The following is a 115343-nucleotide window of genomic DNA, read 5'->3' as shown; positions in this document are numbered from 1 at the left end:
TCCGCCTGCGGCTGGGCGGCGTGGTGGCGCCACAGCTTCACGTAGGCGTGCGGGCGGTTTGCGAACCCAGGCACCTCGTTCAGCGGGGTGCCGTCAGCCGTGGCCGGCACCATGGTGCAGGCGGTGAAGTCAGTGGCAATGCCGACGACGGCGGTCGGGTCGATGCCGGCGTCGGCGACGGCGGCAGGGACGGCGTTGCGCAGGACGTCCCGGTAGTCATTGGCCACCTGGAGCGCCCATTCGCCTGGGAGCCTGGCAGCTTCCAGTTCCCCAACGCCCGCCACATCTCCGGGCAGAGCACCGGTGACCACTGCGTGCGGGTAGTCAAAGACGCCGCTGCCCAGTTCCTGGCCATCCCGTACCCGCACCACCACGGCCCGGCCGGACAACGTGCCGTAGTCCACGCCGATGACGTACTGTTCGCTGCCGTCCACTGTGACGTCCATAAATAGCTTCCTCCGATTGCCTGCCGCCACTTCGCGGCCTGCTGATAATTGTGAGCGCTAACAACGCGGATGTCAATGACGCTCCGGAAGCGCTGCAAATGTGCCTGTGCTGTACAGGGATCGGGCCCGCCCTCAGGAACTGAGCGTGCCCCTGACGATGCTGACGCTTGAGTGCGCGGGATTGCCGTCGACGGGTTCGTCGGAGACGTCCACAATGGGGAATTCCCTGAGCTCCAGGCCGGCCGGAACTTCAAAGGTTCCGCTATCGGAGTTCATGACGCCGAGGCTGACCAGCCGCGAGAGGTCCGGGGCGATCAGCCAGACTTCCTGGTATCCCCGGGCCTCGTCCTTGCTGAGCTTCACTTCCAGCGTGCGTGAGCCGTCGGCCGCCCTGACAACCTTGGCGGAGCCGGTGGCAGAGAACTGGGCCAGCGGGCTGAGTTCGGCCCGGGCTACGGCATCCGGGGTCCGGTTCAGCGACCAGACTGTCCCCCCTGCCACCAGCACTATTGCCGCTGCAGCAGCCAGCCACGCTCCCGGGCGCTGCCACCACGCGCCGGTCCGGAGCGGGCGCCGTCGGCCCCGGGCTTCTCCGGACTGTGGAGTCTCCTCCAGGGGCCGGCCCGCGCCGTAACTCCGGCTCTGTTCGGGATTCGGCACGGACTGGAGGGGGCGGGCCCGTGCCGGGGCGAGGCTTATGTCACGGGAAGCAGCCAGGGGATCCTCGCGCACGTCCGCGGACAATCCCAGCTCGCGGTGGATTCCCGCCCACACCTGCGGGCCCGGGGCCTCCAGGCTGCTGGCATCAGGGGCGGCCTTTACGGCATGCACGGTCCGGCGAAGGGCGGCGTAGTCCGCTGCGCATTCACTGCAGGTTCGCAGGTGCTCCCTGGTGGTTTCGTCCTGCCAGTCGTCGTAGAGAGCGAGGAGGCTCAACTGTTCCGGATCAAGATGCGGCATGGTCTACCTCCAATCGGTTTCTCAGGTAGGACAGGCTTCGGCGGATGTGGCTCTTGACCGTACCAAGCGGCAGGTCAAGTTTCCGTGAGATCTGCTCATGGGTCAGGTCTTCGTAGAACGCGAGCTTCATGATGGAGCCCTGGGGTTCGCCGAGCCTGTCCAGTTCCCCGTCCAGGAGCAGCCTGTCGGCCAGGACCTCGGCCGCTTCCGGCTCCGGACCTGCTTCGCCTGGCCCGCGGACCCCCGCTGCGGCGATGACTTTCTTCGTTTCCCGGGAGGACGCGGACAGGGTGTCATTGATGACGTTACGGGTGATGCCCACGATCCAGGCCGGAAGCCTGGCAACCTTCGGGTTGAAAGTGTTCCGGGAGCGCCACACCCGGATGAAGACTTCCTGCGTGACGTCGTCGGCCGCCGAACGGTCAGGCAGTGAACGCAACGCCAGCGTGTGCACCAGCGGCGCGAACTCCCGGTAGGCCGCAGCCAGCGCGCGTTCGTCACCGGCCACAAACGCTGAGGTCAGCCCGTCCTCCCACCCCGGAGTCGCCTGGTCAGGAGGTGCCAAGCTGTACTCCTTCCCGGCATCGGTGACGAGAATAACGGCTGGGTCACCGCTCACTCAAGGACCGCGGTGACAATGACATTGTCGCTGTAGTCGTTGACTTCGTCCAGCCATTTGCCCCCGCAGGTGACCACCTTCAGCTCGTGCGGACCGGTCCTTCGAAACAGCGAGACCCCGTCAAACCTGTCCTTGGCCATCAGTCCCACCGAGACCACCCGGTACACCAGGGGAGGCGCGTCCTGGCGTCCCACCTGGATCGCGGTTCCGGCGGCCAACGTTTTGAGCTGCGAGAACGGTGCCTGCTCAGAGGTAGTGTCGATGTGCCCCGCAATCACCGCGGTGCCGGCGTCCGCCCCCGGTGGCGGGCCGAACCGGTACCACCCCGCCTGGTCGAACCGCTCGGGGATTTCCATTGCCCCGCCCGGGGCCACTCCCACGGGCACCACGGTCATGTTGATGGAGGTTCCGGCCACTGTGAGCGAAGTGGGGGCGGGAAGCGCCGCTGCCGCCGCCGAGGGCGCGGCAGGACGGAGCGGAATGTTGGCCGCACCGGCGGCCGTGGTTGGGGCCGGCGATGCAGGATCCGGGGAGGCAGACCCCTCCGGACGCGCACTTTCACTCGCGGCCGTCGTCGGGGGTGCCGCCGACGTGGTTCCTGCCGTCGGATTTCCTGCCATCGGAGATGCCGTCGGCAGGTCGGAGCCGCTGGGGGCACAGGCAGGAAGCAGGAGCGCGGCCACGGCCCATGCTGCAGTCGTCAGCTGAAGTGAAGGCCGCCGCCGGGCCTGTGCCGCCGTCGTGGTGCTGGTGTTCATGACCCCTCTTCCCCATGGCACGCGCGGACCGGGCCTGCCATGTCTCTTGATGATGGGAGATGGCCCGGCCACCGGTACTGACCGGCGGCCGGGCCTGATCCTGCTCTGCCAGGCTTCCTGCTCCCGCAGCCTTATGGCTTCACCCGCCGTGCTGAAATACCGCGGGCCGCATTCACACCGCCCAGAAGCAGTGCCAGGGCCAAGGCGCTGAAGCCGACGGTGGCCACGGCCGTTCCCGCGGAAACGCCGCCGGAGGAAGCGCTGCCCGTTGTCATCGCGTCCGACGAGCCGTCACGGGCTCCAGGCACTGACGCCGGTGAGGTATGCAGGCCCCCGATGGTTTGAACGGCCAGCTGGAGGTTCTTGTCCGCCAGGCTGCCCCAGGCGTAAACAATCGTGTGTGTACCTTCGGTGACCGTGACATCGGCGGGGCCGATCACCGGTGCAGTAGTCCCCGTTGCGGCCACCGCTGCCGGGATGGTTCCCGGATCCAGGCTCAGGGTCTGCCCGTTGGGATTGGCAAGGTTGGTAATGACGGCAGCGCCGCCCGCCAGGACATCAACGGCGGGTGCCGCAGCCGTGTGCCGGACCGTCAGCTTGCCCTTGCCTGCCGCGATTTGTGAAACATCGTTCGTGAAGAAGTTCGCTGTCGGCTTTCCGGCCGCATCGAGGTTTGCGACGGCGGTGTAGTTGCCGTTTGCGGCGAGCGTCACCGTGACGGGGCCGATGACGGGAGCCGACGCGTTTGCGGCATCCGAGGCCGTGATGGCCAGTTCGTAGGCGCCGGCGGGCAAGGCCAGCGGCCCTGCGAGGGTGCCGGGGGTGAAATCGTCCAGAGCGCGGTCACCGTTGACCCAAACATCCACGGTGAGCCCGGGCACGCCGTGCAACACCGAAAGCTGGGCGTCTCCCTCCGCAGCGTGCGCCGGGCCGGCCAGTGCGATTGCTGCGGCAATTGCTGCTGCGCCGGCGCCTGCTGTGAAAATGCTTTTGCGCATGTCCTTCTCCTTGATCGGCCCGCCTCGCGGGCATTTTTGCTTACACCCCTACTACCGGTGCAGCATCGGATCTGGATGCGCTTGCATGGAATATTTTTGAAAAAAGTCGTTCGGGTCCCGCGCCGGCCGACTTGGGCGCTGACTTGCGCGCTGGCTGGCTTGCTGGCCGGCTGGGGAGGCGGCTACCCGGCAGAGGCGGCAGGGGGAGCCGTGCTGGCACGGTGAACCAGTTCCGGGGTGACCACCGTGGAGCTGACGCCGGCCCCGGCTTCAATCTCCTTCAGCATGATGTCCATGCAGCGCCGGCCGAGTTCCTCGAAGTCCTGTCGCACCGTGGTGAGCGGCGGGGTGAAGTACCCCGATTCCGGCTGGTCGTCGAAGCCCACCACGGAGACGTCGTCGGGAACGCGGACTCCCGCCTCGTTGAAGGCGCGCAGGATTCCCAGCGCCATCTGGTCATTGCCCACGAAAAGTGCCGTGGCCGTGCGCTCTACTGCCAGTTGGCGGCCGAGGTCGTAACCGCTGCCCGCGCTCCAGTCGCCTTCGAGCAACAGGTCGTGCGGGAGGCCGGCGTTGCGGAGCGCGTTGCGCCAGCCCTCGGCGCGGAGGACCCCGTCAGTCCAGTCGGAGGGACCGGCCACGTGCCCGATCCGCCGGTGGCCAAGGTCGATGAGATGTCCGACTGCGATCTCGGCGCCGCGCTTCTGGTCCACCATGGCGCCGCTGACGGCTGCGTTTCCCAGTGACCCGACGGCAATAACGGGAACGCCCGCGTTGTATTCCTCCAGGATCTTCAGGGTCTCGGAGTGCGGCACAAGGACGGCGATGCCGTCCACGGACTGGTCGGTAAAGTGCCGCAGGGCATCGAAGATGGCGTCCCGGCTGACGGAGCGGAGCGCGGCGATGCTGACGAAGTAGCCGGCATCCCGTGCTGCCTGCTCCACGCCCAGCATGGTATTGGCCGGGCCATACTGGGAGAGCTCGCTGCCCAGCACGCCGATGGTCTGCGAGCGCCGGGTGACCAGGCTGCGCGCGGCCGTGTTGCGGCGGTACCCGAGCTCGGCGATGGCAGCTTCCACCTTTTCCCGGGTGGCTTTGCTGACATTCGGGTGGTTGTTGATGACGCGGGACACCGTTTGGTGGGAGACCCCCGCGTGCTCAGCCACATCTTCAAGCCGCGGCAGGCGGGCGTCGCTTTTTTTCATGGGCCCATTGTGCTTGACCGGGGACGGGAATCACGAATGGGCCGCGCCGCGGGCCCGGCGGAGTGGCAGACTGGGGCCATGAGTATCGAGCAATGGTGGCCGAAACTGAAGCCTGCAACGCGCGAATGGCTGATGCAGAACAACGGGGACGCGGTACCGGCCGGGATCGTTTCTGAGATCGCGGACGCCGGAGGGAATATCGACTCCAGCGCCTGGTGGGTTGGCCAGAGTGACGGATCCGGGTTCTATTTCTCCGACCAGGCAATCGATTGGATCGAAGCAGTGGCTAACGGCGAAACTCCGGAAAGCCCCTGATCACCGCGTCAACCATGGTTGACGGCAGTAGGCGTCGCGTCCAGGCTGAAGGACCCGCGTTCTGCCACGTGCCCATGGCGATGTCTCCTGCTGTTTAGGAGGACAGCGCCGGGAATCGGCGCCGGTGTTCAGCGTTTGGTGCCGGTGTCGAGGGGAATCACCTCGAACCGCGAGCCCTGGCCGGTAACCAGCAGAACGCTTGAGGCTGTGACGCCGGCCAGTGCAGAGACCACCTCCCGCACCAGTTCAGGGTCGCCTGCCGGATTTCCCCCGGCCGCTGGCGGCAGTCCGGGCCCGGTGTCGGCCCTTTTCCACACAGTGACTTTGGCGCCGGTGGCGTCAGTGATCGCCTTGGCCAAGGGTGCCGGATCTGAGGAGGTCACCAGCGTCAGGTGGCCGATGGTGCGTGCTTTGGGCAACGCGGATGCCAGGAGGACCCGCTCCCGCCGCCAGAGGGCGAAATGGTAGGCCGCAACGAAGCCGGCCGCCACCAGCAGGCCCAGCGGTGCGCGGACACGGTCCAGGAGGCTGCCCTGGGAAACGTCGCCCAGGAGGAATTCGAAAAGCCGGTAGCCAATCACCAGCAGTGCAATGAGCGCCACCACCGCACTGATGCCGAAGAATACGATCAGGTAGACGCGCCTGCCGGGCGGAATGGCACCGGCCGTGCGCGGTTGTCTCGCCGGTTTCCAGGCCCGCCACCAGACCGGGCCTCCCACCACGAGGGAACTGATTCCGCCGAGCAGAAGCGTGCGCGTGCCGCCTCCCGCCAGGGGCGACACAGCCATGGCAAGCGCAGCGTTGATGACCACACCCACTCCGGAGGCCGCCGCCGCCAGCGCAATCCCCGAAGTGACCAGCAGGCCCGCGCGCCGGGTGGCAACCGAACGCGCGGTCCCGGTGACGCGGTGATACCGCCAGACCAGGGCGCCGATAGCCAACGCGGCGATGGCCGGACCCAGGGGAGCGAGCAGCTGGTTCATCGGCTCACTCCTGTCGAACGCCATCCTCAGGAGCACAAAGACGGCGACGCCGGCCCCGACAAGCGCCGTGATGCCGGCCGCGAAAATCCCGGCACCCACCAAAGCCACGTCCACCAGGGTGGTCTGCAGCTTCCGTCCGCCGCCCCTGAACCAGTGCCACCACCACACGGTTGCCCCGCCGACGGCCCACACCAGCGCCCGGAGCAACGGCTCCCACCAGGACACCGCCGCCGGGGTGAGGCTGTTGAAGCCCCTGATGGCGAGATCGAGCAGACCCCCCAGGGCGGTGATGGCGGCTGCTGCGCCCATCAGCAGACCGAAGACCCACCCGATGACGGCGGGGACGTCGTCAAGGTTGAGTGGATGTTTGGCGGGGTGGCGCCACATCCAGCGGTGCCAGATCCAGATGGCAGCCCATACCAGCCCGTTGGATAAGAGGTGGTGCCACTGCGGATCCGGCCTGCCGATGAAGTTCGCTGCCAGTCCGAGCAGTGACGTCGTGGAGACGATCAGGGAGAGTGCATAAATGGCGGTGAGGTACACGCCCCACGCGGCTGAGGCGCGTTCCGCGCCGTCGTCGAGCCGCTTCCACACAAACCACCACAGGAGAGCGGCGAGCGGGCCGCCTATCAGGGTAAAGGCAAGGGAACGGGACAGTCCGGCCACGTCGGCCGATGCCAGCACCGCTTCAGTGTTGAACAGGCGCTCCAGGAGGCCGCTGAGTCCGATCGCCGCGATCACCACCAGGGCGAACAGCAGGACGTAGAGAATCAGGCGGCGGAGGGTCAGTTGCGCGGCGGCGGCCGGTGCAGCCGTTGCCTCAAGCCGGGAAGTCATGGCTTCACCGCCTGCCCTTTGCAGGACAGGAGCTGGTACGGTGCCTGGTCCACCAGCCACTTCCCATTGTCCTTGACCAGGGAGAAGCGGTCCTCCATCTCGTACTCGGAGGGTCCGAACGGGCCACCGGAGCCTGAACTGACAACAACGGAGACCCTGACGAGGGCTGAGTTATCCCGTTCGGTGGTGGAGATCAGGACAATCCGCGCCGGCAGGGGGCCGCTTTCGTAATATCCACGGCAGGACGAGCGCGCCGACTCGGTGAGATAGGAATCGGCGGTTGACGTGTCTCCGTCGATGACCGCCGTGCTGTACCGCTGGACCACCCCTGCGGGTGTCGATTCGTCCAGCACCTGCGGCTCCCCGCGGGTGAAGACAACTGCTAATGCGACCACCACCAGAGCAGCAATGGCTGCGACGATCACGAGGAGGATCCGGTCAGGTTTTCGCGCCGCAGCGTTCATGCCGTAAGTATGGCGGACCCGCGGTCCGTGTGCATGTGCCTTACGGCCCTGCCTGCTCAGGCCTTGGCGAGCGGCAACACCAGCAGGTAGCCGGCTGGCAGTTCGCTGCTCCAGCGCCGCGGCTCCCGGACCACGAACTGCGTCGCCAGCTGCTCAGGGCTGATCAGGCTGTTGGGCGCGGGCGAGGGACCCCACTGCCCGCTGCCGTGAGGGTAGAGCGGATCCAGGACGCGGATGCCGGTGACCGGGAACTCCGCGAACTGCTGGGGGTCGCCGACCGACTCGAAGCCGCTCATCACCCAGGCGTGGCGGCCGCTCCACATGACGAGCCCGACCGGGCGGCCCGTCCCGGCGATTGCGCGGGCAGCGGTCTGCAGCGCGACCTGGTAGTCGGCGATGCTGACGACGGTGTACGGGCCCATCCCGACCTCGGTCAGCACCTGCGCCCAGCCGAGCGGATTGGCGCCGTTGAAGGAGTTGGATGAGCGTGCGCGGGCCATTTCCCACAGCTCGCCCTGCTGAGCGCTGTCAGCCCAGGTGCCGCCCCCCGTGTCATCGACGAGGTTGTGTGCCATCTGGATGCTCGCGGCAACACACCAGTCGAAGGTGTATTGCGGTACGAAGTCCCCTTCCTGGAACAGGTTTAGGGCGTATGGCTGCGGCACCGGGGGCGGGGCAGGAACCTGCGTGGGCGTGGGAGTCTGCGTGGGAACCGGCGTGGGTACCGGGGTCTGCGGGGCGAGTGCGACGCCGTCAGCAGCGGGCCGGGCCGAGGCAGCCGGAACCGGTGATTGGGTGGTGGCCTCGTCGGAGCTGACCGCGGGCACGCAGCCCGTGAGAAGGGCCGTCAGGGCGACGAGCCAGGCCAGAAGACGGGAAGGGGCACCGGTCATGATGGATCCAGTCTAACGCCGCCCGGTGAATCCGTGTCAGGATCAGGTATGCCAGCCCGCCTCATGCTGCTTGACACCGCATCCCTGTACTTCCGCGCCTTCTACGGCCTGCCCGATACCATCGTCCGTGCCGACGGCACGCCGGTGAACGCCGTCCGGGGCCTCCTGGACATGATTGCCAGGCTCACTACCGATTACGGCGCCACCCATCTGATCGCATGTTGGGACGACGCCTGGCGTCCGCAATGGCGCGTGGACCTCCTTCCCACCTACAAGTCGCACCGGGTCGCTGTGGAGGTTGCGGACGCCACCGACGTCGAGGTTGTCCCGGACGCCCTCGAGGCGCAGATTCCGCTGATCCGGCACGTGCTTGATCTGGCCGGCGTCGCGGTGGTGGGAGCCCCAGAGCACGAGGCCGACGACGTCGCCGGCACCTACGCCAGCCACGCCGACGGCCCGGTGGACGTTGTCACCGGTGACCGTGACCTTTTCCAGGTGGTGGATGACGCCCGCCAGGTGCGGGTCATCTACACAGCACGGGGGATGCGCAACCTTGAGGTGGTGACTGACGGGGTGGTCGTGGGCAAGTACCGCGTCCTTCCCGAACAGTATGCCGACTACGCCACCCTCCGCGGCGACGCTTCCGACGGGTTGCCGGGCGTCGCGGGAATCGGCGAGAAGACCGCCGCGTCACTCCTCCTGGAGTATGGGACCCTCGAAAGCCTGCTCGCGGCCGCCACGGACGCCGGGAGTGGCCTGTCCGCATCGGTACGCTCGAAGCTTGCGGCCGCCGCGGACTACCTCTCGGTCGCACCCACGGTGGTGAAGATCGTCCGCGATCTTGACCTGCCCACCCCAGAGGAGGCGGGAGCACGGCTGCGGCCCGTCGTCGGCAGTCCGCGCGATGAACTGGAGCGCCTGGCCCTCGAGTGGAACCTTGGCGGATCGGTCACCAGACTGCTGGCAGCGCTGGACCTGCGCGCTTGAGAAGAGGTGCCGCGACAGGTGCCGCCGGCCGGGTACGGCAGGAGTCACGCGGCAGCGGGCAGGAACCTCCCGTTCCTGATCCGTGACGGACCAAAGACAACGGCCAGCGGGGCGATCTCCGTCGGTTGGCGGTCCCGGGACTTCGGGCGTCCCACGGCCACATGGGGAACCCAGTGTGGGTACCGGTAGCCGAGGGCGGGCGAGCCGAGGATGAAGTCGTCCACGCTGTCCACGAGCAGTGAGTCCAGCAACTCACGCAGGCCCTGGACCAGGGCAACCTGGAACTCATGCACCTGCTGCGGGACATCCACTTCGAGCCCGGCGACCCCGCCGCCTCCGAGCACAAGCAGCCGTTCCGCGGTGCCGGAAAAGCCGTCCAGGACCGGCAGCGCCCGCAGCCAGGCCGCCGTCTGCCGGATTGCCTCGTCTGCGCTGGTGGTTCCTTTGGTCCAGTCCGTCACATCACGGGCAAAATCCTCCAGGATGCCGATATGCAGCAGGGTCAGGTGGAGCCCCTGCGGCCTGCGCAGCGCCTGCACATGGGTGCCGAGCGCCTCGAAGTCGGACGGGCCCGCTCCAATCCCGAGCACGGGCACCTCCACCGTGATGCGCGGAAGTGCTTGCATGCGGATCTCCTCAAGCCGGACCTGACCGTGGCGCCCTGGCAGCCATTATCCTCCGGTGGCGGAGGTTCGTAAGCGGTGGTGCTCTTGCCGTTCGGCCCGCCAGGGTGTCGAATCGAAGGACACGGTTCGGCACGGTTCATGGCAAAGATGCCAGGAGGTTCCCATGTCAGTCAAAGGCACAAAGGACGCAGCGCGGACGCCCGGACGGGGTGGCCCCGACGTCCGCCGGGCTGATGCTGCGGCGGGCATCGCGGCGCAGGCTCCGGCACAAGTGAGGAACGTGGCGCTCGTCGGGCACTCGGGTGCCGGAAAAACGATGCTGGTGGAGGCCCTGCTCGCTGCCCACGGCATGATTTCACGCAAGGGCTCCATCGCGGACGGGACAACTGTCAGCGACTCCGACCCTTCCGCGGTCCATCAACAGCGGTCGGTCACACTGTCGGTGGTTCCGCTGCTGATCGACGGCACCAAAGTCAACCTCTTGGATACGCCGGGGTATCCGGACTTTATCGGCGAACTCCGGGCGGGGCTGCGGGCTGCGGACGCGGCCCTGTTTGTTGTCTCGGCAGTGGACGGCATCGATGCCACCACCACGGCACTATGGGGTGAGTGCGAAAACGCGGGGACCCCGCGGGCCGTGGTGATCACCCGGCTTGACCACCCCCGCGCGGATTACGACGGCGTCCTGGCCGCCTGCCAGCGGGCATTCGGCGAGTCGGTGCTGCCGCTCTACGTCCCGGTCCGGACCGGCGGTGAATTTACCGGACTGCTCGGGTTACTGTCCGGGACCGTCTCTGACTATTCCTCCGCAGAGCCGTCCCCTTCAACCTCGGAGGGCGGCCCCGAAGAAGTTTCCGGAAGCGAAGCCGCGCGCGGCCAGCTCATCGAAGGGATCATCGCCGAGAGCGAGGACGAGACCCTCATGGACCGCTACCTGGGCGGCGAGGACATCGATACGGATGTCCTGATAGCGGACCTGGAGACCGCCGTCGAGCGCGGTTCCTTCTTCCCTGTCATTCCCACGTCAGCAACGACGGGCCTGGGCACAGCGGAACTGCTGGAGATCCTGACCAGGGCGTTCCCGTCACCCCTGGAACGCGGCCTCCCGGAAGCAACCGGGCTGGCCGGGGGCCGGACAGCGGCGTTGGCGTGCGACCCCGCCGGCCCCCTGGCGGCCGAGGTTGTCCGCACCACTGTGGACCCGTTCCTTGGACGGGTCTGCCTGGTCCGGGTCTTCTCCGGCACCCTCCGTGAAGACACAGCAGTTCACGTGGCCGGCCACGGACTGGCGGAGCGCGGCCATCAGGACCATGACGCCGATGAACGCCTGACCCACCTCTATTCTCCGCTGGGAGCAAACCTGCGCCCCGTGCAGTTCTGCGTGGCGGGCGACATCTGCGCTGTGGCGAAACTGGGAAGTGCCGAGACCGGGGACACCATCTCGGGCAAGGACCAGCCGCTGCTGCTGGCCACGTGGGAAATGCCTGAACCGCTGATGCCGGTGGCCATCGAGGCGGACTCCCGGAGCGACGAGGATGCGCTGGCCCGGAGCCTGGCAAAAGTGGCTGCCGGCGATCCCACGCTCCGGGTGGAACGGAATTCCGAGACCCACCAGCTGATCCTGTGGTGCATGGGGGAGGCGCACGCAGAGGTGGTGCTGGACAGGCTGCGCGACCAGGGCGTGAAGCTGCACACCCTTGAGGTGGTGACGCCACTGCGCGAGACGTTCGCTGCGCCGGCCTCCGGTCACGGCAGGCATGTCAAGCAGTCCGGCGGACACGGACAGTACGCCGTCTGCGACATCGACGTCGAACCGCTGGCGCGTGGCGGCGGCTTCGAATTTGTCGACAAGACCGTGGGCGGGGTGATTCCCGGAACGTTCATCTCGTCAGTGGAAAAGGGCGTCCGGGCACAGATGCAGAAAGGACTGACGGCCGGCTTCCCCGTGGTGGACCTGCGCGTGACCCTGGTGGGCGGGAAGGCCCACAGCGTGGATTCCTCAGATGCTGCCTTCCAGGCCGCGGGCGCCCTGGCCCTCCGCGAGGCGGCCGCCGCCGGCCGCATCCAGCTCCTGGAACCTGTGTCATCGGTCAGCATCACCGTTTCAGATGAGCATGTGGGTGCCGTCATGAGTGATCTGTCCTCCCGCCGCGGGCGGCTCACCGGCACGGACTCCGCCGGTGGGGAGCTGACTGAAATAAGCGCGGAAGTTCCCGATCAGGAACTCCTCAAGTACTCCGTTGAGCTTCGGGCCCTCACCGCCGGAACCGGGCGCTTCAGGCGCAGCTACCTCCGCCATGATCCCGTGCCCGGCAACCCATGAATCCTGCAAGCCGAAAAATCCAACGCATCTACCTGACCCTGATCCTGGGCAACACGCTTGCGGCCTCTTTCATCTGGGGGATCAACACACTCTTTCTCCTGGATGCCGGTCTCAGCAACCTCGAAGCGTTCGCGGCCAACGCCTTCTTCACCGCCGGCATGGTGCTTTTCGAAGTGCCTACCGGGGTCGTGGCGGACGGATGGGGCCGCCGGACTTCATACCTGCTCGGCACCCTGACCCTGGCCGGCGCCACGTACCTGTACTACCTGCTCTGGCAGTGGAAGGGGCCGTTCTGGTCATGGGCGGTGGTATCCGTCCTGCTTGGCCTGGGTTTTACCTTCTTCTCCGGGGCAGTGGAGGCCTGGCTGGTGGACGCGTTGCATTACTCGGGTTACGGGGATGACATGGAAGCCGTGTTCGGGAAGGGACAGATGGTGTCAGGCGTCGCCACCCTCCTGGGCTCGGCGGCCGGGGGCGCCCTTGCCCAGGCGACCAACCTGGGCGTGCCGTTCCTGGTGCGGGTCGGAGTGCTCGTTGCCATGTTCCTCGTCGCGTTCGGGCTCATGCGCGATGTTGGCTTTGTCCCGGAACGCTCCTCGCGTCCTCTGGCGGCAACCCGGGCGGTGCTGGCGGCCTCCATCGATAACGGCCTGAAAAACCCGCCGGTGCGCTACGTCATGCTTGCCGCGCCGTTTACGGTCGGCGTCGGGTTCTATGCGTTCTATGCGTTGCAGCCGTACCTGCTCGAGCTCTTCGGGGACCCGCAGGCCTATACCGTTGCCGGACTGGCCGCAGCACTCGTGGCCGGCGCCCAGATCGTGGGCGGGTGGATGGCGCCTACCGTGCGCCGACTGGTCCGCAAACGCACCACCGTGCTGATCGTGAGCACCGCTGCCAGCTCCCTGCTCCTGATTGCAGTTGGCTTCACCCGGGTTTTCTGGTTGGCGCTGGTGCTGATCGCCGTCTGGTCGCTGATCGCGGCCGCGGGTACGCCGGTGCGGCAGGCCTACCTGAACGACATGATCCCCTCGAAGCAGAGGGCCACAGTACTCAGTTTCGATTCACTGATGGGATCCAGCGGCGGCATTGTGGTGCAGCCGGTCGCGGGCCGGGCAGCGGACGTGTACGGCTATCCTCTCTCGCTGGCACTGAGTGGCTTGATCGAACTGTTCGCCGTGCCGTTCCTGCTCGCCAGCCGACGGCGGCGCTCGCCGGCTGATGAAGCCCTGGCAATCACCGACAAGCCGGTCTGAGATGCCCCCTTAACCAAGGCTGCACGTCCTCCAGAAGGGGTAGCCACAGGGGGCATTTCAGCCTTGAGACTCCCCACGCGGGGGAGTATCGTGGCGCAAACCACCTTGCGCTGGACCCTGACTTGGGAGCGATCATGCCTAGTGTGCGACGTCAACTGGCTACTGCCACGGCTGTCCTGGCCTTGAGCATCACGGGCGGTGCGGTGACCGGTCCCGCGGTTGCCGATGCCCAGGAGATCCAGAAACAGGCGACGGCGACCGGGTATGGCGGGGCGGTCAGCACCGTGGACCCGGACGCGTCCGCCGCGGCGATCGGTGTCTTGAAAAAGGGCGGCAACGCCGTGGATGCCGCCGTCGCAGCTGCTGCGACCCTGGGTGTGACCGAGCCGTACAGCGCCGGGATAGGCGGCGGCGGTTATTTCGTCTACTACGACGCTAAATCGGGCAAAGTCCGGACAATCGACGGCCGCGAGACAGCACCGGCCGGCATGCCGACCACCGCATTTACCAATCCCGCCACCGGAAAGCTGTATACATTCAACGAACTGGTCTCCAGTGGTGTGTCAGTAGGAACCCCCGGTACGCCGGCCACGTGGGAACGCGCTTTGGAACGCTGGGGCACCCTGGACCTCGACGAGGCCCTTGAGCCTGCAATAGATGTTGCCACCCATGGCTTTGTTGTCGACGCAACATTCAGGCAGCAGACCCTCGACAACAAGGTCCGTTTCTCCGCTTTCCCTTCGACGAGGGATCTTTACCTTCCCGGCGGCGATGCACCGGCCGTCGGCAGCGTGTTCATGAACCCTGATCTTGCAGAGACCTATGGGCTGCTCGCGAAGAAGGGCGTGCGCGCGTTCTACCGCGGCCCGCTTGCGAAGGACATCGCCGAGACAGTCCAGGCCCCGCCGAAGGATCCGGCATGGGTGCCTCCCGTGACCGACCCCAAAACCAGCATCCCGGCACTTCCCGGCTATCTGACGACGAAGGATCTCGCCAACTACGAGACTCTGGACCAGGATCCCACGCATGTTGAATACAGGGACTACGACGTCTACGGCATGGCCCCCTCAAGCAGTGGCGGAACCACCGTTGGCGAGGCGCTGAACATCCTGGAGCCGTTCAACCTTCGCGGGATGGCCACGGCGGACGCTTTGCACCACTACCTGGAAGCCAGCGCACTGGCTTTTGCCGACCGCGGAAAGTATGTGGGCGATCCCGCATTCGTCGATGTCCCCACTAAAGCCCTGACAGACCCGCTGTTCGGCAAGGAGCGGGCATGCCAGATCGATCCAAAGAAGGCGGCAGCAAAGCCGGTTCCGGCCGGCGACGTGGCCTCGTACGACGGCGTATGCCCGGACGCGCCGGCTGCGGCCGCGGACGATCGGGACACCGAAAACATCTCGACCACCAACCTGACCGTGGCTGACAAGTGGGGCAACGTGGTGGAGTACACGCTCACCATCGAACAGACCGGCGGCTCAGGGATCGTGGTGCCGGGCCGCGGGTTCATCCTCAACAACGAGCTGACCGATTTCTCCTACGACTCGACCAACCCGGACGACCCCAACCGCATCGAACCAGGCAAGCGCCCCCGCTCGTCCATGTCGCCCACCATCATCCTGCAGGATGAAAAGCCGTTCCTGGCACTGGGTTCACCTGGCGGCTCAATGATCATCACCACGGTCCTGCAGACCATCCTCAACCGCGTGGACCTGGGTATGACTATCCCGGAGGCGATCGCGGCACCCCGGGCCTCCCAGCGGAACACGCTCAACGTGGCTGCAGAGCCTGGCTTCCAGACGGGGACGGATTTCGAGGTGCTGAAACTATACGGTCACACCTTCTCAACCTCCGCGGAGATCGGCGCGGCCACGGCAATCGAGTTCCTGGATGACGGCAGGATGGTGGCCGCCGCTGAGCCGACGCGGCGCGGCGGAGGGTCGGCGATGGTGGTGAAACCTTCGCCTTGAGCCCGCCCGGCAGCCGCGGGCCCGGAGACGGGCGCTGCAGTTACTCCTGCGCCATGCCAGGACTGACTGGAACGAACTCAATTCCGGCCTGCACCTTTTTCTGCGGGCCCCGGGAGAAGCCCTTGGCATCCAGGTGGTTCTGCGCCCGGTAGGCCGCCAGTGCGTCGTCATAGATCCCGTTGAGCCGACGGCCGGAGAATTCAGCCCGTGAACCGTCGCTGAAGGTGATGGTCACTGCTGCACTGGTTGGAAAGTGCCGCTTCATGCGGATGAAGCCTTCGGAGTCCTGCTGGAGATTTATCACGGGAAGTCCTGCTTTCAAGGTGGCTGACCTCCAGTCTGACCTATCGCGCCCGTCGGTTACGCACCGCAGGACAGTGATTGCCGCGACAATGGACTGGTGACATCACCTACCGGCTCCGACGCGGGTCATGCAGGAGCCAGCGCCCCGGGCATTTTCGATCTCGCTGCCATCGGCGCCGGCCTCGCCTTCGCGGAATCGCTCGGGGACCTGTCAACTGCCCTGGGCGCAGGCGGCGCTGCGGGAACAGCGGTGGTGCAGGCACCTCCTGGCACCGGCAAAACCACACTTGTTCCGCCCCTGCTCGCCAACCTGGCCGCATCGAAGCAGGGTCCCGGTCGGGTCGTCGTCACGCAGCCGAGGCGGATTGCCGCCCGGGCGGCGGCCCGTCGGCTGGCCACGCTGGACGGCAGCAAGGTGGGGGACCGCATCGGCTACACGGTCCGCGGGGAACGCCAGGCCGGGCCGGCAACCGTGGTGGAGTTCGTCACGCCCGGAATCCTGCTGCGGCGCCTGCTCGATGACCCCGGGCTGGAAACCACCGGTGCGGTCATCCTCGACGAGGTCCACGAACGGGGCCTGGAGACCGACCTCCTGCTGGGAATGCTCGCGGAAGTGCGGCAGCTTCGCGGGGACCTTATCCTGGTGGCCATGTCCGCGACACTGGACGCGCCACGCTTCGCCGCCCTGATCGGAAACGACGGCGGCCACCCGGCACCCGTCGTCGACTGCCCGTCGGCGCTGTACCCCCTGGAGGTTCAGTGGGTGCCCGCCACCGTCGCGCGGCTGGATGAACGTGGAGTAACACGCGCGTTCCTGGACCACGTGGCAGATGCAGCCGCGCGGGCCCACGCCGCCGCACTGTTGAACGACGCACAGTCTGACGCCCTCGTGTTCGTTCCCGGCGCGTGGGAGGTGTCCTACGTTGCCTCCCGTATCCGCGCACGGGCTCCCGCCGGTACTGAGGTGCTGGAACTCCATGGCCAGGTCAGCCCTGCCGAACAGGACCTCGCTGTCTCCGGGCGCCGTCCCGGCGGGCCAGCCCGGATCATCGTGTCCACAGACCTCGCCGAATCATCCCTCACAGTGCCGGACGTGCGGCTCGTGATCGACTCCGGGCTGACCCGCGAACCCCGCCGCGACGCCAGCCGCGGCATGTCCGGCCTGGTGACCGTGTCCTGTTCACGGGCGTCCGCGGAACAGCGGGCCGGCCGCGCCGCACGGCAGGGGCCGGGGCAGGTGGTCCGATGCTATGACCAGCGAACCTATGGCGCGGCGCCGGCCCACGTGACTCCGGAGATCGCCGTCGCGGACCTCACCGGTGCTGCCCTGTTGTTGGCCTGCTGGGGATCGCCCGGCGGTGAGGGGCTGGCCCTTCCTGATGCACCTCCGCCTGCAGCGATGGAGGAAGCCCTCGAGGTGCTCTGGGAACTCGGTGCTGTGGCAGGGGACGGGCACGCCACCGCCCTGGGCCGAACGCTGGCCCGCGTCCCGGCGGACCCCCGGCTCGCACGGGCGTTGCTCGACGGGGCAGCGGCCGTTGGGCATCACACGGCCGCTGAAGCTGTGGCCCTCGTGTCCGGAGACCAGCGCGCACCTGGCGCCGACCTGACGCGTCTGCTGGCTGTCCTCCTCGGCGGCAAGGAGCCGGCCTCCCGCCGCTGGGCGGAGGACGTCCGCCGGCTGGAGACAATCGCGCGCAAGGAGGCGGACGCCGTCGGCAGTTCCCTCTTCACCGGAACCGTGCCCGCGGCAGAGACTGTGGGCGTCGTCGTGGCGCTGGCTTTCCCGGACCGCGTGGCGCGGCGCGTCCCCGGGGAAGGCGCTGCACAGTATCTGTTGTCGTCCGGCACCCGGGCAGGCCTGCCCGCAGGAAGCTCCCTGTCCGGGCATGACTGGCTGGCGGTGGCCGAGGTATCGCGCGCGGGTGGCCGGGATGCGGCCGGCACCGGGGCCGTGATCCGTTCCGCTGCACCGGTATCGGCCGAAACCGCCGCTGCGGCAGCGCAGCAACTCCGGACAGACACCGTGGTGGCGAAGTTCAACCAGGGCCGGGTCACCGCCCGGCGCGAACGAAGGCTCGGGGCAATTGTCCTTTCCTCCACACCGGTCAAGCCCACCGCCGCCGAAGGCCGTGCGGCGGTGGCCCGGGCCCTGGCAGCCCAGGGCCTGGACACCATCGGGTTCTCCACTGCGGCGGACGGATTGCGCCGCCGCCTTGCCCTCCTCCACCGCGAACTGGGGGAGCCCTGGCCTGATGTTTCCGAGCACGCACTGCTCGCCCGGCTCGACCTGTGGCTGGGCCCCGAGCTTGAGGCCCTTGCCGGCGGAGCGGCCACCAGCGGCATCGACCTCACTGACCCGCTGCGCCGGCTCCTGCCTTGGCCGGAGGCGGCCCGGCTGGCGGAACTGGTGCCGGAAGCGCTTGAAGTGCCCAGCGGGTCGAGGGTGAAGATTGAATACCCCGCCTTGTCCGAATACTCGGCCGCGCAGTCCGCGGGGGCAGAGGACGCGCGCGCCAACGCCGCCGGCCGGCCGGTTGTCGCGGTCAAGCTGCAGGAGTGCTTCGGCTGGGCTGAGACTCCGCGGCTGGTGGACGGGCGTGTGCCGGTGCTCTTCCATCTCCTCTCGCCGGCCAGACGTCCGCTGGCCGTGACCGACGACCTCGCGTCCTTCTGGTCCGGGCCGTATGCGCAGGTGCGGGCAGAGATGCGGGGCCGCTACCCCAGGCACCCGTGGCCCGAGGACCCGTGGACAGCCAAGCCGACCTCACGGACCAAGGCCCGGATGTAAGGCAAACGCGATGCCGGGTCAGGAGCGTCATCACGCGCCGTTGGGCAGGGTGAGATGTCCGATACCTGGCCGAAACGTTGCGTCGACGCATTGAAACATGCCGCGGTTAGGCTCCGAACTACTTGGACGAGGTGGTCCATTCCCGACACGAAAGGACGCAACGATGTTGCTTTTGAGTAGCCTGAACCTCCTGCTGGACGCCCGCCGGAGCGACGACAGCCATGCGCACACCGGAGGGAACGGCAAGACCGGATTCCCCAACGGACAGCTGACCTCCGCCGCCTGGGAAGGCTGGTGGCACGACGACGCCGCGTAGCCGGCCGGGTGCCTTACTGCTCAGGGATCCAGAACGGCGCTGACACTCCTGCTCCGGTCAGGTTGTCGCAGCGGACCAGTTGCGTTTCGATCCTGGTCAGCAGGCAGTCCTCGAAACTTGGTCCCTCGTAGGGGATCAGGGCGTCAGGTCCGGCGCCCGCTCCGGCCGCGGGTGCGAGAGCGAGAACAAGAAGCGTCAGGAGCAGTCCTGACCGGTGGGACGGATTCGATGACCTGGACATGGAAAGTTCCTTAGGGGAGTATTTTTTCTCTGGCAACTTCACTCTCCGTCCGCGGCACCTGCCGGCACATCGGGAGTCCGCCCTTAAATAGATCCGCGGCATCCTCAGATCTGTACCCATGTGTCCCTGCGGTGGCAAGCTGGATTTGTGGCGAAAACGTTGGGTGCCGTAGGGCCGGAACTGTTCGGACGGGAAGCCGAGCTGGCTCAGCTGAACGAGGCCATTACGACCGTCTGCGCCGGCACCCCGCAGACGCTGATCATCTCCGGGGACGCCGGCGTCGGCAAAACGGCACTCCTCAACGCGGCCATTGCGGCTTCTCCGCCGGCGGCCCTGATCCTTAGTGGAAGGGCCCTGCCCTTGGCCACTGTGGACGTTCCTTTCCTCGCGCTGGGTTCCGCGTTCCGAGGTGTGGCAGCCGCCGGTTCGGCCCTGCCCCTTCCGGTACCGCAACTTTCCGGTGACGCCCGGCCTGACGTGGTGGTCCGGATTGATGAATGGCTTACCGCGCAGTGCCGGCTCAGGCCAGTGGTCCTGCTGATTGATGATCTGCATTGGGCGGACCAAAGCACGCTCGACGCGCTGATGTACATCGTGGCCGGTCCCGTTGAAAGGCCTCTGGGGATCATCGGGACGTCGCGCACGGACGAGGTCCGCCCTGGAGGTGCCCTGCACCAGTGGCTCGCCGACATCCGGCGGTTGCCCCGGGTGGCCGTACACCGGCTGGGGCCGTTGGACAGGCCGGAAACGGAAGCCCAGCTCCACGGGCTCCTGGGAGCTCCACCGCATCAGTCACTGGTCAACGAAGTCTTCACCCGCTCGGCCGGAAATCCTTACCTCAACCTGCTGCTGGTGGAGGGTCTGAGTGCAGACGTCCGCCACCTGCCTGCAGGTTTCCCGCCCGACCTGAAGTCGGCGGTCCTGCGATCCTGGCGCGGATTGTCACCCGGAGCCCGCCAGCTCACACAGATTATGGCACTGGGCGGGAGAGCCGTCACTGCCGGGGAACTGCGCGCCGTTGCCGGACCATCGGTCAACCGGGGTGGTTTCCTGGAGATGCTGAACTCAGCAATGGACGCAGGCCTGGTGGACCTGGCTCCGGACGGAAAATACTGGTTCCACCACCCCCTCATCGCCGAGGCGTTGGCGCAGTACCTGGATGGAAGCGAAAGACGACGGTGGCATGCGGCTTTTGCTGTGGTTTACGAACGGAAGTTCGACGGCGGTGCCCGGCCGGGCGCCGCCGACGCCGTAGCCCTCGCCGATCACCACTATGAGGCGGACCATCCAGCCGACGCGTACCGGTGGGCGCTCACAGCCGCAGAAATGGCCGCAAGGGACGGCTCCCAAAACGATGCCATACGGCTCCTGCGGCGTGCACTGCAACTCCAGGCTGCATTGCCCGTTGCCCTGGAGCGGCCGCGGGACCTCTGGGGCAGGCTCGGTGCCGCCGCCCGCGAGGCCGGGGCATTGACTACTGAGCTGGACGCCATCGAGGCCTTGCTGGCGGCCACCGACGTGGCGGCGGAACCACTCGAAGTGTCCCACCTGATGGTTCGCCGCATGCACCTGCAGCTCTCCACCGGACGGGCCTTCTTCCCGATGGCGGACATCCGGGAGGCAGTCCGGCTCTCCGCAGCAGTGCCGGACAGCTGGCAGCACGCCATGGCCCTGGCCGAGTTGGCGCACGCGGGTATGTGGCACGGCGAAAGGGACGCCGCAGATGCAGCCAAGGAAGCGCTTGCGAGGGCCCGGGAGTGCGGGGACCACCGGGCCCTGTCGTACGCACTGACCGCCGCGGCCATCACCGGACTTGAGGCGGGACGCTCCCCGGCTGCACTGTCCTTGGCAGCGGAGGGCGCTGCAGAGGCGCTGCAGGCACGTGATTTCTGGGGATACCTGCATGCCACGTATTGGACAGGCAACGCCCGGGATCCCTGGACCAGTGCAGAGTACGCGGACCTCCTGCGCCGTGCAAGGGAGGAAATGATGGAGCAGGGAGCACCCCACTCCTATATCTCGAAGGTGGCGGCGGACGAAGCTGCCAGCTATCTGGCCATCGGTGAAGCACTACGGAGCCGCGCTGCGCTGAGGATCGCACTAAGCTTTGATCCCGGCCCGATGGGGGACGTCAGTGCCCGGCTCACGGCTGCCCGACTGGCACAACTGCAGGGCCGGAACGATGAGGCAGCGGTCCACCTTGACCGGGCCGGTGAGCTGTACCAGGAGAGCTCTGCCTACCTGAATCTGGATTTTGATGCCATCCGTGCCGAGGCATACGTCGCCGCGGGGCGCCTTGAAGAAGCCTTTGACGCTGCGATGAGCGGGGCCACCAGTGCGGGACCGCCGCCCACCATGTGTGAGTGGCTGCTGCCCCTGGCGGCCCGCGCCCTCGCAGACCAGGTGCAGCGTGCAAAAGACCGTGGCGATCCGAGTGCGGACCTGCTTGTCCGCGCCAAGGAAATGGAGCAGCGTTTCCCGGGAATTCTTCACGAGTCCCACAACCAGTCGGTGCTCTACGATCGGCAGATGGCTGCCTTTGAATCGCTTTACGCTGCAGAGTTGGGGCGGGTCCGGAACGAGGCAGCCAATGCCGCCCAGTGGGTCAGGACAGCGGACGCTTTCCGGAGGGCGCTGCTGCCGTGGGAGGAAGCTTACGCCTGCAGGCGGGCTGTGGAGGCGCTGCTTTTCCACGGCCACCACCCAGGTCCGAAGGCAGCTGAAGTGCTCCGCCGCGGGCTTGCTCTCGCCGCGGAGCTGGATGCCGCTCCCATACGGGAGGCCCTCGAACCACTGGCCCTCCAGGCAAGGATTCCGGTCTCTCCGGTGGCCACAGCCGATGTTGGCCCGGGACTGCAACTGCCCGGCCTCACGCGCCGGGAGCTTGAAATTCTGGAGTACGTCGTGGCTGGCAGGACCTACGGTGAAATTGCCCGGCAGCTGACAATCAGCGAGAAGACCGTCAGCTCGCATATTTCCAGCCTGCTGCGGAAGACCGGCGCCGCCAACAGAACGGATCTGGCGCGCCTGGCATCAGCGTCGCGTTCAGTCCCGGGGGGCCAGCGTTCAGGCCCTGCGGATGAACTCCGCCACGCGGGGGGCGAGTGAGGCGCCGATGTCCGCGGCGGTGCGCTTGTTTCCCGCCACGGCAAAGGAGTGGTCACCGCCCTCGATCCATTCAAGGACGGCGGTGGGGCCGATCCGGGCGACCACACTCTCCAGGAGTTCCCGGGTGGCGAAGGTGTCCCGTGTCCCCTGGAGGAAGAGCATAGGCAATTCCAGGCCGTACAGGTGCTCATCCCGGATCTTCTCCGGCCTTCCCGGCGGGTGCAAGGGGTAGCCAAGGTAGATCAGGCCTGCGGCTTCCATCCCTTCAGCTACAGCCATGGACGCCATGCGGCCGCCGAACGACTTGCCGGCCGCCCACACCGGTCCGCCGTCACCGTGCGCTGCCCCCTGCAGCGACGCCGACTCCATGGCCGCACGCCAGGTGGCGATCGCAAGCGGTGGACGGTCCGGGAACTTCCGGCCGGCTTCGCGGTAGGGGAAGTTGAAGCGCAAGGTGGCAACGCCGTCGTCGTTAAGTGCGCGGGTGAACCCGGCCATGAACGGGTGGTCCATGCCCGCGCCGGCCCCGTGGGCCAGAACCAGCGTGGCAAAGGGGCTCTCCGGACGGGCGTACATGCCCGAGACCTCAAGATCGCCGACGGCTATGGTGACAGGCGCTTCAGCAACGGGCATACGTCCATGATGCCCGATCCGCGCCGGGCGCCGCGGCCAACGTACTGACTCGGCCCCCGGCGGCGCGGTAGGTTGTCCCCATGGCGAGCGAACAGACAACCCTCACAGTCCCAGGACCCCACGGCGAGCGCGAAATGCGCATTTCCAGCCCCAGCAGGGTCATGTGGCCGGACCTCGGCCTCACCAAGCTGGACCTGGCCAAGTACATGGTGGACGTCGGCGAGGCATTCATCGCCGCGAACGGAGACCGGCCGCTCGCCCTTCAACGCTACTCCGACACTATCGACGGCGAGCAGTTCTTCTCCAAGAACCCGCCCAGGGGAGCCCCGGAGTTCATCCGGTCGGTGAAGGTGACCTTTCCGAGCGCCCGCTCGCACCCCATGCTGGTCCTCGACGAACCGGCCGCTGCCGTCTGGGCCGTGCAGATGAACACCGTGGTTTTCCACCCGTGGCCGTCCCGGGCAGGGAACACCGACAACCCGGACCAGCTCAGGATCGACCTCGACCCCCAGCCAGGAACAGACTTCGACGACGCTGTCCCGGCCGCGCTGGCCTTGAAGGACGTACTGGCTGAGGCCGCCCTGGACTGCTTCATCAAGACCTCCGGTAACCGGGGGCTGCACGTGTACGCGCCGGTCGAGCCCACCCGTGAGTTCCTGGATGTCCGCCACGCCGTGATCGCCGCCGCGCGTGAGCTGGAGCGGCGGATGCCGGATAAGGTCACCACCGCCTGGTGGAAGGAGGAACGGGGCGAGCGCGTCTTCCTGGACTTCAACCAGGCTAACCGCGACAGGACCATCGCCGGCGCCTACAGCCCCCGGGCGCTTGCCCATGCCCCGGTGTCATGCCCCATCCGCTGGGACGAACTGGGCAGTGCGGACCCGAAAAACTTCACCATCCTCACGGTCCCGGAGCGGCTGAAGACCGTCGGCGACCCCTGGGCCGACATGGGCGCCCACCCGGGCACCATTGACGTGCTGCTGGAGTGGTGGGAACGCGACCTCAAATCCGGGCTGGGGGAGCTGCCCTTCCCGCCGGACTATCCCAAAATGCCCGGCGAGCCGTCCCGGGTGCAGCCCAGCCGGGCCCGGAAGCCGGACTGAGGCCGGCTATTCGAAACGGGACGGGTCCCCGGTGCCGCGCCGGACCACCTCGGCCACTCCGGAAGAAAAGTCGATGACGGTGGTGGGTTCTGCCCCGCAGTCGCCCGAATCGATGACCGCGTCAACCTCGTGGTCCAGCCGTTCCTTGATTTCCCAGCCCTGGGTCAGCGGGTCTTCCTCGTCGGGGAGCAGCAGGGTGCTGGAGAGCAAAGGTTCGCCGAGCTCGGCCAACAGCGCCTGGACCACGCGGTTGTCCGGTATCCGGACTCCCACTGTCTTCTTTTTCGGATGCAGGAGCCTGCGCGGAACTTCCTTGGTGGCCGGCAGGATGAACGTGTAGCTTCCGGGGGTGACGGCCTTGATGCTGCGGAAGACATCGTTGCCGATGTTCACGAACTGCCCCAGCTGGGCGAAATCCTTGCATACCAGCGTGAAGTGGTGTTTGTTGTCCAGCTTGCGGATACTCCGGATCCGGTCCAGGGCGTCCTTGTTTCCCATCTGCGCACCCAGCGCATAACAGGAGTCTGTGGGGTAGGCGATCAGACCGCCGTCGAGCACAATGCGCACTGCCTGCGAAATCGCACGCGGCTGGGGATCCTCGGGGTGAACGTCAAAGTATCTGGCCATTCCCTGAGCCTACGGCTAAACCCCTATCAACGGCGGCCCGTTTCGGGCAGGATATTGACTGTTCCTTTACGATTCCATCCAGAACTTCAAGGAGACAGGCCATGCCAACGACGCTCAACCCCTACCTTGGCTTCCGCGACAACGCCCGGGAGGCATTGACTTTCTATCAGTCCGTATTCGGCGGCGACCTGGCGCTGAGCACGTTCGGAGAGTTCCAGGCCAGCGAAGATCCGGCCGAAGTGGACAAGATCATGCACGGCATGCTGACATCCCCCAAGGGCCTCATCTTGATGGGGGCCGACACGCCCAATTCCATGGAAGCTTCGACGGGCAGCTCGATCTCCATCTCGCTGAGCGGTGATGACGAAGCAGAACTGCGCGGGTACTGGGACAAGCTGTCGGGCGACGGCGGCACAGTCACGGTGCCGATGGAACCGGCACCGTGGGGCGACATCTTCGGCATGTGCACCGACCGGTTCGGGACCGCCTGGCTGGTCAACGTCAACGGCGCTGCCCAGGCGGCCCCCGCCACGTAGATTCCCCGGCAGACTTATCGTCAATGCACGGTGCTGCCGGCCGGAACAGCCCCCGGATTTACCCGGTGACGCCGGCCGGCAGGGCCGTGCCGGCGGCGAGGATCCGCAGTGCACTGAGCGTCACAAATTGGTTTGGACCGGTTCGGCCCCAGTCGGTGACGTCAGCCCGGCCGGCCGCCGTCGCGGGCCGCCACCACACACCCTCCACCGGCCATCCGCCGTCGGGCAACATCTTTTTCCGCAGTATGTTCAGAGCTTCCCCCGCGCGGGGATCACCGGTCAGCCCCATCCGCGCCATCAGAAGCAGGGCCGGCAAAATGCCGTAGTGCCAGTACTCCGGGTACCGCAGCTTAACCCAGAGCGGGTCGATAGTTCGGCCGGTGGAACGGGACTTGAAAAGCCCGTGCTCCAGGAACAGCTCTGCTGCCCGCCCGGCCCCGGTCCGGGCCGCCTGATCGCCGCTGGCCTTCCAGAATTCGTACAGTCCCTTGGCCGCAGGCAATGTCTCATGGAACGAGGAACGGCGCCCGCTCGCGCTCACGTCGCAGTTCCACCCTCCGTCCGGCCACTGCCACGTCAGAAGATCGTGGGCCAGCTGCGTGACCCGCGGATCCTCCGCCATTCCCAACCGGCTGCACACGTAGAGGGCGTTGCCTTCCTGCGACGCACAGCGACGGGTCAGGCCGTCAATGCTGCGGATCTGGCTCCGGTGCTGGTCGCTGTGCAGCCAGTCGAGCACCGTGCCGGCGGCCTGCAGCAGCGACGGCGCATCTTCTTCGGTGATGCCGAGGTCGACGAGCGAAACGAGCCGCCAGTGCGCACCCGTCCATTTCCTGTAGGGGTGGACGCCAAAGCTGCCGTCCGGCTCCTGGCCGGAGAGCAACGAGGACACTATGGTGCCGCCGGTTACGGGGCCGTTGGTCCAGGGCCCGCCAAAGAACTCCCGTTGAACTGCCCTGCGCAGTGCGGGCTCCGGGGATGTGGCCAACCAGGCTATGGCAGGCCGCAGCGCATCCTGCTCCATGAACCGAGGCTAACCGGGGGACCACAAACAAGGAAGACCACCTCGGCTGAGGTGGTCTTCCTTGTCAGTCTCCAGGCTCGTTCCTGTTCAGGCCATGGCCGGCCGTGTCCGGATCAGGCGCTGCAGATCAGATCCATTGCTGCAGTTCAGATCCATTTCGGGGCTGCCGGGACGGTGTCCAGGGCTGCTCCGTCTTGGCTGGCAGTGACGCCGTCGGTGCCCCGGCCGGTCGCCCAGCGGACGACGCCGGCCAGGTGCCCGGAGATCACCAGCGGCGCTTCCGCGCCGGCGTCGCCGAACTCCAGTTCCGGTTGCTGGTCCGTCACCCGGACAAGCAGCCCGGTGTCTGTTCCGCGCGTTGCCCAGGCGGACGTGATGTCCTTGAGCAGGCGGGCGAGGACCGGGACCGGGATATCGGAGAACGTGGCCCCGTTGTCCAGGTCAACGGCGTGGGTCCAGACTTCCCGGGTGCGCATCCAGACGGTTTCCTCCGCCGGCACGGTCCGGCCCTGGGCTGTCTTGACCTCGTGGTGCCAGGCGTCGGCCGGCAGGTCGCGCCATTCGACGTTCAGGTGCACCGCGGAGTGGTCAAAGAGGTGCCGCAGCGCAATCGGCGGGAGGGTGGCCCCGAAATTGATTTCGTGGTCCCTTACCTCGGTGGAGGCATACATGGGTGTTTCCACACCGGTGGCCGCCCACTCGATGAGCCGCGCGATGGCCCGCGCGTTGTAGCCGATGTGGGCGGTCACGTGGCGGCGGGTCCAGCCCGGCAGCAGCGAGGGTCCGTCGAGGTCCGCGTCGGAGAGCTCGTTGAGCTTGCGGGCGAAGAACGCGGTCCCGCGACGGGCCTGCAGCAGCGATTCGAGCAGCTGCGGGTCCGTCGTCCGGTCGTGGCGTTCGACCATCAGGATTCCTTGACCACGCGGTTGTTCAGCTGGCCGAGGCCTTCGATGGTGGTGACCAGGATCTGGCCTTCCTGGAGGTAGCGCTTGGGGTCCTGGGCGTGGCCCACACCGCCGGGCGTTCCGGTGGCAATCACATCGCCCGGGTTCAGGGTGATGATGGTGGAGATGTAAGAGACCAGGAACTCCGGGGTGAAGACGACGTCGTTGGTGGGCGTTGACTGCTGGACTTCACCGTCGACGGCGGTGGTCATCAGGCCGCCGCTGAACTCGTCCTTGGTCACCAGGGCCGGGCCGAACGGGGTGGACTTTTCCCACGTCTTGCCCTGCAGCCACTGGATGGTGCGGAACTGGTAGTCGCGCATGGACACGTCGTTCAGCACGGCGTACCCGGCGATGTGGTCCGCGGCGTCGGCTTCGGAAATCCGGCGGCCCTTCTTGCCGATGACCACGGCGAGTTCGGACTCCCAGTCCACGGTGTCGGATTCCTGCGGCAGGGCCAGCTCATCGTTGGGCCCGATCAGGGATTCGGCGTACTTGGCGAACAGGGTGGGGTACTCGGGGACTTCCCGGCCCATTTCCTTGATGTGGTTGCGGTAGTTGTGGCCTACGCAGATGATCTTGCCCGGCGCCGGCACAACGGCGTCCAGGTCTGCGCCCTCGAGCGGGTGCGTGGTGCCGTTCGCAGCTGCCGCGATGGACTCCCAGGAAGGGTCCTTCAGGAGTGCTCCGACGTCGGAGAACCCGTCGATTTCGGTCAGGGTGTCGCCGTCCTGGCGGACAGCCTTGGTTACTGTTGTTCCCTCATTGGAGAGGCGGAGTGTCAGGAGTCTCATGCGTTCTTGCGTCCTTCGGTGTAGGTGCGGTTAAAGTTCAGCCGTTCAAAAATGGGGGCATCGCTGAAGCGGAAAAGGTCAAAGCCGGTCTCGGCCTGCACGGACCATTCGGCCCAGGACGGGACCACGAACAGGTCGCCCTTTTCCAGGGTCCTGGTTTCGCCGTTCAGCACCACACTGCCGCGGCCCTCGAAGACCTGCCAGACGCTTGAGCCGACCTCGCGGAGTGGCTCGGTGGAGGCGCCGTCACGGAAGCGGTGGAATTCTGCCCGGATGGTGGGCATCACGTCCCCGCCGGTGGTGGGGTTGGTGAAACGCACGGCGGCGTGGCCCTGGGACACGGTGGCCGGGTGGCCCTCGTCCTCCAAAAGCAGCTGCTCGGTCAGGGCGCGGTCGGTGTATTCCCAACGGTACGCCGCAATGGGGGAGCTGGTGGTGTCATCCAGGCCCGAGAGCGGGCGCAGGCCGGGGTGGGCCCAAAGCCGCTCGGAGCGGGAGATGTGCGGGGTTGCTTCGTCGGTGACGCGTTCGGTGCCGAACTCGAAGAACCCGGCGTCGGCGTAATGGACAAAGGGGATGTCCAGGCCGTCGATCCAGGCCATCGGCTCGTCCGTGTCGTTGTGGTGACCGTGGAAGTTCCAGCCCGGAGTCAGCAGGAAATCACCGCGGGACATCCGGACCGGGTCACCGTTCACAACCGTCCAGACCCCTTCACCCTCGACGACGAAGCGGAAGGCGTTCTGGGAGTGGCGGTGTTCCGGGGCGGTTTCCCGGGCGCCGAGGTACTGGATGGCTGCCCAAAGAGTGGGGGTGGCGTACGGGGTGTTTCCCAGGCCGGGATTGGCCAGGGCAATGGCGCGGCGTTCCCCGCCGCGGCCCACCGGCACCAGGTCGCCTGCGCGCGCCGCGAGTGGGTACAGATCACTCCAGCGCCACACATGCGGCACGGCCTTCGGCGACGGCACCATCGGCATCAGGTCGGCGATTTCGGTCCACAACGGGATCAGGTTCTCACGGTCAAAGTCCTGGTACAGCTTTGTGAGCTGGGCAGCCTCTTCAGGCGTCGGCTCAGGAAGAGCCTGCCCCGCGGCCACCGATTCATGGGTCGTGTTCTCTGCGCTGATGGACACGTCGGCCTCCTTCTATAGGTGAAACAATTTTTGGCGTAGTGCGACTCTACGGACGGACGCGTGTGACGCCCAACATATTCTGCTCATCAGAATTACCGCCCGCCAGGCACGTCCGGTCTCAGTCCGGTTCGGCCGGATTCGCTGCGATGTCGATCTCCAGCTGGCGGCAGGTTTCCCGCAGCGCACCGACGAGTCCGGCATCGAAGACCTTGCGGAACCGGGTAGCGGGAGTGGCAACGCTGAGGGCACCCACGACGTTCCCGTGCCGGTTGTGCAGGGCAATCCCCAACGCGCTCACGCCATCCTCCGTGCCCTCAAAATTTGCCGCGAAGCCATTGTTGCGGATCGTCTCGAGTTCGTTCAGGAAAGCCTGGTATTCAGTGTCCGGAATAGTATCTCCGCCAATTTCTGCATTGTTGCTGCGGAAGAGCTGCTCAATCATGTGGGAATCGAGTTCGGCAAGCATCGCCTTGCCCCCGGAGGTCTTGTTGGCCGGCATGACGGTTCCTTGCCGGTCGCCGACCCGCAACACATTGTTTCCCTCCACCGTGGCCAGGAAGCGCACTTTCGTACCCACCCGGACCATGAGGTTGACCGTCTCGTTGAGCCTGGCGGAGAGAAGTTCCATGTGCGGCTGCGCGAGGGAGCGGAGCAGCCTGGACCATGCCAGCCCCGCCGGTCCCACACCCATGGCGGGCCCGGGAACGTAGCGGCGGGTCTCGTCCTGTACGGCGAACCCCCGGTACACAAGCATGGCAAGGAGGCGGTGGGCGGTTGACGGGGCCACACCCAGATCCGCGGCTGCGTCCTTGAGCCGAAGCGTTCCGCCGTCGCGCAGCAACTGAAGCAGCTGCAGCGCGTTATCGACGGCCTCGATGGAGTATGTCGGCCGCTTCTGCACAGGCTTTCGGACCGATTTCGACGGCGGCCTGGATGGTCCGCCGGCCGCGGGCTGGGACAGGGGATTGTTCTGCACGTCAGAATTCTATTGTGGTTCATCTTCGAGGGCCATGACAGTAGTGGGATGAATCACACACTTCCCGCTGCAGTGCCGCAACGGTCCTCCCCGGGTGTCCCCACCCCCATTGCCGTTGACGGGCCTGCGTCACGGTTCACCAAAGGTTCGGCCGCGGCCGTCCTTGTCTGCTGGCTGCTGGTGGTCTTCGATGGGTACGACCTCATCGTCTACGGCACAGTCCAGTCCTCCCTGATCTCCGAAACCGGCTGGGGCCTGACCAAGGCCACCGCCGGGACCATCGGTTCCATGGCTTTCGTCGGGATGATGATCGGGGCAATCTTCGCTGGCCGGATGGCTGACTCCTGGGGCCGCCGCCGCACGATCCTCGGGTGCGCTGTCGTCTTCTCGGTGTTCACCGTGCTCTGCGCGTTCGCCCCCAATGCAGCCATCTTCGGCGTGCTGCGGCTCCTGGCCGGCATCGGACTCGGCGGCCTGGTGCCCTCAGCCAATGCCCTGGTTGCAGAACTGGTGCCCGCGAAATGGCGGTCGCTCATAGCAACGCTCATGATGTCCGGTGTTCCGATCGGCGGATCCATCGCCGCCCTCGTCGGTATCGGGCTGATCCCCGCCTTTGGCTGGGAGGCCATGTTCCTTGTGGCTGTGCTGGCCCTGGTGATCGTGGTGCCGCTCGGACTGAAATACCTCCCGGAGACGCTGGCCCCGGCAAGCGACGCGGACAAGGCGGCCAAGGCGGCCCGCAAGGCAGCTGGCAAGGACAAGGGCAAGGCCAATGCAGACGAGCAGCCCTCTGGTTTCTCATCACTGTTGCGCGCTCCCTACCTGGGCGTCAGCGTGCTGTTCGCCCTGGCCACGATCGCCACCCTGTTCGCCTGGTATGGACTTGGCACCTGGCTGCCAAACCTCATGCAACTCGCCGGCTACAACCTGGGCTCTGCCCTGACCTTTGCGCTGGCATTGAACCTCGGCGCGGTGGCCGGTTCGGTCATCACGGCCTGGGCCGGAACCCGTTTCGGACCGGTGCCTACCGCCATCGCCGCAGCCGCCGTGGCCGCCGGTGCACTGGTGGTCCTGGTCACCGGACCCTCCGTCACCGTCGTGTACCTGATGTTGGTCCTCGCCGGCGTCGGAACCCACGGCACGCAGTGCCTCATCATTGCCGCCGTCGCGAGCCACTATCCCGGACATCTCCGGGGGACCGCGCTTGGCTGGGCGCTGGGCACGGGCCGTATCGGCGCCGTCGCAGCACCACAGGTCGGGGGCCTGCTGCTGGCCGCCGGACTCGGCGTCAACTCGAATTTCCTTGCCTTCGCAGGCGCAGCCGCCGTCGCCGCGGTCCTGCTGGCCGCCGTCGGCCTCAAACTCCAGTCCAAATCCCCAAGTACCCCTTCACCCTCACTAACAGGAGCAAGCAATGTCTGAGTACGCCACGTCCACCGATGTCCTCGTTATCGGAGGAGGAATGGCCGGACTGGCCGGAGCCCTCGCGCTGCGTGAAAACGGTGCGAATGTCACCCTCGTGGAGCGCGCCCCGGAATTCGGCGAGGTCGGCGCGGGCCTGCAGATGGCCCCCAACGCCTCCCGCGTGCTTCAGCGCTGGGGCTTGCTGGAGAAGGCACTGGAAATCGGTGTGCAGCCCAAGCACCTGGTCTTCCGCGACGCCGTCACCGGGGAGGAACTGACGCGCCAGACGCTCGGCGGGGAATTCGAGGAGCGCTACGGCGCCCCCTACGTGGTGATCCACCGCAGCGACCTGCACCGGGTCCTGCTCGAGGGATGTGAGGCCGCGGGCGTCACGCTCGTCAACGATGTAATGGTCGAAAGCGTCGAGACCGTCAACGGCCGCGGTGTGGCCCACACAGCTGCCGGCGTGGACTACGAGGCGGACGTCGTGATCGGCGCCGACGGACTCAAGTCCACCCTCCGTCCGCTCGTGGCCCGCGACGAGCCTGTTCCTTCGGCGTATGTTGCCTACCGCGGTACCGTGCCCATCACTGAAAACACCCCCAAGGCAGACCTCGAGGACGTCATTGTCTACCTCGGCCCGGACTGCCACCTGGTGCAGTACCCGCTGCGGAAGGGCGAGCTGCTGAACACGGTGGCCGTCTTCAAGTCCGCCTCCTTCGAGCGCGGCGAGGAGCAGTACGGCGGTGTCGACGAACTCGAGGCAGCCTACAAGGACTGCGTCCCCGCTGTTCAGGAAGCGCTCAAGAACCTCGCCACCGGCATCCGCTGGCCGATGTACGACCGCGACCCGATCGAGAACTGGGTTGCCGGCCGCATGGTGCTGATGGGCGACGCCGCACACCCCATGCTGCAGTACCTGGCCCAGGGCGCCTGCCAGGCCCTCGAGGACGCAGCCGTCCTGCAGGACACCACCAACGGAACCGTCTTCACCGCAGACGGCATCAACCCGGAAGCCTGGGACGAGGCCATCGCCGAATTCAACAGCATCCGGGCCGGGCGTACCGCCCGTGTCCAGCGGACCGCCCGCGTCTGGGGCGAGTCGTGGCATGTCTCGGGCCTGGCCCGGACGCTGCGGAACCTGCTCTTCAAGAGCCGGAAGGACAATGACTTCCAGTACAACGACTGGATCTACGGCAAGGACCAGCCGGGAAGCCCCGCCGCCCCTGCGGGCGCGGCCAGGTCGAAGGTCTCCGTCTAAGGTCTTCAGTCCTTGAGGAGTGGCTGCACGCAATGCAACGATTGATTGCGTGCAGCCACTCCTTTATCTGTCGGCTCATAGCTCTCCATCAGGACCAACTGATGTGAGGTGAAGCAGCCGTGCGCAACGTCACCCTCTACCTGGATGTCGACGGCGTCGTTTGCCCTTTCGGACCGACCGGCCTGACGCCGTGGGGCTCCGCCTGGCAACTGGCCAACGCCGGCCTCCTTGAAGTGGCTTACGCCCAGGAGTTGGTTGACGGCCTGAACGGACTTGCCCTGCTGCCCGGCGTCCGGTGCGTCTGGCTCACCAGCTGGGAGGAAATGGCACCCCGCTATCTGTGCCCCGCCATCGGGCTCAATGCCGGACACTGGCCCTGCCTTGTGGCCGAATCCGGTGCCGGCGGGACGGACTGGTGGAAACTGCGGGCCATCCAGGCAGACCTGGACAGGTCCGGGACCGATGCCCTGGTGTGGATCGATGACCAGCTCAGTTTTGAGCAGGATGCGCAGGCATGGGCGCGGATCCTGGGCCGCCGCATCATGATGGTCTCGCCTGATCCACGGCGTGGCATCTCCCCGGACGAACTGGCTGCCGTGGAGTCGTTCCTGGAAGGACCGGTGTTTGGACCTGCACCGGCTGGCGCGTACGATCGATGAGGTTTCAGGCCAATCCGGCAAACATCACCAGTGCCCCTGCATGAACAACTGATGAACTATGCTGACCGGTGTGGCCGGCAAGGAACTGCCGAACGTCGACTCTGCAGATTGGGCAACAGTTGGATATCACCTTAATGGTGGCGCTGGTCATTGCACTGGCACTATTTTTCGACTTTACAAACGGCTTCCATGACACGGCCAATGCGATGGCCACGCCCATCGCCACCGGCGCAATCAAACCCAAGACGGCAGTGACCCTGGCAGCTGTCCTGAACCTGGTCGGCGCCTTCCTGTCCACCGAGGTCGCCAAGACGGTTTCCGGCGGCATCATCAGGGAAGGGTCGGACGGCGTGCAGATCACGCCCGAGATCATCTTCGCGGGGTTGATGGGTGCCATCCTGTGGAACATGGTGACCTGGCTCAAGGGCCTGCCCTCAAGTTCGTCCCACGCCCTGTTTGGCGGCCTGATCGGCGCTGCGATTGCCGGCATCGGGTTCAACTCGGTGAACCTGGAGACCCTGCTCCAGAAAGTCATCCTGCCTGCCATTTTTGCCCCGCTTATTGCCGGGATCGTGGCCTACATCTGCACCAGGCTCGCCTACGCGCTGACCGCCCGCCACGACCCGGAAACCGGCAGCAAGCTGACCCAGAAGCGCGGCGGGTTCCGGACCGGCCAGATCTTCACCTCCAGCCTCGTGGCACTGGCCCACGGCACCAATGACGCCCAGAAGACGATGGGCATCATCACCCTGGTCCTGATCGCCGCCGGCACGCAGGCCCCCGGTTCGGGTCCGCAGTTCTGGGTCATTGGGGCGTGCGCACTCGCCATTGCAGTCGGCACCTACGCGGGTGGCTGGCGCATCATCCGCACCATGGGATCCGGCCTCACTGAGGTCAAGCCCGCACAGGGTTTCGCGGCTGAGACGAGCACCGCGTCGGCCATCCTGGCCTCCTCCCACCTCGGCTTCGCCCTCTCCACCACACAGGTGGCTTCAGGTTCAGTCATCGGCTCGGGCATGGGCCGCAGGGGCACCACCGTGCGGTGGAACATGGTGGGCAGGATCGCCGTCGGCTGGCTGTTCACCCTGCCCGCGGCGGGCATCGTCGGGGCGCTGACCGCGTTGCTCGTCAAAACGGGGGTCGTCGGCGTAGCCATTGCCGCCGTCGCCGGCACCGCGGCTGTGCTGTTCATGTTCTTCTATTCCCGGAAATCGCATGTGGGCCACCACAACGCCGTTGAGGTCGAAGAAGCAGGCCAGGCGGTCCGCTTCGCCAGGAAGAAAGCCCTCGCCCGGGCCCGCGCCCGTGCCGACGAAGAAAAGGATACCCAGCGATGAAGTGGTTGGAACTGCTGACCGTTGGCGGTGCCACCCTCGTGGCCGCCGTGACCGTTGTGGTCCTGTACTCCCTCGGCGTCCGGCTGACCGCCATCGCCGGCGACGTCCGGCAGCCATCACCCGGACTGAAACGCTCGCTGGCATATGTCTGCTTCGGTTTCTGCGGACTCGCCGTACTGTTCGGGCTTTATCTGATCATCCCGTACTTCTCGAAGTAGCAGCCCGTGGCTAGGCTGGGTCCATGTCCAGGACCCAGTACTTTGTAGCCGCCTCCTTGGACGGCTTTATCGCCACGGCCAAGGATGATCTTGGCTGGTTGCTGCAATTCGACGGCTTCGAAGGCGGCAAGGAAAGCTACGACACGTTCATGGCCGACGTCGGCTGCATTGTCATGGGTGGCGAGACGTACGCATGGCTGATGGAGCACGAGCCGGGCAACTGGCCGTATCCCTCCACGCCCTGCTTCGTTTTCACCCGCCATGAGCACACCGCTCCCGCCGGCTCGGACATTACGTTCGTGCGTGGCGACGTCCGTGAATTCATCCAGGATTTTAGGGACAACGCCGCTGGCAGGAACATCTGGGTGGTGGGCGGCGGCAATCTGGCCGCCCAGTTCGCTGACGCCGGACTCCTCGATGAACTCATCCTCTCCGTCATCCCCGTGGTGCTGGGAGACGGCAAGCGGCTGTTGCCGCTGGAACGCCCGACGCCGCCACTTGAGCTGACAGCGTCCCGCACCATGGGACGGGGCATAGTGGAGCTCCGCTACCGTCTCAGTGCCGGCGGCAACGGGTCCTGAGGGCGCTCAGGCTCCTGCGTCCGGCTCCCGGTTGTCCCGGATCATGTTGGTGATCCGTGCCGTAGACAGCTTGCGGCCCAACTCGTCCGTCATCACCACTTCGTGTGTTGCCAGGGTGCGGCCCAAATGAATGGCGGTGCAGGTTCCGGTCACGGTGCCGGAAGCGATTGACCGGTGATGCGTGGCATTGACCTCGATGCCCACCGCGTGCCGGCCTTCCCCCGCGTGCATCCCCGCAGAGAAGGAGCCGAGCGTCTCGGCCAGCACCACGTGCGCTCCTCCATGGAGGATCCCCGCCACCTGGGTGTTGCCCTTGACCGGCATGGTGGCAACCGTGCGCTCAGGGCTCATCTCCAGGAAATGGATGCCCATTTTGACCACCAGCGCGCCGATACCCATCTGGCCCAGCCACTCGTGGAGGTGTTCCGGAATACCGGCTGTGACCAACTCCTCAGCAAAGGGCCCGGGCGTGAAATTGTCCATCATGCCAACTAGGCTGGCACCTGTGAGTGAAACTACCAAACCGGCCCCTTTTCCGTCCGAGTCCGCTGTGCTTGACGGCAGCGACGCCTTGCAGGCTGATGACGCCCTGCAGGACATCACCGTGCCCGCGAACTCGGGACGGTCGGTTTCGGCAACGGAGGCTCCGGTCATTCCGCTGACCGACCAGCCCCGGCTGCTGGTGCTGGATGGGCACTCCATGGCGTTCCGGGCCTTCTTCGCCCTTCCGGCGGACAAGTTCTCCACGGCCAACGGCCAGCACACCAACGCCATCCACGGCTTCACCTCGATGCTGATCAACCTCATCAAGGAACAGAAGCCCACCCACATCGCCGTCGCCTTCGATGTCTCGGATGAAACCACGCACCGCAAGACCGAGTACAGCGACTACAAGGGCGGCCGCAACGAAACCCCGCGGGAGATGAGCGGCCAGATCGACCTCATCGACAAGGTCATGAATGCCTGGGGCATCAAGACCATCAAGATGCCCGGCTACGAGGCCGATGACGTCCTGGCCACCCTCGCCGCCATGGGGGAGCAGGCCGGCTTCGAGGTCCTGCTGGTCACCGGCGACCGCGATGCCTTCCAGCTCATCACGGACAACGTTTTTGTGCTCTACCCCCGCAAAGGCGTGAGCGACATTCCCCGGCTGGATGCCGCTGCCATCCAGGAGAAGTACTTTGTCACGCCGGCGCAGTACTCGGACCTCGCCGCCCTCGTGGGGGAGACCTCCGACAACCTTCCGGGTGTCCCGGGCGTCGGCCCCAAAACCGCTGCGAAGTGGATCAACCTCTATGGCGGGCTCGAAGGAGTCCTGGAACACCTGGACAAGATCGGCGGCAAGGTGGGGGACGCCCTCCGCGAAAACGTCGAGGACGTCAAGCGCAACCGGCGGCTGAACCGGCTCCACACCGATCTTGATCTCCCGCTGACACTCGAGGACCTCGCGGACCCACGGCCGGACGAGGCCGCCCTGGAGCAGCTGTTCGACGAACTTGAGTTCAAGACCATCAGGGCCCGGCTCTTCGCGCTCTACGGCAGCGAGGACCTGGAACCCGCAGAGCGGGAGAGCCTGGACGTGCCTGACTACGCCACGCCCGCCGACGCCGCGGAGCTGGAAGCCTTTTTCGCCGAAGGCTCCGGAAAACGCTCGGCCGTAGCCGTTGACCTGGTGCCCGGCCGGATCGGCGAAGACGCTGCAGCCGTTGCCATCGTCCGCGACGATAAAGCGGTGTACATCGACCTCGCCGCCCAGGACGCCGCAGCCGAAAACGTCCTGGCGGACTGGCTGCGGGACAAGGGAATCCCCAAGGTCATGCACGGCTACAAGGCTACGCTGAAAGCCCTGTCCAGCCGGGGCCTGGGCCTGGAAGGCGTCGTGGACGACACCTCGATTTCCGGCTACCTGATCCAGCCGGACCGACGCACCTATGAGCTGGCCGAGCTCGCCCAGCACCACCTGAACGTCAGCCTCCCGTCCGAGACCGCCAAGGCGGGCCAGCTTGAGCTCTCGTTCGACGGCGACGACGCCGCCGCGGCGGGGTCGCTGGTCCAGGTGGCCGCCGTCGTCCAGGCCCTGAGCCGTTACTTCGATTCGGAACTGGCAGAGCGCCAGGCCGCCGACCTGCTGGCCACCCTTGAACTGCCCGTCAGCAGGGTCCTGGCGGACATGGAACTCGCCGGCATCGCCATCGACATGCCGCGCATGGACGAGCAGCTCGCGGATCTCGCCAAGGTCATCGACAACGCGCAGGAGCTGGCCTTCGCCGCGATCGGCCATGAGGTCAACCTCGGATCTCCCAAGCAGCTCCAGACCGTCCTCTTCGAGGAACTCCAGCTGCCGAAGACCAAGAAGATCAAGTCCGGCTACACCACCGACGCCGCATCGCTGAAGAACCTGCTGGAAAGGACAGGCCACGAATTCCTGGTCCAGCTCATGGCCCACCGTGAGTCCTCGAAGCTGCGCCAGATGCTCGAATCCCTCAAAAAGTCCGTGACCGAGGACGGCCGGATCCACACTACCTATGCGCAGAATGTGGCGGCCACGGGCCGGATCTCCTCCAACAACCCCAACCTGCAGAACATCCCCATCCGCAGCGAGGAAGGCCGGCGCGTCCGGGGCATCTTCGTGGTCAGCGAAGGCTATGAGTGCCTGCTGTCAGCGGACTACTCGCAGATCGAAATGCGCATCATGGCCCACCTCTCCGGGGATGCCGGGCTGATCCAGGCCTACAAGGACGGCGAGGACCTCCACCGTTTCGTGGGCTCCAATATCTTCCACGTCCCCACCGACCAGGTGACCAGTGCCATGCGCTCCAAGGTCAAGGCAATGTCCTACGGCCTGGCCTACGGGCTGACCTCGTTCGGCCTCTCCAAGCAGCTGGAGATCTCGGTGGACGAGGCACGGACCCTCATGAAGGAATACTTCGACCGCTTCGGTGCCGTCCGCGACTACCTCCGCGGCGTCGTGGACCAGGCCCGGATCGACGGCTACACCGCCACCATCGAAGGCCGCCGCCGGTACCTCCCGGACCTGACCAGCACGGACCGGCAGCTTCGCGAGAACGCGGAGCGGATTGCACTGAACTCGCCCATCCAGGGATCGGCGGCGGACATCATCAAGCGCGCCATGCTTGGTGTGCACTCGGAATTGGCGGTTCAGGGCCTGAAGTCACGGATGCTCCTGCAGGTCCATGACGAACTGGTGCTCGAGGTAGCGGCCGGCGAACGCGAAGCGGTGGAAAAGCTGGTGACCGAGCAGATGGCCGGGGCCGCAGACCTCAGCGTGCCCCTCGAAGTCCAGATCGGCGTCGGACCGAGCTGGTACGACGCCGGGCACTAAGGAACGCAGGGCACCAAGGAAGGACGTGCACAGGAGGAAGGGAAGGGGCGCGATGGACAAGTACGACGTCCGTAAACACTTCAAGGAGTTGTACGCGCCCCGCGCCAGCGGTTTCGAGGTGGTCACAGTCCCGCCCCTGAACTACGTCATGGTGGACGGGCAGGGCAATCCGGCCACGGCACCCACCTACGCCGCAGCGCTCGAAGCACTGTTTTCAGTGTCCTACGCCGTGAAGTTCGCCAGCAAGCACGAAGGCCGGGACTACGTCGTCGGGCCCTTGGAAGGCCTGTGGACAGCGGACGATCCCGACGCGTTCACCCGGGGCGAGAAGGACAGCTGGAAGTGGACCATGATGATTCCGCAGCCGGACTGGATCGGTTCCGCCGAGGTCCGGGACGGACTCGCGAAGGCCGCGGCGAAGAATGTTCCGGGGCTGGAGGGCCTCCGCTTTGAGTCTCTCGACGAAGGCCTCGCGGTGCAGATCCTGCACATCGGCAGCTATGACGACGAGGGTCCCACCCTTCACCGCCTGCACCACGAATTTATGCCGGCGAATGGCTTCGGATTCGCCGGGCCGCACCATGAGATCTACCTCAGCGACGCCCGCAGGACCGTTCCGGAAAAGCTCAGGACCATCCTCCGCCAGCCCGTGCGGCCGCTCTGACCACCAACCTGCCGCCACGCGTGCGCTCCCGGGCGTGTTGTTGCTGGCCAGCCGCCGAAAGGATTAGTTAGGCTCGGCACTGTGGCTGAACTGAGTGGGACCTACGAAATCCGGCGCTTCGACGCCGTATCCAAGGACGAGCCGGGGTTCGCCGAAGCCGAAAAGTGGGTTAAGGCAGTGGCATTCGGCTTCCACGAGTCCACCCGCACGCCGGAGCATGTGGTGAAGTCCCTGGACACGTACAAGGCTGACCGCCGCGTCCTGACCGGCGCCTACCAGACCGGAGAGGTGGCTCCCGGATCCCTTCCGGCGGATGTCCCGGTGGCAACCTTCGGCACGCTCCGCAAAACACTTAACATCGGGTTTGGCCGGACCCTGGACACGCAGCTCGTCACCGCCGTAACGGTGCGGACCTCCCACCGGCGCCGCGGCCTGCTGCGCCGGATGATGTCCGAGGACCTGGATATCGCCCGGCGGGACGGGATCCCGATGGCGGCCCTGACCGCGTCCGAAGGATCCATTTACGGACGGTTCGGGTACGGGGTGGCCAGCTTCGAACGCACGGTGAAAGTGGACACCACGGCCCGCTTCCTGCTGAACCACCAGCCGGCCGGCATCGTCGAGGTGGCCGATTCCAAGGTGCTGCTGGACGTGGCGCCGGTGGTTTTCGAGCGGGTACACCGCGTCACGCCGGGATCGGTCGGCCGCCAGGAGTGGTACCGCCAGGTGGCATCCGGGTCCCTGGGCCGCGACGGCAAGGAAGACCCCGCCGTCAAGGTGGCCCTGCACTATGGCCCCGGCAACACAGTGGACGGCTACGTGTCCTACAAATTCCTGGGCTGGGACACCGAGCCTCACACCGTGCAGGTGGTGGACCTCGTGGCTGCCACCAACGATGCGTATCTTGAGCTGTGGCAGTTCCTGGCCGCCATCGACCTGGTGGAGCGGGTCACCTGGGAAGAGGCTCCACTGGATGATCCCCTGACGTGGGCGCTGGCCGATCCCCGCTGCATCGACTCATCGGACAGCAGGGACATGCTGTGGCTCCGGATCCTCGACGTGGTCAAGGCACTGGAGGCGCGGCACTACCAGGTGGACGGCCGGCTGGTGCTGGAAGTCCTTGATCCGCTCGGTCTCACCGGCGGGACATACGCGCTGGATGCGTCAGCCGGCGGGGCCGCCGTCGTACGTCCTGATAAAGCGGCGGAACCGGATCTGACCTTGGATGTTTCAGCGTTGTCATCGATTTACCTCGGCGCCGTATGCCCCGTTACTCTTGAGGCGGCAGGGCGGATCCGCGAGCACAGGCAGGGCGCGGCGCTCCAGGCCCGTGGGTTGTTCGCCGTTGAGCGGGCCACCCACTGCCTGACCCATTTCTAGGGGCCCCTGCGTCATTAGAGGACTGTCCATGGGGGATATCCACACGCCGGAAAGGCCCGGCCGCCGCTCTTTGCTGCTCGGAATGGCCGGTGCGGCCTCCGTCGTACTCGCGGGTTGCATGGCAACAGCCGATGCAGCTCAACCGGAGGTGGTCCCGACACCCGAGCCGATGATCCCGGTGGACCCGGCTCCTCCCGCTCCCTCACGTACGGCCCCGGCGGAAGCCCCTGAGGATGAGCCCTACCGTCCGACGCCGCCCACGAAGCAACAGATCATCGCCGAATTCGGGTCCCGCAAACCCCGCGAGTGGGGTCTGCAGGTCACTGGCATCGTGGGCAGGTCACCGGCCCGGGACATTGCGCTGACGCTGGATGCCTGCGGCGGACCCGGCGGCACCGGATGCGACCAACAGCTGCTGACGACGTTGCGGAAGCTCAATGTACCGGCAACCCTGTTCCTCAACGAACGGTGGATCCAGGCGAACCCCGCCTTGACGGCTGAATTGGCCCACGACCCCCTTTTTGAACTGGCAAACCATGGGTTCCTGCACCGTCCGCTGTCCGTCAGCGGGAGATCCGCCTATGGCATCGCCGGAACAAAGGACGTAGGCGAGGTCTATGACGAGGTGATGGGGAACCAGGCCGTCCTCCAGGACATCATTGGCCATGTTCCGGCGTTTTTCCGGCCCGGAACTGCCTATTACGACGACGTCGCGGCCGCTATTACCCGGAGGCTCGGCCCACTGCCGGTGAATTTCACGATCAACGGCGATGGCGGGGCCACGTTTCCACCCTCCACCGTGGCGGCCGAGGTCGGGAAGGCGCGGAATGGCGATATTGTCATTGCCCATTTCAACAAGCCTGGCAGCGGCACCGCCGCCGGGCTTGCCCAGGCGCTGCCCCGGCTTTTAGGGCAGGGCGCCACGTTTGCAAAACTGGGGGCGGTCCTGCCCTCGTGACCTGCCCCGGCTTTGACCGGTGTTGGCCGCTGCGACTAGAATAAGTGGGCGCGCACTACGTGCACGTTTCATTAATCCACAAAATCAGGAAGACCCGGCCGGACCTCGCGGTTTGGCCGAGACCTGCGCCTGCGTTCCATAACGCGGGCGCGGTGGCTTTCCTGGCCGACTAACTATCCACAACGGAGCCCCTACTACATGACCATCACCTCCACCGAGAAGCCCGGTACCCCCGTAGTCGCCATTAACGACATCGGTACCGCTGAGGACTTCCTCGCAGCAGTCGACGCCACCATCAAGTACTTCAACGACGGAGACCTCGTCGAAGGTACCGTTGTCAAGGTCGACCGCGATGAAGTTCTGCTCGACATCGGTTACAAGACCGAAGGTGTCATCCCCTCCCGTGAGCTGTCCATCAAGCACGACGTTGATCCCGGAGACGTTGTCTCCGTTGGCGATCAGGTCGAAGCCCTGGTGCTCACCAAGGAAGACAAAGAAGGCCGCCTGATCCTCTCCAAGAAGCGCGCTCAGTACGAGCGTGCCTGGGGCGACATCGAGAAGGTCAAGGAAGAAGACGGTGTCGTCACCGGTACCGTCATCGAGGTTGTCAAGGGTGGTCTTATCCTCGACATCGGTCTGCGCGGCTTCCTGCCCGCATCCCTCGTCGAGATGCGCCGTGTGCGCGACCTTGCTCCGTACATCGGTCAGAAGATCGAAGCCAAAATCATCGAGCTGGACAAGAACCGCAACAACGTTGTGCTGTCCCGCCGTGCATGGCTCGAGCAGACCCAGTCCGAGGTCCGCTCCACGTTCCTCAACAAGCTGGAAAAGGGCCAGGTCCGTCCCGGCGTCGTTTCCTCCATCGTCAACTTCGGTGCATTCGTGGACCTGGGCGGCGTAGACGGCCTGGTTCACGTTTCCGAGCTGTCCTGGAAGCACATCGACCACCCGTCCGAGGTTGTCGAAGTTGGCCAGGAAGTCACCGTCGAGGTCCTCGAGGTGGATCTGGACCGCGAGCGCGTTTCCCTGTCGCTCAAGGCTACGCAGGAAGATCCGTGGCAGACCTTCGCCCGCACCCACGCCCTCGGGCAGGTTGTTCCGGGTAAGGTCACCAAGCTCGTTCCGTTCGGTGCGTTCGTTCGCGTCGAAGACGGCATCGAAGGCCTCGTTCACATCTCCGAGCTGGCCGTGCGCCACGTGGAGCTGGCCGAGCAGGTTGTCTCCGTTGGTGACGAGCTGTTCGTCAAGGTCATCGACATCGACCTCGAGCGCCGCCGTATCTCCCTCTCCCTCAAGCAGGCCAACGAGGGCGTCGACGCCGAGTCCACCGAATTCGATCCGGCTCTCTACGGCATGGCCGCTGAGTACGACGAAGAGGGCAACTACAAGTACCCGGAGGGCTTCGACCCGGAGTCCAACGAGTGGCTTGAAGGCTACGAGAACCAGCGCGCCGCCTGGGAGCAGCAGTACGCTGACGCCCAGACCCGCTGGGAAGCCCACAAGAAGCAGGTTGCCCAGCACGCTGCCGATGACGCTGCAGCTGCAACGTCCGGTGAGAGCGATTCCGGCACCACCAGCTACTCCTCGGAGCCTGCTGCTGAGACCAACGTTGGAGCCGGTACCCTGGCTTCCGACGAGGCTCTTGCAGCTCTGCGTGAGAAGCTGACCGGCAACTAATTTTGCCACCGGCCCGGTAAGTCCCGGGCTGACACAGCTGGCCCCCTGCGGATTGCAGGGGGCCAGCTGCGTTTAATCAGGAATCCAGTCGGCGGGGAAGCCCGACGACGGCACTTACCGCGCCGCCGCCGTCGTGCGTGAGGACGGCACCTGCCGAAGTGAGGAGGCGCTGGGCGCCGATGTTCCCGGCCGTGGTGTGGGCGATCACTTGCTGCAGCCCTGCGCGGCTGGCCTCGGCCAGGACCAGGGCCAGTGCGGCCGTGCCGATGCCCCAGCCGCGGTATGACCGGCCCAGCCAGATGCCTGTCTCCGCCGAATTGTGCCGGGCCGTTCCCGCCAAGACCCGCTTGAGCCTGATGCTGCCAAGCGGGCTTCCGTTGCACACCACAGCCCAGCTCTTTTCCCCGGCTGGCCCGTCCAGGCCGGCCGCAGCTGACCGGTGGTACGCGCGGAACCAGTCGATCCGCTCCGGGGTCCAGCCGGCCCCGCCAAGCGGCGGCGTGACCTCGTCAGGTGACGCATCCCGAAGGGCCAGCTCGAGCAGCTGTTCCAGCATGGAACCGTCGATGTCCGCCAGGCTGGCCGTGGCCGCACCGGGTTCAGCGGAGCGGGACATCAATCCACTCCGTTCCGCCGGGAACGAGTAGGGCCTGGCCTGCGGTGAGGGCAAGCACGCGCTCCGCTGCGGCGCTGATTCCGGCGGGTTCGTCGGGCACGGCCACGCGGAGGACGGTCTCCTGTGCTCCGTAGCTGGTTTCCGCCATGAGGAATCCCGCCGCCCTCAGGTCGTTTTCCAGCCGGCCGGCAGCCGTGTGCGGAACAGATGCTGCGCAGACCCGCAGCCGGTGGCGCCGGACCAGCGGTGCGGCTTCCAGGGCGGACGACACCGACTCGGAATAGGCGCGTACCAGTCCGCCGGCGCCAAGGAGGATGCCACCGAAGTAGCGGACGACGACGGCGCAGACGTCACTGAGGTCGGCCGCCCCCGGAGAGGTCTCGCGTTTGAGCAGCGCCTCCAGCATGGGGAGGCCGGCTGTGCCTGAGGGTTCGCCGTCGTCATTGGACCGCTGGATGTCTCGGTCCGGTCCCAGGACGAACGCTGAGCAGTGGTGACGGGCATCATGGAATTCGCGCCGCAGCCCGGCCACAAGGTCCCGTGCGGATTCCTCGCTGTCCGAGCGGCGGAGGACCGTGATGAACCTGGAGCGTTTGACCTCGATCTCGTGCCGGAACTCCGGGCCGGCGGCCAGGGTGGTGTAAGACGTAGCGTGGCTCTCTTGGTCGTGCACTGGCCAAGTCTAAGTCCCCACCGGCCCTCCACCCTGCCGTCCTTCACCCCGCTGCGCTCCACAAGGGAAGCCGGGCGCCGTAGGCCCATGAGTAAGCTGGAGGGGTGCTGAAAATCGGATTGACGGGCGGCATCGCCTCAGGAAAGTCAGTGGTTGCTGCCCGCCTCGCAGAGCTTGGCGCGCTCCTCGTGGACGCGGATGCGCTGGCCCGTGAGGTGGTTGCACCGGGAACGCCGGGACTGGCCCGGGTGGTGGACGCCTTCGGCGCGGACATGCTGGCCTCCGATGGCTCGCTGGACCGGGCCAGGCTTGGTGCCCTGGTGTTCGGAAACGCGGCGCAGCTGGCCGTACTGAACGGCGTCGTGCACCCGTTGGTCCGGGAAGCGGCGGCGGGCATCATTGCCTCGGCTGATGAAGGTTCGATCGTTGTCCAGGACATTCCGCTGCTGGTGGAGACCGGACAGGCCAGCGCGTTCCATCTGGTTCTCGTCGTGGATGCGCCGGATGACGTCCGGATCGCCCGGATGGTGGAGCAGCGCGGCATGAGCGCTGAAGAGGCACTGTCCCGCATGGCTTCGCAGGCGTCCCGCGAAGAACGGCTTGCCGCCGCAGACGTCGTCCTGGACAACTCCGGCTCCCTTGAGGACCTCGAAGAGCAGGTTGACAGGCTCTGGACCCGACGCCTGGTGCCATATGCGCAGAACCTCAAGAGCAGCTCCAGGGCGCCCCGTTCCGGCGGTCCCGTTCTGTACGCCCCCCGCCCTGAATGGCCGCGGAACGCGGAGCGGGTGCTGGCGCGGCTTCGGAAGGCGCTGGAGGATGCCCACGGCGAAGCTGTCCTGGCCATCGACCACATCGGCTCTACCTCCGTGCCGGGCCTCGCGGCCAAGGACGTCCTTGACCTCCAGCTGGCCGTGCCGGACCTGGCGGCAGCGGATACGCTGGCGCCCGCGCTGGCAGCCGCAGGATACCCGCGGGTACCCGGCATCAACTCGGATGAACCCAAGGCATCCAGGCCCGATCCGGCCGATTGGGGCAAGCGGTTCCATGCCAACGCCGATCCGGGTCTGGCTGTGAACCTCCATGTCCGGGCCGCCGGTTCACCTGCCTGGCGGTTCGCACTTTGCTTCCGGGACTGGCTCCGGGCGGACCCCGGAGCGGCGGGGGAGTACCTTGCCTTGAAACACCGCCTGGCGGAACTGCACGCAGGCGATTCCGGAACCGATGGCTACGCCGCAGCCAAGGACTCGTGGTTCGCTGCGGCAGAGTCCCGGATGGAGAGGTGGGCCGCCCGCAGCGGGTGGGCGCCGCCGTCGTACGGCAGTTGAGCCTTGAGGGGCGCGCCGGCAGTGGTGGGCACTGTTCGCCTGTAACTGATCCGGCTGTTAGTGTCGGCCCCCGGTTGTAGATTAGAAGCATGAGCCTTGCCCAGGAGATCAACCGTGTTGTAGCGCCGTTTGAAGTCATCAGCGAGTTCCAGCCTGCCGGTGACCAGCCGGCGGCCATCGCGGAACTGACGGAGCGGATCCGGAACGGCGAGAAGGACGTGGTCCTCCTGGGTGCCACCGGCACCGGCAAAAGCGCCACCACGGCCTGGCTCATCGAACAGATCCAGCGGCCCACCCTGGTGATGGTGCAGAACAAGACCCTTGCCGCCCAGTTGGCCAACGAATTCCGCGAACTGCTGCCCAACAACGCGGTGGAGTACTTCGTCTCCTATTACGACTACTACCAGCCCGAGGCCTACGTGGCGCAGACGGACACCTTCATCGAGAAGGACTCCTCCATCAACGAGGAAGTGGAACGGCTCCGGCACTCCGCCACCAACGCTTTGCTGACCCGCCGGGACGTCATCGTCGTGGCCACAGTGTCCTGCATCTACGGCCTGGGTACCCCTGAGGAATACATCGCCGGGATGGTCACGCTCCGCAAGGGTGCGGAGATGAACCGTGATGACCTCCTCCGGAAGTTCGTCTCCATGCAGTACGCGCGGAATGACATGGACTTCCACCGCGGCACCTTCCGGGTCCGCGGCGACACCGTGGAAATCATCCCGATGTACGAGGAACTGGCCATCCGGATCGAGTTCTTCGGCGACGAGATCGAGAACATCCACACCCTGCACCCGCTGACGGGCGAGGTGATCCGGGACGAGGAGGAGATGTACGTCTTCCCCGCCTCACACTACGTCGCCGGCCCCGAGCGGATGGCCCGGGCCATCAAGCGGATCGAGGACGAACTCGCCGACCGGCTGCAGGTGCTCGAAAGCCAGAACAAGCTGGTGGAAGCCCAGCGGCTCCGGATGCGGACCACCTACGATCTCGAGATGATGCAGCAGATGGGCTTCTGCAACGGCATCGAGAACTACTCCTCGCACATCGACGGGCGCGCCCCGGGGACCGCCCCCCACTGCCTGATCGACTACTTCCCGGACGACTTCCTGCTGGTGATCGATGAATCGCACGTCACCGTTCCGCAGATCGGCGCCATGTACGAGGGCGATATGTCCCGTAAACGGAACCTGGTGGACTTCGGTTTCCGCCTCCCCTCAGCCATGGACAACCGGCCGCTCAAGTGGGACGAATTCCTCCAGCGCGTGGGCCAGACCGTCTACCTATCCGCCACGCCCGGCAAATACGAACTCGGCAAAGCTGACGGCTTCGTTCAGCAGATCATCCGTCCCACCGGACTGATCGACCCCGAAGTGGTGGTCAAACCCACCAAGGGCCAGATCGATGACCTGCTCGGGGAAATCAAAACCCGCACAGCGAAGAATGAGCGCATCCTGGTCACCACACTGACCAAGCGGATGGCAGAGGACCTCACCGACTACCTCCTGGGCCACGGCATCAGGGTGGAGTACCTGCACTCCGATGTGGACACCCTGCGCCGCGTTGAGCTGCTGCGCGAACTCCGAATGGGCAAGTTCGACGTCCTGGTGGGCATCAACCTGCTCCGTGAAGGCCTGGACCTTCCCGAGGTCTCCCTGGTGAGCATCCTGGACGCCGACAAGGAAGGCTTCCTCCGGTCTTCCACGTCGCTGATCCAGACCATCGGCCGCGCAGCCCGCAACGTCTCGGGGCAGGTGCACATGTACGCGGACCGCATCACCGACTCCATGGCACACGCCATCGACGAGACCAACCGGCGCCGCGCCATCCAGGTGGCTTACAACACCGAACACGGCGTGGACCCGCAGCCCCTGCGGAAGAAGATCGCCGACATCACGGACCAGCTGGCCAAGGAAGACGCCGACACCCAGGAACTGCTGAACAACAACCGCCTGGCCAAGGGTGCCAAGCGCGGGAAGTCCGCGGCAATGGGCGCAGCCCAGGTCCGGGCCGACGGCCTGGCGGCAGCCCCGGCCGAGGACCTCGTGGGGCTGATCGAACAACTGACGGAGCAGATGCACGGTGCTGCGGCCGAACTCCAGTTCGAAGTTGCCGCCCGGATCCGCGACGAAGTCAGCGAGCTCAAGAAGGAGCTCCGCCAAATGCAGGCGGCGGGTCACGCGTAGCTGCTGTAGAGTTAACGTCACGTAGGGGAGTATCCCGAGCGCTACGATCGTCAACACGCCAGGCACAGCTGCCTGGCCGGGCGTAGCGGGCCACCACATCAGCACCAAGTGCACAGGCTGGCCGGAGAGACTTACACCGCTTCTCTGTACCCTGCGAAAGGCTACCCTGTGCTCGATTTGCCCGTGTGGTTCGAGGTCGGCTCGCTAGTCGTCCTTGGCCTGATCCTCCTGATTGACCTGTTGCTCGTGGTCAAGCGTCCCCACGAACCTTCCATGAAGGAAGCCGGCCTCTGGGTCGCCTTTTACGTGTCGCTTGCCCTGGTGTTCGCCGGCGCCATGTTCGCCTTCACGAACGCGGAGTTCGGCGGCCAGTTCGTGGCCGGCTGGGCTACCGAATACAGCCTCAGCATCGACAACCTCTTTGTGTTCATCATCATCATGGCCCGCTTCTCCGTGCCCCGGAAATACCAGCAGGAAGTCCTGATGGTGGGCATCATCATCGCGCTGATCCTGCGCGGAATCTTCATCCTGCTCGGCGCCATCGTCATTGAGCAGTTCAGCTGGGTGTTCTACATCTTCGGCGCTTTCCTCCTCTGGACCGCCTGGAAGCAGGCCCAGGACGAAGGCGAGGACGAAGAGGACAAGGAAAACCCGCTCATCGCCCGGATCCGCAAGGTCATCCCGATGTCGGAGAAGTTCGACGAAGGCAAGCTCCGCACCACGGTGGACGGCAAGAAGGTCTTCACCCCCATGCTGATCGTGTTCATCACCATCGGCCTGACCGATCTCCTCTTCGCCGTTGACTCGATTCCCGCCATCTTCGGCCTCACCCAGAGTCCGTTCATCGTCTTCACCGCCAACCTCTTCGCCCTGATGGGCCTGCGCCAGCTGTACTTCCTGCTCGGTGGCCTGATGAACCGCCTGATCTACCTGAAGCACGCTCTGTCCTTCATCCTGGCGTTCATCGGCGTGAAGCTTGTGCTGCACGCCATGCACGTGAACGAACTGCCGTTCATCAACGGCGGCAACCACATTGAATGGGCGCCGGAGATCCCCACGTTCGTCTCCCTGGCCGTCATCGTCGGCACCATCATCGTCGCCGTGATCGCCAGCCTGATGAGCTCCAAGGCCCAGTCCGCCCATCTGGATCCCCGCCTTGAGGAAGACTCCAAGAAGAGCCTCACCGACGCCGAATAAGAGTTTGACCGCTCACAGCCTGAACCAGCAGTCCCGGCCGCACCTGCGGCCGTGACTGCTGGTTTAAGTCAGCTCTGCAGCGCCAAAACCCCCTCTGTAGGACCGGCGCGTCGAGGACTATGCTCGGATCATGGCCCGCACCCTGATCCCGGACAGCGGAGTACGCCAGGTGCAGCGCCGCACCGTGGTGCTGTTGAGCGTTGCGCAGATCTTCGCCGGACTCGGCACAGGTGCCACGGTATCCATCGGTTCGATACTGGCAGTTGAGCTCTCAGGCTCCGCGGCGTGGGCCGGTGCAGTGGCCACCGTCATGACCTTGGGCGCCGCGTTGGCGGCACTGCCCCTCGCGGCGCTGGCAGACCGCCGGGGACGCCGCATCGGTCAGGTCCTGGGGCTCGCCGCCGCCCTCTTGGGCGCCGTCCTGATCATGGTCTCGGTGGTGACGGACCAGTTCGTCCTGCTGGTACTCGGGGCGGCCGGCATCGGCGTGGGCACCGCGGCCAGCCTGCAGGCCCGTTTTGCCGCCGGGGACCTTGCGGATGCGGAACACCGTGGCAGGTCCCTGTCCGCCGTGGTGTGGGCAGTGACCGTCGGGGCTGTCGCCGGACCGAACCTGATCCAGCCGGGGGCGGCTGTGGGCCTTGCCCTGGGTCTGCCGCCCATTGCAGGGCCCTTTATGATTTCCGCGGCCGGTCTCCTGCTGGCAACGGTTCTCCTCTTCGTCGGTCTCAGGCCCGACCCGCTCCTGCTGGCAAGGGAACTCGCTGCCCGGCACAACGGGGTCCAGCAGCCCGAAACAGCCCCGGCCGGGCCAGTCCCAGCCAGGCCGGCCGGATCCCTGGTCCGCGGGATGCGGGCCATCCGCGGGTCCGGAACCGCAATGCTGGCGCTGGCCGCCGTCGTCGGAGCCCACGCCGTCATGGTGGGCGTCATGTCCATGACGCCGCTGCACCTGCAGGAACTCGTGGCAGGGCCGGAAGCCTCCCATGCCGGCCACGCGACCTCAGGCGACGTGCTGGTGATCATCGGATTTACCATCTCCCTGCACATTGCGGGCATGTTCGCGCTGTCCCCGGTCATGGGCTGGCTGACCGACAAGGTGGGCAGGACAGAAACCATCATGATCGGCTTCGCAACGCTCATCATCGCTGTCATCGTGGCCGGGCTTGGCCAGACCTCCACCGTGGCGGTTGCTGTGGGGCTCGTCCTGCTAGGAATGGGCTGGTCGGCAGCCACGATATCCGGCTCCACTCTCCTGGCCGAGAGCGTCGGCCAGGAATCCCGTGTTGTGGTCCAGGGCGTCTCGGACATGTTCATGGGCGCTGCCGGTGCAGTGGGCGGAGCCACCTCCGGGCTGGTCCTCAGCTGGGCGGGCTACCTGGGACTGAACATGCTGGGCGGCATGGTGGGGATGGCGGTCCTTGTTGCCGCTTTCCTGACCCGTACGGCGCGGCGGCGCAGGTCAGTCGCGGGCTGAGCGCGCCATCCCCAGCAGCCGGCCGAAGATGGCCTCGCCGTCGTCGGAGATGCCGTCATGGTGGAACTCGCCCGTCTCCCAGACCTGGAGCCCGCGGACCGCGGCCGCTGTCTCAAGGGCCAGCGTGCGCTCAACATAGATGTCGTCACGGTAGACCGCCGCGGCTACAGGCACCCTGTTCACGGCCAGCCGGGGCTTGTCATACAAGGGCTTCCAGTCGTCTTTGCGGGCCACCAGTTCGGCTACCTGCTGCAGGGGCCGCAACGCCGCGTCCTGTTCGAAGTACCACGGGTAGACCATCTCGCCGGTCAGCAGCAGGGGCTCGGCATCGGGCTGGAATTCGGGGTACTCCTGCAGCACCCGCCACGCTGCCCAGCCGCTGGCCTGCCCTTGGCCGTAGATGGACTCGTGCATGAGGGCATAGAGCGGATTGGCCAGGCGGGACACGATGCCCTGCACCTGCTCGAGGAAGCCATCGGAGAGCCGGGCGCCACGGGCCGTCTCGATGAACGCATCCTCCAAGAGGTAATGCAGCCCGTCCACCCGGGTGTTGCCGCCCAGGAATGACCCCACCATCTGGAAGCGTTCCACGGTCAGGCGGCCGCCGTCGGGCAGGAACTCCTCGGTTTGGCGCAGGTGGGCTGCGATGCGTTCCACCGTCCGGCGGTCTTCGGGGTACCAGCTGAAGTATTCGGCGTTCCGGGCGGCCACGCGCCGGAAGGTGGCCCGGTAGACGTCGTCCGCCGGACCGGAGAGCGGCGCGAGCCCGCCTGTGATCAGCGCTTCGCGCAGGCCCTGCGGGGCAAAGGACAGATAGCTGAGGGCGCAGAACCCCCCGTAGCTCTGGCCGTAGATGCTCCAGGGACCGGAACCCAGGGCCGTGCGGATGAGCTCGGCGTCGGCGACGATGGAATCCGCCCGGAAGTGCTCCAGGTACGCGGCCTGCGCTTCAACGGTCCCGCGCAGCGGCAGGGTGTTCCGGTCGACGGGCGATGACAGCCCGGTTCCGCGCTGGTCCAGCATCAGGATCCGGAAGTCCCGGGCTGCGGCCTTGCTCCAGCCGTTGAGGGAGGCGAGCCTGTTGCCGCGCCCGCCGGGGCCGCCTTGAAGGAATAACAGCCAGGGCAGCTTTGCGGCCTCCGCCGCGGTGTGCGCCGTGGAAACGTACTCGCGGGCAAAGACGGTGATGGTCTCCGGCGCTGCCCCGGCGTCTTCTGTGGAAGCGAAGTGGTCCAGCGGCACGGTGAAGTAATGCTCTGCGGTGCGCATGCCGCGGAATTCGTGGCGTGCCCTGACGGTGTGGGGGACTTCCGCCCTTGTTCTCACGGCAGTGCCGTGGACCGACTGCTCAGGCACGGAACGCCGCCGTCGTGCTGCTGCCAAACTGCTCCAGGGCGGTTCCGGTCAGCCGGAAGGTCGACCAGCCGTCCATGGGCCCGGCGCCGAGGCTGCGGTAGAACTGAATGGACGGTTCATTCCAGTCCAGCACGCTCCACTCGACCCGGGCGTAGCCGTTTTCGACGGCGGTGGCCGCCAGATACCGCAGGAGCGCCTTGCCGTGGCCCTCGCCGCGGGCGGCGGGGCTGACGTAAAGGTCTTCGAGGTAGATGCCGTGGACGCCTTCCCAGGTGGAGTAATTCAGGAACCAGAGCGCGAACCCCTGGACCTCGCCTGCCGCGTTCTCTGCCATGGTGGCAAAAACGCGGGGATTCTCGCCGAACAGGGCATCTGTGAGCTTTTCCGGGGTGTTGCGGACGGCGTCCGGTTCCTTCTCGTAGATGGCCAGTTCGTGGATCATCTGCAGGATTGCGGGGACGTCGTGCCGGGTTGCGGGTCGGATTACACTCATGCGTTGAGTTTACTAGGGGCGGTGTGAACGACGGTCCGGGCACCCTACTGCCAGCGAAGCGGCGAGGTTCCGTAGCGGACGGGTGGTCTGCTGTACTCAAGCGGGACGCCGTCCGCCATGAGGGGCGGCCCGACATGCCGCAGGAGGCCATAGGGGCTTTCCGCGACACGGAAGTCCGGTTCCGGCAGGGGACTGGCGGCGGTGGTGGCTACCGGGAGCCGTACCAGTTCCTCGGCGGTGCGGGCCAGGGAAAGCCGGGCCGTTCCGCCTGTTCCGGTGCGGAGGCGTTCGGCCAGCAACGCGATGGCTGCCGCGGCCATGCCGTAGCCCGTGGCGTGATCCAGTGCCTGTACAGGCAACGCCCCGGGTTTCCACCCGCCGTCGGTGGTGCGGCCGTACTGCTGGGAAATGCCGCACGCGGCCTGCACCAGGCTGTCGAACCCGCGCCGTCCGTTCCACGGACCTGCGCTGCCCCAGGCGCTGAGCGTGACCACCACGAGGCCGGGCCGTGCAAGCGACAATTCGGCTGGTCCGAGCCCGTAGCGGTCCAGGCCGCCTTCGCGGTAGCCAGTGACCACGACGTCGGCCATCTCAACGAGGGCCCTGATGCTCTCCAACGCCGCGGGATCCCGGATGTCTGCCACCGCGCTGCGCTTGTCAAAGCCTGAGTCAACAAACGCGTCCGGCAGTTCCGGAAGCTGCGGCGGATCGATGCGCAGGACGTCCGCTCCGAGGGCGCCGAGCAGACGCGTGGCCGTCGGGCCGGCGATGACTCGGGTCATGTCCAGCACCTTGAGCCCGGCCAGCGGGCGGTGCGGATCAGCCGAAGGAACCCACGACGGCGGCCGCAGGCTTCCGTGGGCCGCCCCGGGCGGACGTGAGACGGTGATCCACGGCCCGGCACCGGCGGCAGAGTGCATCGGCGTCAGTACCCACTCGTCCCTGCTTCGGACAGCCGCGGCGGCGCCGTTGTTGGCGGTGATGGCTTCTTCCGCTTCGAGGGCCGTCATCCGCAGCAGGGTTTGTTCCGCGGCCTGCGGGGTGCCGGCGGAGAGCGCCTCCATCAGCCGGGCTGCGTGGTGCGGATAGTTGGCATGGAGGCGTATCCAGCCGTCCGACGTCGGCCGGAAGCCGGACAGCGGAGCAAAGCCGGTGGCCTTCCGGCCCGCGATCCGCAGGTGACCCAGCGAATCGAACGCGGCCGCCGTCGGGCCCGCCGCGCACGAATACCTCCCGGGAGCGGCAGCCAAAGCGTTGAGCGCCGTAGCGGCCGCCTGGACCGCCCCCAGTGCGAGCCCCTCGACATCCAGCGGGCCGTCCCAGAACCGCCGCGGACCGGCGGTGGGTGCCGCTGGTTGGGACTTCATGGCTTCCAGCACCCGCAGGCTGCCGGTCAGGTCGGGGACTGATTCCGCGGTGTCATCTTCCACTGTGTCATCGCCTAGAGCCTGTTGACGTCAGTCACCCGGACCACCGCCGTGCCGGTCTCATCCGAAGCTGCCAGGTCCACCACTGCGGAGATTCCCCAGTCGTGGTTGCGCGCCGGATCGTCGAAGATCTGCCGCACCTTCCACTGTCCGGGTTCTTCGGTGATGATCAGCAGTCCGGGTCCGCGGGCGTCCGGTCCCGTACCGATGTCGTTGTGTTCGTCGAAGTAGTCGTCCAGGACGTCCTCCCAGCGTTCCGCACCCCAGCCGGCGGCGCCGTCGAGCTCGCCGAGCGCTGCCGCGTTCTCGTCGGCGAAAAGTTCCACCCGGCGGAACATCTCGTTCCGCACCATGACACGGAAGGCGCGGATGTTGGACGTCAGCGACGGCGGCGGGGGAGGCGGCGCGTCGTGCGGAGTGGGTGCCGCACCGGAGGTCAGTTCCTCCCATTCGTCCAGCAGGCTGGAATCGACCTGCCTCACCAGTTCCCCGAGCCAGGCGATGAGGTCCTCAAGGTCCTCCCGGAGAAGGTCCTGCGGCACCGTTTGGCGCAGCGCCTTGAAGCAGTCCGCGAGGTAGCGCAGCACGATTCCCTCGGAGCGGGCCAGCCCGTAGAACTGCACGAATTCGCCGAAGTTCATGGCGCGCTCGTACATGTCCCGGACCACGGATTTTGGTGCCAGTTCGAAGTCGCCCACCCACGGCGCGGCCTTGCGGTAGACCTCGAAGGCCTCACCCAGCAGCTCCGCCAGCGGCTGCGGATAGGTCACTTCCTCCAGCATCGCCATCCGCTGGTCGTATTCGATGCCGTCCGCCTTCATGGCTGCGATGGCTTCGCCGCGTGCCTTCTTCTGTTGGGCGGAGAGGATCTGGCGCGGCTTTTCGAGGGTCGCCTCGATCACGGACACGACGTCCAGGGCGTACGACGGCGAATCTGGGTCAAGCAGCTCAAGCGCCGCGAGCGCGAAAGGCGAGAGCGGCTGGTTGAGGGCGAAGTTCGCCTGCAGGTGCACCGTGAGCCTGACGGTCCGGCCATCCGGACCCTGTTCTTCGGGCGGGATGCGCTCCACCACTTCGGCGGCGAGGAGCTCGCGGTAGATCCCGAGTGCCCTCTTCATCAGCTTGAGCTGCGAGGACCGCGACTCGTGGTTCTCGGTCAGAAGCCGCCGGGCTGCCTGGAACGGGTCACCGGGCCGTTCCAACAGGTTCATCAGCATGGAGTGGGTGACGCTGAAGCTCGAGTTCAAGGGGTCGGGCACGGATTCGACGAGGCGCTTGAAGGTTGGCTCACCCCAGGAGACGAAGCCTTCCGGCGGCTTCTTCCTGACCACCTGGCGGAGCTTCTTCTGGTCATCACCGAATTTTGCGGTGGCTTTCGCCATGGCCTTGACGTTCTCGATCACGTGCTCAGGCGCCTGGACCACCACTGTCCCCGCCGTGTCATAGCCGGCGCGGCCGGCCCTTCCGGCGATCTGGTGGAACTCCCGGGAGTTAAGCGGGCGGGTGCGTACGCCGTCGTACTTGCTCAAGGCGGTGAGCAGGACTGTCCGGATGGGCACATTGATTCCTACACCCAGCGTGTCCGTTCCGCAGATCACCTTGAGCAGGCCCGCCTGGGCGAGCTGTTCCACCAGCCGCCGGTACTTGGGAAGCATGCCGGCGTGATGGACTCCGATGCCGTGCCTGACCAGCCTGTTCAGGGTCTTGCCGAAGCCCGCGGCGAACCGGAAGTTGGCGATCAGCTCCGCGATCTTGTCCTTTTCCTCACGCGAGCACACGTTGATGCTCATCAGGGTCTGGGCGCGGTCGATTGCCTCGATCTGGCTGAAGTGCACCACGTAGACGGGCACCTGCCGCGTGGCGAGCAGTTCCTCCAGCGTCTCGTGGACAGGCGTCTCGTGGTAGTAGTAGTGCAGCGGGATGGGCCGCTCGGCTGAACTGACGGTGGTGGTGGGACGGCCGGTGAGTTCGGTGATGCCGTTCTCGAAGCGGCTCACATCGCCCAGGGTGGCAGACATCAGCAGGAACTGTGCCTGGGGGAGCTCCAGCAGCGGAACCTGCCAGGCCCAGCCGCGCTGGGGGTCGGAATAAAAGTGGAATTCATCCATGATGACCGACCCCAGCTCGGCCGCAGCCCCTTCGCGCAGGGCGATGTTGGCGAGGATCTCCGCGGTGCAGCAGATGATCGGTGCGCTCTGGTTGACGCCGGAGTCGCCGGTGATCATGCCGACGTTTTCGGCGCCGAAGATGTCGCACAGGGCGAAAAACTTCTCCGAGACAAGGGCCTTGATGGGGGCTGTGTAGTAGCTGCGTTCGCCGCGCGCCATGGCCTGGAAGTGGGCCGCTACGGCGACGAGGGATTTTCCTGACCCTGTGGGGGTGGCGAGGATGACGTTGGATCCCGCGGCCAATTCCATGATGGCCTCATCCTGGGCGGCGTACAGCTCCAGTCCCCGGCTTTCGGTCCACTCAAGAAATTGCGTGTAAAGGGCGTCCGGGTCGGTGCCTGCGCCGGGGGTGTTTGGGGCGGACAGGACGGGCAGCTGGTCAACGAGTTTCATTGTTTTCAAGCTTAGTGCCCAGCGGGTTCAGGGTATCCGGGCAAGTGCGCGTTAGGCTCGCCGTATGGCCAAAGATGCAACCGACCATGGCGGAACCATGGTGTGGGACCCAGTTAAATACGTTCAGTTCGGCGACTACCGTGACAGGCCATTCTTCGACCTCACCGGGAGGATCCGGACGGACCACCCGCTGGATGTGGTGGACCTGGGCTGCGGGCCGGGGAACCTGACCGCAACCCTCGCGCAGCGCTGGCCGGAGGCCCGCGTCACGGGCCTCGATTCGTCCGCAGAAATGCTGGCCAGGGCAAGCGCCCAGGCGGAGGCCAACCCTGGACTCAGCTTCCAGCTGGCAGATATCGCGGACTGGACGCCCGCCGCCGGCACCGACGTGGTGGTCACCAACGCCGTACTGCAGTGGGTGCCCGGCCACCATGAGCTGCTGGCCCGCTGGCTGCAGGCGCTCCGGCCCGGGGGGTGGTTCGCCATGCAGGTCCCAGGGAACTTCAACGCCCCGTCGCATGCGCTCATGCGGGACCTGGCAGGCTCGGTCAAATGGTCGGCGCGGCTGGACGGGGTGCTCCGCGGCGGCGAATCGGTGGGGGAGCCCGGTGAGTATCTGCGGATCATGCTGGACGCGGGCTGCGCCGCGGACGCCTGGGAGACAACCTACCTCCAAGTACTCCCCGGCACGGATCCGGTGCTCGAGTGGGTCCGCGGCACGGCATTGCGGCCCGTCCTCGCCGCACTGTCCACCGACGACGGGCTGGATTTTGAGGCCGAGTACGCGGCCCTGTTGCGGGCAGCCTATCCATCAACGGTCCATGGCACCGTCTTTCCGTTCCGGCGGATCTTTGCCGTGGCGCGGAAGCCGGGCCAATGACCGGGGGCGCCGCATTCCCCGGAAAATGGAAGCCCAACCAGGCCAGCACGGTGGCACTCTACGAGCAGCTGCGCCTGCACGTCATCCGGCTCGCGGACAACGGTGACCTGCCGCCCGGGACCCGGCTGCCCGCTGTCCGGACGCTGGCGGGAGCGCTCGACGTGGCTCCCCACACGGTGGCCCGGGCCTACAAGGAGCTTGAAGCGGCGGGTGTGGTGGAAACCAAGGGCAGGAACGGCACGGTCGTTTGTGCCCGTGATGACCGCCAGGATGCGCTGTCGCATGCTGCCGGCGCCTACGCTTCAGTGGCGAAGGCACAGGGCGCCAGCTTTGCCGAAGCAGTCCGCCTCCTCGCGGCCGCCTACGACGCCGACTAAACAGGCCCGCATGGATATTCGAAGAAGTTTTCGATTAGCATTAGTGGGTGCCTAAAGCCGTAGCTGAAGAAACAGCAGTCGAATCCGTCCCCGTCACCGTTGCCCAGGCCCCCGTCAAGCCTGCCCGTCCGGACCTTTCCCGCCTTGTGGTCAAGGGGGCGAGGGAGCATAACCTCCGCAACGTGGACCTGGACCTGCCCCGCGACGCCATGATCGTGTTCACGGGCCTGTCCGGATCGGGAAAGTCCTCCCTCGCGTTCGACACCATCTTTGCCGAAGGCCAGCGCCGGTACGTGGAGTCCCTGTCCGCCTACGCCCGCCAGTTCCTCGGCCAGGTGGACAAGCCGGACGTCGACTTCATCGAGGGGCTCTCACCGGCCGTCTCCATCGACCAGAAGTCCACCAGCAAGAACCCCCGCTCTACCGTAGGCACCATCACGGAGATCTACGACTACATGCGCCTGCTGTGGGCACGCGTGGGCCGGCCGCACTGCCCGGTCTGCGGCGAGGTTGTTGCCCGCCAGACGCCGCAGCAAATCGTGGACCAGCTCCTTGAACTCGAGGAAGGTACCCGGTTCCAGGTCCTGGCCCCGGTGGTGAGGGGGCGGAAAGGCGAATTCGTCGACCTCTTCAAGGAGCTGACCGCCAAGGGCTACTCCCGGGCCCGGGTGGACGGTGAGCTGATCCAGCTGAGCGATCCGCCCAAGCTGGGAAAGCAGTTCAAGCACACCATTGAGGTTGTGGTTGACCGTCTGGTGGTCAAGGAGGGCATCAGCCAGCGACTGACCGACTCCGTCGAGACCGCCCTGGGCCTCGCGGAAGGCCGGGTGCTGGCCGAGTTCGTGGATCTCGACGCCGATGCCCCCGAACGGCTCCGGGCATTCTCCGAGAACCTGGCCTGCCCCAATGAGCATCCGCTGGCAATCGACGAGATCGAACCCCGGTCCTTCTCCTTCAACAACCCTTTCGGCGCCTGCGCGGCCTGCAGCGGCATCGGAACCCGGCTTGAGGTTGATGAGGAACTGATTGTCCCCAACCCGGAACTGTCGCTGGCGGAGGGGGCCATCGCGCCCTGGTCGCTGGGGACCGCCACCACGGAGTACTGGAACCGCCTTCTTGCCGGGCTCGCCAAGGAACTCGGTTTCTCCATGGACACGCCGTGGGAGAAGCTTGGCAGCGACGTGCGCCAGACTGTCCTTCACGGGAAGGACCACAAGGTAGTGGTCCAGTACAAGAACCGCTTCGGCCGGGAGCGGAAGTACAGCACCGGTTTTGAGGGAGCCATCCAGTACGTCCACCGCAAGCACGGTGAAACGGACTCTGAATGGGCGCGTGACCGCTACGAAGAGTACATGCGGCAGATTCCCTGCCCCGCCTGCAACGGCGCACGTTTGAACCCGGCATCGCTGTCCGTCCTGATCAATGGCAAGTCCATTGCGGACGTCGCCGCGCTGCCCATGCGCGACTGCGCTGACTTCCTGAACAACCTGGTGCTCACGGGCCGCGAAGCCCAGATCGCGCACCAGGTACTTAAAGAGATCCAGGCCAGGCTGACGTTCCTGCTCGATGTCGGCCTCGAATACCTGAACCTCGAACGCCCCTCGGCAACCCTGTCCGGCGGCGAAGCCCAGCGCATCCGGCTGGCCACGCAGATCGGCTCCGGCCTCGTGGGCGTGCTGTATGTCCTCGACGAGCCATCGATCGGCCTGCACCAGCGTGACAACCGCCGGCTCATCGACACCCTGACGCGGCTCCGGGACATGGGGAACACCCTCATCGTCGTCGAACATGACGAGGACACCATCCAGGTGGCGGACTGGATCGTGGACATCGGACCCGGCGCGGGCGAGCACGGCGGCCAGGTGGTGCACTCCGGTTCCTACAAGGAGCTCCTGGCCAACACTGAATCCCTCACAGGTGATTACCTCTCCGGGCGCAAGAAGATCGAAATCCCCAGGAAGCGGCGCAAATACGACAAGAAACGCGAACTGAAGGTTGTTGGCGCCCGCGAAAACAACCTGGTCAACGTTGATGCCACCTTCCCCCTCGGTCTGTTCACCGCCGTGACGGGCGTCAGCGGCTCCGGAAAGTCCACCCTGGTCAACGAGATTCTCTACAAGGTGCTGGCCAACAAGCTGAACGGCGCCAAGCAGGTCGCCGGCCGGCACAAGAGCATCCTTGGCCTGGACCAGCTGGACAAGGTGGTCCACGTGGACCAGAGCCCGATCGGGCGCACCCCCCGGTCCAACCCGGCCACCTACACAGGTGTCTTCGACAACATCCGGAAACTCTTCGCCGAGACCACCGAGGCGAAAGTCCGCGGTTACCTGCCCGGCAGGTTCTCCTTCAACGTCAAGGGCGGCCGCTGCGAATCCTGCTCGGGCGACGGCACGCTGAAGATCGAAATGAACTTCCTGCCCGATGTCTATGTTCCCTGCGAGGTGTGCCACGGCGCCCGGTACAACCGCGAGACCCTCGAAGTGCATTACAAGGGCAAGACCATCGCAGATGTCCTGAACATGCCCATCGAGGAGGGTGCGGAGTTCTTCGCCGCCTTCTCGCCGATTGCCCGACACCTCAACACGCTGGTGGATGTGGGCCTCGGCTACGTCCGCCTCGGACAGCCGGCCACCACGCTGTCCGGCGGCGAGGCCCAGCGCGTCAAGCTGGCTGCGGAACTGCAGAAGCGCTCCAACGGCCGCAGCGTCTACGTGCTGGACGAGCCCACTACGGGCCTCCACTTCGAGGACATCCGGAAGCTCCTGATGGTGCTCCAGGGGCTGGTGGACAAGGGCAACACCGTCATCACCATCGAACACAACCTGGATGTCATCAAGAGCGCCGACTGGATCGTGGACCTCGGTCCGGACGGCGGCTCCGGTGGCGGCCAGATCGTGGCCACGGGAACTCCGGAACAGGTGGCGAAATCCACACAGAGCCACACGGCCGCTTTCCTCGCCGAGATTCTGGGCTAGCTCCCGCCAGGCCATGCCGGTTTACCCCGGGCAGGCGGGGGACCTGCCCGGAAGTATGCCGTGGCGGGCATGCGAGTTTCAGGCATGCGCGGTGTCGTGAGAAACTAAGCCGGTGACTCAAACAACAGTGCCCGTGATCTTCGACCTGGACGGCACTCTTGTCGATCCTGCCGGCGGAATAACCGACGGAATCGCAGCGGCCCTCGCGGCCGAAGGACTCCCGGTTCCCGCCCAGGACCTGCTGGACGCGATGATCGGTCCCAAACTCAGTGACTCGCTCCTGAGCGTGGCGATGGTCCCGGCGGCGAAGCTCGACGCCGTCATCCGGCGCTACCGGCAGTACTACCTGGCCACCGGAATCGGCCAGAGCCGGCTGTACCCGGGGATCAGGGATGTACTGGAGGGGTTCGCGGAGGCGGGACGGCCAGTTGCCGTCGCAACGCAGAAGCCCGAGGGCCTGGCCCAGATCGTGCTGAGGCATCACGGTATCGACGGCCTGTTCCTGTCCATCCGGGGCTCCTCGGACAATGAATCCTCAACGGAAGGTCCCGTGGGCAAGGCAAGCATCATCGCCGAAGCCCTCGCTGATCTTTCCACGCACCACGCAGTGATGGTGGGTGACCGTGCCCAGGACGTGGCCGGCGCCGTCGCGAACGGACTGGACTGCATCGGGGTGGGCTGGGGTTTTGCGCCCGACGGCGAACTCGACGACGCCGGGGCGGTCACCGTGGTGGAGACTACGGAAGGCCTCGTGGCCGCCATTGAGCGCCTTGAGTCCATCCACGCTGCCGCCATGGGTGAGGTGCGCAACGATGGCACTGTTTGAAGCGGTCCGCTGGACCACCCGCGGGCTGATTGCCGGCTCCTGCCGGCCCACCGTCATTGGCCTCGAAAACGTCCCCAAGGACGGCCCCTTCATTGTGGCTCCGAACCACCTCTCCTTTTTTGACAGTGTCATCGTCCAGGCATTGATGCCCCGGCCCGTCGCGTTCTTCGCCAAAGCCGAGTACTTCAACACCGGAGGCGTCAAAGGCAAGGTCATGAAGTCCTTTTTTGAGTCCGTGGGTTCCATCCCGGTGGAGCGTGGTGAGCAGGCGGCCAGTGTCCAGGCCCTCAAGACTCTCCTGGACATCCTGGAGGCGGGCAAAGGCATAGGAATCTATCCCGAAGGCACCCGTTCACGGGACGGGATCCTCTACCGCGGCCGCACTGGCGTGGGCTGGCTCGCTTTGACCACCGGAGCACCGGTGGTCCCGGTAGGACTGATCGGTACGGAGAACCTGCAGCCGGCCGGCGAGAAGGGGTTCAGGCCCCATCACTTCACCATGAAGGTGGGCGAGCCGCTGTACTTTGACAAAACGGGCCCGGATCATTCACTGCCCGCGCGGCGGCAGGTGACGGACTCCATCATGGAAGCCATCGCAGCCCTCAGCGGACAGGAACGCGCCACAACCTACAACCAGAGCAAGATCACGGATTAGCCCGCGGTTACAGCCCTCGTGACATGGGGGCCGCGCTTGCCTCAGTAGACTGGAGTTGTGGCAGATCCAGCAACTTACAGGCCCAAAACGGGTGAGATTCCCACCAACCCCGGGGTGTACCGGTTCCGCGATCCGCATGGCCGGGTCATTTACGTCGGCAAGGCAAAAAGCCTCCGGTCGCGCCTGAACTCATACTTCGCCAACCCGCTGGGCCTGCTCCCCAAAACGTATGCCATGGTCCACGCGGCCAGCAGTGTGGAGTGGACTGTGGTGAGCAGCGAACTGGAGTCACTGCAGCTCGAATACACCTGGATCAAGGAATTCAAACCACGTTTCAACGTGGTCTTCCGGGACGACAAAACCTATCCCTACCTTGCCCTGACCATGAGCGAGAAGCTTCCCCGGGTGCAGGTCATGCGGGGGGACCGGCGCAAGGGCACCCGCTACTTCGGCCCCTATACAGCCGGAGCCATCAGGGAAACCATGGACACGCTCCTGCGCGTCTTCCCTGTCAGGAGCTGCAGTGCCGGTGTCCTGAAACGTGCGCAGGCGAGCGGCCGCCCTTGCCTGCTGGGTTACATCGACAAATGCTCCGCGCCCTGCGTGGGCCGTATCACCCCCGAGGACCACAGGGCCCTCGCCGAGGACTTCTGTGCGTTCATGGGCGGCGAGGCCAAACGCTTCATTTCAAAGCTCGAGAAGCAGATGGGCGAAGCGGTGGCCGAGCTGGACTACGAGAAGGCGGCGCGGCTCCGGGACGATATTTCGGCGCTCCGGAAGGTCTTCGAGCGCAACGCCGTGGTGCTCGCCGAGGACACCGACGCCGACGTGTTTGCCCTGTTCGAGGATGAGCTTGAAGCAGCAGTCCAGGTCTTCCACGTCCGCGGCGGACGGGTCCGCGGCCAGCGCGGCTGGGTAGTTGAAAAGGTGGAGGACGCCACCACCCCGGACCTGGTGGAACACCTCCTGCAGCAGGTCTACGGCGAGGACGGCGACAGCCACGGCAGGCTGCCCCGCGAAGTGCTGGTGCCCGTGGAGCCCAGCAATGCTGCGGAACTGACGCAATGGCTGGGCGGGATGCGGGGCGCCAAGGTGGACATCCGGGTGCCGCAGCGCGGGGACAAAGCCGCCCTGATGTCCACGGTCCGGGAGAACGCCGAGCATGCGCTGAAGCTGCACAAGACCCGCCGTGCGGGGGACCTGACGGTCCGTTCGCAGGCCCTGCAGGAACTCCAGGAGGCCCTGGACCTTCCGGTCGCCCTGCTCCGTATCGAGTGCTTTGACGTCTCCCACGTCCAGGGCACCAACGTGGTGGCTTCCATGGTGGTGGTGGAGGACGGCCTGCCCAAGAAGTCCGATTACCGGAAATTCTCGGTTACCGGCGCCGCCGCCGCAGACGACACCGCTGCGATGCACGATGTCCTCACCCGGCGCTTCCGGTATTACCTGCAGGACAAATCGGCCCAGGTGGAAGCGTCCGTGCTGCCGGGCCACCAGGCCGCACTCACCGCCGCGGCCGACGCCGCGGTCCTGGACTCCACCACTCCCGCCCCGCGGGCGAAGTTCGCCTACCCGCCCAACCTGGTGGTGGTCGACGGCGGCAAACCCCAGGTCAACGCCGCGGCACGCGCCCTGGCGGACCTTGGAATCGAGGACGTGTACGTAGTGGGCCTGGCCAAGCGCCTTGAGGAGGTGTGGCTCCCGGACAGCGACTTCCCCGTGATCCTGCCGCGCACGTCCCAGGGCCTTTACCTGCTGCAGCGGATCCGCGACGAAGCACACAGGTTCGCCATCACCTTCCACCGGCAGAAGCGCGGAAAGGCCATGACTGTCTCCGCACTCGATGGCGTGCCGGGCCTGGGGGAGTCCAAACGGAAGGCGCTCCTGGCCCATTTCGGCTCTATCAAGGGTGTCAAGACGGCCACCGTGGCTGAGCTCACGGCCGCCAAAGGCATCGGGCCCTCCCTCGCCGGCGCCATCGTGGCCCACTTCAATTCGGTGGAACTGGCCGGGGATACCGCCCCCGCGGTGAACATGACGACCGGCGAAATCCTTGAAACCTAGGTAGGGTAAGGAGCGCAGGTTTCAGCCGACGCGGCTGCCTGTCTTCACCACAAGAAACGGGGCGGAACGAATGGCAGACTCGACGGCGGAATCCGGGACGGGGCAGGACGGCTTCACGCCGGTCAAGCCCCTCGAAGCGGAACTGCTGGTGGTCACCGGGATGTCCGGGGCCGGACGGAGCACGGCCGCTGACGCCCTGGAGGACCACGGCTGGTACGTCGTGGAAAACCTGCCGCCGCAGATGCTTGGGACTCTTGCTGAACTCGTGTCCCACGCACCGCAGTCCATTCCCCGCCTCGCCGTGGTGATGGATGTCCGCAGCAAAGGGCTCTTCGCCGACATCCGTGCAGCCCTCGGCGCCCTGGAAGCCAGCGGCGTCACGTTCCGGGTACTGTTCCTCGACGCCAACGACCACGTGCTGGTCCGCCGCTTCGAGCAGGGCCGCAGGCCACACCCCCTCCAGGAGGGCGGCCGGATCCTTGACGGCATAGCGGCCGAGCGGGAGCTGCTCAAGGAACTGCGGGACAGCGCCGACGTCGTCCTCGATACGTCCGAGTTCAATGTCCACGGACTGGCCACCGCCATTACCGAGCTTTTCAGTGAAACCGGTCCGGTGGCCCTGCGGATCAACGTCATGAGCTTCGGCTTCAAATACGGCCTGCCCGTTGACTCCAACTACGTCGCCGACGTCCGGTTCATCCCCAATCCGCACTGGGTGCCGCAGCTGCGCCCGCACACCGGGCTGGACAAGGACGTCAGCGACTACGTCCTCGAAGCCGAGGGCGTCAAGAACTTCGTTGACCGCTACGTCTTGGCGCTCGAGCCGGTCCTTGACGGGTACCGGCGCGAGAACAAGCACTACGCCACCATCGCCGTCGGCTGCACCGGCGGCAAGCACCGTTCCGTGGCGGTCGCCGTCGAGCTTTCGAAGAAACTGGCCCAGTATCCCCGCGTGACCGTGACCACCACCCACCGGGACCTGGGCCGCGAATAATGGGGATGCTTACGGGGCCGCTGCCGCTGATACCGGTGTCCGGCGGAACGGCAGGCGGCCAGCAGGACAAAGGCCCGAATGTCGTGGCATTGGGCGGCGGGCACGGCCTGTCAGCTTCGCTGTCGGCGCTGCGGCTCCTCACCTCCGAGCTGACCGCCGTTGTCACGGTAGCGGACGACGGCGGGTCATCCGGGCGTCTGCGTGAAGAGTACGGTGTCCTTCCGCCCGGAGACCTGCGGATGGCGCTGTCAGCGCTGTGCGATGACACCGACTGGGGACGCACCTGGCGTGACGTGATGCAGCACCGGTTCCAGCCGGGCAAAGCGAGAGGTGGATCGCTGGATGACCACGCGATGGGGAACCTGCTCATCGTGACCCTCTGGGAGCTGCTCGGCGATACCGTGGCCGGACTGAAATGGGCGGGTGCCCTGCTCGGCGCGAGGGGGCAGGTGCTGCCGATGTCCACCGTCCCGCTCACCATCGAAGGGGACGTCCGCGTTACCGCACCTGACGGCGGTTCCGCTTTGCAGACCATCCGCGGCCAGGCCCAGTGCGCCGTCGCCGGCTCCCTGGAACGCGTCCGGCTGTTGCCCGAGCAGGCGCCTGCCTGTGTTGACGCCCTGACTGCGATTGAACTGGCCGACTGGGTCATCCTGGGGCCCGGTTCCTGGTACACCTCGGTCCTGCCGCACCTGCTGCTCCCGGAGATGCGGGATGCCCTGTGCGGCACTGCCGCCAAGCGCTGCATCACCATGAACCTGGCGACGGACACCAAAGAGACCACCGGCATGTCCGCCGCCGACCACCTGCACGCCCTGCGCCGGTACGCACCGGACTTCGGCGTCGACGTCGTCCTGGCTGACCCTGCGTCGGTGCCGGACAGGCAGGAGTTCGAGAAAGCTGCGGGGATGATCGGTGCCGAGGTTGTCTTGGGTAAAGTGGGGGCGTCGGGCCGCCGACCCGTCCATGACCCTTTGCGTCTGGCAGCGGCGTACCACGACATTTTTGGGAACAGTTAGGAAGGTGCCATGGCACTGACATCATCGGTCAAGGAAGAACTGTCCCGGCTGGACATCAAGAAATCATCTGTCCGCAAGGCTGAGGTTTCCGCGATGCTCCGGTTCGCAGGCGGCCTCCACATCATCTCGGGCCGCATTGTGATCGAGGCAGAGGTTGACCTCGCGTCGACAGCCCGCCGCCTGCGCGCCGCCATCGCCGAGGTCTACGGCCACCAGAGCGAAATCATCGTGGTCTCCGGCGGGGGACTGCGCCGCGGCAGCCGCTATGTGGTGCGTGTAGTTCGCGACGGCGAGTCCCTGGCCCGCCAGACGGGGCTCCTGGACGGCCGCGGCCGGCCGGTCCGGGGGCTTCCCTCGGCCGTCGTGAACGGTTCAGCCGCTGATGCCGAGGCGGTCTGGCGGGGCGCTTTCCTCGTCCACGGCTCGCTCACGGAGCCTGGCCGTTCTTCCTCGATGGAGGTCACCTGCCCCGGTCCCGAGTCCGCGCTTGCCCTGGTGGGCGCTGCCCGCCGCCTCGGCATCCAGGCAAAGGCCCGCGAAGTCAGGGGAGTGGACCGGGTGGTCATCCGCGACGGCGACACCATTGCGGCCCTGCTGACCCGGATGGGCGCCCACGATGCCCTGATGGTCTGGGAAGAACGCCGGATGCGCAAAGAGGTAAGGGCGACGGCCAACCGGCTCGCCAACTTCGACGACGCCAACCTGCGGCGGTCCGCCCAGGCGGCTGTGGCCGCCGGTGCAAGGGTTGACCGGGCCCTGGAAATCCTGGGCGACGACGTCCCGGACCACCTCAAGTACGCCGGCGAGCTCCGGGTCGCGCACAAACAGGCGAGCCTGGATGAACTGGGCCGGCTTGCCGATCCGGTGATGACCAAGGACGCCATTGCCGGCCGCATCCGGCGGCTTCTTGCCATGGCCGACAAACGTGCCATTGACCTGGGCATCCCCGGCACCGATGCGAATGTGACGCCTGAAATGCTGGACGAGTAACCGCGCCCTAGAATCAGAGCGTTCACCACTGATCTTCCGGATGCCCGTCATCCGGATGCATAATCCGAGAGTTACAACCCGGACAGACCGTCCACGACATTGGAGGATTTTGTGACCGAGTACGTACTGCCAGAGCTCGACTACGACTACGCAGCGCTTGAGCCGCACATTTCGGCGCGCATCATGGAGCTGCACCACAGCAAGCACCATGCGGCCTACGTCACTGGCGCCAACAACGCACTGGCCCAGCTGGCCGACGCCCGCGACAAGGGCGACTTCGCCAACATCAACCGCCTCTCCAAGGACCTGGCGTTCCACACCGGCGGCCACGTCAACCACTCGGTGTTCTGGAAGAACCTGTCACCGGACGGCGGCGACAAGCCCGAGGGCGAGCTGGCCGCGGCCATCGACGACGCCTTCGGGTCCTTCGATGCCTTCCGTGCGCAGTTCACCGCTGCGGCCCTTGGCCTGCAGGGGTCCGGTTGGGGCTTCCTGGCCTACGAGCCGATCGGTGGCAACCTGGTCATCGAACAGCTCTACGACCAGCAGGGCAACGTGGCGCTCGGAACCACCCCGCTGCTCATGCTGGACATGTGGGAGCACGCCTTCTACCTTGATTACGTCAACGTCAAGGCTGACTACGTGAAGGCCTTCTGGAACATCGTCAACTGGGCTGATGTCGCCAAGCGCTTCGACGCTGCACGCACCAACGCGACGGGCCTCATCACCCTCCCGTAGGTGACCTGCAGAACATAGGCCTGTAACAAAGTTCACATTCCGGAGCCATTTAGGCCGGAATGTGGACCGTCTGCCCCCGCACTTGCGGGGGCAGACCCTGTTAAACGTAAGATAGGTCACGGAAGGCGGTCAGCCTTCAGCAATGTGGCTGGTCGCCCTCCGATCTGTAAATCATCTCTGCCCAACGGCGTGCGGGATCTGTTAGTTGGCTTGAACGCCCGCTCAACTAGTTTGTGCTTATCAAGCACCAAGGAGACTGAAAAAGTGACGACCCGTATTGGTATTAACGGCTTTGGCCGTATTGGCCGCAACTACTTCCGCGCAGCACTCGCACAGGGCGCTGACCTCGAGATCGTTGCCGTCAACGATCTCACCAGCCCTGAGGCCCTGGCCCACCTCTTCAAGTACGACTCCGTCGGCGGCCGCCTGAAGGAAACCATTGAGGTCAAGGACGGCAACATCGTCGTCAACGGCAACGTCGTCAAGGTCCTGGCCGAGCGCGACCCCGCCAACCTGCCGTGGGGGGAGCTGGGCGTTGACATCGTCATCGAATCCACCGGTTTCTTCACCAAGGCCGCAGCTGCCAAGAAGCACATCGATGCAGGTGCCAAGAAGGTCCTGATCTCCGCGCCGGCCTCGGATGAGGACATCACCATCGTGATGGGCGTTAATCACGAGCTGTACGACAACGCGACCCACCACATCATCTCCAACGCGTCCTGCACCACCAACTGCCTCGGCCCGCTGGCCAAGGTCATCAACGACGAGTTCGGCATCGAGCGCGGCCTGATGACCACGATCCACGCCTACACCGCGGACCAGAACCTCCAGGACGGCCCGCACAACGACCTCCGTCGTGCCCGCGCCGCAGCCATCAACATGGTCCCCACCTCCACGGGTGCGGCCAAGGCGATCGGCCTGGTCCTGCCGGAGCTCAAGGGCAAGCTGGACGGCTACGCCATCCGCGTTCCCGTCCCCACCGGCTCCGCCACCGACCTCACGGTCACCGTGTCCCGCGAGACCACCGTTGAGGAAGTCAACGCAGCCCTCAAGAAGGCCGCAGAGTCCGATTCACTGCAGGGCTTCCTGACCTACACGGATGAGCCGATCGTCTCCTCCGACATCGTGGGCGACCCGGCTTCGTCGATCTTCGACTCCGGCCTGACCAAGGTCATCGGCAACCAGGTCAAGGTTGTTTCCTGGTATGACAACGAATGGGGCTACTCAAACCGCCTCGTGGACCTCACGGAGCTCGTCGCAGCCAAGCTGGGCTAGGGTTAGTCACATGACATTTCACACCCTCAACGAACTGATCGCTGAAGGTGTCCGCGGGCGGTACATTCTGGTTAGAAGTGACCTGAATGTGCCGCTCGACGGCTCTACAGTCACTGACGACGGCCGCATCAAGGCCTCACTGCCAGTGCTGGGAAAGCTCACGGACGCCGGTGCCCGCGTGCTGGTAACAGCCCACCTCGGACGCCCCAAGGGCGCCCCGGAAGAGAAGTATTCGCTCAAGCCGGCAGTGGCGCGGCTCGCAGAACTCGCAGGGTTCAAGGTTTCCCTGGCAGGGGACACCGTGGGCCCGTCCGCCAAGGAGCAGGCCGCGGCGCTGCAGGACGGCGAAGTGCTTGTCCTGGAGAACGTCCGGTTTGACGCCCGCGAAACCTCCAAGGACGACGCCGAACGCGGCGCCTTCGCAGACGAGCTGGTGGCACTGACCGGAGAGAACGGCGCCTATGTGGACGACGCCTTCGGTGCCGTCCACCGCAAGCATGCAAGCGTGTACGACGTCGCCACCCGGCTGCCGTCCTACCAGGGCGACCTGGTGCACACCGAGGTTGAAGTGCTGCGCAAGCTCACTGCAGACACCCAGCGGCCCTACGTGGTGGTGCTCGGCGGCTCCAAGGTCTCGGACAAGCTTGCCGTCATCGACAACCTCATCGGCAAGGCGGACGCCATTCTGGTGGGCGGCGGCATGCTCTTCACTTTCCTTGCGGCGGAGGGCCACAAAGTGGCCGGCAGCCTCCTGGAGGAGGACCAGATCCCCGTCGTCCAGGACTACCTGAAGCGGGCAGCCGACGCCGGTACGGAGTTCATTGTGCCCACCGACGTTGTGGTGGCCAGCAAGTTCGCCGCCGACGCGGACCACGAAACCGTTCCGGCGGATGGTATCGAGGGCAGCAGCTTCGGTGCGCAGGGGATCGGCCTGGATATCGGACCGGACTCGGCCGCGGCATTTGCGGAGCGGATCAAGGGCGCCAGGACGGTGTTCTGGAACGGTCCCATGGGTGTCTTCGAGTTCGAGGCCTTCTCCGGCGGCACCCGGGCCATCGCCCAGGCATTGACCGAAGCGGAAGCCCTGACAGTGGTAGGCGGCGGCGATTCAGCTGCGGCCGTCCGGACCCTCGGCTTCGCGGATGAACAGTTCGGCCACATTTCCACCGGCGGCGGCGCCAGCCTGGAATATCTTGAAGGCAAGGAACTTCCCGGTCTGAGCGTCCTGGACCGCTAAGGAACCAGGCCCTCAATAACCGTCCCCTCGAATTACCTGGACTGCCAAGTCCTCCGGCCGGCAGGGTGCCCGCGGGCACCCTGCCGGCCGCACATTTATCATGAACTTATGGAGAACATGTGACTACGTCAACGAACGGTGCCTTCGACCGCACCCCCCTCATCGCAGGCAACTGGAAGATGAACATGGACCATGTCCAGGGGATCACGCTTCTGCAGAAACTTGCCTGGACCCTGTCCGACGCCAAGCATGACTACAGCCGGGTCGAGGTTGCTGTCTTTCCTCCCTTCACCGATCTCCGTGGTGTGCAGACCCTGGTCCAGGGCGATGAACTGGACATTGCCTACGGCGGCCAGGACCTTTCCCAGTTCGATTCAGGTGCCTACACCGGCGACATTTCGGGCCAGTTCCTGAACAAGCTCGGCTGCAGGTACGTACTGGTGGGGCACAGCGAACGCCGGACCATCCACAACGAGTCCGATGAGGTCCTGAACGCCAAGGTCAAGGCTGCCTACAAGCATGGTGTGACGCCTATTCTCTGCGTGGGGGAGGGCCTGGAAGTCCGGCAGGCCGGGACCCACGTCCAGCACACCCTGGACCAGCTGCGCGCGGACGTCGCAGGGCTGACCCCGGAGCAGGCGGCCACCCTGGTGGTTGCCTACGAGCCTGTCTGGGCTATCGGCACCGGCGAAGTGGCCGGCCCCGGGGACGCGCAGGAGATGTGTGCGGCCATCCGCGCCGAACTGGCCACCATCTTCGGCGACGACGTCGCGGCGAAGATCCGCCTCCTTTACGGCGGCTCGGTCAAGGCGAACAACGTTGCCGCCATCCTCAACGAGCGGGACGTCGACGGCGTGTTGGTGGGCGGCGCCAGCCTCGATCCCGCGGAGTTTGCTAATATTGTCAGGTTCGAGAGTCACCTGTTGACGGACTAGTCCGTACACAGCCTCCGGCTCCCGCACTTCCAATCTTTCTGAAAGGCCGTCGTGGACGTTCTTCAAGTCATCCTGCAGATCCTCCTGGGAATCACCAGTCTTCTGCTGACCCTCCTCATCCTGCTTCACAAGGGACGGGGCGGCGGGCTGTCGGATATGTTCGGCGGCGGCATGAGTTCCGGGCTCAGTTCTTCAGGCGTGGCCGAGCGGAACCTGAACAGGTTCACCATTGTTCTGGGTGTCACCTGGGGCGTCGTCATCATCGGCTTGGGCCTGATCATGCGGTTCAGCGGCGCCGGGGACTCCTGACCCCTGCAACTTATCGCTCTCCGGCACTGCCGTAGCCGGGATCTCCGAACTAAACTGTGGCTGTTGGCTCCCAACAGCCACAGTGTCGTTTAACCACAATGTCGTGTAAGCAGCAATGTGCCAAGCAGTCAGGAGTCCCGATGGTTCATAGTGCGTCAGCGTTCCGTGGCACCCGGGTGGGTGTCACTGAAGGAGCAGGTCCAAAGAACCAGTCTGAAGCTGCACCGGGTGAAAGATTGCCGCGCATCCGCGTTTCTTTTTGGTGCCCGAAGGGGCATGAGACCCAGCTTGTTTTCCTCCGGCTGCCGGACGAGCAGATTCCGGCTGTGTGGGACTGCCGGCGGTGCGGGTGCCAGGCGTCCCGGGCCGGCAAGGAAGCCGCCGGGCTTGAGCCGTTGGAGGACGGCTTCAAAAGCCACCTCGAATACGTTAAAGAACGGCGCTCCGACCAGGACGCCGAAGCGGTCCTGGCCGGAGCGTTGGAGAGACTACGCGCCGGCCGCGTCCTTCCGGACGAGCTGCCGCGGGACCCGTGAAGCCGCGTTTTCGTCGATAAGCCACAAGGTCCGGGATGTACCCCGCGGACCGGCGGCCGGCACCTGCACAGGGTTGGCCCCCGCCAGGGCAAGGCCCACCGCTCCGGCCTTGTCTTCGCCGGCCACCACCATCCAGACCTCAGCGCCGGTGTTGATGGCAGGCAGCGTCAGGGAGACGCGCTGCGGCGGCGGCTTGGGGGAATTGCGGACGCCCACCACCATCCGGTCTTTCTCCCGGATCCCGGCCTGTTCGGGGAAGAGCGACGCAACGTGCGCGTCCGGACCAACGCCGAGCAATACAACATCCAGCCGCGGCAGGACCCCGGGGTCATCGGGCCTGTCATCTGACATGTCGGCTGCATGTTCGGCCCGTGCTGCCTCCTGGAGCCTGCGGGCATAGTCCTCTGCGGCCTCTTCCGGGCTTCCAAAGTCGTCGGAGGACCCGGGCTCGTTGATCCTGGCAGGGTCAACCGGGATGTGCGACAGCAGGGCATCGAATGCCTGCCTGGTGTTGCGGTCGGGATCTTCGGCGGCGACAAACCGCTCGTCGCCCCACCAGAAGTTCACCTTGGACCAGTCCACGGCGCCTGCGGCCGGAGAATCGGCAACCGCCTTCAGCGTGCCAATGCCCACCGTGCCGCCAGTCAGCACCACCGTGGCCTCACCGTACTTGTCCTGCACATCCACCAGCTTGGTGATCAGGCGGGCCGCGATGGCGGCCATCAGGACGGACGAATCGGGATGGATGCTTACTCTTGGCTCAACGCTCACTGGGTCGGACGCTCCTTAGATTGGTACGTGGCAGTCCAATAGTAATCACTTCCCCGAACACCTCGTCGGGGTCGAGGCGGCGCAGCTCTTCTGCGAGGCAGTCGCGGAGGCTGCGTCGGGGCAGGGAGATACGTTGGGCGGGCTGTCCGGGCTGCGTGAGTTCAGCAACCGAGAGCCCGGGACGGAAGAGCTGCACGTCCCCCCCGGGGCGGCTGAGCCGGACGCGGCGGATGCCGGTCCCGGCAGGGTCGGCGACGATCGTGACCGGCGCGTCCAGGGCAAGGGTGAGCCACGCCGCCAGCAGGATGGTGGACGGTGAGTCGGAGGCGCCTTCGACGGCGACGGCGGTCACCGGTGAGGGGTCCACCTGGTCCAGGACGGCGGCGAGCTGGATCCGCCAGTTGGTCAGCCGGGTCCAGGCGAGGTCGGTGTCACCGGCCTTGTAGGTTGCCCGGATGTTTTCCAGCGCTTTTTGGGGGTCCGGTTCGTTGGCGGAGTCGGTGATCCGGCGGTGCGCGATCCGCCCGACGGAGGTTTCGCACGCGTTCTCCGGCGCTCCGTGCGGCCACCAGGCCACGATCGGGGCGTCAGGGAGCAGCAGCCCAGCGACCAGGGATTCGCTTTCGTGTGCCAGTTCGCCATAGCCGCGCAGGACAATGACCTCGGACGCGCCGGCATCCCCGCCAACCCTGATCTGGGCGTCGAGCCGGTTCGGTGCCTTGGCGCCGGCGTCGGCCAGGACGATGATCCTGCAGGGGTGTTCGCGGCTGGCCTCGTTGGCCGCCTCGATCGCTTCCTCCTCGAGCCCGGAGCGGGTGACCACGACCAGGGTCAGGACCCGGCCCAGGGCGATCACGCCGCCCTGGTCACGGAGCGCCGTGATTTTCTTGGAGATCTTCGAGGTGGTGGTGTCCGGCAGGTCAACAATCATGGCCTTCTCCAGGTTCGTCCGTCGCGGGCCAGCAGCTCGTCCGCCGAGGCGGGGCCCCAGCTGCCCGGAGCATAGGGTTCGGGCTGTTTGTTCTGTTCGGCCCAGAAGTCTTCAAACGGGTCAAGGATCTTCCAGGACAGCTCCACTTCGGCGTGCCGCGGGAACAGTGGCGGCTCCCCAAGCAGAACGTCCAGGATCAGCCGCTCGTACGCCTCCGGGCTGGATTCGGTGAACGAGTGCCCGTACCCGAAGTCCATGGTCACATCCCGGACCTCCATCTGCGTGCCCGGGACCTTGGACCCGAAACGGATGGTGGCGCCCTCATCGGGCTGGACCCGGATGACCACGGCGTTCTGGCCGAAGTCGTCCTCGCCGTGGTCGCGGAAGAGCAGGTTGGGGGCGCGCTTGAAGACCACTGCGATTTCGGTCACGCGCCGGCCCAGCCGCTTGCCGGCCCGGAGGTAGAACGGCACACCGAACCAGCGGCGGGTGTTGATGTCCACCCGGATCGCCGCGAACGTCTCGGTGGTGGAATCAGCCGGGATGCCTTCTTCCTCCAGGTAGCCCTGGACCTGTTCCCCGCCCTGCCAGCCGCCGGCGAACTGCCCGCGCGCAGAATGGGTGGAGAGGTCCTCCGGGAGCTTGACCGCGGCCAGGACCTTTTCCTTCTCCGCCCGCAGGTCATCGGCGTTGAAGGAAATGGGCTCCTCCATCGCGGTCAAGGCCAGCAGCTGCAAAAGGTGGTTCTGGATCACGTCGCGGGCCGCGCCCACGCCGTCGTAATACCCTGCACGGCCACCGGTGCCGATGTCCTCGGCCATGGTGATCTGGACATGGTCCACATAGTTCGCGTTCCACAACGGTTCGAACAGCTGGTTCGCGAACCGCAAAGCCAGGATGTTCTGGACCGTTTCCTTGCCCAGGTAGTGGTCGATCCGGAACACCGCGTCTGCCGGGAACACCGACTCGACGATGTCGTTCAGCTGCCGGGCCGACTCCAGGTCATGGCCGAACGGCTTCTCGATCACCACCCGCCGCCACTTGTCCCCGTCAGCCTGCGCCAGGCCGTGCTTGGACAGCTGCCGGCAGACCTGCTCAAAAGCCTTCGGCGGGATGGAGAGGTAGAACGCATGGTTCCCGCGGGTACCACGGGTCTCATCGAGTTCCCCGGTGACCTCACCCAGCCGCTCGAACGCGTCGTCGTCGTCGAAACCGCCCTGCACAAAACGGATACCCTCGGCGAGCTGGTTCCACACCGCCTCGTCAAACGCGGTCCGCGAGTAGGCCTTCACCGACGACTTAACCTCGGCGGCGAAATCAGCGTCGCTCCAGTCCCTCCGGCCAAATCCCACCAACGCGAAACTCGGCGGCAGCAACCCCCGGTTCGCCAGGTCATACACCGCCGGCAAGAGCTTCTTACGGGCGAGGTCACCGGTCACTCCAAAGAGCACCAACGAGGACGGACCGGCAATCCGGTTCAGACGGCGGTCACGCGGATCCCGAAGCGGATTGCGCCCTGACCTGGAACGCGCGGACCTGTTGCCGTATTCGGTTTCTGGCATGGCTGTTGTTGTGCCTTAGCTTTCAGTGACGGAGGCTGAGCGTGCGGCAAGCGCTGCGATGATTTCCTGCAGCTGGGCCGCGCCGGCCGCGCGATCGGTCAGGTGCAGACGCAGGACGGGGCGGCCGTGGCCGGCCAGGACCTGGGCGTCGCCCGCAGCCTGCGCGGAAATCAGTTCCCCGAAGGTGAAGGGACGGTCCGGGATGGCCAGGTCCTCGGCGGGAGCCGCGGTGACCTGGAGGAACACGCCGATAGCGGGGCCGCCCTTGTGGAACTGTCCGGTGGAGTGCAGGAACCGCGGTCCCCAGCCGAACGTGACCGGGCGGCCACTGACGGCGGCGAGTTCGTCTCGGATGCCTTCCAGCTGCGCGAACGCCAGCCGGTCGAAGTAAGCCTGGACACTGAGGTAGCTGTCGTCGTCGAGCGTGCCGAGGAGGGCTCCGATGGCTTCCTCCGCGGTGGCTGCGCCACGGAGCCAGTCCCCGCCCCGGACCTCAATGGCGCCGTCAACGAACGCGGCGGGCGTGGGTTCGGGCTGGGCGTCCAGGAGACCCCGGGCGGCTATCTTGGCGGCCTCCACGTCCGGCTGGTCGAAGGGGTTGATGCCCAGCAGGCGGCCGGCGACGGCGGTGGCAAATTCCCACACCATCATCTGGGTGGCCAGGCCGCCGGCGATCGCCACTTCGTTCTCACCGAGCTCGACGTCGGCATCTGCGGCTACCAGCCGCACCACCAGGACATCGGCTGCACCGGAGGTGACCTCCGGCGAGTTCGGACCTGCGACGACAGGCAGGACGCCGGTGCCGAGCTTTCCGGTGGATTCGGCGATGAGCTGCTCGGCCCAGTCAGCGAAGCCCACAATGCCGGAACCGTCCTCGGCGATGACAATCTTGTTCCGCAGCGGGCTGGTGCCGCCCAGGGCAGTTCCAAGGGCCAGCCCGATGTTCTCGGCGGCGTCCTCGTTCAGGACCTCGGCAGCTTCCTCAGCCTCGTCCAGGAAGGCCTGGATGTCCACGCCGGCCAGGCCCGAGGGGACCAGGCCGAACGCTGTCAGCGCTGAATAGCGGCCGCCCACGTTGGGGTCTGCGTTGAAGACGGCACGGTAGCCGGCTTCGCGGGATGCTTTGTCCAACGGGGAGCCCGGATCGGTCACGATAATGATCCGGCTCTTTGCATCGAGCCCAGCCTCGTTGAAGGCGTGTTCGAAGATCCTGCGCTGCGAGTCGGTTTCCAGGGTGGAACCGGACTTGGAGGAGACCACAATCGCGGTCTCGGCCAGCCGGTCCGCAAGGGCAGCACGGACCTGGTCGGGGTCCGTGCTGTCCAGAACAGTCAGCTCGACGCCGGCGGTGCCGGCGATGACCTCAGGAGCGAGGGAAGATCCGCCCATGCCGCAAAGCACGATCCGGGTGACGCCTTCTGCCTTCAGGGCGTCGCGGAGCTCAAGGATGTCCGCAACCAGGGGCTGGGAGACGGTGGCCGCCTCAACCCAGCCGAGGCGTACTGCCGACTCGGCTTCGGCGTCGGGACCCCACAGTGTGTGGTCCTTGGCGAAGATCCGGGTGGCAACGCGGTCCTCGACCAGGGCGGGGAGGTGCTGCTCGAGTGCCTGCTGTGCGGCACCGGTGGCGTCGTAGCTGAGTGTGCTCATAAGGGGTTAGGAAGCCTTCCGTGCGGCGGCGAGTGCACCTTCGACGTCGGCCAGCAGTTCCTTCCAGCTGGCCACGAACTTGTCGAGGCCTTCGGATTCGAGGAGCGCGACGACCTCGTTGTAGGAAATGCCCAGCTTCTCGAGGGCGTCCAGAGTGGCGTTGGCGTCGGCATACGTGCCGGTGACGGTATCGCCGGTGACCACGCCGTGGTCGAAGGTGGCGTCCAGGGTCTTCTCCGGCATGGTGTTGACCACGCCGGGGGCAACGAGCTCCGTGACGTAAAGGGTGTCCGGGTAGGCCGGATCCTTGACGCCGGTCGATGCCCACAGCGGGCGCTGGGGGAGTGCGCCGGCCTCGGCCAGCAGTGCCCAGCGCTCCGTGGAAAAGAGTTCTTCGTACACCTGGTAGGCCAGGCGGGCGTTTGCGACGCCGGCCTTGCCCTTGAGTGCCTTGGCCTCGTCGGTGCCGAGGGCATCGAGGCGCTTGTCGATTTCGGAGTCAACGCGGGAGACGAAGAACGACGCGACCGAGTGGATTTTGGAGAGGTCGTGGCCGTTCTCCTTGGCCTGCTCCAGGCCGGACTGGAACGCGTTGATGACGGCCCGGTACCGCTCCAGCGAGAAGATCAGGGTCACATTGACGCTGATGCCCTCGGCCAGGGTGGCGGTGATCGCTTCCAGGCCTTCGAGGGTTGCCGGGATCTTGATGTGGACGTTGTCCTTGTTGACCTTCTTGTACAGGTGCTTGGCCTCGGCGATGGTGCCGGCAGTGTCCCAGGCAAGGCGCGGGTCAACTTCGATGGACACGCGGCCGTCGACGCCCTTGGTCGCTGCGGCAACCGGTGCGAAGAGGTCGCAGGCATCGGCCACGTCCGTGGTGGTGATTTCGAAGATGGTGTCCTCGACGCTGGCGCCGGCAGCGGCCTGCGCCGCGATGGTGGCGTCGTAGTCCGTGCCTGCCGTGATGGCGGCGTGGAAGATGGACGGGTTGGTGGTGACACCAACAACGTTCTTCTCTTCGATGAGCTTGCGCAGGGTCCCGGTCTCGAGGCGGCTGCGGGAAAGGTCGTCAAGCCAGATGGACACTCCGGCGTCGGAAAGCTGCTGAGTAGGCGTAGTCATTTTTATATCTCCTGGAATCTGTTTCAGGCCTGGAGGCCAGCGAGGGAGTCCTTGGCTGCGGAGGCAACGGCCTCCGCGGTGATGCCGAACTCCTGGAAAAGGCGCTTGTAGTCAGCGGAAGCGCCGTAGTGCTCGAGTGAGACGGAACGGCCGGCGTCGCCGACGAATTCGCGCCAGCCGAGGGCCAGGCCGGCTTCGACCGATACCCGGGCTTTGACGGCGGCCGGGAGGACGGATTCGCGGTAGGCGGCGTCCTGCTTGTTGAACCACTCAACACACGGCATCGAGACAACGCGTGCCGCGATGCCGTCAGCCTGGAGGGCTTCGCGGGCCTGGACGGCCAGCTGGACCTCGGAACCGGTGCCGATCAGGATGACGTCGGCCGGTACGGTGGCGCCATCCTTGGAGGCTTCGGCCAGAACGTAGCCGCCCTTGGCGACGCCGGCAACGGAACCGAACGTGTCGCCGTCGGCCGTTCCCTCACCACGGGCGTAGGTGGGGATGTTCTGGCGGGTGAGCACGATGCCGGCCGGGTTCTCGTGGTTCTCCAGCATGGTCTTCCATGCTGCAGCGACTTCGTTGGCATCGCCGGGGCGGACAACGTCCAGTCCCACGATGGCGCGGAGCGAGGCGAGCTGCTCCACCGGCTGGTGGGTGGGGCCGTCTTCACCGAGGCCGATGGAGTCGTGCGTCCACACGTAGAGCGACGGGACACCCATGAGGGCGCCGAGGCGGATGGCGGGCCGCTGGTAGTCACTGAAGATCAGGAACGTGCCGGAGAACGCGCGGGTCCGTCCGTGCAGGGAGATGCCGTTCACGATCGACGCCGCAGCGTGCTCGCGGATGCCGAAGTGCAGGACGCGGCCGTAGGGGTTGCCGGACCATGCGTCAGTCTGCTTGGAGGCAGGAACGAACGACGGCGAGCCTTCAATGGTGGTGTTGTTGGACTCTGCGAGGTCCGCTGAACCGCCCCAGAGTTCGGGCATGACCGGACCGAGTGCGTTGAGCACCTTGCCGGAGGCCGCCCGGGTGGAGACGTCCTTGCCGGCCGGGAAGACCGGAAGGGCTGCGTCCACGCCTTCTGGCAGTTCCTTGGACTCGACGCGCTCCAGGAGGGAGGCGCCTTCCGGGTTGGCTGCCTGCCAGGCGTTGAAGGACTCTTCCCATTCCTTGTGGGCCGCGGCGCCGCGGTCGACCACGGAGCGGGCGTGGGCCAGGACTTCCTGGTCAACGTCGAAGGACTTGGCCGGATCGAAGCCGAGGACCTCCTTGAGCGCTGCAACCTCTTCGGCGCCCAGGGCTGAGCCGTGGATCTTGCCGGTGTTCTGCTTCTTCGGAGCCGGGTAGCCGATGATGGTGCGCAGCGACACGATGGAGGGCTTTGACGTCTCGGCCTTAGCGGCCACCAGGGCTGAGTACAGCTCCTGGACGTCTTCCTTGTATTCGCCCGTTTTGGTCCAGTCCACGCGCTGGGTATGCCAGCCGTAGGCCTCGTAGCGCTTGAGGACATCTTCGGTGAAGGAGATGTCGGTGTCGTCCTCGATGGAGATGTGGTTCTCGTCGTAGATGACCACGAGGTTGCCCAATTCCTGGTGGCCGGCAAGCGAGGAGGCCTCGGCCGTGACACCTTCCTGGAGGTCGCCGTCGGAGGCAATGACCCAGATGGTGTGGTCGAACGGGCTCTCGCCGGCGGCAGCATCGGCGTCGAACAGGCCGCGCATGCGGCGCTGGGAGTACGCGAAGCCGACCGAGGACGCCAGGCCCTGGCCGAGCGGGCCGGTGGTGATCTCCACGCCGGCGGTGTGCTTGTATTCCGGGTGGCCCGGGGTCAGGGAATTCCAGGTACGGAGGGCTTCAAGGTCCTTTAGTTCCAGGCCGTAGCCGGAGAGGAACAGCTGAATGTAGAGGGTCAGGGAGGTGTGGCCCGGAGACAGGACGAAACGGTCGCGGCCCAGCCAGTCCGGGTTACGCGGATCGTGCCGCATGAGCTTCTGGAAGAGAAGGTATGCAGCCGGGGCCAGACTCATGGCCGTTCCGGGGTGGCCGTTACCGACCTTCTCCACGGCGTCTGCGGCCAGAACGCGGATGGTGTCCACCGCGCGCTGGTCCAAGCTGGTCCATGACAGTTCTTGCTCTTCCAAATGTGGCACGAAAACCGGGCCCCTCTCTGTGCTGACGGTGGGCTGCACACGGGATCCGGTCCCGGGGCACGCTGTGGTGCCCGCTGCGGTGTGTACCAGCCGTTCACCATCGAAACGTTTGATCTATCACTCAGGCACCGGCGTCGGGAATGCGTTTTCCGATGCATTCCCCGCTGTGTGCTGATCTGGTGACAGCTTAGCTCGATTCCACTCTCCGGTCAGCGCAAATCTCACGTAGTGGACGCAATTTCCCCTTATGTGAATAAGCATTCCGTGAGGTTGAGTTAATCTGCTCGAATCAGCGTTCGAGCAATCATCTGGGCCTATCAGGCGCCCGTGGCGGTGAACCCGGCACGGTATGATATTCGAAGGCTTGGGCCGGAAACCGCACGTCCGCGAGGACTTTCGGAGACATCCGGCCGCTGCGCGAACCCGGCCATGGTGAATCCGTGAAATGCCTGGCATAGCGCCTGCACCATACAGCTGTACAGCCAGACAGAGAATTACCAACCAGAACGGGTGACTGCCACCGTGAGCACAACTGATACGCCGCTTAACGCTTCCCGCACCGGCGGGGGAGCCGGGATTGCCCGCAAGGCAAAGGCGTATCTCGCCCTCACCAAGCCCCGGGTCATCGAGCTGCTGCTGGTCAGTACCCTGCCGACCATGATCTATGCGGAGCGGGGATTCCCCTCCATCGGGCTGATCCTTGCCACGCTGGTGGGCGGCGCCTTCGCGGCGGGCAGCGCCGGCGCCTTCAACTGCTACATAGACCGCGACATCGACAAACTGATGCACCGCACCGAGAAGCGTCCCCTCGTCACCGGCGAGGTGACACCCCGTGAGGCCCTGATCTTCTCGTGGCTGCTGGGCGCGGCCGCCATCGTCATCCTCTGGTTCGGCGCTAACCCGCTGTCCGCGTGGCTCGGATTCGGTGCCATCTTCTTCTATGTGGTCATCTACTCGATCATCCTCAAGCGCCGCACGGCGCAGAACATTGTGTGGGGCGGGGCCGCTGGCTGCTTCCCGGTGCTGATTGCGTGGGCCGCGGTCACCAACACCGTTGAGTGGCCGGCCGTCATCCTGTTCATGGTCATCTTCCTCTGGACGCCCCCGCACTACTGGCCCCTGTCCATGCGCTACGGCGAGGACTACCGCAAGGCCAACGTCCCCATGCTCGGCGCCATTGCCGGCGCCAAGGTGGTTTCCGTCCAAGTGGTCCTTTACGCCTGGGCCATGGTGGCGTGCTCGCTGCTGATGGTCCCCGCGGGCGGCGCCGGCTGGGTGTACACGGTCACCGCGGTCCTCGCCGGAGCCTGGTTCCTCTACGAATCCCACGGCCTGTACAACCGGGCACAGCGCGAGGACATCCAGGACAAGGGAGCGATGAAGGTCTTCCACGGCTCCATCAGCTACCTGACCCTGCTGTTCATCGCCCTCGCCGTGGATCCGTTCGTCGGGTCCGCCATTATCGGCTAAGACGCTCTGGCACTTCCTGCACGTTATTCCCGGACGCTCTTGCACTACCCGTGGGAAATCCGGAAACCCTCTTGCACTGTTCAGGTGCAGGAGGGTTTTCCTTTTTGTTGCAGGACCTGCCAATGCGTCGCAGGAAAAGCCGCAGGATGTGCCAGAGCGTCGCAAGAAACGTTGCAGGATGTGCCAGAGCGTGCGGTTAACTGAAGGCGCCCCGGTTCGTCGTGAACCGGGGCGCCTGTCGTCAAGCGGCATGTCAGCGCAACACTGAAAGGGCGGGACTACTTCTGCGGGCTGGAACGCGCGACGTCGGCGGCGTTTGTCGCTGCGCTCATCAGCAGTGCCGCGCCAAGCATGTGCGCACCCACCAACAATGCGGGAATGCCGTTGTAATACTGCGTGAAGCCGATAACGCCCTGAAGGAGGGTGACGGCAAGCAGCAGCAAAGCGGCGGTCCGGAAAGGCCCGGTAATCCTGCGGCTGAAAACGAGCACGAGCGCGAATAGCGTCCCGGCGGTGATCAGGTAGGCAGGCACTGCATGGATGTGTGAGAACAGGTCCCAGTCGAGGTCGTTGCGGGGCGCATCGGCATCCCCGGCGTGCGGGCCTGCGCCCGTGACCACCACTCCGAGCATCACCGCCACTGCGGAGAAAAGCGCGACGGCGGCCGCCACCGGGCGCAGGACGGCGGGCAAGGCGGGGAGCCGGAGGGTTGCGTAGCGGCCGGTCCTGCCGAAGGCACGGTTGATCAGGAGGGTGGCTATGACCACCAGCGCCATGGAGACCAGGAAGTGCAGTCCCACCACCCAGGGATTGAGGTTGGTGAGGACCGTGATCCCGCCGATGACGGCCTGGGCCGGGATGCTGGCCAGCAGCCCCAGTGCCAGCAGGAAGAGATCTTTGCGTTCCTTCCGCAGGTTCCACAGGTAGACGAGCATCAGCACGGCAACGGCGGCCAGTGCGAAGGTCAGAAGGCGGTTACCGAATTCGATGAACCCGTGGATCCCCATTTCAGGCGTATTCACCAGAGAGCCGTCGGTACAGCGCGGCCAGGTGGGGCAGCCAAGGCCGGATGACGTCAGCCGGACAGCGCCACCGGTAACCACCAACAGCGTCTGGCCGACGAGGGATGCCACCGCAAGGCGGCGGACCCGGGCGTCAACAGTGCGGGGAAGCCTCGCGATGAGGCTGCCTGCGATCTGGGGAAGGCGTGAAGCCGTGCTCACGTATATCTCAATTCCACTTGAACCAACGGATGGCTGCTGCACCGGCAAGAACTGTCCAGGCCAGCAGGATAAAGGCGGCACCCATATCAACGGTGCCGAAGAGGAAGGCCCCGCGCAAGGACTCCCCGAGTGCGCCGGAAGGCAAATAGTGCACAATTCCCTGCGCGGGCCCCGGCAGCCGTTCGGCCGGGATGACGATGCCGCCCAACGCGCCCAGCAGGATCCACAACAGGTTGGTAATGGCGAGGGTTGCTTCGGGGCGGACCGTACCTGCCACCAGCAGCCCCAAAGCAGTGAAGGCAGCCGCGCCAAGGACCAGCAGGGACAATCCCGGGAGCCATCCGGCGGCGGGCGGCTGCCAACCCAGGGGCAGCGCCACCAGGGTCACCACCACCACCTGCAGGCAGAGGACAACCAGGACAGCCAACACCTTGCCGGCTATGAGGCCCACGCGGCCCAGGGGAGTGGTGGACAGAAAACGGAGAACACCGTAGCGCCGGTCAAAGCCCGTAGCGATTCCCTGGCCGGTAAACGCGGTGGACATCGCGCACAGAGCCAGGATGCCGGGCACAGCCACGTCCACACGGCTTGCCCCGAGGCCGTCCAGGAAGGGAGTCACCGTCAGGCCCACCAGGGCGAGGAGCGGGAGGACGACGGCCAGAATCAGCTGTTCGCCGTTCCTGAGCATCGCCAGGGACTCGTAGCGTCCCTGCAGCAAAATGCGACGCGCCAGGGAAGCCGGCGCCTGGGAGGCGGGCGTCCCTGGGGCCGAGGTGCCGGCCGAGGCCGGGTACGGCGCCTTGGTCATTTGGTGTCCTTTCCTGAGACGTCGAGGAAAACATCCTCCAGGCTTCGGGCCTGCAGGCTCAGGGAGCCGGGCATGATGTTGTGGGCTGCCCACCACGACGCCAACGCGGCAAGATCGGGTGGGCCCAGAGGGCCCGAGGCAATGTAACTGCCTGCCCGTGTCTCGGTGATCTTGATGTTTGCCGGCAGCACTCCGGCGAGGTCGAGCCCCGCGGGTGCCTCGAAAACGAGGGTGCGGACGTGCTCCATGCCCTCTTCGACCACCGGGTCCCGCTGGAGCAACTGGGGAACAGTGCCCTCCGCGACGTTCCTGCCGGCGTCGATGATGTAAACGTAGTCTGCCAGCCGCTGGGCGTCGTCCATCAGGTGGGTGGTCAGGATGATCCCCATCCCGGCGTTCCGCAGTTCTCCGATCAGGTCAAAGACCAGTTGGCGCGACTGTGGGTCCAGGCCTGCGCTGGGCTCATCGAGGAAGAGCACCTCGGGGTTCCCGATCAAGGCCGCCGCCAACGCCAGCCGCTGCTTCTGTCCGCCGGAGAGCCGGCGCACCGAGGTCCTGCTGAAGCCGTCTATGCCGAGCCGCCCGACCAGGTCATCGACGGAACGCGGTTTCGCGTACATTCCGGCGACGTGCCGCAGCAGCGGAATGGGACGGGCCGACGGCGGGAGCCCGCCGTCCTGAAGCATCACGCCCACGCGCGCCCGCAGCCCCGCGCCTGCCTGGGAGGGGTCGTGGCCCAGCAGCGATATGTTTCCTCCGGTACGCTTCTGCAAGCCCTGGGCGCACTCGATGGTGGTTGTTTTTCCCGCTCCGTTGGCACCCAGGAGGGCTGTGACCTGGCCGCGTTCGGCGACAAGGGAAACGCCGCTCACCACCCGGAGCATCTTGCCGTCCAGGCTGGCCAGCGGACCAACATCCTTAATGAGCCCGCTGATGGTCAGAACCGGGGATTCGGGGGATCGCACCCCAGCATTCTACGGGATGTAGTAACAGGAGGAGGCTGGACTCCGGCCGCAGGTCAGCCTCCCCTTACTGGAAGGGGGGAGTAAATTACGACATGATTGTGTTGTGTATTCCATGAGCAATGCTACTGCTGTGCCTTTTGCCGGGCACGGGGCGCCACGCGCCACCGCTGAGCGCGGTCACATCGCCGCCGTGCCGGTGGCTGATGCAGACGAGCGCACCCGGGACCGCGTCCTCGGCGCCGTCCTGGAACATGGCCCGGTCAGCGCCGCTGAACTCGGCGACCTCCTGGGCTTCACCCCCGCCGCCGTGCGCCGCCACCTCGACCACCTCTCGCGCAGCGGTGTCATCGAGGTCAAGCGTGTGGCAAAGGCCGGAGCCGGCGCAGGGCGCCCTGCCCGCCGTTACGTCCTGAGCTCCCAGGGGCAATCATCCCTCGGTAACGACTACCTCGATATCGCCACCCTGGCGCTTAAGCAGCTCCAGGCCGTGGCGGGCGACGAAGCAGTCCGCCAGTTCGCCGTCGACCGTTTTTCCGAGATGGAAACCCGCTACGCGCCGGAGGTCGACGAGGCCGGAACGGACATTACCGCCAGGGCGCGTGCTCTCTCCAAAGCCCTGACCAGGGACGGGTTTGTGGCCTCAGCCGCGGAGATCCAGGCCAAGGCCCCGCTGCCGGCAGCCCTCTCCAGCGTCCAGCTCTGCCAAGGGCACTGCCCCATCCAGCAGCTCGCCGCCCAGTTCCCGGTCTTCTGTGACGTCGAAACCGAAGTCTTCTCAAGGCTGGTAGGCGTCGATGTTCGCCGGCTCTCCACGCTGGCACGCGGCGGGCACGTCTGCACCACCCATATACCCACAGGCCGGCTGGCCGCCGGAGGATCAAAACTCCCCCGGACCGCCACCGCCAGCCTGGTTGAAGTAAACAACCATCAGCAAGAAAGGCCGTGATGACGGACCAACTATCAGAGAAAGCGGTAGCCGAAGACACTGTGATCTCCGAGATTCTGGAAAAGAATCCTGAGCTCCATGGCATCGGCACGTACGAGTACGGCTGGTCCGACAAGAACGACGTCGGCGCGAACGCCCGACGCGGCATCAATGACGAAGTTGTCCGGGACATCTCGGACAAAAAGAGCGAGCCCGAATGGATGCTCGACCTTCGCCTGAAGGGCCTGAAGTACTTCGACCGCAAGCCCATGCCCACCTGGGGTGCGGACCTTTCCGGCATCGACTTCGACAACATCAAGTACTTCGTCCGCTCCACGGAGAAGCAGGCCGCAACCTGGGAAGACCTGCCCGAGGACATCCGGAACACCTACGAGAAACTGGGTATCCCGGAAGCCGAGCGCAGCCGCCTGGTATCCGGTGTGGCCGCCCAGTACGAGTCCGAGGTGGTGTACCACCAGATCCGCGAGGACCTCGAACAGCAGGGCGTCATCTTCCTGGACACCGACACCGCGCTGCGTGAGCACCCGGAGATCTTCCAGGAATACTTCGGCACCGTCATTCCCGTGGGCGACAACAAGTTCGCCTCACTGAACACGGCCGTCTGGTCCGGCGGATCCTTCGTGTACGTCCCCAAGGGCGTCCACGTGGACATCCCGCTGCAGGCCTACTTCCGCATCAACACCGAGAACATGGGCCAGTTCGAGCGGACCCTGATCATCGCCGACGAGGACTCCTACGTCCACTACATCGAAGGCTGCACGGCGCCGATCTATACCTCGGATTCGCTGCACTCCGCCGTCGTGGAAATCATCGTCAAGAAGGGCGCCCGCGTCCGGTACACCACCATCCAGAACTGGTCCACCAACGTGTACAACCTGGTGACCAAGCGTGCCATCTGCGAAGAAGGCGCCACCATGGAGTGGGTTGACGGCAACATCGGCTCGAAGGTCACCATGAAGTACCCGGCCGTCTACCTGGTGGGCGAGCACGCCAAGGGCGAGACCCTGTCCATCGCCTTCGCCGGCGCCGGCCAGCACCAGGACACCGGCTCGAAGATGGTCCACATCGCTCCGAACACCAAGAGCTCCATCATCTCCAAGTCAGTTGCCCGCGGCGGCGGACGTGCTGCCTACCGCGGCCTGGTCCAGGTCCGCGAAGGTGCCAAGCACTCGGCCAACACGGTCCGCTGTGACGCGCTGCTGGTGGACACCATCAGCCGTTCGGACACCTACCCGTACATCGACATCCGCGAGGATGACGTGGTCATGGGTCACGAAGCAACCGTTTCACGGGTCAGCGAAGAGCAGCTCTTCTACCTGATGTCCCGCGGCATGCGCGAAGACGAGGCCATGGCGATGATCGTCCGCGGCTTCATCGAGCCCATCGCCCGCGAACTCCCCATGGAGTACGCACTTGAGCTGAACCGCCTGATTGAACTGCAGATGGAAGGGTCCGTCGGATAACGATGACTGAAATCACTACTGAAAAGGCCCGCATCGGCGCCCCCTCAGCCCAGCCGTTCATCAACGGCTTCACCGAAGAAGGCGAAAGCCTGTCTCCGATCAACGCGGCAGCTTCCAAGGCTCCGCTTGCCGGCGAAGCGGTCAAGCGTCACTCGCACGGCGGCGGAGTCGGCGTTCCGGACAGTTCACGCGCCGGCCGTCTGACCTCCTACAAGCTGGCGGACTTCAAGCCGCTCACCGGCATGGAAGAGGACTGGCGGTTCACTCCGCTCAAGCGTCTTCGCGGCCTCCACAGCGACGTCCTGAACGGTGCGGCACCGTCCGTCACTGTCAGCGGCCCGGAGCAGGTCACGGTGGAGACTGTGTCCCGCGACGACAAGCGCATCGGCTCCGCAGGCATCCCGGAGGACCGCGTGTCCGCCAACGCCTGGGAAAACTTCAGCGAAGCCACCGTCCTCACAATCCCGGCCGAGTTCGAAGCCGCGGCCGAGATCACGGTGCTCATCACCGGCCAGGACACTGCGGCAGCCGCCCAGCACCTGGTGATCGTGGCGCAGAAGTTCTCCAAGTCCGTGGTGGTCCTTGACCACCAGGGCTCGGCTGTTGTCTCGGAAAACATCGAGATTGTTGTCGAAGACGGTGCCGACCTGACGGTGGTCTCGCTCCAGGAATGGAACGACGACGCCGTTCACGCCTCCTCCCAGCAGGCGAAGATCGGCCGCGACGCCAAGCTCAAGCACGTCGTTGTCAGCCTCGGCGGGGACCTGGTCCGCGTCACGCCGTCCGCACGTTTCACCGCACCGGGCGGCGAAGCGGAAATGTTCGGCCTGTACTTCGCCGACGCCGGCCAGCACCTGGAACAGCGCCTGTTCGTTGACCACGCCGTGGCCAACTGCACCTCCAACGTCCTGTACAAGGGCGCACTGCAGGGCCGCAATGCCCACGCGGTGTGGGTGGGCGACGTCCTGATCCGCAAGGAAGCCGAAGGCACCGACAGCTACGAGGCCAACCGCAACCTGCTGCTCACGGACGGTGCCCGCGCGGACTCCGTGCCCAACCTGGAGATTGAAACCGGCCTCATCAAGGGAGCCGGGCACGCCAGCGCCACCGGCCGCCTGGATGACCAGCACCTGTTTTACCTGATGGCACGCGGCATTCCGGAAGACGTTGCCCGCCGCTTGGTGGTCCGTGGCTTCCTGCACGAGATCATCCAGCAGATCAAGGTTCCCGCCCTCGAAGAGCGGCTGACCGACGCTGTTGAGCGCGAACTCGCCGTGACGAACAACTAGACGGCACGGGAAACAGATGACTGACCAGCCAAAGGGCGAATTTGTCTGCAAGACGGATGAAATCCAGCTCAAGCAGGCGCTGCGGATCCTGATCGATGACTACCCCGTAGCCATCGTCAAGGACTCCATGGGAGAGATCCACGCCATCGGGGACACCTGCTCGCACGCGGACATCTCATTGTCCGAGGGCGAAGTTGAAGGCTGCATGATCGAATGCTGGGGCCACGGCTCCCAGTTCGATCTGCGCAGCGGTGAGCCGCTCCAGCTTCCGGCCTACGATCCCGTTCCGGTGTTCGCCGTCGAAATACGCGGTGACGAGGTCTACGTGGACTTCACGAACGTCCTCAACGGAGCCGAAGCCCCGAACTTCAGCTAGCAGCATCACCCCGCCAGCCGGAGAACACCCCGGCACACAGCAACAGAACCAAACTTCCAGATACAGACCGCACCGCAGCCGGAGGGCACGGTGCAGAGGAGAACAAGACCTATGTCTACTCTTGAGATCAAGGACCTGCACGTCAGCATTGACACGGAGCAGGGCACCAAGGAGATCCTGAAGGGCGTCAGCCTGACCATCAAGACCGGTCAGACCCACGCCATCATGGGCCCCAACGGTTCGGGCAAGTCCACCCTGGCATCCACCATTGCCGGCCACCCGCGCTACAAGGTCACCAGCGGAACCATCACGCTCGACGGCGAAGATGTCCTCGCGATGAGCGTTGACGAGCGCGCCCGCGCCGGTGTCTTCCTGGCCATGCAGTACCCCGTCGAGGTTCCCGGCGTCTCCATGACCAACTTCCTGCGGACCGCGAAGACCGCCATTGACGGCGAAGCACCCAAGCTGCGCACCTGGACCAAGGAAGTCAAGGACGCCATGGCGCAGCTGCGCATCGACGCCGACTTCGCCCAGCGCAACGTCAACGAAGGCTTCTCCGGCGGCGAGAAGAAGCGGGTGGAGATCCTCCAGCTGGAACTCTTCAAGCCGAAGTTCGCCATCCTGGACGAAACCGATTCAGGCCTGGACGTTGACGCCCTGAAGGTTGTCTCCGAAGGCGTGAACCGCGCCCACTCCGAAGGCAACATGGGCACGCTGCTCATCACGCACTACACGCGCATCCTGCGCTACATCAAGCCTGACTTCGTCCACGTCTTCGTTGACGGCCAGGTTGTTGAAGAAGGCGGCCCGGAGCTCGCGGACCGCCTCGAAGAAGAAGGCTACGACCGCTACGCCACCGGCGCCGGCGCAGCCACCATCGCCGCCGCACAGGCCTAGTAAGGACTTGCCATGACCGAAATCAAAGCGGCCCGCACGGGCCTCGAAGATGTCGAAGAGGCACTGAAGGACGTCATCGACCCCGAGCTCGGCGTGAACATCGTCGACCTGGGGCTCCTGTACGGCCTCAAATACTCCGACGACGACGGCGCCCTGCTGATCGACATGACGCTCACCACGGCCGCCTGCCCGCTCACCGATGTCATCGAGGAGCAGGTAGGCAAGGCCCTGGATGGCATTGTGGATGAATGGCGCCTGAACTGGGTCTGGATGCCGCCGTGGGGGCCGGAACGGATCACCGATGACGGCAAGGACCAGATGCGGGCCCTCGGCTTCAACATCTGATTCCCGCCCCGCCGGGAGTACACCCATTACGACGACGGCCGGTTACCTTCCCCGCGAAGGTAACCGGCCGTCGTCGTACCACCCGCAGGCAGCTTTTAGAGCGTGGGTGCCGCGAAGGTGTCGCACTGGTTGATGTCCCCGGAGGTGTAGCCCTGGTAGAACCACTTCTGGCGCTGTTCGCTGGAGCCGTGAGTCCAGGCTTCGGGGGACACCCGCCCGGTCGCGGCTTCCTGGATCCGGTCATCGCCTACCGCTGAAGCGGCGGACAGGGCGTCCTTCAGGTCCTGCTCCTTCAGGGGCTCCAGGAAGGGCTGACCTGTCTTGGGATCGGGCTGGGTGGTGGCGTAGCGGGTCCACAGGCCGGCGTAGCAGTCAGCCTGGAGCTCAACGCGGACGGCGCCGGATTCTGGGCCCTGCGGATCCTGCTGGGCCCGGTCGAGGTTGCCCAGCACGTTCTGGATGTGGTGCCCGAATTCGTGTGCAACTACGTATTCCTGGGCCAGCGGCCCGCCGGAGGAACCGAACCGGTCAACCAGTTCCTGGAAGAACCCGGGGTCGAAGTATGCGGTGGTGTCGGCAGGGCAGTAGAAGGGGCCAACGGCGCTCGTCGCCGCACCGCATCCCGTGTTTGTCCCGCCGGTGAAGATGACGGTCTCGGGCTGGGGGTACTGGACGTTGTAGTCCTTGAGGTAGGCCGGCCAGAAGGCGTTCAGGCTGTTGACCGTTCCGGTAATCCGGCAATCGAGCCGCGCGTCGGCGTCCGCCCCCGTTGCGCAGGCCGGGGCCGTGCCCTGGCTCTGTTCGGCGGTACCGCCGCCGGTCAGGCCCTCGAGCAGGGCGGGGTTGACGCCGAGGAGGGCGGCTATCAGGAGGATGAGGCCGCCTCCGATGCCGCCGCCGACTTTGGCGCCGCGGCCCATCCCACGCCGGTCCTGTACTTGGGTGGGGTCCAGCTGGACGTTGTCATTGAAGCTCATAAAGTCACAATAGCCTTTACCGGCAGTCGCTAACGGAGCCCGGCCGGTAAAGTTGGGTCGATGCCTTTTCTCGATAAGATCCAGCGTTGGGCCAACGAACGCCCCGATGACACCGCTGTTGTGGTGGCGGGCCGGTGGCTCAGCTGGGCTGACCTTCGGGACTCTGCGGCGGCAGCTGTCCCCGCCACGGCAGGCGTCACAGTGCTCGCGGAAGGGAATTCAATTGACTTCCCGGTCCGGTTCGCCGCTGCGTTGGCCGGCGGGCGCCAGTGTGCAGTCCTGTATCCGGCCTGGCCTCCTGCGCTGCATGAGGAAATTCTTGAGCGGCTGGCCGAGTCGGCCCGGCCGGTCCCGGTTTCCGTGGATGACGCCCTGGCTGACGGACCGCCGGAGACGACATTCCTCATCGGCCTGACGTCCGGTACCACCTCGGTGCCGAAGGCGTTTACCCGGTCCCGCGCCTCCTGGCAGCATTCCTTCGACGCTTCCATCGAGTTCTTCGGCCTCCGCCGAGACGATGTCACCCTTGCCCCCGGCCCGCTGGTCTCCAGCCTGAACCTCTACGCCCTGGCGGAATGCCTGTATGCCGGCTCCCAGTTCCAGACCCTGGAAAGTTTCGATGTCGGGGATGTCCACGCCGCCATCACGCACGACGGCGTCACCCGGCTGGTGCTCGTGCCCACCATGCTGCGGCTGCTCAGCGAACGCGGACTGACCGGCGGCGTCGACGCCTCCGGCGTGAAAACCATCATCTGCGCCGGTTCCAAGCTGGACGCCCGCACCCTCGAAGCTGCGCGGCGCTGGGCACCGAACGCCACGATCTTCGAATACTACGGCGCCTCTGAACTCAGCTTTGTCTCCGGTGCCGGGCTGGCGGCCGGAGAGCAGCTGGACGCCGGCGGCACGGGCATCGGTCACCCGTTTCCGGGCGTCGAAGTCAGGATCCTCGACGACGACGGTTCCGAACTGGCCCCCGGCGAAGCCGGAAATATCTGCGTCCGCAGCCCCATGGTCAGCAACGGTTACCTCTGGGGTGACGATGGCCACGCACTCCGCTCCTTCGACGGCTGGTTCACCGTGGGCGACCAGGGCTACCTTTCTGACGGCGAACTTCACATCCTCGGCCGCCGCTCGGACATGATCCTGACCTCGGGAAAGAACGTCTACCCGCATGAGGTGGAGCTGGCCCTTGCCTCGGTTCCGGGTGTCGCTGCCGCGGTGGCTGCCGGCATGCCGGACGACGTCCGCGGACAACGGGTGGTGGCAGGCGTAGTCGCCGCACACGGGGGAGTCACAGCTACCCAGCTCAAGGCCGGACTCGAAGGCATCCTGCCCCGCGACAAGCGCCCACACCAGTACTTTGCCCTGTCCGAGCTCCCCACCACGGACCGCGGAAAGGTCAGCCGTAACATGCTGCTCGAATGGATCGGATCCCGTGACCGGCGGGCCCGGCACCTTGAACGCTGACCTGCTGCCTGCCGACCGGCAGCCGGTGATCATTGGGGCCCGGCGCACAGCGGTCCGCCGGGCGAACGGTGCGCTGAAGGACCTGCGTGCCCATGAATTGCTGGCGCCGGTCCTGGCACAGCTGCTCGACGAGGGCAACGTTCCGCCCGAATCCGTTACGGACGTGGTGATCGGCAATGCCGTGGGCGGCGGCGGCAATGTAGCCCGACTGGCCCTGCTGGAGGCCGGGCTCCCGGTCAGCGTGCCCGGCCTGACCGTGGACCGGCAGTGCGGTTCAGGACTTGACGCCATCGTCCTGGCCTCCCGGCTGGTGGCCGCCGGCGGAAACCCCCTGTATCTCGCCGGGGGAGTGGAGAGCATCAGCACAGCCCCCTTGCGGGCCCACCGGACCGACGGCGGCGAACCGGACTTTTTCAGCCGTGCCCGGTTCGTGCCGGACAGCTTTGGCGACCCCGACATGGGTGTAGCCGCCGAAAACGTGGCCGCCCGCTTCGGGATCGGCAGGGAGCGGCAGGATGCGTTTGCCCTCGCCAGCCACCAGCGCGCCGTAGCGGCAAGCCGGGCCGGGACGTTCGAGGGTGAGATAACCCCGCTGCAAACTCCGGCCGGAGTTGTCTGCGCCGACGACGGTCCCCGCCCCGGGCTCACCGCGGCGGTCCTGGCCCGGTTCCCGGCGGCCTTCGTTGAGGGGGGAACTGTCACCGCCGGAAACTCGTGCTTTGACGCGGACGCCGCGTCCGCCGTCGTGATTACCTCCCTGCAGCGGGCCCGGGAGCTGGGTGCGCCGGACGGACTCCTTATCCTGGCCACCGACACCGCCGGCGTTGAGCCAAGGCTCTTGGGCATCGGTGCCGCGGTGGCCGCTCAGCGCATGCTGGCGGCCTCGGGCCTGTCCGCTGCCGCTATCGGCCTGGTGGAATTCAATGAGGCCTTCGCGTCGCAGGCTCTTGCATGCCTGGACCATCTCGGGGTCGATCCGGAGAGGGTCAACCTCGACGGCGGTGCGCTGGCTTTGGGCCACGCCTACGGTGCGTCAGGGGCAGTGCTGGTGACCCGGCTGCTGGCCCAGGCTCGGCGGGCCGGGGAGCACGGCGTCCTGGCGCTGGCCATGATCAGCATCGCCGGAGGGATGGGCACGGCCGCGCTGCTGCGTTACGAACGGATCGAGCGGCGAGGTCTCGGAGCTGAGGAACCGTCTTAGCACCGGGAAGTCGCCCCTCGATGGGGCGACCGTCAGTCCTCGGCCTCGCCGAGTCCCCGGGCAGCCAGCGCCTCACCCGTTTGGCGCGCGAACGCCACGGTGGTGATGAAGACGGGCAGGACCAGTGCGCGCGGGTTCCGCTCCAGGCCGCGGGCCCGGGCGGAGTCACGGACGTCCGCGAAGGCGCCGGCGATGTAGGGGATGCTTCGGAGCATGATGGCGATGGTCAGGGCGAAACGCTCCGGGTCGGCGCCGAAACGGCGGAACGGCCTGGCCAGTGACACCACACCGTCCAGCAGCCGCTGCATGGGCGTGGTTGCCGTCAGCAGGGACGCCGCGACAATGCAGACCAGGATGTTCAGGAGGATCCGGGCTGCGGTGGGCCCGCCCAGCTGCCACCACTGGAAGAGGCCGATTACCGGCAGAACATACAGCAGGGGCCGGACTGCTCCGAGGAGCCTGCGCGGACCGGCACCTGTGAGCAGGTAAAGCCCGCACAGGATCGTGAAAACCGCCGCCGACACCAGCCAGTCAACCACCAGGAAGGATGCCAGCCCGCACCCCACCACCAGCAGGAATTTCACGGCAAGCGGCGTCCGATGGATGACCGAGTCTCCCGGCACGTAGTTGGCCAGCAGGAAACCGTGTCCCCTCACGGCGCAGCCAGCCCGTGGGTGGCCAGTGCCCGGTAAGCGTCTACGGCGGCTGCCGGGCCGCCGTCGAACACCACCCTGCCCGCCTCAATGACCAGCACGCGGTCCATGTCCAGCGCCAGGTCAAGGTCATGAGTGGACATGATGATCTGCTGGTCCAGTCCGGAGAGTGTGCGGCGCAGGAGCTCCCGGTTGCGCAGATCCAGGAGGGTTGACGGTTCGTCCAGGACCAGCACGGACGGATTAACCGCGAGGACAGCAGCGAGGGCCATCAGCTGGCGCTCCCCGCCGGAGAGCTCGTAGATGCTCTGGTCGGCGAGAGGGAGCAGCCCAAACCGGTCCAGCGTAGCCTCCGCAAACCGCCGGCGTTCCTGGCCGTTGCGGACCGAGCGCCGGAGCGACAGTTCAACATCTTCGCGGCCGGTGGGCATGACGAGCTGCGAGAGGGGATCAGTGAAGACAAAGCCCACCTGCCTGCGGACCGCCCGCACGGCGCCGACAGTATCCGCGCCGTCCACCAGCACCGCGCCGGAGGTGGGCTGGACCAGGCCGTTGACCATCCGCAGCAGTGTGGATTTACCGGACCCGTTCGCGCCGATCACGCCGATTCGCTGCTCAGTCAGTTCGAGGGCGATGTCCGCAAGGAGGGATTTTGGCTCCGGGCGGTTGTCGACGGCAACAGCCACTGATGCCTGGTGGAAGGAAATGGTTGCCATGGCGGGGGGCTAGTTGTGGATCCGCTTCACCCGGCGGACCAGGACATCGGGAAACGCGCGGTGCAGGGCAACGGCGATCACTGCAGCGAGGATGTTCTTGATCACGTCGCCGGGGTAGAAAATCAGGTCCGCCACAATCGCCTGGCCCAGTTCCGTCTTGGTGTTGATGGCGATCCCGATGATGCCGAGGGTGTGCACCACCGCAATGCTGGTCACCATGGCAGCGGCGAAGAACCACAGCGCCCGAGCGCGCGAGGTGCGCCGGATGACAACAGTGGCCAGCCAGCCCACCAGGGCCGCAGCGATCGGGAAGGCGATGATGTAGCCGGCCGACGGTCCGGCCAGGATGCCCAGGCCGCTGCGGCCCTGGCTGAAGATCGGCAGGCCGGCAAGCCCCAGCAGCGTGTAGAGGCCGACGGCGGCAAAGCCCCGGGCCGGGCCCAGCATCAGGCCCGTGAGCATCACCGCGAGGGTCTGGAAAGTGATCGGTATGCCGAACACGTTGGCCGCGATGCCGGGCACCAGTGCAGAGCCTGCCACCAGCGCGGCGAAGACGGCGATCAGGCCGAGGTCGGTGGCGTTCCAGCGGGCGCGTTTACGGGAGGCGGTGCCGTTGACGGTTGTGTCGGTCTGGCTCATGGGGTGTTCCTGTCGTGGTTGTACAAACTAAGCATGGGGTGATCCTGACGTTACCGGCCGCCGTCAGGGTCCATTTTGTAGGGGGTCTACTAAACGGGCGGCCGGGCGTTGAGTGGCCGATACAAAGGACCGTGGCCGTCCGCGGCGCCGTCCAAACGTTGGCCGCCAGGAAACTGCCAAATTCCAGAGCCTCTCTCGCCGTCATCGCGGGACGGCGCCCAAGGGCACGTATTTGAGGTTGGATGAAGTGCCACCGGTGTTGGACTCGTCGTGAACCACGAGGAGCCCCTGCTCGAACTGCGGCCCGGCATTCAGAGTGGTGACGTCCACACCATCGGTGCCCGTCACGGCATCTATGGTTCCGTTCGCACCGACGCTGAATTTCTGGAGGAAGGCGTTGCCGCCGGCCCGGTCATAGACCGCTATCTTGGATTCGCCCTGACTGGAAACGAAGAGCCGACCCGTACCGTTCGCGCCGTACTCGATGGCCATCCCTTCAATGTCGGCCACCAGATTGCCGCCGCCGACTGTATCGACAGCGGTCCGGCTGTTGCCGGCTCCAGGTTCGGCTCCGTACTTCCACAGAGCCACGTCCTCCTGGCCAACATACAGATGCCCCAGATCATCGTCAGCCACGCAGCCCTCGGTGATGCTGGATATGGAAAGCGTCCTGACGAGGGTGGCATCGACTTTGCCGGCGCCGTTGTCCGACAGTTCAAATTGTTGGATGCTGCCGGACACATATGGTGTGACGAACGCATAGAACTTACCGCTGACTTTGCTGCGATAGAGGCAGAGTCCGCTGTTGGGCGCGAAAGTCGCGATGCTGCGGGCCCCAATCGGTGAGAGGGTTCTGGTTGCCGTATCCAGTGAATACAGGGCCAACGTATTGTTTGTCCGGTTATTCGCCCCCACGACCACGGTCGATTGCCCGCCAAGGGGTAACCCGGTCCTTACGTCGATGTTTCCGATCATTCCATCGCCACGGAACTGCATCAGTTTGCCGTCCATTCCGAACACGCCGATACCGCCGCCTGAAGACGCCTTGTTATCGGCGATCACCACACTGTTGGCGGGGTTCGCCTGGTCAACCCAGATTGCCGAGTCATCTGAGATGTCCCCCGAACCGGAAAACCCGACGGTCTCAACCGCTGGCATTACAACCGGGACGCCCGGCGTCGGGGTAGCGGTGGGGGTAGGCGAAGGGGTGGGTGTCGGCGTCGGGGTTGCTGTCACGGTGGACGTCGGGGTCGGAGTTGCTGTCGCGGTAGGCGTAGGAGCCACAGTGGGTGTCGGCGTCGGGGTTGATGTTTCGTAGGTTACGGACAACTGCGGTCGTTGTGAGGACTCTCGGGACGCCAGGCTGCCATGCACTCCCGTCGTTGTGTTGAGTCCGAAGCTGACACTGCCGGAACTGGTCACGGAGCTCACTGGCAAGGATGCGCTGGCAAATTGGCCTGATCGAAGCACTCCGGTCCGGGCAAGTTCCGTTGGCTGCCAGGCAGGCTGGTTGGCCGAGGTTACGGTGGTCTCGCTCCATGCGTTGCTGGCCGGGTGCACAAGCAGGCTCCCGTTCACAGATGTTTTCGAGTAGATCCTCAGGCTCGCGGCCGTGATGCTGCTGCCGGCAGGGAGTGCCACGTCGAACCGAAGGAGTACGTGGTACGTGTTCTGCGAAACGGTCAAAGCTGTTGCCGTACCGTAGTTGCCGCCGGGAGTGGCTGTGGAAACATAAGTATCCGCCACCGCGCTGAGAGTAACGGTCGCAGGTGCAGCGGCCGTCCGGGGCAAGCTGCCGAATAGAACAAAGACGCCTATCGTCGCCAGAGCGAGCAATGACGCCAGGAGAAGTCGGAAACGACGGAGCATGGCGCGGTCCTGGGTAGGCCCATGGATGTCATGGGCATGTGCAGTGAACGGGCTGGCCCAGCTCTGGCCGTATCGAGGGCATCCAGCGGACGTTCGGCGGTCAATGCCGCAACGCACAACAAGGACGCGGGTTGAATGCAGGAATCAAAAAGGCGCGTTTTGCCTTATGCATATTATCCGAGAGGCGAGGGTGCCGCTGTCAAGCACTGAAACATAACCCGCCAGCCTCCTGCCCTCGTCCCTGTAGTGCGCCGCGGTCCTGGGCCCAGACTGTGGCCGGTAGACTTGACTAGGCCGTTCTGTGCGGCCATTCTGCCCGCTTCTTCCAGACGTCATCCGTTGAGCTGCGGCATTCCCTGTTGTGAAAGGCCTTACCTGCTGTGATTACTGTCCAGGATCTTGAACTGCGCGCCGGTGCCCGGCTCCTTATGGACCAGGTGAGCTTCCGCATCGACAAGGGAGACAAGATCGGCCTGGTGGGCCGCAACGGCGCCGGAAAGACCACCCTGACCCGGGTTCTCGCCGGCGAGGGCCTCCCTGCTGCGGGCAAGGTCACCCGCACGGGTGAGATCGGTTACCTTCCGCAGGATCCGCGCACACCTGACATGGAACAGCTCGCCCGCGACCGCATCCTCGCCGCCCGCGGACTGGATGTCGCCGTCGGCAAACTCCGGCTCGCGCACGAGGAAATGGCCAGTGAGGACGCAGATGTCCAGCGCAAGGCGATGAACCGCTACGACCGCCTGGAATCGGAGTTCCTGGCAGCCGGCGGTTACTCGGCCGAGGCCGAGGCGGCCGCGATCTGCTCCAACCTTGCACTGCCGGACCGCATCCTCAACCAGCCCCTCAAGACCCTTTCCGGCGGCCAGCGCCGCCGTGTTGAACTGGCCCGGATCCTCTACTCGGACGCCGAGACCATGCTCCTCGATGAGCCCACCAACCACCTTGACGCCGACTCCATCGCCTGGCTGCGGGACTTCCTCAAGAACCACCAGGGCGGGCTGATCGTGATCAGCCACGACACCGAGCTCCTCGAAGCGACCGTGAACAAGGTCTTCCTGCTGGACGCCAACCGCGCCCAGATCGACTTCTACAACATGGACTGGAAGCGCTACCTGCTTCAGCGCGAAACCGACGAGCGCGCCCGCAAGCGTGAACGCGCCAACGCCGAGAAGAAGGCCCAGGTCCTGTTCGACCAGGCCAACAAGATGCGGGCCAAGGCCACCAAAGCTGTCGCAGCGCAGAACATGGCAAAGCGTGCCGAGCGCCTGCTCAGCGGCCTCGAAGCCGTCCGCGAGAACGACCGCGTGGCAGCGCTCCGCTTCCCGGACCCCTCGCCCTGCGGCAAGACCCCGCTTACCGCTGAGGGCCTCAGCAAGTCCTACGGCTCGCTGGAGATCTTCACGGACGTCGACCTCGCCATTGACCGCGGCTCGAAGGTGGTCATCCTGGGCCTGAACGGTGCCGGCAAGACCACCCTCCTGCGGATGCTTGCCGGCGTGGACAAGCCGGACACCGGCGATGTCATTGCCGGCCACGGCCTCAAGGTTGGCTACTACGCCCAGGAGCACGACACCCTGGACGTGGACCGGACAGTCCTGGAGAACATGCGCTCCTCCGCCCCGGACATGAAGGACGCGGAAGTACGCGGCATCCTCGGTTCGTTCCTGTTCTCCGGCGACGACGTCGACAAGCCCGCTGGAGTCCTCTCTGGCGGTGAGAAGACGCGCCTGGCCCTGGCCACCATCGTGGCCTCCAGCGCCAACGTCCTCCTCCTCGATGAGCCCACCAACAACCTGGACCCAGCCAGCCGCGCTGAGATCCTGGGTGCGCTGCGGAACTACAGCGGAGCCGTCGTCCTGGTCAGCCACGACGAAGGGGCCGTCGAAGCCCTCAACCCTGAGCGCGTGGTCCTGCTCCCGGACGGCGTCGAGGACCTGTGGAACGAAGACTACCTGGATCTGATCACGCTGGCTTAGCCTCGATTTGCGGTGGTTTCGTTCGCATCAGCGGCCGCGTAATTTGCCGCTTGCTGGCTGGCCCCGAGGCACTCGTGCTCACCTTCGCTCCGCAGCGCGCGTGATTTCCCGCGAGCACGCGGGAAACCACGCGCGTTGCGCAGCGGACCCAGCCACGGGCGTGGCACTGAACGCAACCCAGAACGAAGCCTTAGTACCCTTGCGCGTCCAGGAGGGCGTCTTCCTCTTCTTCGGCTGTGGCCTTCTTCCGTTTGCGGGCAACCGGCGGACGACGGCGGGCTGCCGCGGCCGCGGAGTGGACGGCGCTGCCGGAGCTGACCTCGTCCCCGTCCTCATCCTCGGCGTCGATCGCCGCGTTCCGGGCCTGCTGCCGCGCGGCGTAGCCGAATCCCACGAACATGAGCACGCCGAATGCAAACCACTGCAGCGAGTAGGACAGGTGCGTTCCTTCTTCGGTGGCCGGTTTGGGGAACGGGAACGGCATCTCGGCGGCGGCCGGCGATTCCGACGCGAGCTGCCCATAGGCGCCGGTGAGGAAGGGATAGCCCAGTTCGTTCGCGTAGGTGGGCAGGTCGATGGAGGCGAGCTGGCCAGCCGGCGCGCCGCGGTCCAGTCGCGGCTCCCCGTGCTTGAGACGGACGACGGCGGTCACGGAGCCTGTTGGGGGCGCCGGAACCGAGTCGGGGCTGCCCGGGTTCTTGTTGCCGATAGGCAGCCAGCCCCTGTCGATCACCACGGTCTCGCCCGTCTCCAGCCTGAACGGGACAACCACCTCGTAGCCGGGCTGCCCGTTCAGCGGACGGTTGCGGACGATCCTTTGTCCGGCGACGTCGTAGGTTCCCTTGAGTTCCACCTGGGTCCACTCCTTGGCGGGGTCCAGTTCGGAGAACTCGTCGCGGACCTGCTGGAAGGGGACGGGTGTGGCTGAATAGTTCGTGACCACGCGGTTGATTTCGGCAAGGGTCTCAGCGCGGCGGTCCATCTGCCAACGGCCAAGAAAGACACAGGCAGCAGCAAAAACCGCGGCCAGCAGCAGGTAGGCAAGCCATTTGCTGGAGAAAAGAAAACGGTACATTCAGCTGTCCTGCCCCGCGCCGGACCCGCCGGGCGCCTGGCCCCGGTCCATGACCACAGTGTCCTTCCACAGCCCGCGGGTCTGCAGGTAATCCTCCAGCCAGCCGCGGTGGTCATCACAGGCGAGCCAGATCTTCCGGCGCTCCGGGGTATGGATCTTGGGATTGTTCCACAGCAGCTGCCAGGAGGCTTCGGAGCGGCAGGCCTTACGGGAGCAGGTGGCACCCATGGCCGGCGCGGCACTGTCTGTCCCGCCGGCCAGATCGAAAATGTTCATGAAGCGCGCCGTTCCTGTCCGTAGGTGGGTTCGTCGCCATCATCAATTATCAGCTCACCCTGAAGGACCGTGGAGGCTGTGCTCTGTTGTTCCGGAGCCACCACGGGGCTTTCCAGTTCGGCGAGCGGGGCGGAATCCAGCAGTGAATCGCTGTGGACCTCTGCCTTGTCGTTCCCGTTGGCGAGGACCACCGCGATCCATGGGAGGAAGACGGCACCTGCAACCATCAGGAGCTTGAACCAGCCGTCCACCACAAAGATAAGGATGAGGCAGACCATGCGGATTCCCATCGCGAGGGAGTACTGCATCATCCGGTGCCGCATGTCCTCCGAATGGGCTGCGGCAGCGTCCGTGATGCTGTGCACCCCGGAATCACCGGAGAACCGTTCAGGCTCTCCGGGCACATACTGTCCCGCATGGTTTTCAAGGGTCACGGTTGGTTGATCACGCTCCAAGGCTTGCCTCAATTCTCTCACCATCCGGCAGGTGCGCCCAAACGGACGCTAAGATCGGAGGCAGTAAAAATCCCATGCGTTTTCCATCGCGGTGCCCTTTTGCCGCAGAATCCCGGAGCCCCCTATGCCTGAAGCAGCCCAGACCCCCCGCAGCGTCCTGATCACCGGAGGTAACCGGGGCATCGGGCTGGCCATCGCCGAGGCTTTCCTCGCCAACGGCGACAAGGTTGCCGTGACCTACCGCAGCGAGTCGCAGTTGCCGGCCGGAATCCTCGGCGTAAAGGCTGACGTGACTGACGAGGCCTCTGTTGATGCGGCATTCACCGAGGTGGAGGCCGCCCACGGTCCGGTGGAGGTCCTGGTGGCAAACGCGGGGATCACCAAAGACATGCTCCTGCTGCGCATGCGCGAGGAAGACTTCACATCCGTCATCGACACCAACCTCACTGGTGCTTTCCGGGTCATCAAGCGCGCTTCGAAGGGCATGATCAAGATGCGGAAGGGCCGGGTTGTGCTGATTTCTTCTGTCTCCGGCCAGTACGGCGCGCCGGGCCAGATCAACTACTCCGCTTCCAAGGCCGGCCTGGTGGGCATCGCCCGGTCGCTGACCCGCGAACTGGGATCCCGTGGCATCACTGCGAACGTTGTGGCCCCCGGTTTCATCAATACGGATATGACTGCCGAACTCCCCGAGGCCACGCAGAAGGATTACCTGGCAAGCATCCCGGCCAATCGTTTTGCCGAAGCTTCGGAAGTGGCCAACGTGGTCCGCTGGATTGCCAGCGACGAGGCCGCCTACATCTCCGGCGCCATCATCCCGGTCGATGGCGGCCTGGGCATGGGTCACTGACAGCAAGTTCCCTACCCGGCGGCGTCGAACGCTTCCCTGAGCCATTCCGTTACCTCGGAGTCGACGTCATGAGGCGTCAGGAGCTCCAGGTGGTGCATCCAGATCCCGGGGGAGGGGTGGACCACCTCCTTGAACCGGGCGGACACGATGTGCCGCGGGAGTGCGATGGACAGCACCGCCGGGACGTCGGTTTTCAGGTGCTGCCGGGGGTTCCAGACGTAGGCGAAACCACGCCTGTTCCGGAAAGCCACCTGGCTGGTGGTGGTGCGCTCAACCGCCGGACCATTACTGAGGATGGCGCTCCGGACAACCTGGCAGAGCTCAAGTCCTTCGGGAGAATTGCTGAACAAAGCTTCCGGGGTTGATGGTGTCCCGGCGCTGCCCGTCATGGGGCGAGCATACGCCGGCGGGACCGCCCTGGGGCACCCCGGCTCTGACCGGACACTAGGCGGGCCGGGCTTCTTTGTGGGGGTCACACAAGCAGATCCGGGTTCAGCGCTGGCATGATGGACTGCAGACATAGAGGCTTTAGACGTTTCGAACAAAAGGAGTACATATGGGACTGCTGGACAACAAGACCGCCATCGTTACCGGATCCTCACGGGGAATTGGCGCCGAAGTGGCCAAGAACCTCGCTGCCGAAGGTGCCGCCGTCGTAGTTAACTACCGCCAGAAGGCGCCGCGCGCCAACAAAGTGGTGGCCGGAATTGAAGCCGCGGGGGGTCGTGCCGTCGCTGTGGGTGCTGACCTCACCACCCAGGAAGGCGTTCAGGCCCTGGCCAGCGCGGCCATGGAGAACTTCGGTTCGCTGGACATCCTGGTCCTCAACGCCTCCGGCGGCATGGAATCAGGCATGGCGGACGATTACGCGCTCAAGCTGAACCGTGACGCGCAGGTCAATATGCTCAACGCCGCAGTGCCGCTCATGAAGGAGGGCTCGCGCGTGGTCTTCGTCACCAGCCACCAGGCACACTTCATCAACTCCGTGCCCACCATGCCGGAGTACGAGCCGGTGGCCCGCAGCAAGCGGGCCGGTGAGGACGCTTTGCGCGAGCTCCTGCCGAACCTGGCCGAAAAGGGTGTCTCCCTGGTGGTGGTGTCCGGCGACATGATCGAAGGAACCGTCACGGCGACGCTGCTGGACCGGTCGAACCCGGGCGCCATCGAGGCCCGCCGAGCCGAGGCCGGCAAGCTTTACTCCGTGGAGGAGTTCGCTGAGGTGGTGGCCGGCATGGCCACCGCTGACGTCGAGTCCGGCCACACGGAGTACGCCGGCGGCTCGGACTACTTCGGCAAGAGCGCGAAGTAAGTCCTTCGTCAACGGGGAAGGCACTCCATGGTGAACATCACCGTGGAGTGCCTTTCTTGCGTTCAGGGTGCGAGGATCAGACGCCGGCGATGTGCCGCACGGCGTCGAGGTAGGGCATGTTGATGGCCGAATCGGCCACCGCACGGACAGCGGGCTTGGCGTTGAAGGCAACTCCGATTCCGGCCGCTCCGAGCATGTCCAGATCATTCGCACCATCACCCACGGCGATGGTGTGCTCCATGGGGATCCCCTCGGCGGCGGACCACTCGCGCAGGTACTTCTCCTTGGCGGCCCGGTCAATGACTGCCCCGAGGACCTTGCCTGTCAGGGCGCCGTCCACGATTTCCAGCTCGTTCGCGATCCAGTAGTGCAGGCCCAGGCCCTCGGCGATGGGCCGGAGGATCTGGTTGAACCCGCCCGAAACCACGGCAACAACATGGCCTGCGGCCTTGAACGCGGCCACCAGCTCAGCGGCGCCTTCACTCAGTCTGACCTCAGCGCGAACGGAATCGACGACGTTCGCGGGCAGCCCCGCGAGGACCGCCACCCGGGCATGCAGGCTCTGGGCGAAGTCGAGTTCCCCGCGCATGGCGGCTTCAGTGACGGCGGCAACTTCTTCGCGCTTGCCTGCGTATGCGGCGAGTAGTTCGATGACTTCCTGCTGGATCAGTGTTGAGTCGACGTCCATGATCAGGAACTTGCGGGGCGCTGTCCGCAGGGCCGCCGGGACAATCGCCGTATCGACTCCGTCCTGGCTGTGCCGGGCAACAGCGTGCCGGAGGGCGGAGATGCCTGCTGCCGAGGCGTCGGGCAGGGCGAGATCCGCGGTGTGAACGTCGTACCGGCCGTCCCCGGCCTGGGTTTCCGCTTGGAGGGCCGCGCCGTGGCCCGTGAGCAGGGAACGCAGCTGTTCGAGCTCCGCGGGGATCAGTTTGGGGCCGTAGCTGACCGCAGTCACGTTCGAAGTCATGGCTGCAATCTTAGCCAGCGGGGGACTGCCTCCGGAATTTGTTGCCCCCAGGGAAGCGGGCCGGGCCTTCATCGCGTTGCGGCGATGTATCAGTTATCAGTCGGCCTCCGTTTTGTCCTAGTGTCTACTCCTATGAGTGATGTTCTTGAATTGGCCGCCGTCAGCGTTGTCCGTGGTGCTAAAACGCTCCTGAACAAGGTGGATTGGCAGGTCAAGGAAGGCGAGCGTTGGGTCATCCTCGGTCCCAACGGCGCGGGCAAGACCACTCTCCTGCAGATTGCTGCTGCCCGGCTGCATCCCACCAGCGGCATGGCCGGCATCCTGGAGGAAATCCTCGGTGCAGTGGACGTTTTTGAACTGCGCCCCCGGATCGGGCTCTCGTCCGCTGCGCTGGCGAACCAGATCCCCGAGCACGAGAAAGTGCTGAACGTGGTGGTGACTGCGGCCTATGGCGTGACGGGCCGCTGGCGCGAGGGGTACGAGAAGGCCGATGAACGCCGCGCCTTCACCCTGCTCAACGAATGGGGCATGGGGCCACTGCTCAACCGGCCGTTCGCTTCGCTGTCCGAGGGGGAGCGCAAACGGGTGCAGATCGCCCGCGCCCTGATGACCGATCCGGAACTCCTGCTGCTGGACGAGCCCGGTGCCGGCCTGGACCTGGGCGGCCGCGAGGACCTGGTGCACCGCCTCAGCGAGCTCGCCCGGGACGAGGACGCTCCGGCCATCGTGCTGGTCACCCACCACCTGGAAGAAGTGCCGCCGGGCTTCACGCACGCCATGCTGCTGCGCGAAGCGAATGTCGTTGCAGCCGGTCCCATCGAAGAGGTTCTCACCGCCGCGAACCTGAGTGAAACGTTCGGCCTTGACCTTGATGTCACGGTCAACGCGGGCAGGTACACCGCCGCTGCCCGCCGCTAGACGGCGCACACACCAGTACCTTGGATCTTCTCGGCAGTATCTTTGTGCTCGTCGCCGGCCTGTGGGCCGGAACCATCAACGCCGTCGTCGGCTCCGGCACTCTTGTTACCTTTCCTGTCCTTCTCGCCCTCGGCCTCACGCCCGTCGTCGCCACCATGAGCAACGCCATGGGCCTGATCGCCGGCGGCGCCTCCGGGGCGTGGGGCTACCGCAGGGAACTCAAAGGCAGGGGCCGGCAACTGCTCAGGCTCCTGCCGGCGTCGCTGCTGGGCGGCATTACCGGTGCCTTCCTGCTGCTGAATCTTCCCGAGAAGGTGTTCCACTTTGTCGCCCCGGTCCTCCTGGTCCTGGCTCTCCTGATGGTGGTCTTCCAGCCGCGCCTGCAGGCCTGGGTACGAACTCGCGAAGAGAACCCCGAGCACGCGGTGCGCGACAAGCGGCACGGCATCCTCCTGCTCGTGCTGGTCTACCTGGCCGGCGTCTACGGGGGCTACTTCGTCGCAGCCCAGGGGATCCTGCTGGTGGGCATCCTGGGGATCTTCCTCACCGGCACCATCCAGAATGCCAACGCCATGAAGAACATCCTGGTGCTGGGCGTCAATCTCATTGCCGCGGTCTCGTATCTTCTCTTCGCCTTCGACCGTATCAACTGGCTGGTGGTGCTCCTGATCGCGGTGAGCTCCACCATCGGCGGGCTCCTGGGGTCGAAGATCGGACGGCGGCTGTCCCCACCCGTGCTTCGGATTGTCATCTTTGCGCTGGGCCTGGTGGCTCTGGGCTTTATGATCGCCAACCTGCTGGAATAATCGACCGGTGACAATCCACTACCTCGAATCCGCCCAGGATCCCCGCGTCTCCGACTACACGCAGCTGACGGACGTGCATCTGCGCAAGCTCCGTGAACCGGCGGAGGGCATGTACATCGCCGAATCCTCCCGCGTGCTGCGCCGGGCGTTGGCCGCGGGACACCAGCCGAGGTCATTCTTCCTCGCAGAAAAGTGGCTGGCGGATCTCCAGGACGTCCTCAGCTCCTATCCGGACGTTCCGGCGTTCATCGGAACGGCCGCCCTGCTGGAGGAGATCACCGGATTTCACCTGCACCGCGGAGCGATGGCAGCCATGCAGCGGCCGGCGCCGTTGCCGCTGAACGAACTCCTGGCGGGCGCCCGCCGGATAGCCGTTCTGGAAGACATTGTGGACCACACCAACGTTGGTGCCATCTTCCGCTCGGCTGCGGCGCTGGACATCGATGCCGTGCTGGTCTCACCGCGCTGCGGCGACCCCCTCTACCGCCGCAGCGTCCGGGTCAGCATGGGCACCGTGTTCCAGGTGCCATGGGCCCGGCTGGAGGCCTGGCCGCAGGATCTGGCACTCCTCCAGCAGCACGGCTTCACCGTTGCGGCGTTGGAACTCACCGGGGACGCCGTCGATGTGGATGAGCTGGCCGCACGGAATCCGGACCGGCTCGCCCTGGTGCTGGGCACCGAAGGTGCCGGCATGAGCGCCGCGACGCTCGCCGCCGTCGATCTGGCTGTCAAGATCCCCATGCGCCCCGGTGTCGACTCCCTCAACGTGGCTGCCGCCTCGGCGGTTGCCTTCTGGGAACTCCGTCCGCGTGGTTCGCGGGGTTCACGCTGATCGGCTATTATTGATAGCTGGCTGTACTGCGCCTTCTGCAGCGGCCATCCCATTCATACCTGGCAGCTGGCAAAATCCAGTTGTGCGAACAAAGGTCCAATTATGAAGTCTGATACACACCCGAAGTACGAAGCTGTTGTTTTCAACGACCTGGCTTCCGGCGTCAAGTTCCTGACCAAGTCCACCGTGTCTTCGAAGAAGACCATCGAGTGGGAAGACGGAAACACCTACCCGGTTATTGACGTCGAAATCTCCTCCGAGTCCCACCCGTTCTACACGGGCAAGCAGCGCATCATGGACTCTGCAGGCCGCGTCGAGCGCTTCAACGCTCGCTTCAAGGGCTTCGGCGGCAAGAAGTAATTCACTTCCCCCTCAACGTTCTTTGACAAAGCCCGCACCGGAAACGGTGCGGGCTTTGTGCGTTTCCCGCACCATTGCCAAAGTGCGGCAGGATGGAAGGCATGACTGACACAGCTGCCCCCGCCGACGGTCCCACCGCCCTCCTTCACGGCGAGTACAAAGTCCCCGGCGGCAAGCTCGTAGTGGTGGACCTCGACGTAGAGGACGGGCACCTTGCGCATGTTTCCGTAAGCGGAGACTTTTTCCTGGAACCTGACGAGGCGCTTTTGGACATCAACCGTTCCCTCACCGGGCTCCCTGACACCACGACGGCGGCAGATCTGTCCGCTGCTGTGGCTGCCGGCCTGCCTGAGGACGCCGTGCTGTTCGGCTTTTCGGCAGATGCCGTGGCCGTCACCGTCAGGCGTGCCCTCGCCAAGGCAACAACCTGGGCAGACCATCACTGGAACATCATTGCACCCACGGTTTTGCCCACCCACGTCAACGTTGCCCTGGATGAGGTGCTCACCGAAGAAGTAGGTGCCGGCAGGCGCAACCCCACGTTGCGGTTCTGGGACTGGGAGGAGCCGTCCGTGGTGATCGGCAGCTTCCAGTCATTCCGCAATGAGCTGGACCCCGACGGCGTCGCCCGGCACGGCATCAGCGTGGTCCGCCGGGTCAGCGGCGGCGGAGCGATGTTCATGGAGGCCGGGAATTGCATCACCTACTCCCTCTACCTGCCGCAGACCCTGGTGGACGGGATCAGCTTTGCCGATTCCTACGCCTTCCTGGACGCCTGGGTCATGGCCGCTTTGGAGAAAATCGGGGTCACGGCGTTCTACGTACCCCTGAACGACATCGCCACCGACCAGGGCAAGATCGGCGGCGCCGCGCAGAAGCGGCTGGCCAACGGTGGCATGCTGCACCACGTCACCATGAGCTACGACATCGACGCCGACAAGATGGTTGAAGTGCTGCGCATCGGCAAGGAAAAGCTCTCCGACAAGGGGACCCGCAGCGCCAGGAAACGCGTGGACCCCCTTCGCCGGCAGACGGGGCTGGCCCGCACCGAAATTATCGCGGCCATGATGGAAGTCTTTACCGAACGGTACGCCGCGACGCCCTCGGAACTGACGGGCGCGGAACTGGGGGAAGCCCATCAAAGGGTTGCCGCCAAGTTCGGCACCCGGGAATGGCTGCACCGGATTCCCTAGGGCACCCGACAGCTGTATCAGGTGTGGGCCTGCGCGGTGAGTTCGCGCAGCAGGTGGCTGCGCTGCTCCACCACAATCCGCCGCAAGGCCGCAGGGGCGTCGGTGTTGGCAGCCAGCCACTCACCGGTGCGGAGCACCACCGGCTGCTGCTCAGGCCGCATACCGGCTGCGAGGTCCTGGGCGTGCGGGTACAGCCCCTGGACGATGCGGCTGGCGATTTCGATGGTCCGGCTGTCCCAGACCCCGCGGAGGCATTCGAAATACGGCTCCACATAGGGCTCCAGCACTGCGGCGGGTGCGGTTGTGAAGCCGGCGATCGTGGCGCTGAGGATCTGGTTCGAGAGCTCCGTCCCGTGTACAGCTGCGTCCCAGACGGCGGCCTTCACCCCGGGGTCCGGACGGGCGGCGGCAGCCGTCGCGTGCCCGGCCTTGCCCGCGGCGGTCTTGTCCCGCTCCAGTTCATCGTCCAGCTCCGCGAGGGTGGCCTGGCCGTTGGCCGCAAGCGCATGCCAGAGCGTCCAGCGCAGCTCCGCATCCACCGCCAGCCCTACCACCTGTTCAGTGCCGTCCAGGAGGCCTCTGAGGCGGGGGAGGAGCGCGGCGTCGTGACGGCTGACAGAGGCCAGCGTCCGCGCCCATGCGAGCTGGTGGTCCGAGCCCGGCGCCGCGGAGTCCAGCTGCTTGTCCACGGCTGACAGGAACCCACTGCGCAGTGTGTCCCGCCGGACCGTGGGTGTGAAGCGTTCGACGGCGGCCTCGGCGTTGTCGAGGATGTTCAGCAGAACGCCGATCCCCGTTTCAGACGGTCCGAAGGCCTGGACCGCGTCGACGTAGCGCTCCGCCGGGCTTTCCGCATCCCGGGCGGAGTTCCAGAGCGCAGTCCACACGAGGGCCCGCGCCATGGGATCGGCGATCCTGTCCAGCGATTGCAGTACTGTGGCCTCGGACGCCCGGTCCAGCCTGGCCTTGGCATAGGTCAGGTCGTCGTCATTCAACAGCAGAAGGGCAGGCCGTGGCTGGCCGGTGAGTTCGGGAAGGGGCGTCCGGGCGCCCGTGACGTCCGTTTCGATGCTCCCGGTCCGGACCAGTGCACCGTGTGGATCGAAGTTGTACAGGCCCACGCGCAGCCGGTGCGGCCGGAGCTCCTTCCGTCCCGTGACAGGGTCAACAGCATCCTGGACGATGGACACGGAGCCAAGGACGTCGTCGTGCGTTTCCTCCTCAATGGAGAGGGTGGAGATGCCGGAGGTCTGGAGCCACGGCGCCGCCCAGGCGGCGAGGTCGCGGCCGGAAGCAGCGCTGAGGGCCTTCAGGAGGTCTGCCAACGTGGTGTTGCCGTAGGCATGGTCCCGGAAATACTGACGGGAGCCGGCGATGAACGCGTCAAACCCCACATAGGCCACCAGCTGTTTGAGCACCGATGCGCCCTTGGCATAGGTGATTCCGTCGAAGTTCTGCTTGGCGGCCTCAAGGTCGGGGATGTCGGCAACGATGGGGTGCGTGGTGGGCAGTTGGTCCTGCACATAGGCCCACGCCTTGCGCTTGTTCGCGAAGTTCACCCACGCCGTATCCCAGTCCGTGGCGCGGTCCACGCCGAGGGTTCCCATGTAGTCGGCAAACGATTCCTTGAGCCACAGATCGTCCCACCACTGCATGGTGACGAGGTCGCCAAACCACATGTGGGCCATCTCGTGCATGAGGGTGTTGGCGCGTCCCTGGTACTGCGCGCCGGTGGCACGGGAGGTAAACACATAGCTTTCGGTGAAGGTCACCAGCCCCGGGTTTTCCATCGCGCCGAGGTTGTATTCGGGCACAAAGGCCTGATCATACTTTCCCCACGGGTAGGGGAAGTCGAAAAGGCGGTTGAAGAAATCCAGCCCGTTCCTGGTGAGGCGGAACAGCTCTGATGGATCGAAGGATTCCGCCATGGAGGCCCGGCAATAGAGGGCCAGTGGCACCTCCAGCTGTGTGCCGTCCTCGAGCGTTCCACTCCAGTGGTCCTGGGCTTTGAAGTAGGGTCCGGCCAGCACAGTGGTGATGTACGTGGACATCGGCCGCGTGGCAGCGAAGTCCCAGCGGCTGGTGGCCGGATCACTGGTTAGCGCAGTCCGGGCGGCCTCGACTCCGTTGGACGCGACCTCCCAATCCGACGGCGCCAGCACATGGAAGGTGAACTCGGCTTTGAGGTCCGGCTGCTCGAAGTTCGCGAACACCCGCCGCGCATCGGCCGGCTCGTACTGTGTGTAGAGATAGCACTGGCCATCGGCCGGGTCCACGAAGCGGTGCATGCCTTCGCCGGAGCGGCTGTACAGCGCTGTCCCCGTGACTGTGACCTGGTTCTCCGCCTGCAGGTTCTCCAGCCGGATCCGGGAACCGTCTACTGCCCCAGCCACCGGCAGGTCCTTGCCGTTCAGGAACACACTGTGCACCTCGCCGGCAATGAAGTCCAGGAAGGTGGACGTTCCCGGTCCGGTCCCGGCAGAGGAAAAGTTGATGACACTGCGGCTGGTGTAGCCTGCAACATCCGGATCAGCGGCCCCGCGCACGTCCAACGTCACGTCGTAGCCGTGGGTGGTGATCAGGGCTGAACGTCGGGCGGCTTCGCTGCGCAGCAGATTCTCGTGTGACACTCCGCTATCTAATCACGGTACTCCGACGGCGTTTTCCGGCCCCCTGGGCCCGGCCGCCCGTATCCCTTAGGCGGTCATGAGCAGGGCCGCTGCCAGGCCCAGGAGGGCGATCAGCAGCCATGCGGACAATGCAGCGGACAGTGCCCGGGCGCCCGTGTGCAGGAGGGTGCGGATCCGCACCGCGGACCCCAGCCCGAAGAGCGCCGCTCCCAGGACTATGTCCTGCAGCCCGGCTCCTGCATCGAGCCAGGCCTCCGACAGCCAGCCAGTGGACCGTAGTGCCACCATCACCACGAACCCGACGACGAACAGCGGCACCAGCGGAGGTAGGGATTTCTCCCCGGAGCCGTGGGAACGGTGATTGGAACGGTGGTGCAAGCCAGCCACCGCCACCACGGGTGCCAGCAGCAGGACGCGCGTCAGCTTGACGACGACGGCGAGGCCCAGTGCCGCAGTGCCGGCGGTCTGGGCGGTAGCCACCACCTGCCCGACGTCGTGAACTGACGCACCCGTCCAGGCACCGAATGCCAACGGACTCAGGTGCAGCGGCTGCATCAGCAACGGCAGCAGGCCGATCGCCAGCGTGCCGCAAAGGGTTACCAGTGCGACCGGAAGCACGGTGTCCGCATGCCTGATGCGGCGCACCGCCGCCATGGCACCTATTGCGGACGCCCCACAGATCGAAAAGCCGGTGGCCACCAGCAGCGCGGTCTCCTGGGGGAGCCGGAAAAGCCTCACGAGGAGGTACGTGCCGACGAAACTCACCAGAACCACGCCGCTGATCAGGAGCATGGCGGGCCATCCCAGGCCCAGAATGTCCTGGATGCTGACTTTGAGGCCCAGCAGGACAATCCCGGCGCGCATAAAGTGCTTCCCGGCGAAATCGAGGCCGGGCCGGGCCCGGCCGGCAGTCCAGACCGCAGTGCCGGGAAGGTTTGCGGCGAGCAGACCCAGGGCAACTGCCACGGTCATGGCAGGCAGCGCGGGGATGAGGGCGTGCACGGCGAAAGCAGCGGCCAGCGCGGGGGCGGCGGTCACCAGGCCGGGCAGCAGCCTGCGGCTCCTCATCTTTGGCACTGATACACCTTGGACACTCACCTACTTTGCAGGACGGGTCCGGTATTCGGCGAACCGGCGCTGGCCCGTCAACACGCCACAATGGATGACGGTAATGAATTCGAAACAAAAAGATGGTTGGCTTTAGGGCATGTCAGACCTTTTCCAGGATTACTCCGTGGCCGCCGTACGCACCGGCGCCTACGACGAGATGTTCACTCCCGGCCAGGAGGCCCGCGACTCCTACGCGGAGGTGGCGGACGCCCTCGGCAAGCTCTCCCTTGCGGACGTCAGCGCACGGGCGGACTCGATGGCGCGGACCTTCCTGGACCGTGGTGTGACCTTCGACTTCGCGGGGGAGGAACGGCCGTTCCCGCTGGACATCGTTCCGCGCGTCATCCCCGCCGATGAGTGGACAGTGCTGGAAAAAGGTGTGGCGCAGCGGGTACGGGCCCTCGAGGCCTTCCTGAACGATGTCTACGACAAGATGGCAGTGGTTACGGACGGCGTCATTCCACGCCAGCTGGTCACCACCAGCGCCCACTTCCACCGCCAGGTTCACGGCTTTGAGCCGTCCGGCGGGGTCCGCGTCCACATTTCCGGTATCGACGTGGTCCGCGACGCCGCCGGAACCTTCCGTGTACTGGAGGACAATGTCCGTGTGCCTTCAGGCGTCAGCTACGTCCTGGAGAACCGGCGCGCAATGGCCAAGGGCCTGCCCGAAGCGTTTGGCCAGCAGCTCATCCGGCCGGTCGAGGAATACCCCCGCCGGCTGCTGTCCGCCCTGCGCAAGACGGCCCCCGCCGGCGTCGATGACCCCACCGTCGTTGTCCTGACGCCCGGGGTCTTCAACAGCGCCTACTTCGAGCACACCCTGCTGGCCGGCCTGATGGGCGTTGAGCTGGTTGAGGGCCGCGACCTCATCTGCCGCGGCAACCGGGTCTACATGCGCACCACGGCCGGAGAGCAGCGCGTGGACGTGATCTACAAGCGGATCGACGACGAATTCCTGGACCCCCTGCAGTTCCGCTCAGACTCCATGCTCGGCTGCCCCGGGCTGGTCAACGCCGCACGGGCCGGTGGCGTGACCATCGCCAACGCAGTCGGCAACGGCGTGGCCGACGACAAACTCGTCTACAGCTACGTTCCGGATCTGATCCGGTACTACCTCAACGAAGAACCCGTCATCGCGAACGTGGACACTTTCCGGCTGGAAGAGAAGGAAGCCCGGGAGTACGTCCTGGACAACCTCGCCGAACTGGTGGTGAAGCCCGTGGACGGCTCCGGCGGCAAGGGCCTGGTCATCGGTCCGGACGCGTCCAAAGACGAACTCGAAGCATTGCGCCAGCGGGTCATCGCAGACCCCCGCGGCTGGATCGCCCAGCCGGTGCTGCAGCTCTCTACCGTGCCCACTTTGGGCGGGGACAAGTTCGGCCCCCGGCACGTGGACCTGCGTCCCTTTGCCGTGAACGACGGCGACGACGTCTGGGTGCTGCCCGGCGGCCTGACGCGGGTGGCGCTGAAGGAGGGATCCCTGATCGTGAACTCCAGCCAGGGTGGCGGTTCGAAGGATACGTGGGTGCTGGCCAACTCGCCGCAGGTGCCGGTTGAGACCATCCCGCGGCCCACCATTTCCATCCGTGAGCGGGTTTCCGTGTGGCCCGTCGAGAGCAACTGGCGCGACCGCCAGTCGGAGCAGCAGCAGTGAGCCCGGCACAGGAACCGGCACAATCAGTCACGGGTTCAACCCCACAGATCTTGGACGCCCAGGAGGTAGCCGCGAATGCTTAGCCGTATTGCTGAGTCCCTTTTTTGGATCGGACGGTACGTTGAGCGCGCCGACGGTACGGCACGCATCCTGGACGTGCACCTCGAGCGCCTGAACCACCTTCCCATGGACGAACGCCGCAGGGTGGCGCAGGAACTGCTCGCCGTCATGGGCGCCCGGCCGCAGAGCGAGGACTTCGGCCTGCCCGAACTTCTTCACGCCCTGGCCTATGACAAGACCAGCGCGACCTCCATCGCCGGGTCTTTGGGCGCCGCCCGCGAGAACGCCCGCCGTGCCCGCGAGACCGTGTCCTCCGGACTGTGGGAAAGCCTCAACACTACGTACTACGGGCTCAGCCAGCACCGCAAGGACGTCGTCGGGACCTACCGCTTCTGCAATTGGACGCTGGAACGGACCGCCATGGTCAGCGGCCTGGCGGACACCACGGTGAGCCACGACGAAAGCTGGCTGTTCCTGGTACTGGGCCGGTCCCTTGAGCGCGCCGACATGACCGCGCGGATGCTCTCCACCCGCGACGTCCTCTCCGCAGGCATGTCCTGGGTGAACATGCTGCGGTGTGCCGGGGCTTATGAATCCTTCCTGC

Annotated in this window: 106 protein-coding genes (2 of these 106 running past the window's edge); 59 read left to right on the top strand and 47 right to left on the bottom strand. The window is 65.7% G+C overall.

All coding sequences use genetic code 11. The features are described from left to right. The 6 genes from araB to ABIA70_RS16045 all read right to left on the bottom strand — a co-directional run. Positions 1-446 carry the start of a ribulokinase gene (gene araB, locus ABIA70_RS16070; RefSeq protein ID WP_354148564.1) on the bottom strand. It extends 1318 nt beyond the left edge of the window, so the window shows 446 of its 1764 coding nt (coding positions 1-446); it begins with the start codon at positions 444-446; the stop codon falls past the left edge of the window. Between the two features lie 132 nt (positions 447-578). After that, positions 579-1406: an anti-sigma factor domain-containing protein gene (locus ABIA70_RS16065; protein WP_354148563.1), complete on the bottom strand. Its 828-nt coding sequence runs from the start codon at positions 1404-1406 to the stop codon at positions 579-581. Then, positions 1393-1971 carry an RNA polymerase sigma factor gene (locus ABIA70_RS16060; RefSeq protein WP_354148562.1) on the bottom strand — a complete coding sequence of 193 codons (579 nt, stop codon included), beginning with the start codon at positions 1969-1971 and terminating at the stop codon, positions 1393-1395. The genes ABIA70_RS16065 and ABIA70_RS16060 overlap by 14 nt, the downstream gene beginning before the upstream one ends. Positions 1972-2021: 50 nt before the next feature. Beyond that, positions 2022-2783, bottom strand: coding sequence for a class F sortase (locus tag ABIA70_RS16055; RefSeq protein ID WP_354148561.1), 762 nt, complete (start codon positions 2781-2783; stop codon positions 2022-2024). Between the two features lie 131 nt (positions 2784-2914). Beyond that, complete coding sequence (locus tag ABIA70_RS16050) at positions 2915-3781, bottom strand: DUF4397 domain-containing protein (protein ID WP_354148560.1); 867 nt, start codon at positions 3779-3781, stop codon at positions 2915-2917. Positions 3782-3963: 182 nt separating this feature from the next. After that, entirely contained in the window at positions 3964-4986 is a 1023-nt protein-coding gene (locus ABIA70_RS16045) for a LacI family DNA-binding transcriptional regulator (RefSeq protein ID WP_354148559.1), read from the bottom strand. A 78-nt stretch (positions 4987-5064) separates the two neighbouring features. On the opposite strand from ABIA70_RS16045, the gene ABIA70_RS16040 reads away from it, so the two are divergent. Then, the gene (locus ABIA70_RS16040) at positions 5065-5301 is read left to right on the top strand and encodes a hypothetical protein (RefSeq protein WP_354148558.1); all 237 of its coding nucleotides are present in this window, start codon (positions 5065-5067) and stop codon (positions 5299-5301) included. 128 nt (positions 5302-5429) lie between these two features. Here the strand turns inward: ABIA70_RS16040 and ABIA70_RS16035 are convergent, their stop codons facing one another. The 3 genes from ABIA70_RS16035 to ABIA70_RS16025 are packed head-to-tail and all read right to left on the bottom strand — an operon-like array spanning position 5430 to position 8478. Further along, positions 5430-7121: a DUF5671 domain-containing protein gene (locus tag ABIA70_RS16035; protein ID WP_354148557.1), complete on the bottom strand. Its 1692-nt coding sequence runs from the start codon at positions 7119-7121 to the stop codon at positions 5430-5432. Further along, a complete protein-coding gene (locus ABIA70_RS16030; RefSeq protein ID WP_354148556.1) occupies positions 7118-7585 on the bottom strand; it encodes an LpqB family beta-propeller domain-containing protein in 468 nt (155 codons plus the stop codon). The genes ABIA70_RS16035 and ABIA70_RS16030 overlap by 4 nt, the downstream gene beginning before the upstream one ends. Before the next feature lie 56 nt (positions 7586-7641). After that, positions 7642-8478, bottom strand: a complete 837-nt coding sequence (locus ABIA70_RS16025; RefSeq protein ID WP_354148555.1) for a hypothetical protein — start codon at positions 8476-8478, stop codon at positions 7642-7644. 48 nt (positions 8479-8526) lie between these two features. Here ABIA70_RS16025 and ABIA70_RS16020 point away from each other — a divergent pair, with 48 nt between their 5' ends. Beyond that, positions 8527-9465 carry a 5'-3' exonuclease gene (locus ABIA70_RS16020; RefSeq protein WP_354148554.1) on the top strand — a complete coding sequence of 313 codons (939 nt, stop codon included), beginning with the start codon at positions 8527-8529 and terminating at the stop codon, positions 9463-9465. A gap of 44 nt (positions 9466-9509) precedes the next feature. On the opposite strand, the gene ABIA70_RS16015 is transcribed toward ABIA70_RS16020, so the two are convergent. After that, positions 9510-10091, bottom strand: a complete 582-nt coding sequence (locus ABIA70_RS16015) for a hypothetical protein (RefSeq protein WP_354148553.1) — start codon at positions 10089-10091, stop codon at positions 9510-9512. Between the two features lie 163 nt (positions 10092-10254). On the opposite strand from ABIA70_RS16015, the gene ABIA70_RS16010 reads away from it, so the two are divergent. The 3 genes from ABIA70_RS16010 to ABIA70_RS16000 all read left to right on the top strand — a co-directional run bounded on the left by ABIA70_RS16010 (position 10255) and on the right by ABIA70_RS16000 (position 15637). Further along, positions 10255-12414: an elongation factor G-like protein EF-G2 gene (locus ABIA70_RS16010; RefSeq protein ID WP_354148552.1), complete on the top strand. Its 2160-nt coding sequence runs from the start codon at positions 10255-10257 to the stop codon at positions 12412-12414. Then, positions 12411-13667, top strand: a complete 1257-nt coding sequence (locus ABIA70_RS16005; protein WP_354148551.1) for an MFS transporter — start codon at positions 12411-12413, stop codon at positions 13665-13667. Before ABIA70_RS16010 ends, ABIA70_RS16005 begins: the two co-directional genes overlap by 4 nt. 134 nt (positions 13668-13801) lie before the next feature. Then, positions 13802-15637, top strand: coding sequence for a gamma-glutamyltransferase family protein (locus ABIA70_RS16000; RefSeq protein ID WP_354148550.1), 1836 nt, complete (start codon positions 13802-13804; stop codon positions 15635-15637). 40 nt (positions 15638-15677) lie between these two features. On the opposite strand, the gene ABIA70_RS15995 is transcribed toward ABIA70_RS16000, so the two are convergent. Further along, positions 15678-15941: a hypothetical protein gene (locus tag ABIA70_RS15995; protein WP_354148549.1), complete on the bottom strand. Its 264-nt coding sequence runs from the start codon at positions 15939-15941 to the stop codon at positions 15678-15680. A 96-nt stretch (positions 15942-16037) separates the two neighbouring features. Here ABIA70_RS15995 and hrpB point away from each other — a divergent pair, with 96 nt between their 5' ends. Continuing rightward, the gene (gene hrpB / locus ABIA70_RS15990; RefSeq protein WP_354148548.1) at positions 16038-18731 is read left to right on the top strand and encodes an ATP-dependent helicase HrpB; all 2694 of its coding nucleotides are present in this window, start codon (positions 16038-16040) and stop codon (positions 18729-18731) included. Positions 18732-18894: 163 nt separating this feature from the next. After that, positions 18895-19047, top strand: coding sequence for a hypothetical protein (locus ABIA70_RS15985; protein ID WP_354148547.1), 153 nt, complete (start codon positions 18895-18897; stop codon positions 19045-19047). Between the two features lie 13 nt (positions 19048-19060). On the opposite strand, the gene ABIA70_RS15980 is transcribed toward ABIA70_RS15985, so the two are convergent. Next, on the bottom strand, positions 19061-19288 hold the full coding sequence (locus ABIA70_RS15980) for a hypothetical protein (protein ID WP_354148546.1): 228 nt from the start codon (positions 19286-19288) through the stop codon (positions 19061-19063). A gap of 147 nt (positions 19289-19435) precedes the next feature. Between ABIA70_RS15980 and ABIA70_RS15975 the strand changes: the two genes are divergently transcribed. Next, positions 19436-22396, top strand: a complete 2961-nt coding sequence (locus ABIA70_RS15975) for a helix-turn-helix transcriptional regulator (protein WP_354148545.1) — start codon at positions 19436-19438, stop codon at positions 22394-22396. Here the strand turns inward: ABIA70_RS15975 and ABIA70_RS15970 are convergent. Further along, positions 22355-23029 (bottom strand): alpha/beta hydrolase family protein, encoded by a 675-nt coding sequence (locus ABIA70_RS15970; RefSeq protein ID WP_354148544.1) that lies wholly within the window; start codon positions 23027-23029, stop codon positions 22355-22357. The two genes, ABIA70_RS15975 and ABIA70_RS15970, sit on opposite strands and share 42 nt — an antisense overlap. Before the next feature lie 80 nt (positions 23030-23109). On the opposite strand from ABIA70_RS15970, the gene ligD reads away from it, so the two are divergent. Next, complete coding sequence (ligD, locus tag ABIA70_RS15965; protein WP_354148543.1) at positions 23110-24132, top strand: non-homologous end-joining DNA ligase; 1023 nt, start codon at positions 23110-23112, stop codon at positions 24130-24132. Between the two features lie 6 nt (positions 24133-24138). On the opposite strand, the gene ABIA70_RS15960 is transcribed toward ligD, so the two are convergent. Then, the gene (locus ABIA70_RS15960) at positions 24139-24759 is read right to left on the bottom strand and encodes an L-threonylcarbamoyladenylate synthase (protein ID WP_354148542.1); all 621 of its coding nucleotides are present in this window, start codon (positions 24757-24759) and stop codon (positions 24139-24141) included. Between the two features lie 101 nt (positions 24760-24860). On the opposite strand from ABIA70_RS15960, the gene ABIA70_RS15955 reads away from it, so the two are divergent. Then, the gene (locus tag ABIA70_RS15955) at positions 24861-25295 is read left to right on the top strand and encodes a VOC family protein (protein ID WP_354148541.1); all 435 of its coding nucleotides are present in this window, start codon (positions 24861-24863) and stop codon (positions 25293-25295) included. A 58-nt stretch (positions 25296-25353) separates the two neighbouring features. Here ABIA70_RS15955 and ABIA70_RS15950 read toward each other — a convergent pair whose 3' ends face one another. The 5 genes from ABIA70_RS15950 to ABIA70_RS15930 all read right to left on the bottom strand — a co-directional run bounded on the left by ABIA70_RS15950 (position 25354) and on the right by ABIA70_RS15930 (position 30148). Beyond that, the gene (locus ABIA70_RS15950) at positions 25354-26319 is read right to left on the bottom strand and encodes a hypothetical protein (RefSeq protein WP_354148540.1); all 966 of its coding nucleotides are present in this window, start codon (positions 26317-26319) and stop codon (positions 25354-25356) included. Positions 26320-26465: 146 nt separating this feature from the next. Beyond that, on the bottom strand, positions 26466-27224 hold the full coding sequence (locus tag ABIA70_RS15945; RefSeq protein ID WP_354148539.1) for a maleylpyruvate isomerase family mycothiol-dependent enzyme: 759 nt from the start codon (positions 27222-27224) through the stop codon (positions 26466-26468). After that, positions 27224-28057: a fumarylacetoacetate hydrolase family protein gene (locus ABIA70_RS15940; RefSeq protein WP_354148538.1), complete on the bottom strand. Its 834-nt coding sequence runs from the start codon at positions 28055-28057 to the stop codon at positions 27224-27226. The genes ABIA70_RS15945 and ABIA70_RS15940 overlap by 1 nt, the downstream gene beginning before the upstream one ends. Then, positions 28054-29187 carry a cupin domain-containing protein gene (locus ABIA70_RS15935; protein WP_354148537.1) on the bottom strand — a complete coding sequence of 378 codons (1134 nt, stop codon included), beginning with the start codon at positions 29185-29187 and terminating at the stop codon, positions 28054-28056. The genes ABIA70_RS15940 and ABIA70_RS15935 overlap by 4 nt, the downstream gene beginning before the upstream one ends. A 118-nt stretch (positions 29188-29305) precedes the next feature. Continuing rightward, a complete protein-coding gene (locus ABIA70_RS15930) occupies positions 29306-30148 on the bottom strand; it encodes an IclR family transcriptional regulator (RefSeq protein WP_502917224.1) in 843 nt (280 codons plus the stop codon). Positions 30149-30211: 63 nt separating this feature from the next. Here ABIA70_RS15930 and ABIA70_RS15925 point away from each other — a divergent pair, with 63 nt between their 5' ends. The 6 genes from ABIA70_RS15925 to ABIA70_RS15900 all read left to right on the top strand — a co-directional run bounded on the left by ABIA70_RS15925 (position 30212) and on the right by ABIA70_RS15900 (position 35623). Beyond that, a complete protein-coding gene (locus tag ABIA70_RS15925; RefSeq protein ID WP_354148536.1) occupies positions 30212-31585 on the top strand; it encodes an MFS transporter in 1374 nt (457 codons plus the stop codon). Then, a complete protein-coding gene (locus tag ABIA70_RS15920) occupies positions 31578-32828 on the top strand; it encodes an FAD-dependent oxidoreductase (RefSeq protein WP_354148535.1) in 1251 nt (416 codons plus the stop codon). The genes ABIA70_RS15925 and ABIA70_RS15920 overlap by 8 nt, the downstream gene beginning before the upstream one ends. A gap of 119 nt (positions 32829-32947) precedes the next feature. Next, positions 32948-33487: an HAD domain-containing protein gene (locus ABIA70_RS15915; RefSeq protein ID WP_354148534.1), complete on the top strand. Its 540-nt coding sequence runs from the start codon at positions 32948-32950 to the stop codon at positions 33485-33487. A gap of 119 nt (positions 33488-33606) precedes the next feature. Then, positions 33607-34824 carry an inorganic phosphate transporter gene (locus tag ABIA70_RS15910; RefSeq protein WP_354148533.1) on the top strand — a complete coding sequence of 406 codons (1218 nt, stop codon included), beginning with the start codon at positions 33607-33609 and terminating at the stop codon, positions 34822-34824. Next, positions 34821-35042, top strand: coding sequence for a hypothetical protein (locus ABIA70_RS15905; protein ID WP_354148532.1), 222 nt, complete (start codon positions 34821-34823; stop codon positions 35040-35042). The genes ABIA70_RS15910 and ABIA70_RS15905 overlap by 4 nt, the downstream gene beginning before the upstream one ends. Positions 35043-35065: 23 nt before the next feature. Further along, entirely contained in the window at positions 35066-35623 is a 558-nt protein-coding gene (locus ABIA70_RS15900; RefSeq protein WP_354148531.1) for a dihydrofolate reductase family protein, read from the top strand. A gap of 6 nt (positions 35624-35629) precedes the next feature. Here the strand turns inward: ABIA70_RS15900 and ABIA70_RS15895 are convergent, their stop codons facing one another. Continuing rightward, positions 35630-36109: a hotdog fold thioesterase gene (locus ABIA70_RS15895; protein WP_354148530.1), complete on the bottom strand. Its 480-nt coding sequence runs from the start codon at positions 36107-36109 to the stop codon at positions 35630-35632. 214 nt (positions 36110-36323) lie between these two features. Here ABIA70_RS15895 and polA point away from each other — a divergent pair, with 214 nt between their 5' ends. From polA to rpsA, 5 genes are all read left to right on the top strand, one after another. Further along, the gene (gene polA, locus ABIA70_RS15890; protein ID WP_502917223.1) at positions 36324-38966 is read left to right on the top strand and encodes a DNA polymerase I; all 2643 of its coding nucleotides are present in this window, start codon (positions 36324-36326) and stop codon (positions 38964-38966) included. Positions 38967-39018: 52 nt separating this feature from the next. After that, the gene (locus ABIA70_RS15885) at positions 39019-39630 is read left to right on the top strand and encodes a GyrI-like domain-containing protein (protein ID WP_354148528.1); all 612 of its coding nucleotides are present in this window, start codon (positions 39019-39021) and stop codon (positions 39628-39630) included. Positions 39631-39711: 81 nt separating this feature from the next. Beyond that, entirely contained in the window at positions 39712-41010 is a 1299-nt protein-coding gene (locus tag ABIA70_RS15880; RefSeq protein ID WP_354148527.1) for a GNAT family N-acetyltransferase, read from the top strand. Positions 41011-41038: 28 nt separating this feature from the next. Then, positions 41039-41968 carry a polysaccharide deacetylase family protein gene (locus ABIA70_RS15875; protein ID WP_354148526.1) on the top strand — a complete coding sequence of 310 codons (930 nt, stop codon included), beginning with the start codon at positions 41039-41041 and terminating at the stop codon, positions 41966-41968. Between the two features lie 198 nt (positions 41969-42166). Beyond that, the gene (gene rpsA, locus ABIA70_RS15870) at positions 42167-43645 is read left to right on the top strand and encodes a 30S ribosomal protein S1 (RefSeq protein ID WP_354148525.1); all 1479 of its coding nucleotides are present in this window, start codon (positions 42167-42169) and stop codon (positions 43643-43645) included. Positions 43646-43721: 76 nt separating this feature from the next. Here rpsA and ABIA70_RS15865 read toward each other — a convergent pair whose 3' ends face one another. Together ABIA70_RS15865 and ABIA70_RS15860 are read right to left on the bottom strand one after the other, a co-directional pair. Next, the gene (locus ABIA70_RS15865; RefSeq protein WP_354148524.1) at positions 43722-44261 is read right to left on the bottom strand and encodes a GNAT family N-acetyltransferase; all 540 of its coding nucleotides are present in this window, start codon (positions 44259-44261) and stop codon (positions 43722-43724) included. Beyond that, entirely contained in the window at positions 44245-44934 is a 690-nt protein-coding gene (locus tag ABIA70_RS15860) for an IMPACT family protein (RefSeq protein ID WP_354148523.1), read from the bottom strand. Before ABIA70_RS15860 ends, ABIA70_RS15865 begins: the two co-directional genes overlap by 17 nt. Positions 44935-45038: 104 nt before the next feature. On the opposite strand from ABIA70_RS15860, the gene coaE reads away from it, so the two are divergent. The 4 genes from coaE to ABIA70_RS15840 all read left to right on the top strand — a co-directional run bounded on the left by coaE (position 45039) and on the right by ABIA70_RS15840 (position 51125). Continuing rightward, entirely contained in the window at positions 45039-46262 is a 1224-nt protein-coding gene (coaE, locus tag ABIA70_RS15855) for a dephospho-CoA kinase (RefSeq protein ID WP_354148522.1), read from the top strand. 89 nt (positions 46263-46351) lie between these two features. Continuing rightward, a complete protein-coding gene (uvrB, locus tag ABIA70_RS15850) occupies positions 46352-48451 on the top strand; it encodes an excinuclease ABC subunit UvrB (RefSeq protein WP_354148521.1) in 2100 nt (699 codons plus the stop codon). Between the two features lie 168 nt (positions 48452-48619). Beyond that, the gene (locus tag ABIA70_RS15845) at positions 48620-49648 is read left to right on the top strand and encodes a TerC family protein (protein WP_354148520.1); all 1029 of its coding nucleotides are present in this window, start codon (positions 48620-48622) and stop codon (positions 49646-49648) included. Between the two features lie 130 nt (positions 49649-49778). Beyond that, positions 49779-51125, top strand: a complete 1347-nt coding sequence (locus tag ABIA70_RS15840) for an MFS transporter (protein WP_354148519.1) — start codon at positions 49779-49781, stop codon at positions 51123-51125. On the opposite strand, the gene ABIA70_RS15835 is transcribed toward ABIA70_RS15840, so the two are convergent. From ABIA70_RS15835 to ABIA70_RS15820, 4 genes are all read right to left on the bottom strand, one after another. Beyond that, positions 51111-52394, bottom strand: coding sequence for an alpha/beta fold hydrolase (locus tag ABIA70_RS15835; protein WP_354148703.1), 1284 nt, complete (start codon positions 52392-52394; stop codon positions 51111-51113). The two genes, ABIA70_RS15840 and ABIA70_RS15835, sit on opposite strands and share 15 nt — an antisense overlap. A gap of 79 nt (positions 52395-52473) precedes the next feature. After that, positions 52474-52974 carry a GNAT family N-acetyltransferase gene (locus ABIA70_RS15830; protein ID WP_354148518.1) on the bottom strand — a complete coding sequence of 167 codons (501 nt, stop codon included), beginning with the start codon at positions 52972-52974 and terminating at the stop codon, positions 52474-52476. Positions 52975-53018: 44 nt separating this feature from the next. Next, the gene (locus ABIA70_RS15825; protein ID WP_354148517.1) at positions 53019-54404 is read right to left on the bottom strand and encodes a CoA transferase; all 1386 of its coding nucleotides are present in this window, start codon (positions 54402-54404) and stop codon (positions 53019-53021) included. Between the two features lie 11 nt (positions 54405-54415). Then, positions 54416-56962: a DEAD/DEAH box helicase gene (locus ABIA70_RS15820; RefSeq protein ID WP_354148516.1), complete on the bottom strand. Its 2547-nt coding sequence runs from the start codon at positions 56960-56962 to the stop codon at positions 54416-54418. A 97-nt stretch (positions 56963-57059) separates the two neighbouring features. On the opposite strand from ABIA70_RS15820, the gene ABIA70_RS15815 reads away from it, so the two are divergent. From ABIA70_RS15815 to ABIA70_RS15745, 15 genes are all read left to right on the top strand, one after another. Beyond that, positions 57060-57842, top strand: a complete 783-nt coding sequence (locus tag ABIA70_RS15815; RefSeq protein WP_354148702.1) for a trans-aconitate 2-methyltransferase — start codon at positions 57060-57062, stop codon at positions 57840-57842. After that, positions 57839-58219, top strand: a complete 381-nt coding sequence (locus ABIA70_RS15810) for a GntR family transcriptional regulator (RefSeq protein WP_354148515.1) — start codon at positions 57839-57841, stop codon at positions 58217-58219. The genes ABIA70_RS15815 and ABIA70_RS15810 overlap by 4 nt, the downstream gene beginning before the upstream one ends. A 47-nt stretch (positions 58220-58266) precedes the next feature. Further along, positions 58267-61194: an excinuclease ABC subunit UvrA gene (gene uvrA, locus ABIA70_RS15805; RefSeq protein ID WP_354148513.1), complete on the top strand. Its 2928-nt coding sequence runs from the start codon at positions 58267-58269 to the stop codon at positions 61192-61194. Positions 61195-61306: 112 nt separating this feature from the next. Continuing rightward, positions 61307-62020: an HAD hydrolase-like protein gene (locus ABIA70_RS15800; protein WP_354148512.1), complete on the top strand. Its 714-nt coding sequence runs from the start codon at positions 61307-61309 to the stop codon at positions 62018-62020. Next, a complete protein-coding gene (locus ABIA70_RS15795; RefSeq protein ID WP_354148511.1) occupies positions 62007-62675 on the top strand; it encodes a lysophospholipid acyltransferase family protein in 669 nt (222 codons plus the stop codon). The genes ABIA70_RS15800 and ABIA70_RS15795 overlap by 14 nt, the downstream gene beginning before the upstream one ends. 57 nt (positions 62676-62732) lie before the next feature. Further along, positions 62733-64739 carry an excinuclease ABC subunit UvrC gene (gene uvrC / locus ABIA70_RS15790; protein WP_354148510.1) on the top strand — a complete coding sequence of 669 codons (2007 nt, stop codon included), beginning with the start codon at positions 62733-62735 and terminating at the stop codon, positions 64737-64739. Between the two features lie 70 nt (positions 64740-64809). Continuing rightward, on the top strand, positions 64810-65733 hold the full coding sequence (gene rapZ, locus ABIA70_RS15785) for an RNase adapter RapZ (RefSeq protein WP_354148509.1): 924 nt from the start codon (positions 64810-64812) through the stop codon (positions 65731-65733). Further along, the gene (locus tag ABIA70_RS15780; protein ID WP_354148508.1) at positions 65733-66752 is read left to right on the top strand and encodes a gluconeogenesis factor YvcK family protein; all 1020 of its coding nucleotides are present in this window, start codon (positions 65733-65735) and stop codon (positions 66750-66752) included. The genes rapZ and ABIA70_RS15780 overlap by 1 nt, the downstream gene beginning before the upstream one ends. A gap of 9 nt (positions 66753-66761) precedes the next feature. Next, the gene (gene whiA / locus ABIA70_RS15775) at positions 66762-67742 is read left to right on the top strand and encodes a DNA-binding protein WhiA (protein ID WP_354148507.1); all 981 of its coding nucleotides are present in this window, start codon (positions 66762-66764) and stop codon (positions 67740-67742) included. A gap of 111 nt (positions 67743-67853) precedes the next feature. Further along, the gene (locus ABIA70_RS15770; protein WP_354148506.1) at positions 67854-68480 is read left to right on the top strand and encodes a superoxide dismutase; all 627 of its coding nucleotides are present in this window, start codon (positions 67854-67856) and stop codon (positions 68478-68480) included. A gap of 264 nt (positions 68481-68744) precedes the next feature. After that, positions 68745-69755: a type I glyceraldehyde-3-phosphate dehydrogenase gene (gene gap, locus ABIA70_RS15765; RefSeq protein WP_354148505.1), complete on the top strand. Its 1011-nt coding sequence runs from the start codon at positions 68745-68747 to the stop codon at positions 69753-69755. A 10-nt stretch (positions 69756-69765) separates the two neighbouring features. Next, entirely contained in the window at positions 69766-70992 is a 1227-nt protein-coding gene (locus ABIA70_RS15760) for a phosphoglycerate kinase (protein ID WP_354148504.1), read from the top strand. A gap of 119 nt (positions 70993-71111) precedes the next feature. After that, on the top strand, positions 71112-71927 hold the full coding sequence (gene tpiA / locus ABIA70_RS15755; protein WP_354148503.1) for a triose-phosphate isomerase: 816 nt from the start codon (positions 71112-71114) through the stop codon (positions 71925-71927). A 51-nt stretch (positions 71928-71978) separates the two neighbouring features. Next, positions 71979-72236: a preprotein translocase subunit SecG gene (secG, locus tag ABIA70_RS15750; RefSeq protein WP_354148502.1), complete on the top strand. Its 258-nt coding sequence runs from the start codon at positions 71979-71981 to the stop codon at positions 72234-72236. Positions 72237-72334: 98 nt separating this feature from the next. Beyond that, positions 72335-72772 carry an RNA polymerase-binding protein RbpA gene (locus ABIA70_RS15745; protein WP_502917218.1) on the top strand — a complete coding sequence of 146 codons (438 nt, stop codon included), beginning with the start codon at positions 72335-72337 and terminating at the stop codon, positions 72770-72772. Here ABIA70_RS15745 and pgl read toward each other — a convergent pair. From pgl to tkt, 6 genes are read right to left on the bottom strand one after another with little or no spacing between them, the layout of a single operon-like run. Further along, a complete protein-coding gene (pgl, locus tag ABIA70_RS15740; protein WP_502917222.1) occupies positions 72725-73495 on the bottom strand; it encodes a 6-phosphogluconolactonase in 771 nt (256 codons plus the stop codon). The genes ABIA70_RS15745 and pgl overlap by 48 nt on opposite strands. Before the next feature lie 37 nt (positions 73496-73532). Further along, complete coding sequence (locus tag ABIA70_RS15735) at positions 73533-74474, bottom strand: glucose-6-phosphate dehydrogenase assembly protein OpcA (RefSeq protein ID WP_354148499.1); 942 nt, start codon at positions 74472-74474, stop codon at positions 73533-73535. Continuing rightward, a complete protein-coding gene (gene zwf, locus ABIA70_RS15730; protein WP_354148498.1) occupies positions 74471-76036 on the bottom strand; it encodes a glucose-6-phosphate dehydrogenase in 1566 nt (521 codons plus the stop codon). Before zwf ends, ABIA70_RS15735 begins: the two co-directional genes overlap by 4 nt. Positions 76037-76051: 15 nt before the next feature. Next, a complete protein-coding gene (locus ABIA70_RS15725) occupies positions 76052-77686 on the bottom strand; it encodes a phosphoglucose isomerase-related protein (protein WP_354148497.1) in 1635 nt (544 codons plus the stop codon). 6 nt (positions 77687-77692) lie between these two features. Then, positions 77693-78808, bottom strand: coding sequence for a transaldolase (tal, locus tag ABIA70_RS15720; protein WP_108600556.1), 1116 nt, complete (start codon positions 78806-78808; stop codon positions 77693-77695). 23 nt (positions 78809-78831) lie between these two features. After that, the gene (tkt, locus tag ABIA70_RS15715; RefSeq protein WP_354148701.1) at positions 78832-80949 is read right to left on the bottom strand and encodes a transketolase; all 2118 of its coding nucleotides are present in this window, start codon (positions 80947-80949) and stop codon (positions 78832-78834) included. Between the two features lie 519 nt (positions 80950-81468). Here tkt and ABIA70_RS15710 point away from each other — a divergent pair. Continuing rightward, positions 81469-82428 carry a heme o synthase gene (locus tag ABIA70_RS15710; RefSeq protein ID WP_354148496.1) on the top strand — a complete coding sequence of 320 codons (960 nt, stop codon included), beginning with the start codon at positions 81469-81471 and terminating at the stop codon, positions 82426-82428. Between the two features lie 278 nt (positions 82429-82706). On the opposite strand, the gene ABIA70_RS15705 is transcribed toward ABIA70_RS15710, so the two are convergent. Genes ABIA70_RS15705 through ABIA70_RS15695 form a run of 3 tightly spaced genes read right to left on the bottom strand, consistent with a single transcriptional unit; the run spans position 82707 to position 85424 of the window. Further along, entirely contained in the window at positions 82707-83651 is a 945-nt protein-coding gene (locus tag ABIA70_RS15705; protein ID WP_354148495.1) for a COX15/CtaA family protein, read from the bottom strand. Positions 83652-83658: 7 nt separating this feature from the next. After that, positions 83659-84459 (bottom strand): ABC transporter permease, encoded by an 801-nt coding sequence (locus tag ABIA70_RS15700; RefSeq protein WP_354148494.1) that lies wholly within the window; start codon positions 84457-84459, stop codon positions 83659-83661. Next, entirely contained in the window at positions 84456-85424 is a 969-nt protein-coding gene (locus ABIA70_RS15695; RefSeq protein WP_354148493.1) for an ABC transporter ATP-binding protein, read from the bottom strand. Before ABIA70_RS15695 ends, ABIA70_RS15700 begins: the two co-directional genes overlap by 4 nt. Positions 85425-85536: 112 nt before the next feature. Here ABIA70_RS15695 and ABIA70_RS15690 point away from each other — a divergent pair, with 112 nt between their 5' ends. The 6 genes from ABIA70_RS15690 to ABIA70_RS15665 all read left to right on the top strand — a co-directional run bounded on the left by ABIA70_RS15690 (position 85537) and on the right by ABIA70_RS15665 (position 90740). Further along, positions 85537-86370, top strand: coding sequence for a helix-turn-helix transcriptional regulator (locus ABIA70_RS15690; RefSeq protein ID WP_354148492.1), 834 nt, complete (start codon positions 85537-85539; stop codon positions 86368-86370). Continuing rightward, positions 86370-87833, top strand: a complete 1464-nt coding sequence (sufB, locus tag ABIA70_RS15685) for a Fe-S cluster assembly protein SufB (RefSeq protein WP_108599660.1) — start codon at positions 86370-86372, stop codon at positions 87831-87833. Before ABIA70_RS15690 ends, sufB begins: the two co-directional genes overlap by 1 nt. Positions 87834-87835: 2 nt before the next feature. Beyond that, a complete protein-coding gene (gene sufD / locus ABIA70_RS15680; protein ID WP_354148491.1) occupies positions 87836-89122 on the top strand; it encodes a Fe-S cluster assembly protein SufD in 1287 nt (428 codons plus the stop codon). A 16-nt stretch (positions 89123-89138) separates the two neighbouring features. Next, on the top strand, positions 89139-89498 hold the full coding sequence (locus ABIA70_RS15675; RefSeq protein ID WP_354148490.1) for a non-heme iron oxygenase ferredoxin subunit: 360 nt from the start codon (positions 89139-89141) through the stop codon (positions 89496-89498). Positions 89499-89609: 111 nt separating this feature from the next. Then, positions 89610-90395 (top strand): Fe-S cluster assembly ATPase SufC, encoded by a 786-nt coding sequence (gene sufC, locus ABIA70_RS15670; RefSeq protein ID WP_354148489.1) that lies wholly within the window; start codon positions 89610-89612, stop codon positions 90393-90395. A gap of 12 nt (positions 90396-90407) precedes the next feature. After that, positions 90408-90740, top strand: a complete 333-nt coding sequence (locus ABIA70_RS15665) for a metal-sulfur cluster assembly factor (protein WP_354148488.1) — start codon at positions 90408-90410, stop codon at positions 90738-90740. 95 nt (positions 90741-90835) lie between these two features. Here the strand turns inward: ABIA70_RS15665 and ypfJ are convergent, their stop codons facing one another. Further along, on the bottom strand, positions 90836-91717 hold the full coding sequence (gene ypfJ / locus ABIA70_RS15660; RefSeq protein WP_354148487.1) for a KPN_02809 family neutral zinc metallopeptidase: 882 nt from the start codon (positions 91715-91717) through the stop codon (positions 90836-90838). Between the two features lie 60 nt (positions 91718-91777). On the opposite strand from ypfJ, the gene ABIA70_RS15655 reads away from it, so the two are divergent. Together ABIA70_RS15655 and ABIA70_RS15650 are read left to right on the top strand one after the other, a co-directional pair. Next, entirely contained in the window at positions 91778-93184 is a 1407-nt protein-coding gene (locus ABIA70_RS15655) for a class I adenylate-forming enzyme family protein (protein WP_354148486.1), read from the top strand. After that, positions 93153-94385 (top strand): thiolase family protein, encoded by a 1233-nt coding sequence (locus ABIA70_RS15650; protein ID WP_354148485.1) that lies wholly within the window; start codon positions 93153-93155, stop codon positions 94383-94385. The genes ABIA70_RS15655 and ABIA70_RS15650 overlap by 32 nt, the downstream gene beginning before the upstream one ends. A 32-nt stretch (positions 94386-94417) precedes the next feature. Here ABIA70_RS15650 and ABIA70_RS15645 read toward each other — a convergent pair whose 3' ends face one another. The 4 genes from ABIA70_RS15645 to ABIA70_RS21655 all read right to left on the bottom strand — a co-directional run bounded on the left by ABIA70_RS15645 (position 94418) and on the right by ABIA70_RS21655 (position 98262). Next, positions 94418-95041 carry an energy-coupling factor transporter transmembrane component T family protein gene (locus ABIA70_RS15645; RefSeq protein ID WP_354148484.1) on the bottom strand — a complete coding sequence of 208 codons (624 nt, stop codon included), beginning with the start codon at positions 95039-95041 and terminating at the stop codon, positions 94418-94420. Continuing rightward, on the bottom strand, positions 95038-95754 hold the full coding sequence (locus ABIA70_RS15640) for an energy-coupling factor ABC transporter ATP-binding protein (RefSeq protein ID WP_354148483.1): 717 nt from the start codon (positions 95752-95754) through the stop codon (positions 95038-95040). The genes ABIA70_RS15645 and ABIA70_RS15640 overlap by 4 nt, the downstream gene beginning before the upstream one ends. Positions 95755-95763: 9 nt before the next feature. Then, on the bottom strand, positions 95764-96393 hold the full coding sequence (locus tag ABIA70_RS15635; RefSeq protein ID WP_354148482.1) for a biotin transporter BioY: 630 nt from the start codon (positions 96391-96393) through the stop codon (positions 95764-95766). Between the two features lie 201 nt (positions 96394-96594). Beyond that, complete coding sequence (locus tag ABIA70_RS21655) at positions 96595-98262, bottom strand: phytase (RefSeq protein WP_502917217.1); 1668 nt, start codon at positions 98260-98262, stop codon at positions 96595-96597. Between the two features lie 380 nt (positions 98263-98642). On the opposite strand from ABIA70_RS21655, the gene ABIA70_RS15620 reads away from it, so the two are divergent. After that, positions 98643-100241: an ABC-F family ATP-binding cassette domain-containing protein gene (locus tag ABIA70_RS15620; RefSeq protein ID WP_354148481.1), complete on the top strand. Its 1599-nt coding sequence runs from the start codon at positions 98643-98645 to the stop codon at positions 100239-100241. Positions 100242-100431: 190 nt separating this feature from the next. Here ABIA70_RS15620 and ABIA70_RS15615 read toward each other — a convergent pair whose 3' ends face one another. The 3 genes from ABIA70_RS15615 to ABIA70_RS15605 are packed head-to-tail and all read right to left on the bottom strand — an operon-like array spanning position 100432 to position 102026. Next, positions 100432-101316: an SURF1 family cytochrome oxidase biogenesis protein gene (locus ABIA70_RS15615; protein WP_354148480.1), complete on the bottom strand. Its 885-nt coding sequence runs from the start codon at positions 101314-101316 to the stop codon at positions 100432-100434. Then, on the bottom strand, positions 101317-101592 hold the full coding sequence (locus ABIA70_RS15610) for a hypothetical protein (protein ID WP_354148479.1): 276 nt from the start codon (positions 101590-101592) through the stop codon (positions 101317-101319). Then, on the bottom strand, positions 101589-102026 hold the full coding sequence (locus ABIA70_RS15605; protein ID WP_354148478.1) for a DUF3099 domain-containing protein: 438 nt from the start codon (positions 102024-102026) through the stop codon (positions 101589-101591). The genes ABIA70_RS15610 and ABIA70_RS15605 overlap by 4 nt, the downstream gene beginning before the upstream one ends. Positions 102027-102171: 145 nt before the next feature. On the opposite strand from ABIA70_RS15605, the gene fabG reads away from it, so the two are divergent. Next, positions 102172-102897 carry a 3-oxoacyl-ACP reductase FabG gene (gene fabG / locus ABIA70_RS15600; protein ID WP_131681422.1) on the top strand — a complete coding sequence of 242 codons (726 nt, stop codon included), beginning with the start codon at positions 102172-102174 and terminating at the stop codon, positions 102895-102897. Positions 102898-102908: 11 nt separating this feature from the next. On the opposite strand, the gene ABIA70_RS15595 is transcribed toward fabG, so the two are convergent. After that, a complete protein-coding gene (locus ABIA70_RS15595) occupies positions 102909-103286 on the bottom strand; it encodes a DUF5655 domain-containing protein (RefSeq protein ID WP_354148477.1) in 378 nt (125 codons plus the stop codon). A 167-nt stretch (positions 103287-103453) separates the two neighbouring features. Here ABIA70_RS15595 and ABIA70_RS15590 point away from each other — a divergent pair, with 167 nt between their 5' ends. Next, on the top strand, positions 103454-104206 hold the full coding sequence (locus ABIA70_RS15590) for an SDR family oxidoreductase (RefSeq protein ID WP_354148476.1): 753 nt from the start codon (positions 103454-103456) through the stop codon (positions 104204-104206). A gap of 76 nt (positions 104207-104282) precedes the next feature. Here the strand turns inward: ABIA70_RS15590 and serB are convergent, their stop codons facing one another. Further along, positions 104283-105176 carry a phosphoserine phosphatase SerB gene (gene serB / locus ABIA70_RS15585; RefSeq protein ID WP_354148475.1) on the bottom strand — a complete coding sequence of 298 codons (894 nt, stop codon included), beginning with the start codon at positions 105174-105176 and terminating at the stop codon, positions 104283-104285. Between the two features lie 132 nt (positions 105177-105308). On the opposite strand from serB, the gene ABIA70_RS15580 reads away from it, so the two are divergent. The 5 genes from ABIA70_RS15580 (at position 105309) to lplAB (ending at position 109285) form a co-directional block, all read left to right on the top strand. Further along, a complete protein-coding gene (locus tag ABIA70_RS15580) occupies positions 105309-106094 on the top strand; it encodes an ABC transporter ATP-binding protein (RefSeq protein ID WP_354148474.1) in 786 nt (261 codons plus the stop codon). Between the two features lie 20 nt (positions 106095-106114). Next, positions 106115-106900, top strand: a complete 786-nt coding sequence (locus tag ABIA70_RS15575) for a sulfite exporter TauE/SafE family protein (RefSeq protein WP_354148473.1) — start codon at positions 106115-106117, stop codon at positions 106898-106900. Positions 106901-106907: 7 nt separating this feature from the next. Then, positions 106908-107732, top strand: coding sequence for a TrmH family RNA methyltransferase (locus tag ABIA70_RS15570; RefSeq protein ID WP_354148472.1), 825 nt, complete (start codon positions 106908-106910; stop codon positions 107730-107732). A gap of 102 nt (positions 107733-107834) precedes the next feature. Then, positions 107835-108092, top strand: a complete 258-nt coding sequence (locus tag ABIA70_RS15565; RefSeq protein WP_024365679.1) for a type B 50S ribosomal protein L31 — start codon at positions 107835-107837, stop codon at positions 108090-108092. Between the two features lie 101 nt (positions 108093-108193). Beyond that, complete coding sequence (gene lplAB, locus ABIA70_RS15560) at positions 108194-109285, top strand: lipoate-protein ligase LplAB (RefSeq protein ID WP_354148471.1); 1092 nt, start codon at positions 108194-108196, stop codon at positions 109283-109285. Between the two features lie 17 nt (positions 109286-109302). On the opposite strand, the gene pepN is transcribed toward lplAB, so the two are convergent. After that, positions 109303-111915 carry an aminopeptidase N gene (gene pepN, locus ABIA70_RS15555; protein ID WP_354148470.1) on the bottom strand — a complete coding sequence of 871 codons (2613 nt, stop codon included), beginning with the start codon at positions 111913-111915 and terminating at the stop codon, positions 109303-109305. A gap of 66 nt (positions 111916-111981) precedes the next feature. Then, complete coding sequence (locus ABIA70_RS15550; RefSeq protein ID WP_354148699.1) at positions 111982-112983, bottom strand: YeiH family protein; 1002 nt, start codon at positions 112981-112983, stop codon at positions 111982-111984. 139 nt (positions 112984-113122) lie between these two features. On the opposite strand from ABIA70_RS15550, the gene ABIA70_RS15545 reads away from it, so the two are divergent. After that, positions 113123-114679 (top strand): circularly permuted type 2 ATP-grasp protein, encoded by a 1557-nt coding sequence (locus tag ABIA70_RS15545; RefSeq protein WP_354148469.1) that lies wholly within the window; start codon positions 113123-113125, stop codon positions 114677-114679. Between the two features lie 75 nt (positions 114680-114754). Next, a protein-coding gene (locus tag ABIA70_RS15540) for an alpha-E domain-containing protein (RefSeq protein ID WP_111909491.1) crosses the window boundary here: on the top strand, positions 114755-115343 show its 5' portion. 338 nt of this gene lie beyond the right edge of the window; 589 of the gene's 927 nt are visible here — the first part of the coding sequence; its start codon is at positions 114755-114757; its stop codon lies off the right edge, out of view.

The organism is Arthrobacter sp. 754 (assembly GCF_040548695.1).
In the GTDB taxonomy this organism is placed as follows: domain Bacteria; phylum Actinomycetota; class Actinomycetes; order Actinomycetales; family Micrococcaceae; genus Arthrobacter.
The sequence above is the reverse complement of the archived record's forward strand: the minus strand, read 5'-3'. Positions and strand labels throughout refer to the sequence as shown.

Bases quoted from the DNA above. Each gene is read 5' to 3' on its own strand.
- ABIA70_RS15895 (WP_354148530.1), bottom strand. From the start codon at position 36,109: ATGATGGACAATTTCACGCCCGGGCCCTTTGCTGAGGAGTTGGTCACA.
- ABIA70_RS15655 (WP_354148486.1), top strand. From the start codon at position 91,778: ATGCCTTTTCTCGATAAGATCCAGCGTTGGGCCAACGAACGCCCCGAT.
- ABIA70_RS15760 (WP_354148504.1), top strand. From the start codon at position 69,766: ATGACATTTCACACCCTCAACGAACTGATCGCTGAAGGTGTCCGCGGG.
- ABIA70_RS15815 (WP_354148702.1), top strand. From the start codon at position 57,060: ATGGTGTGGGACCCAGTTAAATACGTTCAGTTCGGCGACTACCGTGAC.
- ABIA70_RS15780 (WP_354148508.1), top strand. From the start codon at position 65,733: ATGGGGATGCTTACGGGGCCGCTGCCGCTGATACCGGTGTCCGGCGGA.
- ABIA70_RS15945 (WP_354148539.1), bottom strand. From the start codon at position 27,224: ATGGTCGAACGCCACGACCGGACGACGGACCCGCAGCTGCTCGAATCG.
- ABIA70_RS15590 (WP_354148476.1), top strand. From the start codon at position 103,454: ATGGGACTGCTGGACAACAAGACCGCCATCGTTACCGGATCCTCACGG.
- tal (WP_108600556.1), bottom strand. From the start codon at position 78,808: ATGACTACGCCTACTCAGCAGCTTTCCGACGCCGGAGTGTCCATCTGG.
- ABIA70_RS15595 (WP_354148477.1), bottom strand. From the start codon at position 103,286: ATGACGGGCAGCGCCGGGACACCATCAACCCCGGAAGCTTTGTTCAGC.
- fabG (WP_131681422.1), top strand. From the start codon at position 102,172: ATGCCTGAAGCAGCCCAGACCCCCCGCAGCGTCCTGATCACCGGAGGT.
- ABIA70_RS15955 (WP_354148541.1), top strand. From the start codon at position 24,861: ATGCCAACGACGCTCAACCCCTACCTTGGCTTCCGCGACAACGCCCGG.
- ABIA70_RS16035 (WP_354148557.1), bottom strand. From the start codon at position 7,121: ATGACTTCCCGGCTTGAGGCAACGGCTGCACCGGCCGCCGCCGCGCAA.
- ABIA70_RS15565 (WP_024365679.1), top strand. From the start codon at position 107,835: ATGAAGTCTGATACACACCCGAAGTACGAAGCTGTTGTTTTCAACGAC.
- ABIA70_RS15795 (WP_354148511.1), top strand. From the start codon at position 62,007: ATGGCACTGTTTGAAGCGGTCCGCTGGACCACCCGCGGGCTGATTGCC.
- rpsA (WP_354148525.1), top strand. From the start codon at position 42,167: ATGACCATCACCTCCACCGAGAAGCCCGGTACCCCCGTAGTCGCCATT.
- ABIA70_RS15960 (WP_354148542.1), bottom strand. From the start codon at position 24,759: ATGGCCAGATACTTTGACGTTCACCCCGAGGATCCCCAGCCGCGTGCG.
- ABIA70_RS15635 (WP_354148482.1), bottom strand. From the start codon at position 96,393: ATGAGCCAGACCGACACAACCGTCAACGGCACCGCCTCCCGTAAACGC.
- ABIA70_RS15810 (WP_354148515.1), top strand. From the start codon at position 57,839: ATGACCGGGGGCGCCGCATTCCCCGGAAAATGGAAGCCCAACCAGGCC.
- ABIA70_RS15900 (WP_354148531.1), top strand. From the start codon at position 35,066: ATGTCCAGGACCCAGTACTTTGTAGCCGCCTCCTTGGACGGCTTTATC.
- ABIA70_RS15950 (WP_354148540.1), bottom strand. From the start codon at position 26,319: ATGGAGCAGGATGCGCTGCGGCCTGCCATAGCCTGGTTGGCCACATCC.
- ABIA70_RS15725 (WP_354148497.1), bottom strand. From the start codon at position 77,686: ATGAGCACACTCAGCTACGACGCCACCGGTGCCGCACAGCAGGCACTC.
- ABIA70_RS15690 (WP_354148492.1), top strand. From the start codon at position 85,537: ATGAGCAATGCTACTGCTGTGCCTTTTGCCGGGCACGGGGCGCCACGC.
- ABIA70_RS16015 (WP_354148553.1), bottom strand. From the start codon at position 10,091: ATGCAAGCACTTCCGCGCATCACGGTGGAGGTGCCCGTGCTCGGGATT.
- ABIA70_RS15610 (WP_354148479.1), bottom strand. From the start codon at position 101,592: ATGAACATTTTCGATCTGGCCGGCGGGACAGACAGTGCCGCGCCGGCC.
- ABIA70_RS15940 (WP_354148538.1), bottom strand. From the start codon at position 28,057: ATGAGACTCCTGACACTCCGCCTCTCCAATGAGGGAACAACAGTAACC.
- ABIA70_RS15980 (WP_354148546.1), bottom strand. From the start codon at position 19,288: ATGTCCAGGTCATCGAATCCGTCCCACCGGTCAGGACTGCTCCTGACG.
- ABIA70_RS16050 (WP_354148560.1), bottom strand. From the start codon at position 3,781: ATGCGCAAAAGCATTTTCACAGCAGGCGCCGGCGCAGCAGCAATTGCC.
- ABIA70_RS15550 (WP_354148699.1), bottom strand. From the start codon at position 112,983: ATGAGGAGCCGCAGGCTGCTGCCCGGCCTGGTGACCGCCGCCCCCGCG.
- ABIA70_RS16045 (WP_354148559.1), bottom strand. From the start codon at position 4,986: ATGAAAAAAAGCGACGCCCGCCTGCCGCGGCTTGAAGATGTGGCTGAG.
- polA (WP_502917223.1), top strand. From the start codon at position 36,324: ATGGCGTTCCGGGCCTTCTTCGCCCTTCCGGCGGACAAGTTCTCCACG.
- ABIA70_RS15615 (WP_354148480.1), bottom strand. From the start codon at position 101,316: ATGTACCGTTTTCTTTTCTCCAGCAAATGGCTTGCCTACCTGCTGCTG.
- sufD (WP_354148491.1), top strand. From the start codon at position 87,836: ATGACTGAAATCACTACTGAAAAGGCCCGCATCGGCGCCCCCTCAGCC.
- ABIA70_RS15985 (WP_354148547.1), top strand. From the start codon at position 18,895: ATGTTGCTTTTGAGTAGCCTGAACCTCCTGCTGGACGCCCGCCGGAGC.
- ABIA70_RS15925 (WP_354148536.1), top strand. From the start codon at position 30,212: ATGAATCACACACTTCCCGCTGCAGTGCCGCAACGGTCCTCCCCGGGT.
- ABIA70_RS16000 (WP_354148550.1), top strand. From the start codon at position 13,802: ATGCCTAGTGTGCGACGTCAACTGGCTACTGCCACGGCTGTCCTGGCC.
- ABIA70_RS15580 (WP_354148474.1), top strand. From the start codon at position 105,309: ATGAGTGATGTTCTTGAATTGGCCGCCGTCAGCGTTGTCCGTGGTGCT.
- ABIA70_RS15905 (WP_354148532.1), top strand. From the start codon at position 34,821: ATGAAGTGGTTGGAACTGCTGACCGTTGGCGGTGCCACCCTCGTGGCC.
- ABIA70_RS15545 (WP_354148469.1), top strand. From the start codon at position 113,123: ATGTCAGACCTTTTCCAGGATTACTCCGTGGCCGCCGTACGCACCGGC.
- rapZ (WP_354148509.1), top strand. From the start codon at position 64,810: ATGGCAGACTCGACGGCGGAATCCGGGACGGGGCAGGACGGCTTCACG.
- ABIA70_RS16055 (WP_354148561.1), bottom strand. From the start codon at position 2,783: ATGAACACCAGCACCACGACGGCGGCACAGGCCCGGCGGCGGCCTTCA.
- serB (WP_354148475.1), bottom strand. From the start codon at position 105,176: ATGACTTCGAACGTGACTGCGGTCAGCTACGGCCCCAAACTGATCCCC.
- ABIA70_RS15830 (WP_354148518.1), bottom strand. From the start codon at position 52,974: ATGAGTGTAATCCGACCCGCAACCCGGCACGACGTCCCCGCAATCCTG.
- pgl (WP_502917222.1), bottom strand. From the start codon at position 73,495: ATGGCCGCCATCGCGGCCCGCCTGATCACCAAGCTGGTGGATGTGCAG.
- ABIA70_RS15700 (WP_354148494.1), bottom strand. From the start codon at position 84,459: ATGACCAAGGCGCCGTACCCGGCCTCGGCCGGCACCTCGGCCCCAGGG.
- zwf (WP_354148498.1), bottom strand. From the start codon at position 76,036: ATGCCAGAAACCGAATACGGCAACAGGTCCGCGCGTTCCAGGTCAGGG.
- ABIA70_RS16065 (WP_354148563.1), bottom strand. From the start codon at position 1,406: ATGCCGCATCTTGATCCGGAACAGTTGAGCCTCCTCGCTCTCTACGAC.
- ABIA70_RS15640 (WP_354148483.1), bottom strand. From the start codon at position 95,754: ATGGCAACCATTTCCTTCCACCAGGCATCAGTGGCTGTTGCCGTCGAC.
- ABIA70_RS16030 (WP_354148556.1), bottom strand. From the start codon at position 7,585: ATGAACGCTGCGGCGCGAAAACCTGACCGGATCCTCCTCGTGATCGTC.
- ABIA70_RS15745 (WP_502917218.1), top strand. From the start codon at position 72,335: ATGTCGTGTAAGCAGCAATGTGCCAAGCAGTCAGGAGTCCCGATGGTT.
- ABIA70_RS21655 (WP_502917217.1), bottom strand. From the start codon at position 98,262: ATGCTCCGTCGTTTCCGACTTCTCCTGGCGTCATTGCTCGCTCTGGCG.
- ABIA70_RS15835 (WP_354148703.1), bottom strand. From the start codon at position 52,394: ATGCGCACCGCAGAGCATTACTTCACCGTGCCGCTGGACCACTTCGCT.
- ligD (WP_354148543.1), top strand. From the start codon at position 23,110: ATGGCGAGCGAACAGACAACCCTCACAGTCCCAGGACCCCACGGCGAG.
- ABIA70_RS15665 (WP_354148488.1), top strand. From the start codon at position 90,408: ATGACCGAAATCAAAGCGGCCCGCACGGGCCTCGAAGATGTCGAAGAG.
- ABIA70_RS15970 (WP_354148544.1), bottom strand. From the start codon at position 23,029: ATGCCCGTTGCTGAAGCGCCTGTCACCATAGCCGTCGGCGATCTTGAG.
- ABIA70_RS16010 (WP_354148552.1), top strand. From the start codon at position 10,255: ATGTCAGTCAAAGGCACAAAGGACGCAGCGCGGACGCCCGGACGGGGT.
- sufC (WP_354148489.1), top strand. From the start codon at position 89,610: ATGTCTACTCTTGAGATCAAGGACCTGCACGTCAGCATTGACACGGAG.
- ABIA70_RS15735 (WP_354148499.1), bottom strand. From the start codon at position 74,474: ATGATTGTTGACCTGCCGGACACCACCACCTCGAAGATCTCCAAGAAA.
- ABIA70_RS16005 (WP_354148551.1), top strand. From the start codon at position 12,411: ATGAATCCTGCAAGCCGAAAAATCCAACGCATCTACCTGACCCTGATC.
- ABIA70_RS16020 (WP_354148554.1), top strand. From the start codon at position 8,527: ATGCCAGCCCGCCTCATGCTGCTTGACACCGCATCCCTGTACTTCCGC.
- ABIA70_RS15875 (WP_354148526.1), top strand. From the start codon at position 41,039: ATGGGGGATATCCACACGCCGGAAAGGCCCGGCCGCCGCTCTTTGCTG.
- uvrB (WP_354148521.1), top strand. From the start codon at position 46,352: ATGAGCCTTGCCCAGGAGATCAACCGTGTTGTAGCGCCGTTTGAAGTC.
- ABIA70_RS16040 (WP_354148558.1), top strand. From the start codon at position 5,065: ATGAGTATCGAGCAATGGTGGCCGAAACTGAAGCCTGCAACGCGCGAA.
- ABIA70_RS15920 (WP_354148535.1), top strand. From the start codon at position 31,578: ATGTCTGAGTACGCCACGTCCACCGATGTCCTCGTTATCGGAGGAGGA.
- sufB (WP_108599660.1), top strand. From the start codon at position 86,370: ATGACGGACCAACTATCAGAGAAAGCGGTAGCCGAAGACACTGTGATC.
- ABIA70_RS16025 (WP_354148555.1), bottom strand. From the start codon at position 8,478: ATGACCGGTGCCCCTTCCCGTCTTCTGGCCTGGCTCGTCGCCCTGACG.
- ABIA70_RS15885 (WP_354148528.1), top strand. From the start codon at position 39,019: ATGGACAAGTACGACGTCCGTAAACACTTCAAGGAGTTGTACGCGCCC.
- ypfJ (WP_354148487.1), bottom strand. From the start codon at position 91,717: ATGAGCTTCAATGACAACGTCCAGCTGGACCCCACCCAAGTACAGGAC.
- whiA (WP_354148507.1), top strand. From the start codon at position 66,762: ATGGCACTGACATCATCGGTCAAGGAAGAACTGTCCCGGCTGGACATC.
- ABIA70_RS15840 (WP_354148519.1), top strand. From the start codon at position 49,779: ATGGCCCGCACCCTGATCCCGGACAGCGGAGTACGCCAGGTGCAGCGC.
- ABIA70_RS15865 (WP_354148524.1), bottom strand. From the start codon at position 44,261: ATGTCCCGCTCCGCTGAACCCGGTGCGGCCACGGCCAGCCTGGCGGAC.
- ABIA70_RS15675 (WP_354148490.1), top strand. From the start codon at position 89,139: ATGACTGACCAGCCAAAGGGCGAATTTGTCTGCAAGACGGATGAAATC.
- lplAB (WP_354148471.1), top strand. From the start codon at position 108,194: ATGACTGACACAGCTGCCCCCGCCGACGGTCCCACCGCCCTCCTTCAC.
- ABIA70_RS15820 (WP_354148516.1), bottom strand. From the start codon at position 56,962: ATGAAACTCGTTGACCAGCTGCCCGTCCTGTCCGCCCCAAACACCCCC.